Origin of the sequence: Stenotrophobium rhamnosiphilum, from assembly GCF_003052265.1 — a bacterium.
GTDB lineage: Bacteria > Pseudomonadota > Gammaproteobacteria > Nevskiales > Nevskiaceae > Stenotrophobium > Stenotrophobium rhamnosiphilum.
In genome coordinates this window covers 55,918-171,260 of record NZ_QANS01000006.1, presented here as the reverse complement: position 1 = coordinate 171,260, position 115,343 = coordinate 55,918, and the positions used below count along the sequence as shown (strand labels likewise).

Genomic DNA, 115,343 nt, shown 5'->3' with positions numbered 1-115,343 from the left:
CAGTGCCGGCGAATCTGCATTGTGGCAATTCTGTGTAGCAGGCGTAATGATGTTTCGACCTGAGCGCCTTTTTAGGTACAGATAGTTTATTGCGATGGCGCAATTCCATAGCCCGTTTCCTTAAGGCGAATTGATTCAACCCAGCCAGTGGCCTCGGAGTTATTTTTTGGGTTGATAAACATTACTGATGTAAACCCGCCATGTTCTACATAGGCATTCAACGTGTTGCCCGGCACAACAAATATTCCAGCTTCTTTGCATCCTTTGCTTGGTGCGGAATAAAATTGCGCGCGCCCTTTTCCCACAGCAATACGACCAGACTCAGCGCCCAGAATAAGAGTGCCTGATTGCCGGGCTTGTTTATCTAAGGTGCCGCAGTTTGTGTTGCCGTATGCGTATGGCGCTACAGCCAAAAATAAAGCGGCGGCCATACAGGTATTCCGCATAGGAATCCAACGCGATTTAAGCAGCCGGCCAAAGATGCTGCCCATACTTCCAATAGCCACTCACGTTATTGAGCCGCGCATCCACATCAGCCGGCATCGGCAACACTTCACCTTCAAGTAATGGCGCCAAAAGCGGAGCTAGTGCAGCGCCGCCGCCGCCGGTGATCACAATCGCGTCGATATCCCAGTCATCGGCCCAAAGGCGATTTACTTCGGTGGAGATGCGCACTGCGAGCTGTTGGAATGCCTGTTGCACATAGCCGGTGAGGTCGTAGCGCTTGCCTTTGATTTTGATATTGCCGCGAGTCACGGCTTCATACAGGCGATACAACTCAATCGTCACGCCGCTTTTTTCTTGCAGCAGATGGGCAATGGCGGTGTAAGCGGCGGAGATGCCGGAGTCGCTGCTGAGGCTGCCGCGTTCGGAGAATTTGGTTTTTTCGCTGATGGTGTAGTCGGCGGTGCGGAAGCCGATGTCGATGATGCCGATCTTCTCAGTGAGAAAACGCTGGCTCGATGGTTTGCCGAAATCATTGAGCATCAGATTAAACATGCTGCCGAAAGGCTGCGGAATGACGCGCACGCGATCAATCAGCAGGTTTTTATCTTTGCGCTCGCCATTGGGCATGATCAAGGTGATCTGGTGACGGGCTTGCAGCAGCGTCGTCAGACTGTCTTTGTAGCGGCGGAAAAAATTGATTGGCAGCCCGGTGACGAGACGCACTGGGTCGCCGTCATCGGCGTAAGGTGCCAATGCAGTTAGTGCGAGCGTTTTGGCGTACTGAATCAGGAACTGGTTCTGATCGAGCGTGAAACCGCGGCCGCGGCTCTGGGTTTCGGCGAGTTCGCCAACAAAGTAGCCCTGACCGCCGTATTCAATGTGTCGGGGATGTTGCGAGGCGCCGGGCAGCAGTACATCGGTGAACTGCACCTCAGTGGCTTCGCCCACGACAGATTTAAAAACCTGAAACTGGCGACCATCCGTGGCTTTGGTGTAACCAAAACCGATATCTGCACCGAGAACTTTCACAGCCTACCCCCTTCTAATTTTGTCGAGTTTCTAACACGGCTTACGTAGGCGGTCAAAGCGCGCCCTTGTCAGTTTGTTATCAGAACTTTATCGGCGATCAACGCTTACTGACTTAGATGGGCCAGCGTGTGGCCCGCCTGCTCCCAATTCTGCCCGTCGAAATCTTCGTAAGTGACGTGTTCGATAGTGCCCGCATCAATGCAACGCAGGCTGACCGAAAAGCCATCTGGATTCGAGCGTGGCACATAAAACGATTTGATGCCGCAGATTTTGCAGAACAGATGCTTGGCGACGCCGGTGTTGAAGGTGTAAGTGCTGATTTGATTGCGGCCGCTGAGCAACTTGAAATCAGCCGCCGCGACAATCAGATGTTCAAAGCCGGTGCGTGAGCACATCGAGCAGTTGCAGCGCTGCACAGTAACGCGCGCAGGTGCGCGCACTTCAAACTTCACAGCGCCACAATGACAGCCGCCTGAGTGCGTAATCTTTTCCATTGCTCTGCTCTACTCTGCTTTGGACAGGAGTGTGCCCTAGCTTAGCGAAGGAAGCGCCTGACTGTCGCAGTGAGTAACACTAAAGATGCGAGTGTGACGACGATGAAGGGACCTGCCGGGAAATCGAAAGGCACCGACAGCCACAGGCCCAGTGCGTAACCACCCCCACCAACGGCGTAGCCCACGGCCAGACCTTTGCGATTGCTCAGGCCATGCGTGGCAAGTGCAGGCAAGATCAGCGTTGCGAATACCAAATACACGCCGACCAACTGCACTGATGCGGTAACAACAGCTGCAAATAAAAAGTAGAACGCCGCTGGGCGTGATTGTGCCCACAGAAACCAAACGGCCAATACGACGGCGTATAGCAGGGCCACGGGCCACAGCTGCGCCATATTGGTCCAGAGAATTTGTCCGGCGAGCAGCTCCTGCATGTGTTCAGCGCCATGCGGGTTGCCGGTGAGAACCAGAATTGCAACGCAGGCCGACAGCACATACAAGCTGCCGATCAGCGCTTCTTGTAGCTTGCGAAAATGACGCTCGGTCCATGTGAGTAATGCAGCGGCCAACAGCGCCGCAATGCCAGCGGCAACTTGCGAACGCCAGTCGCCGCCTTCGTCAGGTGCGAGGCCCGCGGCACCGGCGATGATCACGCCGAGCGCCGCGACCTGCGCGATAGTGAGGTCAATAAAGATGATGCCTCGCTCAAGAACTTTGCGTCCCAACAGGACGTGCGTCGAGACCACCAGCAAACCAGCTAGCAGCGGTGGGCCGAGTAAGGACCAGTCGAAATGAAAGTCGGCGAGGCTCATGATTATTTCTTTCCTTGAAGTGCAGCGAGTAGGCGATCCAATGTCACGTCAAACAAGCCAAATAAATCATCGGTGCCTGCAACGCCACCAACGCTGAAGGGCAATTCAACCGCTGGAATATTGGCGTGCTCCGAGAGCCAATCTGCCGGGCGTCGATCCTGATACGCCGCAAACACCACCATCTTTGCTGGCTTGGCTTTGAGCGTGGCTAACACGTCTTCAAGATGTGCAGCGCTGGGAGGAATGCCGGGTTTGGGTTCCAGTGTTGCGACTTCCTGCATGCCGAGCCAGCGATACATATACGACCAACCTTTGTGCGAACTGACGACGGCAGTACCGTTCAGCGGCTTGCCCTTGATCGCCCACTTCTGCATCGCTGCAGTCCATTTGGTATTGAACTGCTGATAGCGCGACTTGTAGTCGGCAGCGTGTGCAGCGTCGACTTCGGCAAACTTATCTGCCAAACCTTTTGCGACAGCAGCAATGCTGTCGGGCGCGGTTTGCACATGTGGATTGCCGTAAGCGTGGACATCGCCATCGCTCCGATCCAAGCGGCTTGGAACTTCCATCATGCTGATGAAGCGACTGGCCTCAAAGTAACCCGGTGTGCCCGGATTTACCTTGGGGTTGTTGCCCTTTTCTGCCAACGGCGGCAACCAGCCCACTTCCAACTCTGCACCGGTGCAGACAACGAGATCAGCCTGTCGATACTTGGCAATCAAGCTTGGGCGCGGTTGGATTTTGTGCACGTCTTGCAGCGCAGTAGTCGCTGCATAAACGTCGACATTTGCACCGCCCAGTTCCTTGCTCAGCGCGGCCCACTCAGGCTCGCAGGCAAAAACTTTCAGTGCCGCTTGCGCAGGCAGCGTAAAGCTGGATGCCATCAAGGCAATACTCAATGCGAATATTTTTTTCATGGCCGCTCCTTAAAACTGATGCGCTGGGTGTGAGCCCAGGCTGAAGATGTATTGCAGGAAGACTTGGTTATCCACGTCTTGATTCGGACGCGATTGATCGCGGCTGAACTGCAAGCGGAAACGACTGAACTCGCTGTTGGAGAAATCCACCATCGCGCTATAGCGCTGCGGGTGGCCACTGTTGTCGGCCATAGTTTCGAGTGACGTACCTGCGACAGGATTGTCCAGCGTGTTGTCTGCGCTCAACCAGTCGTAACGCACGCCTGCGCGCCAACGTGGCATGAACTGATAAACACCTTGCACGTAGAAGCCGCGCTGATTGCCGTTGTAGTTGCTGCTGTTAGCGCTGCCATCCGGGTCATAAACCAATGAGCCGTTTTCCTTGCGATAGAAGAACTCTGCTTGCGCAACGAAGTTGGTGACGGATGGATTGCCTTGCGGCGCCCATTTGTAAACCGTATCGAGAATCGTGAGATTGCTGCGGCCGGTGAAGTTGGTGGTGATGTCTGCGCTGTCTGCACGATTTTCAGCATTGCCGCGCAGATGCGACAAACCAACGCGCCATGAACCGCCTTCGCCTGCGTCGCCGCCCAAGTGCGCGAATGCAGTCCACGCTTTGATGTTGCTGCGATTGTCGCCGCCGGAGGGGAAGGCATCTCCGCGTGTCAGCTCAGAGCCGAGTTCAAGCAGCAGATCGGTTGGCGCAATCCAACGCACTTGTACGCCGTCATCGCCGAGTTGATTGCCGAGCATGGTGCGATACACCAACGGTGCATCAACAAAATCCCAGGCGTGGGCGTGTTGATGATTCTGGTAGCCGATGTCGGAGAAGAAGCGGCCCATCTTCACTGCAAAGCCGGCAGGCAATGCCAGCGTGTTGATGTAAGCCTCTTCAACGCCAATGCCGCCTTCCGGAGCAACCGACAACGCGGCCCAACCATGGAATTTGTCATCGACATTGGCTTCAATCGCCAACTCGGTTTCGCCCAGCGACAAACCGGCTTCGGTGAATCCGGTTTCATCGCCCAGCAAATAACCCGGCACCACCGCAGGCGTGTTGTTGCTGAAGTGCGCGTAAGTGCCGTTCATGATCAGGCTGATCTTGGGATTAAACGCGTTGCCGCTTTGCGCGCTGGCTGCAGCTGGCGGCGTTGCATCGGCCACGGGTGCAGGTGGCGGAGCGGCTTCTGCGGCTTGCAGTCGCTGTTCCAGACTTTGCAGGCGTTGCTCGTAGCTCTGTTTGAGCTGCTGCATTTCCTGACGGATTTGTTCTAAATCTTTGCTGCTAGGTGGTGTTGAGTTATCTGCTGCGTAAGCGGGTGCGCTCAGCATGGCGGCCACGCCCAGTGCTACTAAAGTGGGTTTAAACATAAATCCTCGTCAATCAAAAACCATGAAGCAGCCGCGCAAAAGCGGCCGCCAGTCGTGATGTGATTAGCTAAGGATTTGAGGCGGACCGCGGATAGGAGGAGCGGCGGCTGCGACGCGCACAATCGGCGTCGACGGAAGTGCAACGGGTTTTTCGTGCTGTACCGGCAGCACCAGACTCGGCAGCGTCAGCTGTACGGCGCCAGAGTCCAGGCCCTGTGCGTGTAAGCAGATTTGGCAGGCTTGATCCTGCGCCAGCGCTGGATGCTCCAAGGCATGCGCCACGACCAGCCACTGGCCGAGGGCCAGAGCGAGGATCAATAGCGATGTTTTGAGGCTCTTTAAGCGCATTGCGGGCGATTGTACCGGGGTTTGTGAGAGGAGGGCGGTGAAAATCGATGCCTAGGGGGTTCGGGTCTATTAGAATGCGGGAATGAAGCTTTCGTTCACTAAAATGCACGGTGCCGGTAACGATTTTGTCGTGATCGACGCCACCCGCACGCCGTTCCTGCCGACACCGGAGCTGCTCGCGCGACTGACGGATCGCCATTTCGGCGTCGGCTGTGACCAGGTTTTGGTGATTGAGCCGGCGTCCACTCCGGATGTCGACTTCGATTACCGCATCTATAACTCCGACGGTTCCGAGTCTGGCCAGTGCGGCAACGGCTCGCGCTGCTTTGCGCGCTTTGTTCATGACAATGGCCTTAGCGGCAAGGACAGCATCCGCGTTCGCACCATCAGCAGCGTGTTGGAATTGCGCCGCGTTGAAGGCGGACTGGTGCGTGTGAATATGGGCGTGCCGCGTTTGGAGCCGCTTGAAATTCCATTTAACGCGAGTCCGCGCTCGACGCTTTATGAGCTGTGTTTGGATAATGGCACGGAAGTCGAATTTGGCACCGTCAACATGGGCAACCCGCACGCGGTGATTGAAGTTGCCGATGTGGACAGCGCGGCCGTTTCTGAAATTGGGCAAGCGGTTCAGCGCAATCGGGCATTTCCTGAAAGCGTGAACGTCGGTTTCCTACAGATTCACGATGCCGGACAGGTATCGTTGCGTGTATATGAACGCGGTGCTGGCGAAACGCTGGCCTGCGGCAGCGGCGCATGCGCCGCGGTAGTGGCCGGTCGCTTGTGGGGCAAGCTGGCCGAGAGCGTCGACGTGCGAGTGCGCGGCGGAGCGCTGAAGATTGAGTGGCAAGGGGAGGGGCAGCCTGTGTGGATGACCGGGCCAGCCGAAACAGTATTTTCGGGGGAAATTGAGTGGCCGAATTAAAAAATAAGAAGAGCGAGAAAATCGAAGCGCCGCTTTTGGTTGATGGGCAGGTCGTGTCTTTTCTGAAAGCTCACCCAGATTTTCTCTCACGCTTTCCAGACTTGCTGGAAACGATTGAGATCAAGCATTCCAGCGGTTCTGCGGTGTCTTTGATTGAACGTCAGGTTGATATCTTGCGCGCCAAGAATCAGCGCCTTGAAGATCGACTTGAGCGTTTGCTGGATGCAGCGCGTGACAACGAAAAGCGTTCGGACCATGTGCACAAGCTGGCGCGGACTTTGATTCGTGCGCCATCGCTCGCTGCGGTGATCGCTGGCTTGCGCCAGTGCATGCGCGAAGATTTTGGCGTCGACGAAGTGTTCGTTGGTTTGAGCCCAACTGCGTTTAAGCGTCACGACATCGATGGCATTACCGTCATCGAAACCGAAGGCAAAATTGCCAAGGCCTACGAGAATTTTTTCCGCACGCGCCTCACCGAGTGCGGGCCGATCAGCGAAGCGCGCGCCAAGCTGCTATTCGCAAAAGCTGAAAACATGCCGCAGTCGGCAGCGATTGTTCCGCTCGAAAAAGAAAAGAATCTCGGCATGCTGGCCTTGGGCAGCAAAGATCCAGAACGCTTTCAGCCACGACAGGGCAAGTTGTTTCTTGATCTGACCGCCGAGCTGATTTCTGCTGCGGTGCGCGCGCGTATCTAGGCCGACGTGACGAGCGAGCAAGAAAGTTTTCTCGCGCCGCTCATCACTGAGTACTGCGACTATCTAAAGCAGGAAAAGCATTACTCGCCGAACACCATCGAAAGCGCGCAGCGCGATTTGAAGTTATTCCGAGAGTACTGCGCCAAGGCGCGAATCAACGGCTTTAACAACATCGACGCGCACACTGTGCGTGGCTTTATCGCAGCGCTACATCGCGAAGAGCATCAGCCGGTGTCGCTGCATCGCTATCTGTCGATGTTGCGCGGTTTCTTCAAATACCAAATTCGCCGCGAGCGCATGAGCGCTAATCCGGCGGTGGGCGTGCGTGCGCCCAAGTTCCGCCGCAAATTGCCTGGCGTGATTACGGCTGACGAACTCAATGGCGCGTTGAATCAACCTGTGCAGGGCGATGACGATATTCGCGATAGCGCAATCGTCGAACTGTTTTATTCCTGCGGCCTGCGTTTGGCGGAACTGCATGGTCTCAATGCGAGTGCGCTGAGTGCTGGGCAGACCGAGATCACAGTCCTTGGTAAAGGCCAAAAAGAACGCGTGGTGCTGGTTGGAAAGCCTGCACGCAAAGCGATAGACGCTTGGCTGGAATTGCGCGCCAAACGCGCAGCAGTGGGCGAATCAGCACTTTTTGTCGGGAGAAACGGGGCACGTTTTGCGCGGGCCAGCATCGGCGTGGCGCTTAAACGCTGGGCGGCCCGACGCGGTTTGGGGGTGAATTTGCATCCGCACCGTCTGCGCCACTCATTCGCCACGCACTTGCTGGAAAGTAGCGGTGACCTACGCAGCGTGCAGGAATTGCTGGGTCACGCCAACCTCAGCACCACCCAGATTTACACCCATTTGGACTGGAAACACCTCGCCAAGGTTTACGACCAAGCTCACCCAAGGGCAAAGCGCAAAAGTGACTAAACGTATGACAAATTGTCACACCGCTTGTGCAGGGCACAAAAATCAGCATAATGCCCTCGTTTATCGGCTCTTTATTATTATAAATGTGCCGATAAGACAATTTTGGATCCTTTATCCCATGGGAGTTTTGTAATGAATCGTAACCTCGTGATCGCTCTCGGCCTCGCTGCCGCTGTTGCCCTCGCCGCCTGCGGCAAGAAAGAAGAAGCTGCTCCAGCTGCTGAAGCCGCTGCTCCAGTTGCTGAAGCTCCAGCTGCTCAGCCAGCTGCTGACGCTGCTGCTGCTCCAGCTCCAGAAGCTGCTGCTCCAGCTGCTGCTGAAGCTCCAGCTGCTGCGCCAGCTGCTGAACCAGCAAAGTAAGGTTTTTCACACCACCTTCGGGCGGTGTGAAAGATGCGCTGAAGACTTAAGCTCCAGCGCCTTTGTAAAGTTCACAAGAAGGCACGACGAAAGTCGTGCCTTTTTGCTATCTGCGATCTGACTTGAAACCTTAGCCACCATCCCCAAGTTCTCTGCATTCTCCGAACGGATGCAGCAATGAAACAATTCGACGGCACCACCATTCTGTGCGTGCGACGCGGCAATCAGGTTTGTCTTGGCGGCGACGGCCAAGTCTCGATGGGCAACACGCGCGTCAAAGGCAATGCACGCAAAGTGCGCCGCCTCTACAACGGCACGGTCATGGCCGGGTTCGCTGGCGGCACTGCTGACGCGTTCACACTATTCGAACGCTTTGAAGGCAAGCTTGAAAAACACGGCGGCCAACTCACGCGCGCTGCTGTTGAAATGGCTAAGGATTGGCGCAGCGACCGCGCACTGCGTCGTCTCGAAGCGCTCCTTCTCGTTGCAGACAAAGAAGCCACGCTGATGATCTCCGGCAACGGCGATGTCATGGAGCCAGAAGAGCACGGCGTGATCGCAATTGGTTCCGGCGGTTCATTCGCCACCGCCGCCGCACGCGCGCTAGTAGAGAACACCGAAATGTCTGCGAAAGACATCGTCGAAAAATCTCTGCATGTCGCCGCCGATATCTGCATCTACACCAATCACAACCTCACGATCGAAACGATCGGCGCTTGAGAGATCCCATGACCGAACCTGTAGAAACGGCGGCGTCGATGATGACGCCGCGTGAAATTGTTCAAGAGTTAGACAAACACATCGTTGGCCAGCAAGCCGCCAAGCGTGCGGTTGCGATTGCCTTGCGTAATCGCTGGCGCCGCCAGCAGGTGAAGGGCGCGCTGCGTTCTGAAATTCATCCGAAGAATATTTTGATGATCGGGCCGACCGGCGTCGGCAAAACTGAAATCGCACGTCGTTTGGCGAAACTCGCCAACGCCCCATTCGTAAAAGTTGAAGCGACCAAATTCACCGAAGTGGGGTATGTCGGCAAAGATGTCGACAGCATCATTCGTGATCTCGTCGACGCAGCGATCAAGCAAGCGCGTGAGCAAGCCATGCGCCGTCAACGTAGCAAAGCAGAAGTTGCGGCCGAAGATCGCATCCTCGATGTGTTGCTGCCGCCGCCTAAAGATTTTGGTGAAGCTTCAACGCAGCGTGCGACTGAAAACAGCGCCGCGCGCCAAGTGTTTCGTAAGCGTCTGCGCGAAGGTCAGCTCGACGACACCGAAATCGAAATCAAGCTGACTGCCGCTGCGCCTAGCGTTTCGCTGATGGCGCCTCCGGGCATGGAGGAAATGGCCAGTCAGTTGCAGTCCATGTTCAGCAATATGGGCAATGGCCAGACGCGCACCAAGAAAATGAAAGTACGTGATGCGCTGAAGCAGGCGATTGATGAAGAAGCCGCGAAGATGATCGATGAAGAAGCGATCAAGACCGATGCGCTGCATAACGTCGAAGAAAACGGCATTGTCTTCCTCGATGAAATCGACAAGGTCTGCAAGCGTAGCGAATACGTCGGCGCCGATGTTTCACGCGAAGGCGTACAGCGCGATTTGTTGCCCTTGATTGAAGGCTGCACCGTGACCACCAAGCACGGCGCGATCAAGACCGATCACATTCTATTTATCGCCAGCGGCGCATTCCACATGTGCAAGCCTTCTGATCTGATTCCAGAGCTGCAAGGTCGATTGCCAATTCGCGTGGAACTTGAAGCCCTGAAGGCGGAAGACTTTGTGCGCATTCTCAGCGAGCCTGATTTCTCGTTGCAGGAACAGTACAAGGCCTTGATGAATACAGAAGGCGTTACGGTGCACTACACCGACGATGGCCTGCGCCGCGTTGCCGAGATTGCATGGCAGGTGAACGAACAAACCGAAAATATCGGCGCACGTCGTTTGCACACGGTAATGGAGCGTTTGATGGAAGAGATTGCCTACGATGCGCCAGACAAATCGGGCACGACACTCACCATTGATGCGAGCTACGTCAACGGTAAGCTCGAAAAGCTTGCTGCGGATGAAGATCTCAGCCGTTATATTCTATAAATCAAATTTATTATTTAATTGGGGCAGGTCATGGCAGAAGGAACTCACACCGCGGCGATATTCACGCCGGTCAAAGTTGGCGCAATTGAATGCGCCAACCGCGTTTTCATGGCGCCGTTGACGCGCTGCCGTTCGATTCCCGGCACCGACGCGCCACAAGCGCTCAACGCTGAGTACTACGCACAGCGTGCGAGCGCTGGCTTGATCGTCAGCGAAGCCACCCATATTTCTCCGCAAGGAAAAGGCTATATGGGCGCGCCCGGCATCTATAGCAAGGCGCAGGAAGAAGGCTGGAAGCTGGTAACCAATGCCGTGCATGCCGCGGGCGGAAAGATCGTTGCGCAGCTTTGGCACGTGGGCCGTATTTCGCATCCTGATTTACAGATCGACGGCGCGTTGCCTGTTGCACCTTCTGCAATCAATGCTGGCCTCAACGTCACCACGCAAAACGGCAAGCAGGTGCAAGTGACGCCGCGCGCATTGGAGACGAGTGAGATCCCCGGCATCGTCGCTGATTATCGTCATGCTGCGCAGACCGCCAAGAACGCTGGTTTTGATGGCGTGGAAATTCACGGCGCCAACGGATATCTGCTCGAACAGTTCATGCGCGATTCCACCAATCTGCGCACCGATGAATACGGCGGCAGCATCGCCAACCGTATTCGTTTCACGCTGGAAGCCGTTGATGCGGCCATCGAAGTATTCGGCGCTGATCGCGTCGGCATTCGTCTCTCGCCGATCACGCTCTCAAATAATTGCCCACTCGATTCCAACACCGAAGCGGTTTACGGAACGCTCGTTGATGAACTAGCCAAACGCAAAATCGCGTTCATTCATTTTGTTGAAGGCAATACACAGATTGAGCATTCGCTGGTCGGTTTCGACTTTGCTGGCGCACGCAAACGTTTTGGCGGCGCTTACATCGCTAACAACGGCTACACGCGCGAAGATGCGTTGACGAAGATTGAGAGTGGCGACGCAGATGCAGTCGCCTTCGGTCGCGCCTTCCTCGCCAACCCTGACTTGCCAAAGCGCTTTGCGCTCAACGCGCCGTTGAATGCAGTGAACTTCAAGACGATCTACAAGCCAGATGGTGAGGGCTACACCGACTACCCGACACTCGCCAGCGAATGAAATCGCCAGCGCCCAATCTGATCAAGTTGCATCGCAGTAGCCGTGTGCTGGAGATTGGCTACGCTGACGGCCGTCGTTATCAATTGCCTTGCGAATATCTGCGGGTGTTTTCACCTAGCGCGGAGTTGCAGGGTCACGGCTTGATTGAGCCGATGTTGGTTGGTGGCAAGCGCACGGTGAATGTCAGTGCGATTGATCCGGTTGGGCAGTACGCGGTGCGTCTGCGTTTTGACGATGGACACGACACCGGCTTGTACTCCTGGGACGTGTTTGAGCGTCTTGGTGAAGATCAGGAAAAAAACTGGGCGCGTTATTTGGCGCGCCTTGATGAAGTCGGCATGTCGCGCGACCTCAGTATCACCAAGCTGGCTGCACTGCCGAAGAAATACACGCCGCTGCTTAAATAAATGAAACCAAGGCCATGGGCGAAACTATTTTTGTTGAAGTGAAGTTCTGGCTCTTGGTGATTTTTTCACTGCTGGCGCCAATTTTGATTTATGTCGGCTTGTTGAAAAAACGCGCTATCTCGCGTCCCACAGTTTTATTTTTTGGTTTGTTGCTAGTCGCGCTTGCCGGCATCGATGTTTATCTGATGAAGAGTCTGGAAACGCTGGCCAGATTGAGCGCCTCACTCGCTGACGATGCCATCTTCGTTTCAGAAGTGTCGGTTGCGCTTTATGTCTTTCCGATCGTGCTGGGCGGCGTCGGTGTCAATTTGATTTCGCATGTGCTGATCACGCATCTGCTCAGAGCCGAGCGTCAGTTCGACACGGAAAATCCGCGGTCTTAAATTCAGCAGGGCATTACGCCAATGCTGCGCGCTGCGGAACCCGTGCTTCACGAATCGGCAGACACAGCAACGCAGCGACTGCTGCGAGCACGATGTCGGCGTACCACATCCAGTGATAATCGCCGAAGCGTGAAATGGTAATGCCACCCAGCCATGCGCCGAAGAAACCGCCGATCTGATGCGACAGCAGCGTTAAGCCAAACAAGGTGCCGAGGTAGCGCGTGCCGAATAATTTTGCGACCAGACCAGCCGTTGGCGGTACGGTCGCCAGCCAGCTAAATCCCAAACCTGCTGCGAATAGATAGAACGTGAGCGCCGTGCGAGGCGAGATCAAATACAGGCCGATGATGACAACGCGGCTGGCGTACATCGCGCCAAGTACGTATTTCATTCGATAGCGATTGCCGAGCGCGCCCGCGGTCAGGCTGCCTGCGATGTTGAACAGCCCAATCAATGCCAATGATGTTGCTGAAACACTCGCGGGCAAACTACACAGCGCAACTTCGCCGGGCAGGTGCGTCACCAAAAATGCGATGTGAAAACCGCAGGTGAAAAAGCCGAGATGCAAAAGGATGTAGCTGCGATTGCGCATTGCTTCGCGTAATTGTTCGCGCAGTGTTTTTTCGCTATCACTGGTTGGCGTGACAGGACTGGCGACCGCCACAGCCGTCGGAGCGATCGGCTTGCGTCGCAAGCCTGCAATCAAGGGCAAGGTCAGTAGGCTAGATGCCGCCAATGTCAGCATCGCTGCAATCCAGCCAAAGCTGTGGATCAGCGCTTGCGCAAGTGGGGCGAAAACAAACTGTCCTGCGGAGCCGCCTGCATTGATAAAGCCGCTGGCAAAAGAGCGCCGCTCCGGCGGCAGTTGGCTCGCTGTGGCGCCAATCAAAATCGAGAAGCTGCCTGCACCTGCGCCTGCGGCGGAAAGTAGCCCTAACGTTGCGAGCAAAGACCATTGCGAGTCTGCGAATGGCGTTAGCGCCAGGCCCGCGGCCAGCAAGAAGGTGCCGAATACGAGCACAGGACCGGCGCCGTGTTTATCCGCAATTGCACCAAAGATTGGCTGCACCGCGCCCCAAACAAACTGGCCAATCGCCAATGCGAAACTGATGGAGACGATGCCAAGCCCGGTGGCCTCGTTAATCGGCGCGATGAACAGCCCCATCGACTGTCGGGCACCCATCGTGATCATCAAGATGGCGGCTGCAGACAGCATGAGCAGCCAAGCGGCGCGATTCTGCGATGGGTTGTTCATGAAAACTCCCTTGGGGCTGTGGCTATTGTGTCTTGCCACTACCTCGTAAGGCGAGTGTTTTAGCGTCGGCCTCGATGCATGCGTTGCTGCTCGGCGGCGTCTTCTTTTCCAAGGCGGACCCACTGCAAATAGGACTTGAGTTCCGCGTAGTTCACGAAGCCGTTGTGATCGGTATCGATCTCGTCGAAATGCTCGGCGTACTGCGGTAGGCCGGCGCTCATCTCTTCACGGGTAAGTTGCTCGTCTCCATTGCTGTCGGCCTTCTTGAAAACGGCAAGCAGGCTGCCTGCTACCGCCAAAGGGTCGGCATGGTGTGGCGCGCCAGCGCAGGCCGTCATTGCCAGCAGGCCAGCAAAGAGGGAAGCGGTGCCGATGCAGCGCATGGCGGTCATAAGGTCCGGAGGGGATGGCAAGGCGGGCTTGCCTTGAGCCATAGACTACCGCGCCAGCCCATTGGTTCGCACCGGCCGTTTATTGCCCGCAGGCCTTACAATGTGCGGTATCAGCAGGAAGGCTCCCATGTCGCGCGATAACAAATCTGGTTACACCCATTTCGGCTTCGAAGAAGTCCCCGTCAGCGACAAGCAGAAGCGCGTCGCCGGAGTCTTCACCTCGGTCGCCGCCAAATACGATGTGATGAACGACGTCATGTCGATGGGCATTCATCGCATCTGGAAACGCTTTGCGATCGATCTGGCCGCTGTGCGTCCCGGCGAGAAAGTGCTCGACGTTGCGGGCGGCACCGGCGACCTCGCACGCGAGTTCAGCAAAGCCGCAGGCCCGAAAGGCTTGGTGGTGCTGTCCGACATCAACGCCGCCATGCTCGGCGAAGGTCGTTCGCGTTTGGCCGACAAGGGCATCGTCAATGTGCCGGTGACTCAACTCAATGCTGAGAAAGTACCGTTCCCTGATGACACCTTCGATCTCATCACGATTGGTTTTGGTCTGCGTAACGTCACCGACAAAGATGCCGCGCTGCGTTCGATGACGCATTGCCTCAAGCCCGGTGGTCGTTTGCTGGTGCTGGAATTCTCCAAGCCACTCAGCGCGCCGTTGGCAAAACTCTATGATCAATATTCCTTCAAGTTTCTGCCGCTGATGGGCAAGCTTGTCGCTAACGATGCGGACTCGTATCGCTACCTCGCAGAATCCATTCGCATGCACCCTGATCAGCAAACGCTGAAGGGCATGATGGAAGGCGCGGGCTTATCGCGTGTGCAGGTTTATAACCTCACGGGTGGCATCGTCGCTGTGCATCGCGGATTCAAACTGTGAGTGCACCTGCGCTGCTTTGCGCCACGCTTGAAGTGGCGCTGAATCGTTATCTCTCGCTAGAGCCTGAAGTGCTCGCAGAATGCGGCGCTCTCTCTGGTCGCAGTATCGCGTTGCGTGCACTCGGCATGGGTTGGACTTTCCATATCGAATTCCACGGTGGCGGTGTGCGCGTGTTGTCAGATATCGAAACCGAAGCAGACGTCACGGTCAGTGGCCAACCGACAACCTTGCTGCGCCTTGCTTGGAAAACCGCTGGTGGTGCAGGCGGCATTCCTTCGGGCATTGATGTGGATGGCGATGCCGAACTGCTGGTGCGCTTTAACAAGCTGCTCGCAAAAGTAGGTTTTGATCCAGAAGAACTGTTGGCCAAATTCTTTGGTGGCAGCGCAGCACATCGCCTCCATCAAGGCCTGCAAAAATTTATGGGCTGGGGGCGTAACACCGCCAGCACGTTGAGCTTGGACACGGCGGAATATCTGCGCGAAGAAACGCGCGATCTCGCACGCGGGAGCGACGCAGCAGAATGGATGGACAACGTCGATCTTCTGCGTGAACGCGTTGATCGTTTTGAAGCGCGCATCGACAAGTTGGAGCAGGGTTCATGAGCGCAGATTCGAAGCTCTCGATTGGGCGCATGCGCCGCGTCTGGCAAATTCATCGCACCGTTCGCAAATACGGCCTGATGGAATTCTTCGGCCGTGAGCCGGGCAAACATGATCGCCCGCGTGGCGAGCGTTTGCGTTTGGCGCTGACGGAACTTGGCCCGGTATTCGTAAAACTCGGTCAGGCGCTATCAACGCGTCCGGATGTTATTCCTGCCGACATCGCGAACGAGCTGGCCAAGCTGCAAGATCAAGTGCCGCCGTTCCCCGGCGAAGAAGCACGCGTGATCATCGAGCAATCGCTCGGCAAGCCGATCAGCGAAATGTTTGAAGAGTTCGAGACGGTGCCGATGGCGTCGGCCTCTGTTGCTCAAGTTCACGCTGCGCGCCTGAAGCCGCAAGGCCCTAACGATCCGGGCCTCGCAGTTGTCGTCAAAGTTCTGCGCCCCGGCATTGAGCATGTAATCCGCAGCGACATGCAGTTGTTGCACACGCTTGCTGATCTCGCTGAAAAATTCTCGGAAGACGCACGCCGCATTCGCCCGCGTGCGATTGTTGCCGAGTACGAAAAAGTTATTTTCGACGAACTCGATTTGATGCGCGAAGGCGCGAATGCTTCGTTGCTGCGTCGTAACTGGCTCGGTTCTGAGCTGATCTATCACCCGGTTGTGTTGTGGGATTACACGCGCCCCAACGTGATGGTGATGGAGCGTATCTACGGCATTTCTATTCGTGAACTCGATCGCCTGCGCGCGATGGGTGTGGATTTCAAAGTGCTGGCTGAACGCGGCGTTGAAATTTTCTTCAAGCAAACTTTCCGTGATAATTTTTTCCACGCGGATATGCATCCCGGCAACATCTTTGTTGACGCAACCGATGTGAAGAAGCCGAGTTATCTGGCTGTCGACTTCGGCATCGTCGGCATGCTCACGCCGAGCGATCAGCGTTATCTCGCAGAAAACTTCCTCGCCTTCTTCAATCGCGACTATCGCCGCGTTGCAGAGCTGCACGTCGAGAGTGAGTGGTTGCCAGAAGGCACTCGCGTTGAAGAATTCGAAGCAGCGATCCGCACGATTTGCGAGCCGATCTTCCAGCGTCCGCTCAAAGATATTTCTTTTGGCTTCTTCCTGCTGCGCCTGTTCCAGGTCGCGCGCCGCTTCAATTACCAAGTGCAGCCGCAGTTGGTCTTGTTGCAAAAAACGCTACTCAATATTGAAGGCCTTGGCCGTCAGCTTTATGACGAACTTGATCTGTGGAAAACCGCCAAGCCAATCATGGAAGAGTGGATGCGCAATCGTCTTGGACCTGCTGCGATGCTTGAAAAAGCGCGCGCTGGATTCCCTGCACTCGCAGACACATTGCCGCAACTCGCGCATCACGCACTGCGTCAGATTGAGCGTGGCAATGGTTTGGGCGGTGGTAGCAATCGCCGCATGCTGCTCGATCTGCAAGAAGAAGTACGCCGCGCGAATCGACGCAGCATCTACGCCGTCGCCGGTGGTGCCTGTGTGATCAGCGCGACGCTGATGTTTGGGCTCGATGGTTATCGCCCAGTGCTCGCCGCGGGCATTCCGCTGTGGTCTTGGTTCTTCGGTTTAGTGGGCGTGAGTTTTTGGATTAGGGCGTTTCGTAATCGCGACTGATCGCGCACAGGCTCCCTCGTTCAAAGACGCTTATCATCGGTAAGCAGCGATTAGAAACGCATAGACGTTTCACCGCTGCTTGATGTGTCAAACCATAACAAGGGGGAGTCAGCATGCCGTTCACAGGTTTAGAACTGTTTTACATGGCCATTGGCCTGCTCAGCGTCGCACTCATTTACGTCTGCAATGCGCATTTGTATCGCAGCGCCGGAGCTAGTGTTGGCACCAGTGGGCTCGAAGTAATTTATTACGTCATCGCGCTCGCAGCCTTGGTGATTGGCTGGTATTTCAACTTCGCCTATTTCCGTGAGTACGCCGCAGAAATCGGCTGGTGGCATTGGACCAAGCTGCTGTTCGTGAATCCGGCCTCCGCTTCTGGCGGTCAGGACCTGATCATCGCCAATCTGATTCTGTTCCCGATGTGGACGATTATCGAAGGCCGCCGCAGTGGCCTGCGCCACTCATGGATGTATTTCGTGATGAGCCTGTTGACCAGCTATGCCTTTGGCATTGCGCTGTTCTTGGCCATGCATGACCGTCAGCTGCGTTGGAACAAGGCGAATTCGGGTGCAATTTCATAGGGCTATTGCCGGGCTCGTCTGACTGGAGTAAGAGTTACGAGAATGGTTTTGCAAAACTCTAATCAGCAGTCTTTACGATGAGGCCGTCATGAGCGCAGACGCAAATAACGCAGCCGCCGGACCCGCAAAAGCGGGCGCGTCGCGCGTGGGGCGTCCACCGAGTGTGACGGTGCAAGCGATTGTCGCCGCGGCGCTGGAAATCGGCCTCGAAAAAGTCACGCTCAAACAAATTGCGGATCAACTCGGTGTGGCGCAGGCCACGCTTTATCGCCATGTGAATAATCGCGATGAGTTGCTGCGACTCGCGGCTTTTCAACTCACGCTTCAACGGCAACTGCCCACCGCTGCTAACGCGCATTGGTCTGATCTTGCTGTGCGTTATGCCGAGAGTTTGTACGCAGCGTTTGTCTCAGAGCCGCAGCTGATCAATCAACTGCTGAAAGGCGAGCTCGGCCCGCATGCAGAAGTGGATGTGCTGGAGCCATTTCTCAGCGCTATTTGTCAGCATGGATTTAGCGAGCTGGAAGGTGTGCAGCTGTTTCACACCATCGGCATGATCAGCATCGGCGCGGCCGCCGGTGCGATTGGTCTCAAAGCTAGCAAGGCCGCAGGCAAGCCTTGGAGTGAATCTATGCGTCGCACACTCGCAGAGCGTGATGAAGCCGAGCTGACACAAATTCGCCGCGTGCTACCGGCAACGCTCAATATTGATCCGATTCCTTGGTTGCCTTCGCTGTACGCATTGCTCACCGGCATTGCGGCCGCGCGCGGCGAACAACTGCCTGCGCGAACTGCGCACGTAAAGTTATTGAACAACCGCGCTGCTGTTTAAGACGCGATCAAGCGAAGGAGACGCACATGAGCACAGCATCCGCAGTTGCCGGTCGTGTCGAGATCAATGGGCTGGTCTTTAATCCGTATTCAAAAGATTTCATTCGCGATCCTGATCCGGCGTGGCAAACGCTGATGCGCGATTACCCCATCGCTTGGCATAAAGATTTGCAGATGTGGTTGGTCAACACGCACGAGCTTTGCGACAAAGTGCTGAAGGACAATCGCTTCACGCCCAACTTCCGCGCTTGGGAGTTTGCACCGCCGTCGAAGGCAGAGGCGGATAAAAACGACTTTGATCTTTCTTTCGAGAAAGGTTTTTTTGCCGTCACTAACAAAGAGCATTTGCGTCTGCGCAAGCTCACGATGCCTGCATTTGCCAGGCCGGTGATGATGAAGATCGACGCCAAGATTCATGACCTCGTCGAGAATTGCTTTAACGATATTGGCAACGTGCAAGAGTTTGATGTTTACGAAGCGCTCGCCAGCAAAATTCCCGTGCGCTCGATTGCGCGCATGGTTGGAGTGCCGACGGACAAAGAAGACTTCTTTCACGACTTTGCCGTCAACATCATCAAAGCGACGCGTATCAATTTATCGGCCAAAGAGCGTGAAGCCTCCGTGCAAGGAACGCTGCCCGGCTTTGCGTATTTCAAAGACCTGATTCATGAGCGCCGTGCACGCGAGAATCCGGGCGAAGATTTTCTGGGCAGTTTGGTTGGCGCTAACGACAACGGCGAGAAGCTCGACGATCACGAAATTCTTTCAGTGTTGTTTGCACTGATCACCGCAGGCTCAGATACCGCCACCGATCTGCACACCTTCTTGATTCACGGCTTGCTGACCAATCCAGATCAATTTGAATTGCTCAAGCAAAAACCAGAGTTGATGGAAAACGCGCTGATCGAATTGTTGCGCTATGGCTCGTTCGGCAAGATGCCTTTCTTCCGTTTTGCGACGGACGACACCGAGTTCGAAGGTCAATTCATCAAGAAAGGCCAAGCGATCGGCGTCAACATCAGCGCCGCGTGGCATGACCCGGTGAAATGGCCAGAGCCCACCAAGCTCGACATCACGCGCCGCATGGACGGCAACCTCGTGTTTGGCGCGGGCGCGCATTTCTGCATCGGCACGTATCTGGTGCGCGTGCAGGGCATGCTCATGCTCAAAGAATTTATTAAACGATTTCCTAATGCCGAATTGGTTAACGGCACTGGAGATATCGATTACGAATACACCCACCACAACGCGCGGCGCATTAATAAGTTGCGCGTGAAGACGAATGTGAAAGCTGCGCATTAATGTAGGAGCGCCTCTTAGGCGCGATGGAGCTATCGCGCCTAAAAGGCGCTCCTACAAAAGCATAAGCAGCCGTATAGAAGTTTGAAGTGCTGTGTCAAAGGAATGATGCAGCAATAGTTCCGCATCAACACGAGCTTCGGTTCGTGGCGGAGCCAAAGGCCTGCCATGGATGGCGGGCCGGAGGCTTTAAATTACCTAGATAGGGAAAGTAGAACAATGCAAAAGTGGATCTGCGTTATCTGTGGCTACATCTATGACGAAGCTGTTGGCATCCCAGCGGCAGGGATTGCGGCGGGGACTACCTTTGCGGACCTGCCTGAAGAATGGACCTGCCCAGAGTGCGGTTCGCCTAAGGAGTCCTTTGAGGTTTACGCTGAGTAAAGTATTTGGATTAAGCGGTAGCACAGGGAACGACGGCGGCTTTTCTGAGGTCAATGTTTGGGGAAAGAACCCCATTCTTGGTCCGCGGAGGCGCCGTATTTCCTGTACATATAATCGGTTTGGACGAGGCACCGGGCTCCCTCTGCTTTACCATGGAGTGCTGCCGTTTTCGGCCCGGTTTGCTGTGCAACAAATCTGGGCTTCGCTATCGTGCGAAAGCGGTTGGCGGGAAAGCCATGGGAAGACTTACGAGTCTTCCCGAATAAAGGTCCGTTTGAGACCAGAAACAACGAACGTCCGATGTCGTGAGGAGATCGCAATGAAGCTCAAGGTTGTTCTAGCGTCATGTTTATTTGTTGGTGCGCTGCCTTTCTCTGTTCAGGCTAAAGCGCCTGCGGATAAGGTTGCTGAATTAGGCGGCCCCAAGTACACCTGCATTGGCGCAGAAAAAGCAGGCACTGCATCAGGCGTGGCTGAGTACACCGGCAAGTGGCTGGAATCCTGGCCTGGCATGAAGGGCAAGTCTGGCTTCGAGCCCGGCCCTTACGCCGATGAAAAGCCAATTCTTAAAATCACTTCCGCCAATGCTGCGCAGTACGCTGCGAAGCTGACCGATGGCCAGAAGGCCATGCTGAAGAAGTATCCCACCACGTTCTACATGAACGTCTATCCTAGCCGCCGCGATTTCCGCGTGCCGGATTGGGTTTGCGGTGTTGTTAAAAAGAACGGCGCAGAATCCGAAGTTGTACATGACGGACTCGGCGTTACTGGCACCACCGGCGGCATTCCATTCCCATTCCCGACGACCGGTCTGGAAGCGATCTGGAACGCAATTGATCCTTATCGCGCATGGAACGAAAACGGCGTTGTTGATATCGCCGACGTTTACGCCAGCGGCAACATCGCTTGGGGCAAACAGCACTTCATGACGATGGCATTGGCTAACGATCCGAAAAAACGCGGCTCGTATCAGGACAAGATCAACGCTTACTTCTACACCGCCTACTATCTGCCAGAGCGCGATAAGGGCTTCGTAGCTGTTGGTTTCCAGCCTAACGATTTCACCAAAGACTCCACGCAGTCTTGGCAGTATCAGCCGGGCATCCGTCGCGTACGTCAGGCGCCAGAAGTTGGCTTTGACTACCCGGTTCCACCAGCAGGTCTGCGTACGGTGGATGACGACTACGGCTTCAACGGTTCGCCAGAGCGTTACACCTGGAAGCTGGTCGGCAAGAAAGAACTCTATGTTCCGTACAACAACTTCAAGGTCAACGATCCTGCAGTTAAGTACAAAGATCTGATCAAGCCAAACAACGTTAACCCTGACTACCTGCGTTATGAAATGCATCGCGTCTGGGTGTTGGAAGGCACGCTCAAGTCTGGCGTTCGCCACATCTACAAGAAGCGCACGCTGTACATCGACGAAGACACCTGGCTCACGCTGGCTGCTGACAACTACGACGCACGTGGTCAGCTGTGGCGCACGACCACGATCACCTATCACTACTCGCAGCAGTCGCTGTCGTATCACCGCGGCGCGTCGATCTATAACGATCTGACTGCCAACGCATACGAAGCTGGCTACCTGACCAACGAGGCTGGCAACAAGTGGTGGGATCTGAACAGCACGAAAATTACTCCGGCTCTGTTCAGCCCGGATGCAGCGGCACGCGGCGGTCACTAATCCGCGCTGCATTGTTTGAATGATGTCTCCGTGCCCGGCTTATGCCGGGCACGTAGTTTATGAAACCAGAGTCGACACAGACTCAGAAAAATACATGGGGAATTTGCAATGAAAACGGCATTCATCACCGGCGCCAATGTTGGCCAAGCCAACCTGTTGGTTAAGTCGCTGTCATCGCAGGGCTGGCGCGTATTCGCTGGCGTGCTGCCTGGCGCGCCGACTGATCTGAAGACCGGCGGCAACGTTGTGGTCGTTGATCAAGACGTTTCGAACACCGAGTCCGTCAACAAGAGCGCAGAAGTTGTGGCGCAGGCGCTCAACGGTGGCGGCATTGATCTGTTGATGAACGTTGCTGGTGTTGCCAACATTGCTGTCGGCGTTCTTGAAGGCGCCAACCTCGCACAGGCCGAGCGTCTGTTCCAGATCAATCTGTTTGGTCAGTTGCGCGTGATTCAGGCTTTCTTGCCGATGGTTCGCAAAGCAGGCGCAGGCGCACGTATTGCCAACTACAGCTCGGGCGCGATTCTCGCCAACCCAGTCGGCGCTGGCGTCTACAACATGACCAAGCACGCGATTCACGGCATGACGCTGACGCTGCGTCACGAACTGGGTCCTTTGGGCATTCAGGTTACTTCGATCATTCCTGGTGGCGTGCTCACCGCGATGTCGGCTAACGCGCATGAGAACACTAAAAAAACCTGGGGCGAACAGCCTGAGGCGGTACGCAAGATTTATGAGCCGTTCCTTGGCGACGTGATGATGAAAGTGTTGCCCGACATGCTGGAAAAAACTGGCAGCACGCCAGAACAAGCACTCGAAGGCACGCTGGAAATTCTTGCCAAGAAAAAGTGGAAGCCGATGGAATACCTCGGCAAAGACGTGAAGCCCATGGGCCTGATGCGCCGCTTGTTGTCCGACAGCCAGCTGGAAAGCATGATCCGCATGACCTTTAAAATCCCCAAGTACAAAGCCTAAGGATCCATGAACATGAATGCCGTCCTCAAGGAAGCAAATATCTATGGCGAGTTGTTTGATCGCCAGAAAATCAAATCGCATGAACTTGCGCTGACCACTGCCGCGCAGCGCGCCGACAAAATTCGCGCCTTGCTGAAGGCGATTATGGATGCGCGTCCGGCGATTCTCGAAGCCGGTTACAAAGAACTGCGCCTCAACCCGACCGACCTCGACGCACAGCTGTTGATGGTCAAGGGCGAAGCTGAGTTCATCGCACGTCATCTCGAATCATGGATGGCTGATCAGCCGATCCAGGGAACGCTGATGACGCTCGGCAAGAAGAGCTACGTTCGCTACGAACCCAAAGGCATGGTGCTGCACGTTTCAACGTGGAATGCGCCAATTGCTGAAGCCTTCGTGTTGGCCTTCGGCGCCATGGCGGCCGGTTGCACTTTCGTGCTCAAGCCTTCGGAACTCGCGCCGCATTCGGCACAGGTGATTGCCGACATCGTCGAAAAAGTTTTGAAGGATGACGAATTTGTTGTGCTCAACGGCGGCGCCGAAGTTTCGGCCGAACTGCTGAAGCTGCCGTTCAATCACATCTTCTATGTCGGCGGTCATGGTGTTGGCCGCATCATCATGCGCGCTGCTGCGGAACACTTCGCAACGGTAACGCTGGAGATGGGCGGCAAGAATCCAGTCATCGTTGATCAGACTGCGGATATCGCCGAAGCCGGTCGCAAGATCGCTTGGGGCCGTGTCGCCAACGCCGGTCAGGTTTGTCTCGCACCGGATTACGCACTGGTGCACGACAGCGTCGTCAAAGAGTTCATCAGCGAACTCGGCAAGTCGATGACGTCGATGTACAACCCGGACGGCAAGGGCTACAACAAATCGGCCGACGTTCCACGCATCGTCAACATCCGTCACTTCGAGCGCATCAAAGCGCTGTTCGATGACGCAGTCGCCAAGGGCGCCAAGCTTGAGCATGGTGGTGAGTTTGATGCAGCAGATCTGTTCATCTCGCCGACGATTCTCAGCGGCGTGACCGAAGACATGCGTATCATGACCGAGGAAATTTTTGGGCCAATCATTTGCATCGTGCCTTTCAGCCAGCGCGAGCAGGCGATCACCACGATCCGTCGTCGTCCGAAGCCACTGGGCTCGTACATCTTCGCAAAAGATCGCGCAGCGATTGATTTCTTCCTCGCACGCACCACCTCAGGCAGCACGGTTGTGAATCACAACTTGGTTCAGTCGGGCACCAACGCGCACTTCCCGTTTGGCGGCGTTAACGCCAGTGGTATCGGCCGCATCGGTGGTCGTTACACCTTCTTGGAATGTTCGAACACGCGTGGCGTCGTGGAAGATCAGTACCCGGCAGGTGATCCGAACATCATGTTCCCTCCGTACTCAGAGAAGTACAAAGGCATGATTGCGCAGATGTTGGGTAAGGAAATCAAAGTGCCTAATGGCGTGATCAATTTGATCAACGGCATTATTAAGATTACGGCTAAGCTCAAAGGCAAATAGTCGTTCTTTGGTGGAGTAAAAAGGCGCTGCACGTAATGTGCAGCGCCTTTTGTTTTTGTTTGTCATTCCCGCTCTTCTTGTCTTCCCTCTCTCCATGCTTTTTATGGGGAGAGGGATCGAGGGTGAGGGGTAAGCTTTTTACGCGCTTCGCGGGCTACTGCCTGTTCTGATTGAGATGGCGTGTTCCGCACTGTGGTGCGGGTTACTTTCTTTGCTGGTGCAAAGAAAGTAACCAAAGAAAGCACCTCAATCCACTTGTGCTGTGATGACGAATAGGCCTGATACGGCGACTAGCTAATTTTTGCATGAGAGAAAAAGTGTCGACCTCCGCATATGTGCGAATGATTGGTTCTCGGCGGCACATTCGAAAAAGCGATGTATAGGGTGCGCTGTGCGCACGCGGCGTTCGGAATTACGGGCAATAAAAAAGGCGCTGCACATTTCCGTGCAGCGCCTCTTTAAATACTTAAAGCTTAAATACCAGACTGATGCCAGAGCGAGTTCGCGTTGGGATCAATCGAATTCAGCAGGCGATTCAGTAGCGACTTGAGAACGGCAGCTTCGCCGTCACCAAGCTTTGCCAGCAACTGCGATTCAATAGACTTCGCAGCGGTGATGAGGCTCAGCGCACAGGCGCTGCCATCAGCGGTGAGCTGATACGCGGATTTGCCGTTGATGTCGAACACATTGCGAACGAGGCCACGCAAAACCAGTGCTTCGATTGCGGTGCTGCCGTTCTCGTCGATGACGTTGGACATGCCTTCATGCATCTGGTCAGCGGTGACGACTTCTTTCAGCGTCAGTGCCGAGAGAATGTAGAACTCTTCGTCAGTCAGATTTTGCGCTGCGAGCAGCGGGCGGATCTGGCCAAAGAATTGGAAGTGACTGCGGCCGAGTAAATAGCCGAGAAAATCTTCGCTGAAGCCGCCTGCCAAGTACGGGTTACGTGGTTTGGCGCCAGCATCGCGATGTGCAGCGTGTGCATATTTGCCGCCGTGAAACACCAGTGGTGAGCTGTCAGCGCGATCAAACGCAACGACTTCGCCGACGAAGATGATGTGGTCTCCGCCTTCGTACTGGAATGCGGTTTTGCATTGGAAGCGTGCAGTGCAGCCGCGCAGCAATGGAATGCCGCCTGCGCCGGTATCGACATCGATGCCAGCAAATTTGTCTTCGCCGCGACGGGCAAAGCGACCGGAGAGTGCTTCCTGATCTGAAGCTAGAACGTGCACGGCCCAATTCGGTGCCGCTTTAAACGCTTCTAGATTTCCTGAGGTATTCGCCAGACTCCACAGCACGAGCGGTGGATTCAGTGAGACAGAGTTGAAGCTGTTAGCAGTAAGGCCAAGCGGTGTGCCATCAGCCGTGCGGGTGGTGATGATGGTTACGCCGGTGGCGAATGCACCTAGCGCCTTGCGGAACTCAGTGGGATCAAAGGCGGTGGTGGTATCGGTCATTGTTGAGGCGGCATTAAGTTGTTAAGCGAATCCGGAAGAGTCTTTAAATCCTGCGCGAATTTTCAAGGAGTGTCCGGCCGCCTCAACAAAAAAGAACAATGTTTTGTTGTTGATCCGGCACACTCGAATCGCTGCATTACCTTGAGGTTCACGGCTTAGTGTGCCGGATCAACAAGAATCCTGCCGGCGGCGAGCAATGTCGCCGCCGGCGTATTTAGGTCAGAAGCTGTATTTAACGGTGATGCCGAGATTATCGCGATCCTGATAAGGACGATCGGTGAAGTCCGGGCTACCAAGGTAAGCGCTATAGCTGATGCCCAACTGCAGAGCCTGCAAGCGGGTGAAGTTCACGCCAACGCTGGCGCGACGATCGTTCGGACCCATCAATGCGCCCATGCCTGACAGGAACGAACCGTGACCGCGAACGATGCCAGCAAAGGTCATCGGAACCTGCAGATCCCAACCGTCGAACACGTTCTTGCGGTCGATGAACCACAGGAAGCTATAGCCCCAGGTCGAAGAGTCGTACTTCAACTCGGTGCTGGTTGGGTGGTCAGGGTTGGAGACGCTTTGGACGCCGTCAACACTGAATACCTTATTGCCGCCGATATCTGCCACGAGGGTGATTGAGTCGTACCAGTCGGTATTGCCGAAGATGTAGAGCGCGTTGATATCGAACTGGCCGATGCGGCCGCGTGAAGGTGTTGGAATCGGGCCGGTGATGCCGCCGTCAACGTTGACCAGCAAAGGCACGCCATCGCGATAAATCAATTCCGCGCCAATGTTGGCACCGAACATTTCGGTCGAGAGGCTGGTTGCAAGCATCTTGATGCCGTCGAAATATTTGATCTTGTACTTGTACGGCACAATGATGCCGAGGGTATTCGTGGTGATCGGCGCGGCGCCTGGAAGTGCCAACAGCACTGGGCTTTCACCAGGCTTGTCGGTGCTGTAGATCTGCACGGGCGACGGAGTCGTGTCGTGGTAGCGCAGATAGTAGATTCCGCCTGTGGTGCTAGGCGTAAATGCGTACTTCATGCCGACGCTGTATTGACCGTAGCGGCTCGGACGAAGTTCGCCGTCATAATACGGATTGACGTACTTCGGCATCACGCTTGTTGGCAACAGCGCTGACGATATGCCAAGCGGCACGTTGATTGGCGGTAGACCAAGGTTGGTGACCGTCTGCGTGATGGCGTTGACCGCAGTTTCCAATGCTGGTGTTAGCTGATTGTTAGTAGGAAGCGCGCCATTTTGCTTGAGGAAGCCATCAATCAGTTGCACCAACGCGGCCGTATCAGCTTGCCCGTTTGGTTGTGTACTTCCAACTAGATTGACGTTGGAATACGCCGGGAGGTAAAGCGGGTTGTAAATGCCGTAGATGAACTCACGGCCCGGGCCGACGACGTCGGCAACCGAGAAGAATTCACCGACGGGGTTCAATTCGGTCGGCTTGTATTCCAGCTTGTATTGGCCGAGGAAGGTCAGCTTGTTGGTCGCCGAGAGCTGCATCGAGATCTGGTTGACAGGCAACAGGATGCTCTTAACGTCGGCGCCAGGCACGGTGGCTTTGGTTGCGTCGGCAGGCGATTGTGTCAGCGCGATACCGTTAAAGAACAGACTCTCGCCCCAAGCAGCAATGTGGCGGCCAGCGCGAACGTTCAATGCGGACTCATCGCCCAACTGCCAGTTCGCCGAGACGTAGGCGTCGAGCAGGCGACCGCGCATGCCGTCAAATTTACGGGCGTCTTTGGTGAAGTGGTTGTAGTCGGAGTTCGGGCCGCCTTGCTCGCCATTGGGGCCAAACTTGTTGATCGTGTCAGGCGACGTGTTGTCGTTTGCTCGGCGATAAACGTTGTCGTAGAAAGCATCGCCACGTACGACCAAGTCGTATTCGTCCATGGTGAGATGGATTTCACCGAGCGCGCTGACGCGGTTATTCACCGGGGTCCATCGCTTGAAGCTGCGATCGCCGTCGTCGTAGTTATTCGACTCGGGAACCTTCAAGTACGTGGGCAAAGGGATCGATGCGGCTGGAGGCGAATTGATGATGCCGTCGCTGGGGTTCTCGGTACGCACGGCAAGGGCGTAGGCGCCTTGCAGTGACCATGTGCCATCGATGCCCAAGAAATCGAACGAGCCAGCGTTTGCATTGCTGCTCAGTCCTGCAAGGCTTGCAAGAGCCAGTCCTGTTGCGCGCTTGGTCCAGCGGAATTGACGCCCGCTGTTCTCCTGACGTATCGCCATTGATCCATTCTCCCCAGTAATAGTTTTAAATTGCTGCAACCGTACCTTAGAGGTCGGCCCTTGCCCAAGCCTCACCCAAATTGATTAGTGAAGCAAGCGCTAGAGCAAGAGAGGGCAAGAAGGGTGATGATGTGCGACGTAAATGCTTCGTTGCGAGAGCATTTTTTGGCGTGAGATTTTCGAGCCGCGATTTGCATTTAATGGCAAGATAAAATTGTTTTAATTTATTCAACTAATAATTAAATGAAAGTAATATATAAAAATATGTTGCACGCTGTATCGCATGCGAATGAGTAGTTCGATGTGCATGTGATTTGATGCTCCATATGCATCGCCGCTGGCAGTCAATTTAGAATTCAGGCAACGTAGTCACGAGGCCATCGAAGCCCGGCGCGCTAAATGGATGCGCGATTACGATAATCAAAACAAAAATGGATGGAGAGTAATGAACTACCTGAGCCCGTTGGACGCTGCATTTCTGCGCATGGAGTCCAAACGCACGCCGATGCATGTTGGCGCCATGATGACTTTCAAACTGCCGGATGACGCGCCACCAGATTTTGTGCGCAAGCTGATGGAGCAGATGCGCTCCAAACCCTTCATGCCGACACCGTTCAACTGCAGACTCGCGCGCACGCGCTTGTCGCGTTTCGCTCCGGCTTGGGTCGAAACCAAAGTCGACATGGAATATCACATGCGCCATTCGGCGCTGCCATTTCCTGGCGGCGAACGCGAACTCGGCGTGTTGGTTGCACGCATGCACTCGCATCCACTCGATTTGTCGCGCCCGTTGTGGGAATGCCATTTGATCGAAGGCTTGGAGAATCGCCGCTTCGCGCTTTATTTCAAAGCTCACCACTGCGCCATTGATGGCATGGGCGCGATGAAAATGGTGCAGAAATGGCTGTCACGCGATCCCAACGACAAGAGCGGCATTGGTCCGTGGATCATGGCGATGAAGCCAGAGCAATCCGTCGAAGTTAAAAACGAAACATTGCTGCAACGTTTCCAGCGTCCCGCAGCTGTGGCCGCTGAACAAGCACGCGGCGTGCGTGATTTGATTCGCGGCCTCAACAAAATGACGCGCGGAGAAGACAGCGGCACGCGCGCAGCACTCACCACGCCACGCAGCTTGTTCAATGTTGCGGTGTCACAGCAGCGTCGTCTTGGCACGCAGATTCTTGATCTCAACCGCATCAAAGCAGTTGCAAAGGCGAGCAATTCCAGCGCCAACGATGTGCTGCTCGCGATCTGTGGCGGTGCGATTCGTCGCTATCTCGAAGAACAGAATGCGTTGCCAGAAAAATCATTGCTGGCTTCAGTGCCCGTTGCCTTGATGCGCGCACCTGATCAAGGCGGCAATGCCGTCGCCGGATTTGTTGTGCCCGTTGGCACCGAAATGCCTGAGGCAAGCGACCGTGTTGCACGCATTAGTCGCGTCACCACGCGCAGCAAAGATGAGTTGATGGAAATGCCACCGGCTGCGTTGTCGCAACTCGCGCTGCTGGGCCTCGCACCATTCGTGCTCGGACAGATGACCGGCACGCTGCCAAAAATTCCGCCGATGTTTAACTTCGTGATTTCGAACGTTGTGTTGTCGAAGGATTCGCTGTACCTGATGGGCGCAGAGCTGGAAGCCATGTATCCGGTGTCGTTCCTGTTCGACGGCTACGCGCTTAACATCACACTCGTCGGCTATAAAGATCGCGTCGCCGTCGGATTCCTCGGCTGCCGCGAAGCCATTCCAAGTTTGCAGCGTCTTGCAGTTTATACGCAGGAGGCGTTGGTTGAATTGGAGAAGTCGGTCGGCATTGGTGGGCCTGCGCCTGTAGCGCCTAAAGCGAGTGCAGAACCTGCAAAGAAAAAGTCGCGAGCTAAAGCGGGGTAAGCAAAAGTCGCAGAAATAAAAAGCCCGGCAATGCCGGGCTTTTTATTATTGATGTGGGGCTCTATCAAGGCGCTGTATCAGAAGCATCGTCCTTATCAGTCGCCGATTCCGGCGATGTATCTCTGGCATCAATCGTTGCATCTCCTTCCAAGACCGTCTTGCTGCTCCAGCCCTTGAATGTCTTGCGGACTTTTTCTTCGTGATGTTCTGCAGCGTTCTGGCCGGCAGAGTTCTGAGTTGTAGCGCTCTGACGTTTGCCAGCAATGCCACTACTACGTTTGATCTGATCAGAATGGCTTTGTGCTTTCGGAGGCGTAATGCCGCTGTGTGTGTTCTGTGCAAGTGCTTGGCAGGGCGCGCTTGTATTTTCGCCTGATGAAGACGAGGCCCGGTGGATGGAAAATTTATATCCGTCTTTGCTGACCTGCAAATCTTCTGTTCCAATCGAAATCAATTGGTAGCCGCCGGGCAGTGCATCACCTTCTGCGTAGCTTTGTGTGGTGTCTGTGCCCACTTGTAGCAACCAAGCTTTGGATTTGCTGCGCTCTGGCTGCACCACCGTGCCGACTAGGCGTAAACCAGTTGGGTTTAGCATTGCTGCAGCAATACTTGTTTCGTTGCCAACAGTTTGCTTCTGGTCGATGTGATCGACGTTTGCTGCGGAGGATTCTTGCCCTGTTGTTGTCGGGGTGGGTTGAGCATCAGCTCCCCAAAAGTATCCACCCAAGGTGCCGGCAGCCAAGCCCGCGACTAGCCAGAGCAATGCAGTACGAGGTGACTCAAGCATCGGCGTCTCTCTTTAAGTCTGTGATGAATCGTGTTGAGCCAGTATGCCCGGCATCCAGCGCAAAAAGAAAAGCCGGCCTTTCGGCCGGCTTTTTTTATAAATCGACGATTAGTCGCAAAGTAAAACGAGAGAGGTGTTGCTGGTCGTGCCTAACTTTTTGGTTGGTGCCAAGTTGGCCTTGAAGCTGCCGTCAGTGATGACCAAAGGCTCCTCGTCATCCGTTTCCAGATTTCCAACGATGCCAGTCGCATTCAGCGATACAGAAGTGTAGTCCTCGCCATTGTTAGTAATCTTCTCAACGTATTCGCCAAGAGCAAAGCCTTGTCCAGAGATCTTGCTGGTATCAAGCGTGCCGCAGCTATTCGAGCCCGCGCCGATGAACTGAACGTGTAGTGTGAACAGTTCCTTGTAAGTGCCGTTCTTGCCGCTGGCAGGCTCGCTCGCAATAGTATCGCCTTCGCAGTTGGTGACAGAAAGAAGCGCGATCTCTGCTGCGACTGAACCGCCTTCTCTTTTGTCCCAAGCCACAAGTTCAGCACTGCAGTTTCCGCTGTCGACAAGTCCGAGAACATAATTTTTAGCGTCTGCATGTTTTACATCAGGGTCGCGACCCAAGGCGAGGGCGATCAGTGTTTTGGCATCGCCGGTATCTTTAAAGATTTTTGAGCCGCCATTTTGATTCTGCGGGTTTACCAACTCTGAGCCCGCGACTTTGATCGAACCCGTGACCGGAAAGACGGGATATGACGATGAGCCTGCAGTTGCTGTGCTCGCTGCGAATGCGAGCAGCAACGATGTCCCTGCTAATAGTATTTTTTTCAACATGGTATTCCCCCAAGGAATGCGATCACTGGAGGTAGTGACCGCTGATGCCAGTGTAGACCTTTATTTTTATGAGGTACATACGGCGTCGATGTTGGTTCATAAGACCGTGCAATCTACGTAGACGACGGCCTATAGGGGCTGAATGATTGTCTTAAAAATTAATACCTTAGGATTTGTTGTACGCCAAAAAGCCGGTCGATTTATTGCCGGCTATTTGCCGTAAAGGCGAAGCATTTTTTGTTGCTGCACGGCTTAAACCGGGCCGCAGGCGCGCGTGATAGAGCCAACGATTTTGACCACTTGCAACAGCGCAGAAGGTGCCACCGATTTGCCGTTATTCAGAATCGCCACAGAGATATCGCGGCGTGGATCGGCCCAGCACAGCACAGTCATGAAACCGATGTGACCGAAAGCTTCACGACAGTTTGGGCCCCAGAGTCCAACTGGATTTTCGCCGAGCATGAATGCCGGCGAGAAACGAATGGGAATGCCGAGCATGCCGTCGAATTGAATGCGGCCAACAGGCTTAATCGCCTCGGTAACGGTTTCTGGACGCAACACGCGTTGGCCGTCCAACTCACCGCCATTGAGCAGCATCTGGAAGATGCGGCTCGCATCATCCGCTGAGGCATACATATTGCCTGCAGGCACAATCGCAGAGAGAAACGCATCGTCGTTCGATGCAGTCACTGCGCGTTCAAAATCTACGCCCAACACCCGCTCGGAAATGCTGGTGATCGGCCATACGGGTTTGGGGCCAGTGAGATAGTTGAGCGGCGCTTCTGCGCGACGCTCTGGCGGCAGGCCAAAGCTCACTGATTTAAGTTTCAGTGGTTCTGCAATCCACTTCTGCAACGCTTCGGGTAATTCAATCTTGCCGATGCGACGCACGAGTTCACCGACGATGAAACCTCCGGTGAGCGCGTGATAAGCCTGCTTCTCGAAGCGTGGATCAAACGGTGGCGCCATGCTGAGCATCGACACCATCGCATCCCAATGTCGCAGCAAGCTGGGGTCCGCATGCCTCAGTGGCAATTGCGGAATGCCTGCGCGATGCGCGAGCAACTGGCGGATGGTGACGCGATCTTTGCCGTGTGCGGCGAATTCTGGAATGTATTCGCAGACACGATCATCAAGATGCAGTTTGCCTTCTTCGGCCAGCTTATGAATCAGCAGTGCGGTGATGGCTTTGGATGCAGAGAACAAACAGATCGGCGCATCTGGCTCCAGCACTTGGCGATCAACACGTTCGCCAGGGCCGTTGCCGCGCAGGTTGCCAATCGCGCGCTTCATCACGATCTGACCTTTGCGACGAACAACAATCGTGATCGCCGGTTGCAGGCCCGTGCGATAAAGATTTTCGACCGACGTCCAGATGCGATCAATGCCGCCCGCGCGAACGCCAACGCTATCCGGATCTACTTCAGCATCATGATCAATGCGTGTGACTTCGCTGAGGTCCTGCGGCACTACGATTTTGCGATAACCGGGTAAGTACATTTATTTATCCGGCTGGAACGATGTCTTTCATCGGAATGCTTTCGTCAGCGAGTTTCGCTGGATCGATCACTGCGGCCATCGCTACCAGTTTCTTCGCAAACATGAATTCAGGCGCTTTGCTAACCGCATCAGCGGCAATGACTTTGCCGTCTTTGAGATAGAACGCGGCGAAGCTGCGTGCTGTCGTTGGATCGCCACGCAATACGAGTTTGTCGTAGCCAGTGGAGATGCCGACCATCTGCAATTTGCAGTCGTACTGATCGGACCAGAACCAAGGCACCATGTTGTAGGCCTCGTTCTTGCCCATCATGTTGCGTGCAACGTTGCGGCCTTGTTCCATCGCGTTTTGCACGGATTCAAGACGTACGCGACGACCGAGGAATGGACTTGGGTGATTGCTGCAATCACCAGCGGCGTAAATGTTTTCGTCAGACGTACGCGAGAACTCATCGACGACAATGCCGTTGTCGACGGCGAGGCCTGCGGCTTCTGCGAGTTCGGTGTTGGCGATCAGACCAATGCCGGCGATGACGAAGTCCGCATCAATCTTGCTGCCGTCGCCAAGCGTGACGTGAGTGATGGCGCCATCACCATCCAGTGAAACAATCTGCACGCCGGTGCGCATATCAACACCGGCTTCGCGGTGAATGCGTTCGAAGAATGTCGACACTTCTGGCGACGTGACGCGAGCCAGAATTCGTGGCAAGCCTTCAAGCACGGTGACCTTGAGGCCAAGTTTGATCGCAACAGCCGCTGCTTCCAAACCGATGAAGCCGCCGCCGATGATGACGGCGCGTTTGCCCTCAACGCTCAGTGGGCGCATCGCTTCGATGTCGTTGATCGAACGAACCGGAAACACATTGGCCTTGTCGGCATTTGGCATCGACAGCAAACGTGGACGGCCGCCGGTGGTGAGTGCGAGCTTGTCATAAGCTAGCGAGCTGCCATCAGCAAAGTGAATCGTCTTGGCGGCGCGATCAATCTTGTCCACGCGTGTGCCGCTGCGGAATTCGATGTTGTTCTTTTCAAGGCCAGCGAGCGGCATCACATACAGCTGCTCCTGCGTCACGCTGCCAGCAAGGAAGCCCTTGGACAGCGGTGGGCGCTTGTACGGAGGGTGCGTTTCTTCACCCACCAACACGACGCGGCCGGTGTGGCCGAGCTTGCGAAGTTCAATTGCGGTTTCTGCGCCAGCCTGGCCTGCGCCGACGATGACAAAAGTAGATGCTGCTGTGTCGCTCATTGCTGATCCTGAGTAATAGCTAAAGTCCGCGCTCCCTAAGCCATAGGGGCTTCTGCTTACGCAGGTCGGAGAGGGGGTTCCAATAGGGTAAAAATGCCCGAAACCGAACCTTACAACATCGGCCGCATGCAGTAGAGCCTTGTCCCTACGGTCAATGCACGTAGGGGCAAGGCTTTGTGCTCACTGTGCGTAGGGTTTGAGCGGCGGTTCGGCGTTGGTCAGGTGCGGGTTCGGCACGCCTGCGGCGACGTCGCTTTGCAAAATGGCCAGCAGCGCGTTGACGCCAGCACTGGCGATCGCCGGATCGAGAATGATCGGGATGTTGGTGCACATCGCTGCGCCGCCCGCGCGTTGCACGTCTGCGGGGCCAGGATGTGTGATCGCATCGAGTGCCAATTTAAAGGCGACGACATCAGTGGTGCCGATGGTGACGTGGTCGGTGATCTGCAAGGGGCAGAGATCCTGAATCAGCAGATTGGTCACATGCGGATTGTTCTGCCCGAATTCCAACGCAGCCGTGGGCACTGGGATCGCGGGCTGCACCAGTTCGTCGGTGAGCGTGTAGATACTGGTGTAATCGATATCGCCCGGCGTTTCGTCATCGGCATTGATCGCGTTGATGAACAGCGAAGCAGGCGCAAATTGGTAGAAACCTGCAGGTAGAAAACCCACTGGCAATGTCCCGAGGCCCAGATCCTGCGCCAGTGTTGCAGGTGAAGCGAGCACGGTTCCATGGCTTGGGCCAGCTTGCAAAATAAAATCGTCGATAGCATTGCGTGCTGAAGGCCACCACTTGATCGCCCAGCGTGGCATCGAAGCGCCCTGGCTGTGACCAATCATCGCCACCTTGCGATGCGTTCTCGCGTGCATACGGCGCAATGCGTTGACGACGTACTCGGCTGAAATCTGTTGATCACCAAGACCGCGGTCTGGATAAGTCACCGCGCAAACATCAAAGCCACGCGCCGACAGCAATGGCAGATAGTTCCACTCGTACTGTTCTTGCCCAGCCGTGAACGTGCCGTGCACCAGCAACACTGCGGGTTTGTCGGGATTCGTGAAATCTGTGCAATGCAAGGCCGCGTCGAGCACTTCTTGCGATACGCTCAATTCAGGTTCGTTGGGGAATTCGTCTTTTGCACCAGTTCGTGCAGCGCCATCGGGTGACGACGAAGTGCCGCAAGCGGATAACAACAAACTCAAACCACACAGCACAGCTAGATGAATACGCATGGCGATATCCCCCAATATTTGTTGAGCCAGTGTGGGCGCGGTTGCGGCGAGGTGCAATCAGCCGTTTAGATGAGGCCTTGGTTTGTCTAGATATTCATGTCTAATAAGGGAATAGGGACTCTCATCATCGGCCGCCATAAACTACGGTTCTCGCGTAACAAGTTCAGGATTTTTGCATGCGCAATCGGTTTCTTGGAATGAATCGCTCAAAGCTTTGTGCCGTCGTGGTACTGGTGGGAATTCTCAGCGCATGCGCTCAGAGCGGTTCGGTCAAGAAAGAAGATGGCCTGAATGAAAGCGATAAGGAACTGTTTCTGACGCGTACTGCGTTGCGACAACCTTCGCCAGAACTGACGCGTGCTTTAGAACTGGATGTTGCACCGTGGCACAAGAAGGGCGTGACACATGTCGCCGTCAAACTGCCGCAAGAAGCAATAAAGCGACATCAAGAAGCGGCGTTGGCTGCGCTTGAAGCGTTGTCGCCAGAAGTAGCGCAGGACGATTTTGATCGTGCGTGGATTACTTTGGAGAAGGCAAATGTGTTGCGAGATCTTGGACGTAATGCGGAATCTGTTGCAGCGTATGAAAAACTTTTGAATATGGCGCACACGCCAGTACAAGACTGGTATGCCCGCTATGGTTTGTTCTATATGAGCGACAAGAAGAACAAAGAAGTTTGTGACCTTGGCATTATTCAGAGAGAGGCCGGTTCAGAGTCTTTACCTCTCCCGCCTCTTCTCCGGCAGGCCGCTATACGCGGCATTCAGGGCTGGGTTTGGTCGCTCATTGAGGTCGAGCCTGACGGGAAAATCTCAAACGTTATCGTTGAGAGTTCAAGCATGCGTGTATTTGAAAAATATTTGATTGAGACGGCTTATAACGCTCGTTTTACAACAAAGCTCGGAGTGCCTCTTGGACGGAGTTGTTTTCTTCGAAGGAAGGACACATTCAAGATGAATCCGGAGTATCGGACTCAAATTTCTGTGGACGATATCGAGGTGGAGGATAATTTCAGCTACCACTCCATCGGTGCCGCAATACGTGTACGTATAGCAGCGCGTGCAGAGGTATTGGCTAAACAAGCCGCAGAAAAATCTTCGGGCGCTAAGGCTTCTAAATAAGCCGAGCAGTTTGCCCAGCTAGGCGTCAACTCAAAACTTCAGCTTCGCGCCAATCAGGCCAGCGATGGTGACATCACAAGTTTTATCTTTGATGTGGCACAGCGCCAAGATAGGTACGTGCTCTACATCGCCTTCCAGTGTCAGCGTGTCAGACCAGAACCATGACTGTCCGGCGAGTGCCTGACGGCCGTTGACGGAGATGGTCACATCAGTGATTAGAAGCCCGACATTCATCGTTGCGCTAACGGTGTAATCGCCGACGATGCGCGGCGCTTTCCACTCACGGGTCTTGCTGTAAAGCGTTACGCAGGCGCTGAGTGAAAGGGCTAGCGCGATAACCAAAAAGTTCTTAAACATCGTGCTGCCAATTACTCGCCGTAGTACGTGACCCAATTCTTTTCGGTTTCGCGCAGGCGAACTTCGTAAAGCATTTCGTTGAAGTGTTTGTGCAGCACGGTCCAGAACAACACAACAAGATTTTCTGCGGTGGGATTGATGCCACGCGTTAGTGGGGCATCGTGATTGAGGTGGCGATGATCAACGTCGCCAACAATCAACTCATGCACCACATCACGAATTTCTTTGAGGTTGATCAGGATGCCGGTCTTTGGATCAATCGGACCGCGCAGCGTCACCTCCAACACATAGTTGTGGCCGTGACCATGATCGTAGGCGCAGGGACCGAACAGATCGCGGTTCTCTTGCTCACTCAGATCGTCTGCCCAAAGACGATGTGCGGCTGAGAAGGTTTCGCGGCGTGTGAGGTAAACGAGTGGCGCTTTCTTAGTCGTCATTGCAATGTACTTCCATCGTGGTGCCGCTAATTAATTCTGACTGCTGGCGATCAAGCAAGAAGGCAACGGTCGGTGCCAGCTGATCAGGTTGAGTCTTAGGTTCAAGACCGAGTGCTTCGGTCATTGCCGTGTTAATTGTGCCCGGAGCAACTGCATTCACACGAATGCCATGCGTACGGCCATCAATCGACAGCGCTTCGGTGAGCCCGACAATTGCGTGCTTGGATGCCGCGTAAGCCGAAAACCCTGAAAATTTCTGCATGCCGCGAATGCCGCCCAGCGAAGAGATGTTAACGATATCGCCTTTGATGCCGTTCTCTTTCCAAAGTTTCATCGCCGCAGCACAGGTGTTGAACGTGCCGGAAACATTGGTCGCCATCACCTGTGCAAACAAGCCCGGGGTCAGCTCGCCCCAGACATCGCCGCGACCCATGATGGCTGCGCAGCAGACCAATGCATCAGGGCGAAACTCGCGAATCGCCGCTTCGACTGCGCTGGCATTCGCAACATCCAGCGCAAACACCTGTGCGGGTGTGCCCATTTTTTTCAGCTCAGCGGCCGCGCCATCGAGTCGCGTTTGATTGCGTCCAGCGAGTGCAACGCGCCAGCCTAAGCGAGCCAGATGACGGGCAATAGCAGCCCCAAGGCCGGAGCCACCGCCGGTAATAAAGACGGATCGGTTATTCGCTTTCATGTGCGTATTGTCGCACTGATGGTGGTTTTTTCGCTTGTCTCTGCGAGAAGTGTAGGAGCGCCTCTTAGGCGCGATTGGCGCTGGGCCATCGCGCCTAAGAGGCGCTCCTACGAGGTCACTTAGCGTAGCCCAGTGCCTGAAGCGCAGTAGCAATTTCTTCCAAGGACTTCGGATCATCAATCGTCGCCGGAACCGTGTGTGGCTGGCTGTCAGCGATAGAACGCATCGTCGAACGCAGCACCTTGCCGGAGCGTGTCTTCGGCAAACGTGCAATCACCGTCGCTTGTTTAAAGGCTGCAACCGCGCCGATCTGCGCGCGTACGCGCTCGACCAATTCGCGAACAATTTCTTCCGACGATTTCGTTACGCCTGCTTTCAGCACAACGAGGCCGACGGGGAGTTGTCCCTTCAGCGCATCAGCAACGCCAATGACGGCACACTCGGCAACCGCAGGATGCGACGACAACACTTCTTCCATCGCGCCCGTTGAGAGGCGGTGGCCTGCGACGTTAATGATGTCGTCGATGCGCGACATGATCCACAGATAACCGTCGGTGTCGCGATAGCCCGCGTCGCCGGTGAGGTAATAGCCGGGATAGCGGCTTAAATAATTGTCGTGATAACCCTGATCGTTCTGCCACATCGTGCTGAGCGTGCCTGGAGGCAGCGGCAGTTTGATCACAACGTTGCCGATGTCGTCGTCCTTCACCGGCGTGCCAGCGTTATCGAGCACGGCGAATTCAAAGCCAGGCACCGGCACAGCGGCTGAGCCCGGCTTCACCGGCATCAACTCCAAGCCTTGGCAGTTGGCAATTGCGGACCAACCCAATTCGGTCTGCCACCAGTTATCAATTACTGGCACTTTGAGTTTGTCTTGCGCCCACAAAATCGTATCGGGATCGCAGCGTTCGCCAGCGAGATAAAGCGTTTTGAATTTCGACAGATCGTATTGGCCAATCAACTTGCCTTCCGGATCTTCTTTCTTGATTGCGCGGAACGCAGTCGGTGCAGTGAAGAAAGTTTTAACGCCGTGCTGCGAGATCACGCGCCAGAAAGCACCTGCGTCTGGTGTGCCGACAGGTTTACCTTCGTAGAAAATGGTCGTGCAGCCTTGCAGCAACGGGCCATAAACAATGTACGAGTGGCCCACAACCCAGCCTACATCCGACGCCGCCCAGAACACATCACCGGGATTGGTATCGAACACGGTCTTCATCGAATACATCAGCGCAACCGCGTGACCACCGTGATCACGCACAACGCCTTTCGGCTTGCCCGTGGTGCCAGAGGTGTAAAGAACGTAAAGCGGATCAGTGGATGCAACGGGCACGCAGTCAGCAGGCTGTGCCGCTTCAACGGCTTCTTGCCAATCAACATCGCGACCTGCGATCAAAGCGGCTTCGCGTTGTGGACGTTGCAGAATGATCGTGCGAGTGACTTTGTGTTCAGCGAGTTCGATCGCTTGATCGAGTAGAGGTTTATAATCGATCACGCGGCCCGGCTCGATGCCGCAAGTTGCCGATACCAACAACACAGGCTTCGCAGCATCAATGCGCTTGGCGAGTTCAGGCGCAGCAAAGCCACCGAACACCACCGAGTGCACAGCGCCGATACGCGCACAGGCCAGCATCGCAACGGCGGCTTCTGGAACCATCGGCATGTAGATTACGACGAGATCGCCACGCTTCACGCCGTTGGCGCGCAGCGCGCCCGCAAACAGCGCAACTTCATCACGCAATTCGCGGTAGGTGAATTTCTTTAGCGAGTTGGTCAGCGGGCTGTCATAGGTGATCGCGACTTGATCGGCGCGACCTTCTTCAACATGACGATCCAGCGCATTATAGCAGGTGTTGAACTCGGCGCCTGCAAACCAGCGATAGAAAGGTGCTTTGCTGTCATCCAACACTTTGGACCACGGCTTATGCCAACGCAGTTTCGCTGCTTGCTCGGCCCAGAATATTTCTGGCTCAGACAAAGAACGTTGATACTGCTCTGCGTATTTTGATGCGCTCATGTTGATGCTCTTCGATCTGCGGGCAGGCGTTTAAAACTTAAGGAATGTGCTTCTTCATGAACGTCACCATGTCCTTCTGTGATTCGATCACTTCAGGAAACATTTGTGCGAACAGTGGGAAGGCGTGCGGGAATGTCGGCCAGATATCCAGCTTCACGTCTACGCCAGCTTCGTGTGCACGCCCTGCACAAAGCACGCTGTCGTCACGCAGGAGTTCGGCGTCAGACGCGAGGAAATAAAGTGGCGGAAATCCGCGGAAGTCGGCAAACAACGGCGACAGTTCAGGATCGGATGCATCGTGATCACCGCTATAAAACACGTCGACGCGATGTAATGCCTTTGATGGTAGGAGTACATCTCCCTTCGCGCGAGTAATGCGTGAAGGCAGGCCGTGTGAACGGCCGAGATCGGTTGCGGGTGAAATTGGAATCGCGCAAGCAGGCATCGGCCAGCCGCGCTTGCGAATGCGCTGCAATACAGCGAGTGTCAGATTGCCACCAGCGGATTCGCCAACAATCGCAATTCGATTTGCTGCAAAACCCAGATCGAGCAGCGCGCGATAAGCACGTTCGCAATCATCCAGTGCAGCCGGAAACTTGCTGCTCGGTGCGAGACGGTAGTCAACACCAAAACCCACCGCATCCATATCGCGGCATAGTTTGCACATCATGCGCAGTTGCACATCAGGCGACGCAGGAAGAATGAACGCGCCACCGTGAATGTAGAGAATCGCGTTCTTGTACGTGTCAGTCGGCAGGCCAGCAAAGTGACCCGGAATACCGCCATCGGGCGCACCGATCACGCGATACTCCATCGGCAATCCGTAAGTATTGCGGCATTTATTCGAAGCCGTCAGCAACTGAAATCTTGCAATGCGATCACGCGAGCCGCGCACCAGCCATGAGAGCCACGGGCGCAGAAACGTCTTGAGCAATCGCATGATGATGCGGCTGCGCGTGCTGACCGGGACAACTTTCAATTCATAATTCATGACTGGCTCTGTGTGGCGATAAAGACTGGGCCCGCTAGTGCGGGCCCAAGATGCTTACATACGGAAGATACCGTATCGCGGATCGCCAATGGGTGCGCTCAACGAGGCAGATAGTGCAATGCCGAGGGCGTTGCGGGTATCCGCGGGGTCGAGAATGCCGTCGTCCCACATTTCCGACGTGCTCCAGTACGCGCTCTGTTTGCGCTTGAACTCGCCGAGCACCGGATCGCGGATCGCGTCGATGTCTTCTTGCGTCAGCTTCTTGCCTTGCTTGGCGAGCTGACGAACCTTCACGTCAGCCAGCGTGTTCGCGGCTTGTTCTGCGCCCATCACCGAAATTTGTGACTGCGGCCAGGCGAACAAGAAGCGTGAATCAAATGCGCGACCGCTCATGCCGTAGTTACCAGCGCCGAAGGAACCGTTACACATCACGGTGAACTTCGGCACTTCCGAGCAGGACACGGCCATGATCATCTTGGCGCCGTCCTTGGTGATGCCGCGGCGTTCGTATTCGCGGCCAACCATGAAGCCGGTGATGTTCTGCAGGAACAGGATCGGCGTCTTGTTCTGGTTGCACAGTTCGATGAAGTGTGCGCCCTTCAGCGAGCTGTCGTTAAACAGCACGCCGTTGTTGCCGAGAATGCCGATCTTGTAGCCCCACAGATGTGCGTAGCCGCAGATCAGTGTCTTGCCATAGTTCGGCTGGTATTCGTGGAAGCGTGAGCCGTCGACGAGACGTGCAATCACTTCGCGAATATCAAACTGTTGTTTGATGTCTTTCGGAATCACGCCATACAGTTCGGACGGATCGTAGAACGGTGCTTCTGGTTCCTGCCATTCGATGTGCGTTTTCTGTGGACGCTTGAACTGCGCAACGATGTCGCGCGCAATCGCAATCGCTTCTTCTTCGCTCGAAGCGGGATAGTCGGCGGTGCCGGAGACGCTGGTGTGCATGTCGCAACCACCGAGATCTTCCACCGACACGTCTTCACCCGTTGCAGCTTTCACCAACGGAGGGCCAGCAAGGAAGATCGCGCCAGTGCCGCGCACGATGACGTTGTAGTCCGACAGGCCCGGCACGTAAGCGCCGCCTGCGGTGCAGTGACCGAGTACGACAGACACCTGCTGCACGCCCATCTTCGAGAGTTGGCATTGGTTACGGAAGATGCGGCCTGCCATGTATTTGTCGGCAAACAAATCAGCTTGCAACGGCAAGAAGCCACCAGCGGAATCGCAGAGGTGAACGACTGGGAGACGGTTTTCGATAGCGATATCGAGTGCGCGCACCGTCTTCTTCACGGTGAGCGGATACCAAGCGCCGCCCTTCACTGAAGCATCGCCCGCATTGATCACGACTTCACGACCCGAAACGATGCCGATACCCGTGACGCATGCTGCGCCCGGTACGTCGCCATCATAAGCATCGTTGGCAGCCAGCGATGAGAACTCAAGGAAAGGCGTGCCCGGGTCGAGCAACAGCTTCAGGCGTTCGCGCACCAACAGTTTGTTCTGCGAGCGAAGACGATCGATGTCGCGCTGAGGACGGTCATCACGCGCTTTGCGTTGCAGCTCGCGGAAGTCGTCAACCACTTTGCGGTTGTGCGCGGCGTTGGCCTGGAACTCGGCCGAAGAAGTATTAATTTTGGATTCGATGCGTTTCACTTCTTCTTCTCCAGCGCGACGAGGCTGAGCAACAGCGCATCGCGATCAAAGGTCTGGCCCTTGTCGTAAGTCACGGCTTCGATCACGCCATCGCGTGGTGCCGTGATGGTGGTTTCCATTTTCATGCTCTCCATCACCAACAGCACTTGGCCCTTGGTAACGGCGTCGCCAGCTTTGACGGTGACGTTGACGATGCTGCCCGGCATTGGCGCCATCACGCGGTCTTCGGCGGCACCTCCGCCTGCAGCGGCTAGACGCTTGAGCGGATGCTCATAGCGCAGCTGATAAGCCTCGCCATCAAAGTGAATGAAAACGTCATCGCCTTTGGTGGCGATCACGACTTCGTGATGCACGCCATCCAGCGTTAACCATTGGCGGCCATCAGCGCCGGTCTTCAAATCAAAAGGGACGGTTTGATCGTCGATCAGATGCAGACGATAGCCGTCCGCACCGCGCGAGATTTCGAGATTGTGCTCAGCGTCGCCGAGCTTGAATGCGTGATGCATTAATTTCTCCAACCGCCAATGGCGGCATGCATATTGGGTACGGCATCCGCGACGTCGCGCATCGGGCGCGTGCTCAGCGATGCAGCCGAGAGCAACGCATGCAGCGTGGTCTTGGCCATTTCAGGTTCAGCAGCAATCTGCGGATTCGCATCGAGGAAGCCGGTGTGCACATCGCCGGCAACAAACGCTGGGTGCTGAATCAGACGACGCAAGAATGCAGTGTTGGTTTTGCAACCCAGCAATACGGTTTCGCGCAGTGCCTTGTCAGCCTTGGCAATCGCATCATCACGATCTTTGCCGCGGATGATCAGCTTGGCGATCATAGGATCGAAAGCAGCCGTCACTTCGCCGCCTTGAATCACACCGCTATCCCAACGCACGCCTTCGCCTTGTGGCGGTTGCAGCGTCAGCACAGGGCCGGTGGTCGGCGTGTAACCGCGTGCGGCGTCTTCTGCATAGATGCGGAACTCAATCGCATGGCCGGAAGAAGTTACGTCTGACTGCACGTAGCCCAGCTTCTCGCCAGCAGCAACGCGCAGCTGTTCTTGCACGAGGTCGATGCCGGTGATTTCTTCGGTGACCGGATGTTCAACCTGCAAGCGCGTGTTCATTTCGAGGAAGTAGAACTCGCCCTGCTGGCCGAAGATGAACTCCACCGTGCCTGCGTTGCGGTAACCAATCGCGCGGGCAATGCCTGCGGCGGTTTCGCAAATCTTCTCGCGCTGTGCGGCGTCGAGTGCGGGTGATGGGGTTTCTTCAACAATCTTCTGGAAGCGGCGCTGCACTGAGCATTCGCGCTCAAACACGTGCACCACATTGCCTTGTCCGTCGCCCAGTACCTGTACTTCGATGTGGCGTGGGTTTTCGATATAACGCTCGCAATACAAGCGGCCGTCGCCGAAGTAACGCTGACCTTCACTGCGGCCGCGTTCAATTTCTTGTTCGAGCAGAGCGAGGTCACGCACGATGCGCATGCCTTTACCGCCACCGCCTGCGCTAGGCTTGATCAGCAACGGCGCGCCAACTTTGCGTGAGCGCTCAACGAAGGTTGCGGGATCATTGTCTTCAATCGCAGAAGGCGCGACTGGGAAGCCAGCCTTCTCAACATAGTTACGCGCACGAACCTTGTCGCCCATCAGGTCGATCTGTTCTGGCGTAGGGCCGATGAAGCGAATGCCCGCAGCTTCTACCGCTTGGCAGAAACCTTTGTTCTCGGAGAGAAAGCCGTAGCCCGGGTGAATCGCGCCAGCGCCGCTGGCCTTGGCTGCAGCGATGATCTGCGCGCCATCGAGGTAGCTGGCGACAGGCGTTGAGCCAGTGATTTCGATGGCTTGATCCGCCATCTTCACCGCCAACGTGCCGCGATCGGCCGCGTGATAAACCACGATTCCTTTGAGTCCGAGTTTCTGCACAGTGCGCAGCACGCGCACAGCGATCTCGCCGCGGTTGGCGACGAGTACGGAGTTAAAGGGCCAGCTCGATACATCCGGAGCTTTGGTATTTCTGTTGCTCATGATTTCCTTGCCTGCTTGGGAAGGCTGCGTTCGATTCGCGATGCGATCTGCGACAGCCTTTCAGTTTCACGTTTAAGCGTGTCTGCGCCGTTGTGCGCGGCGACGCCGTCACACAACAGTGCAGTGATTTGGTCCGCAGTCGCGTCGATATCCAACTCGCCGCGGCCGCAAATAAAGTTCCAGGTGTAATGCTCGATGCTGCCGTAGACCATGTCGCGCAGCAGATGCAGCGGCACGTCATGACGCAGCTCACCGCTCTTCACGCCGTCTTCCAACACGTCGAGCAGCAAACGCGTGTAGCGCTTGTTGAGTTCATGCAATTCAGAGCCAACGTAGTCGCGCTCCGAGCGCACTTCGCGAAACATCAGGCGACACAACAGTGGGTATTCGCGGATGGAGCGCAGATGACGCCACACCAGCAAGCGCAAACGTGAACGTGCGCCTTGGATGCCTGAGAGATCACGCGCGTAGTCGCCGAACATCTCTTCGTACCAGTGCTCCAAAACCTTCAGCAGCAAGTCACGCTTGCTCTCGAAGTATTTGTAGACAGTGCCTTCAACGACGCCGATGCGTGCCGCGATTTCGGAAACGGCAGTCTGCTCGTAACCTTTCTCGCAGAACACATCACGTGCTGCGACGAGAATGTCGCCCACACGCTGCTCACGCGCTAAGCGCGTTGCTGGGCGGCGGGCAGGCGCGCTGCTCATATGATCGAACCGTAGGGTGCGCTGTGCGCACCTTCTCTTGCCGCTAGGGACGTGCCAAACCGCGTGCGCACAGCGCACCCTACGGTGATGGCGGTTGAGGCGCTGTTCATGCGCTGACCAATCCCTTATCAACCCAAGACTTCGGAACCGAGAGCGGGAAGTCCATCAGGATCTGCGACAGCATCTTGCCCTGCGGGTCATAACGCAGAGATGCCATACCACCGCCACCGAGTGCATCGGCAATCAGGAAGTTGAATGCCATCAGGCCCGGCAATTCAAAACGCTGTGCTTCGCCTTTGAAGAAGTGCGCCATGTACTGCTTCACGGCTTCTGCGGTGAGCTGTTCGCGCAACAGCGGAACAAACTCTGCACGACGTGCAATCACACCGATGTTGGCGCTGTTGCCTTTGTCGCCGCTGCGGCCGTAAGCCAAAGAAACGAGTGGCACTGAAACTGAATCCGCTTCTTTGGCGACAGCCGTGGTGTCGATTGCTACTGCCGGAGCAGCCGTAAGCGTTGCAACGCCCGCTGCAATCGGAGCAGCAGCATTCTTACCGCCTGCATCCACATGCACTGGCAAGTTGCTCTTCGGTACGAGGCAAGAGAACAAACGCACGACTGGCGTGACTGAAGGGCGACCACCCGAGAAGCCGGTGATGCTCTGCGCCATTGCCGTTGCAGCAGGAATGAATTCGCGCGAGAAAATTTCCAGCGCGCCTTTGTCGGCGCTCTGCACGGAAAGCTTCAACACCACTTCGCGCGTATCGCGACGGCGTGCGTTGGCGCCCCAGTTGGATTCACTGCCGAGCACTTCAACATCGGTGCGCGTGTAGTCCGGCAACTTGCGCTGCTCAAACATCGTGCGTGTGCGGCGTAGGATTGCAGCGGCGACGGCTTCAGCTTTGCCGACGGCATTGCGACCACCAATCATCATCGTGCCAGTGGCGCGGAAGCCATCCTGATACGTCGCAGAAACTTTGTACTGATCGCTCGGTGCGCGGCCTTTGGCGCCGATCACTTGCACGCGGTTGTCGCCCAGCTGCTTCAGCGTCACGCCGCGGAAATCGCAGGTCACGTCTGGCAACAAATAACTTGCGGGATCACCAATTTCATAGACCAGCTGTTCGCTCACTGCAGCGATATTGACGTTGCCGCCAGTGTTCGCAGGCTTGGTCACAACAAAGCTGCCATCCGCTTCGCAGATCGCAATCGGGAAGCCCATGCGATCCCAGTCGGCACTGGTGGTTTCCCAGTCGGTGATGATGCCACCGGTCGCTTGCGCGCCGCACTCAACGATGTGGCCAGCGAGGCTGCCCATCGCGAGTTGATCGTAGTCGTCAGTCTTCCAACCGAATTCGTGAATCAATGGACCGAGTGCAACAGCGCTGTCGACGCAGCGGCCAGTGATGACGATGTCAGCGCCTGCATCGAGTGCCTGCGCAACCGGAAACGCACCGAGATAAGCGTTCATGCTCCAGAGCTTTCCGGGAATGCTTTCGCCGGTGAACATTTCTTTTACGTTGGCGAAGTCGCCAGCGCGTGCGAGCAGATCGTCGCCGGTGACAATGCCAATCGACAGCTCAATGCCCGCAGCCTGCAACTTGGCCTGCAATGCATCGCGGCAAGCCTGCGGATTAACGCCGCCTGCATTGGTAACGACGCGAATTTTGTTGGCCTTGATGGTCGGCGCGAGGCGCGCGATCACATCAGGAAAATCTGTTGCGTAACCCGCTGCTGGATCTTTGCCGCGCGCTTTGGCGAGCAGCGACATCGTGATCTCAGCCAGATAATCGAGAACGAGATAATCGATCTCGCCGGATTCAACGAGTTGCTTCGGGCCTTCCGCTGAGTCGCCCCAGAAACCAGCGCCGCAACCAATTCTTACTTGTTTACTCATAAATGTTTCCCCGTAGGAGCGCCTCTTAGGCGCGATTCTTTCTGCGTCAATCGCGCCTAAGAGGCGCTCCTACAAAATGTTCTTAGGTGCCCGTGAAGTTAGGCGCGCGCTTCTCTTGGAACGCACCCATGCCTTCCTTCGCGTCCTGCGTGCTCGACATCACCGGCACCATCGCCTGCGCGTACTCCAGCGCTTCACGCAGACCCATATCGCGCGTCGCGTTGAAAGCCTGTTTGCCCAGGCGAATTGCGGTGGGTGATTTGTCGATGATGCGCGACAGCAGCCAGTCCAGCTTGGTGTCGAGTTCAGCACGCGGCACGAGATAGTTCAGCAGGCCCCACTCGTAGGCTTCCTTCGCCGTGAACTGTTCGCCGGTGATGCACATCTCTTGTAGTTTGCGCGGCGGCAACACGCGCAGCATGTACGGCAGGATCATCATCGGCGTCATGCCGATCTTGCTCTCGGTGGTGCCGATGCGAATGTCATCTGCCGCAATCACCATGTCGCAAGCGCAGAGCAGGCCGAAGCCGCCCGCCATCGCATGGCCATTCACGCGAGCAATCACGGGCAGCGTGCACTCCTGCAAGCGCTTGAACAGATCAACGATGTAATGCTTGGGTCGTGAGAAATCGACAGCAAACGCAAAACCCTTAGCGCCCTTGGCCAGATCCGCGCCAGCGCAAAATGCCTTGTCGCCCGCGCCGGTCAGCACAATCGCCTTCACTTCGCCGCCCGCAACCGCCTCAGCAATGCCGCGGTCGATGGTCTGCACCACTTCCTGATTCAGCGCGTTACGGCGCTCTTCACGGTTAATGATGATCCAGAGGACGTCTCCACGACGTTCGAGCAGGACAGGGTCAGTAGCGGCTTGCGACATGTTGTTCTCCTTATAAGGGGCCGGCGTGAGCCCCGCTCAGTACCGGGTTCAAGACCGATACGCACAGGACGCCGCAGAATGGAAAACAGATTATTGCAGCGTTAATGAGTCAGCCTCACCCATTTATGGGAGGCCGTTCCGCCCGAGCCGCAACCCAGTTGTTCGGCGTAATTAAAGTCGTTTACACGGAATTAAAGTTGTTGACACTCAATTAAAGTCGTTAACAATTTTGGACCGACGCGCGCCAGGGCAGGGCTCCCTGAAAAAATGACTAAACCGACGCGTATAGGATTCTTTTAGGTCAATGCTTAGCCGCTCTGTCGCAGAGGTGGTAACGCATCGGGCTCGGCGCTATGCAGCTTCTTCCTAAGAAGCGCGGTCTTAATCGCTTCTACATCCATTGATTGCCAAACATAAAGAACGCATATCTATTGCGTTCTTTATGTGTGTAACTTACAATTTTATGTAAGTTAAAATGAGTTATATGTGAATAAATTACAAAAAACATTAACTGATATGCAGCTTAGGCTTTCCGTTGTGCACGGACGCCGTCTCACGCACGAAGATTTAGCGCTGCTTGCGCATGCGAGCACGCGCGCAGTAGGCGAGTGGATGCGTGGATCAACCACCCCGGCGGCAATGTCGTCTGTCTTAAACCTAATGGCGTTGTTGCCACCCGAAGACGTCAATGCAGTTTTAAAAGCCTGGCGTGAAACAAAGATGCAAAAAACTAAAGCGCGCGGCGACCTCGCGAACTCGAAATCAATCCAATGAAGTACTCAGCTGAATTACAGGAGACCACCATGAATGAGATCCGTTTCTACCGTGCTAGCGAAAAGCCTTACGGTGCTTTCAGTAATCTCTTCAAGCGAGATGTAACTTTCGAAGACGAAGTTTTTCCAACAACCGAACACGCATATCAAGCCGGCAAAGCCAGAAAACCAGCTGTTCGAAAGTGGCTGATGTCGGCGCCAAGTCCGGCATTACTCGCGATGGCTGCTCATGGACTATACGTTTGGGACGTATCACCAGACTGGTCCAAGATTAAATTTGATCGCATGAAACGCATCTTGCTTGCCAAGTTCACTCAGCACCAAGATCTAAAAGATTTACTTCTCAGCACTGGCAACGCGAGGTTGGTTGAGGCTGCCACCGTTGATAATGCGGTCAACCGGCTCTGGGGCGAAGTAAACGGTAAGGGCCAAAACAAATTAGGCCAGCTACTAATGGAAGTTCGGGACGAAATTGGAAAATCCGAACAACTCAAAGGCCGCAGCAAAAAAAGCGTGGAAAGTACTAAGCGAACAACACGCAAAAAATTAGAGGCAGCAGAGGAAATTGTTAGTGCTTAAATGAGATTTGCGCTGAGCAAAAATTGAATCATCAACGAGACGGACTAAAAAGTCCTCGCTCATAGGACTTGATGGAGCAATTTGGTTTTCAAGCATCGCGCTCAAACGCAGAGAGCTCAGCTCTCGAGCTTGCTCCACAATCTTCTCTGGGCGCCATGCATCTAGAAGCCCGCGCGCGCCCTCCGTCATGCAGTTAAATGCAGACAATGCCTGGCCAAACGCCAACGCGTTCAGAAGTGACTCATGCCCAACATCATCTCTGCTGCTTACGCCGTCATTAAATAACTTATAAATTAGGCCTGCCGTGCACCAGTCGCCAGCGCCCGCGGTATCACGTTTGTGAGTTGGTAGGGCGTAAGCTCCTAGCTCAAACCAATCCAAGTGCAAATTTGCAGTTTTGAAGCGAAGGCCGCGAGGCCCACGGGTTTGAATTTCGACAATCACAGAGCTGGTGTCGAAGTCTTCGAGGCCGTTTATACGATCATCTGCGTATTTTACGATGTGCGAATACTGCAGCGCTTTTCTAAACAAGGCTACATCGCTTCCAATTTCTGAGGGCTCGAATACAACAAGCCCGCCAAGTTCAGCATAGTGCTGAGCCATTGCGATGCCAGATTCTGTCGGGCGATCAAGGAAGAAAACAGAAGCAGATGGTAACTCTGTGTCGTATGTTGCTGGGTGATCGCGAAGATCCCACTGCGGTTTGCGCCGAGTGCCACAGCAGGGGCACGTAAAACTAAATCTGTGCGTATGCGATTCGGGCTGGCTCAACTGATGTTGGTAAACAACAGGAGTACGCCGATCATCTGATCGCCGCATGAACGTTAGGTCAGCGCCTATGGCAGAGAATTCGTCTTGAAGCATGTCGGCGGCTGAGTCGTCGCCTAGCATGCCAATGGGACTCGTGCCCCAGCCAAGCGAGCCGAGAATAGCCAAAACATTCCCTGCCGAACCGCCGAGAGAACATTTCGAAACGTCACCATCGGGGCCGACAAGAACATCAACGGCGAAGAGCCCGGCTCCAGCAATTCTTGGCGCTTGTATCGTCATAGCATTCGTAATAAATCGCCTAGATCGATTCTCTCATTACGGCCGAATCCAAACATGCCAGAGGTGCTCAGGTAGGCCAACGGATAAATCTGGAAGAGAGGATACCTCGGAACTGTATCCGATGCTCTCTTCATACATTATTGGCAGGTCCAGTTTTAATGCGGCCAAGACCATGCCAACGCTACCAATACGGGAGCCGGCTGGCGATAAAATCGTCTCCGTCGGTTGAAACGTAGATCTTTCAAATGCTTGAAGTCGATTCTTATGAATGCGCGCAATAGTGCGGCACACGTCAGTTGGGTCTGTTTCATGCGCATAAATTATATCTAAGAGATTGACGTCCCACTCGCTGGTGATTTGTCTTTCAAATTCGCGCAGAAGGACGTCTCCTCGACGCGGATTTGAGACGGGAAATGGCAATATGGGGCAGGACTCATCTGGTCGAAGTTCGCGGTGAATTCGCTCAAGCGATGCAATGGAACCCTCAGACAACTGCGGAATCCAGAGTTTAATAACGCCATGTAACTCGTCGGTCCCCATCCGCCCATGAAAGCCATGAATGTAATGAGGGGTATCGCTAGACATCGACTTTGCTTTTAGCGGTTCCTTTGCGCGGCCAGCCATAACGACATGTGCATTGATCTTTATATCTGCTTGGGCGTTCTCGTAGGCTTGCTTTACAACTGGAAAGCAAACCCCGCGTGAGGCTGCTGAAGCGTCCACAAATACGTCTGTGTAGCCTTGCTTAATTAAGGGCTCGCAGACTTTAGTTGCGTTGCGACCAGCGACATTCGCCGTATCGTCAGCAACGATTTTAATGCTCTCGAAAGAAATTTTTCTTCCTGCGAGAATTTTTGTTAATTCAACTCTATTTCGTTCAGCCGACTGCTTCAGAATTCCTGCCACATCTGGTCTCTCTTCAATAAGAAAGAGATAGTCAACGTTAAGGTATTGGGCGAGTAAGCGAGGGAACGTTAAACAAAGATCATTAAAGCCCAGAGTCCCGATGAAAAGTATTTTCCGCTCGGGGCGAATGAAAGCCTGAAAGAACGGAGCGCATTCATCGTTTTTATGTGTGATCAAGGGTTTCATTACTGAGAGAACTCCGGAGTAAGAGACTGAAGCCCCGAAAGAGTGTCTTCAATAAATCCTCCCCGACTTAGGCGCAAACCATAAGCCATACTGGGCAGCGCCCCGAGCTCAAGCAGGCACCACACTTTACCTTTGCACTTGTATTGCGGAACAAACACGAGCGCTTTATATGCAAAAGCGAAATGCAATATTCGAGTAAGTCGCTCAGACCGCTCCAGGACGCGATCCATTTCGTCCTGAGGAACGCCAATTGCATTCGCGCCTAACGTTAGCGGCGCATTAGGCCTGAGAGTAATTTCCTGGCAGCGCGTCGCAATGTTGTGAACTAGGATTCGAACAGAGCTGTTATAAGGAAAATCCCACTCATTCATCGTTTGATTCGCTTGATTGATAAGTGCTTTGTGTTGGCTCCTTGGTGTCAAAGTTGGGCTATTTCCACGGATCATCCTAGCGAGCAATTCGTCGACCAATGAACCTGTCAGGCGAATAAATTGTTCGATGTTTACATTGCTTGCAGCAATCAACTTGTCCATCCCGTAGTAATACGGCCGCTCAAATTGACGCATGAGCTGTATTCGTCCGCCGTCGATGAGGGACGTCGCCGCCATTTTTTCATCGGTGACTGGCTCGCCGATCTCGGTGTCATCTCCAAGCAACCCAAGTTGGGGTGTTCTGTTTCGCTCTCGATTAAGTAGTATGCGCAATGCGGCCAACTTTTCGTCTTCGCGTGCACTTGAAGGGATTCGCCCTCCTATCGTATTGACAAGCGTGTCGGAGAATCGAGAGTCACGCGCGAGCTTGGAAATTTCCTCTCTGAGCTGTTTAATTTGCCCGTCTGGAAGTGTCGCTGATCCAACATCAAGGGTGTTCCGGATATCGCGAATTGAACGGCGAGAGAACTCTGGAATTCCGGCGATGTATCGATTGGCGATGTCGGTCGCAATCGGTTTGAACCGTCTGGCGTCACGAGAGCCAAGTTCCATAAGTTTAATAAGATAGTCGCGTCCCTTAGTCGACCCCGGCGCAAGTCCTTCTTCGTACATGTGTTCTCGCGTCATTGCCTCTCGATAATCTTCTGGGGCAACAACATCCGGTCTACACATTAGCCATCGTGATACGCCAATTGTCTTTGTCTTCAACCAGTCGCGTAATTCAAGAAACTGCGCAGGGTGTAGTTCGTGTGCGTCGTCAATAATGATCATCGGCCGCAGATTGACCCAGGCATCCGCTTCTTGTGTTGGCCAATTTCTAATTTTGAAATACTTCAGGGCTTCGAAAACGTCGTAGCTTGTATTCAAAAACTGGGCTGCCATCGCACCTTCAGCGGGAGGAACGAGCGCAGTAACGATCTTGAAAATCGCAAGCTCAATGTCTCTCGCGTATTGCCGAAATTTAGCGGGACTATCAGCCCCAGTAATAACCGCTAATGAATCCGCATTTCCACCCATGACGATTTCAACGTCAGTTAGTGAAACATTCATTCCTTCAAGTTGGCGAAACCAGCCAAGAACAGCTTTTGATTGCACGAATGCCCTGAGCAAAGCAGAGCGTGTCTGATTCGAATACGGCAAGTCCCAAATCCCGCGAAAGTTTGTACTCATCGCGAGTCGATGGCCCATTAGCACGGGGACGCCATTCAAAATAAGGCCGTTGTAAGTAAGCGCATCCATCAGGCTATCGTTCAGCTGATCGCCCTGAGAAATACAAAGCGTACCAAGCGTTTCAAATTCTACGATTTGCGCAATGGTAGTTTTGCCGCAGCCTGGCGTGCCGACGACCATCGTGAGCTTTTCAAGTAACTCAGACTTTTCAGAGCGAAAGAACTCGTTAACCGGCGTAGGGCTAATGAGAGAAAGTAGTGTGCGCTTATCGGCGATCAGTTCCGTTCGGCGTTTCTTAAACGGATTATCCATGGCTTGAGTGGCGCTTCCGCCTCGAAAATAGTGGTTTCATGAAAGGCTTGGCGTCGTCCTTGGAGGAGGATGCCCATAGCAATGCAAGAGAATTATTTGGCGTGTTGTGCTCTAAAATCAAAGGTAGCCCGCATTGTTTGTAGCCGAACCAGATATCGGATTTTGTGTGTTCGTCCTCAATCCCTTTGTCGTACCAGTCTTGTAAAAGCGCAACGAGTTTTTTATCGCTGTCATTTTCGTTAATCACGATATCGTCCGGAAGCACGTATGAGAATGAAGACGTGTATTCGAACTCCGGGTTATCAACTTTAAACTTCTTGAGATCAGCCTCAATCTGCTTACTAGCCTTAGAAGAGGCAAGATGGTGATGAACATGGATGCGACAATTCGCCGAAAGAAATGTATCTTTTCGAAACCTATTCGCTTTGTGAAACTTTGCAACTTTCCCTTTCCACTTAAGCTCTTTATCGTCGTATCTAATCAAAGATGCTCCAGACCCTGAAAAATCATCGATAAGACACACGATCTCAAACGTCGCATCTCTTTTATCCGGCGGCCCAGAGCGACACATGTCTTTTTGTAGTTCGTTCTGGAGGTCCTTCCATTTGTCATCGCCAATCTCACTAAACGCTACGACCTGCTCATTCGATACAGTGCCCTCGTTATAGCGCCGAAAGACATCCATTTTTGCGCCGTCACTTAACCCGACATACAGTGTTCTTCGTTCTAAAGCTTTTAATCGGCCTATCGCTTGTTCATCCGACCAGGTTTCGTAGAAGGGTATGCCTAGTTCATAAGCAACCTTCTTTCTGGCCATACGCTCTGCGATAGGCATAAAAAGACTTACGAGATGATTCATCTCGCGCTGACTAATAAAAATCAAACGATCCTTTACGATCTGATACGCGGTCAATCTTTTTTCAATATCAGGAAACTGACTCAACCAATTCAATAGCGCGACGTGAAAGCGAGTTGCGGGTTCGAACCCTTGGTATTCATCGTATTTATGCGAGATCATCAGCTGTAGTTCGCGAAATTCCTCCGCAAACTTTGCGTCGTCCCACTTAAGCAGTTGCCCAATCAAAGTAAAAGCAAGCTGAGATTTCATGCTGTAGGCACCTGCTCAAAGATTTTTAGAAGTAGTGTTCTCTCGTCAATTTCAAAAAGGTTTTGCTGACTGGTTATTGACTGCAAATACCAAGACGTCACGTCAGCTTGCTTATTCCCTGCCGGCCCAAAATTCCAGCATGCTGCGAGATTTGCGGACACTTTGTCGCAGCTGAGGCTGAGGCCCTGATCAAGCAGTTCGAAATCATTTCCTTCTTCGTGTCCACTATCGCCAAGGCGCAGAATTTGAGTGTCTTCTTGCAGGCCATATTTCCGAGCAATTTCGCTAACAACTTTACGTTTGCTCGTTACGCCGTCTAGAACATCGATTGAATGACCGGAGGAAAATACGCGCCAAGAGGATTTTCTTTTCTCGTATAGCCATGCTCCGATTGCTGAGCGAAGTCGCGCAGACCTCTGGGCGTCTGGGATGCGCAAACTAAATTGCCCTCCGCGAACAAGTGAATCTAGAGGCTTTAATAAGTCAGCATATGGAGAGCAATTTAGCCAATTCCAAAGCTCTTCGAATTCTGGATTTGCAACGGGCTTTTCAAACGGTTGATCAAGCGACCGGATATAGGCCCCGCTGTAGTAACCCACTACGATTGAACTGTGCATTTCGCTCGGGAACGACTGGAGCAGGCTGTCTCTAAGTGAATCTCCACGCCCTGTTGCAATGGCAAATACCAATCCTTGGCTGACTAGTGGGCAAATCAGATCAACGATCGAGGCTGGCATCCCCTCGTATCGATTCTCGGTTCGGCACAGCGTCCCATCGAAATCAAAAACAATCGCTTTAAATTTCGTTCTTGTTATTTTTCCCCAATATCTTTCCGCAGCTTCTTTGACAAGGGGACTTACCAGATTGGATTTTACGCCGCCCATTTTTCTGCGTGCGGCCAGTTCAAGTATGTCCTGCTTGGCTGGTTGGGGAGCAGCCGACACCTTTCGTATGTCGATGGCATGGATGCGGCGCCCAAATTCAGGCACATCGGGCTGACCGGGATCATAGTCGGCGTCTTTAGCGAAGGCCTCAATTAAATACATCGCGTCCACCAAGCCCGCAACGCAAACATCCTGATCTGATATTCCATCAATCTTTATTTCGTGAAAATTTCGATCAGGAAGGTGAGACGTAATCTCACGCGCTAACGCTGAATCTGTTTCCGAGTAAACGCAAATTACGAAAGGGGGCTGCTGACGAACTGCGAGCTGAAGGTGCCTTCCGTGAGCAAACTGACGTAAGTCTGTAATTTGGACAGAGACGAGCCCTGATTCTGCTGCCTTCGATTCAAAATCGACAGCGAATGGTTTTGCTTGTGCGGAGTAGATCAATAATATTCCGCGACGCTTGGCCTCTTCTACACTTGGGAAAATAGCCAATTCGTTACGCCGCTTTGTTAGGCGAGGTTGACTAAATAAGTGTGCAAGAGACTCGCTAAAACGTTTTTCTCCGAAGAACATTCTGTAAATAATCAGAACTGTCCCAATGAGCGAATTCGTGGCCAGGTATCCATCTTTCCCCCAATCCATGGGATACGAGAATGTCCGCAGCGATTTATTACTCACAGCAAAATCGACTAGAGGGTTACTCGCCGTTAGCGTTACCGCGGCGCAACTAATATCTGCTTGAGCGGAGGCCTGCGCTGCAGCAAGAACGTCCTTGTTTTTACCTTCAGCTGATAGCAGAAGGCTATGAGAAGCCAGACGATTTAACGAAGAAACGAACTCGATGGGAGTCAAAGGGGTCGTAGGCGACTGATGTGCTATTTCTCTAAAAAGCGCTGCGGCTACTGCAGCAGAGTACGAGCCTCCAGACCCAACAATTCTGACATGCTCGCCATGCCATCTGGCAAGAAAATGTTTTAGGCGGCCTAGACTCGCAGCGTCCTGCTTATGCGCCCACTCGTAAGTATTCGCAAAGTTGTCGAGTTCTACTGCATACGACTTTCCCAAGGCGTTCTCCCATTGTTTTGGCGCACCAAATTCAGGTTTGCCTTTGTCACTTTTAGAAGCGATCTAATATCGGCGCATCATATAGCTAACAGCACGAGTGCTGTGCTTAAGACGATTGTAGTTTCCGGACTAACTTCAGATTTCCCCGGTCACATTCAGTACTAAGTTGAGCGTTTACTGGCTAAAAGATACGGAGCCAATTGGACTCCCCCATCGCTGGTTCATCGAATTTTAATGGGGCCGAACATTCCAGTATTGATGACCTCGTTCCAGATCTTCTTTATCGTTTGCCCATCCTCCGGCGTCACAAAAAGAGACGATCTGCTTCCGTGGGGTGTGCCTAGAAAGTAGTGGCGCATTGTTTCCCAGGTTTCAGCAACCGCTGACCATTCCCAGCATGGAATCTCCTTTTGCAAAAGCAATGGCATGGCGATAGCTATTGGAATCATCCGGCCTGGCAGAAGTGGCTTATTCCACTTGCACTTGACCAAAATCGGCGTTGCCCCAGGATTGTAGAACTGCACATTTAGTCGCTCTGCAGTGATGTTTGCGGCGCTGTTATAGGGAAGAGCTTCGACGGAATCGATAACATCTTGGCCATCCCCATATGGACACGTAATAAACCCGTTAACGAAGAATCTCGTGTGGTCTAGTCCGTTGTATCCGCATTGTTCGCTAGGTGTCGTGACGGGATTGCGGTCGTCATGGTTGCTAACAAGTGGGTGCCAAGTCGGGTAACTATCCACAGCCGGACCTAGTTCATTGATGATATCTAGCAGAGCATCTTTGCTCTGCGCTCTTGCAGGCTCATCAGTATCTCTGGTTCTTATTAGGAGGTAACGCTCCACCTCTTCGTATCTAACTCGGGCTGCTTCATCCGCTCTAAAAGGCATGTTCCTTTCTCACAATCAATCGGGGTTCCGGCATGATAATCGCTTCTAATGCATAAAACTATAATTTCATGCATAAAGATCGATTGTTATGAGCAACTACATGAATGTTATCTATATTTAGACGGTTAATAATGACGAACATTGGCTGGCAAAGTCACGGCAAGATCAGAATGCATGGCGATCTCCTCAGTATTTGCAGCTAGCCGTTGGCAGCAATCTGAGCGCAGAGCTACTAAACGCCCTTTGGGTTGGGCGCCTAAACATAAAGACATTTTCTGCCAACACAAGTGACAACAATTTCTGAGATTGCCGCTGCCCGGCCGAGTCAGTGTTCTGCGCCCTCAATCCATTCTTGCACGTGCGCTTCGAGAACCTCGAGCGTCACTGCACCTGCAGTCACTAAGCGATCATGAAATTTCTTGAGCGAAAATTTAGAGCCAAGACGTTGTTCAGCGCGACGTCGAAGTTCCAGTATCTTCATTTCACCCGTCTTGTACGACAAGGCTTGCGCAGGTAAGCCAATGTAACGGTTCACTTCCGTCTCAATAGCTGCCGGGCTAGTCGTCAGGTACTTTTGCATATAGGTAATAGCGTCATGACGAGTCCATCCCAACGCATGGATGCCTGTGTCCACTACCAAGCGAACGGCACGATGGATTTCCATCTCTAATCTTCCGTAGCGGAGGTATGGATCGCTGTACAAACCTAGATCCTCGCCCAGGCCTTCGCAATACAGTGCCCAGCCTTCGATGTAAGCAATATATCCAGCCATGCTGTATCGCCGAAATGCGGGCAGATCCTTCATCTCCTGAAGCAGTGCAATATGCATCAGATGACCGGGCCACCCTTCGTGCAGGACTAGTGGAATATGAAGGTAGCTTGGGCAACGCTCAACCAAGCTTGTCACCCAGAACTTACCTGCAGACGTATTGTTAGCGGGGTTGGGGTGCGCAGATGCAATCGGATAATAAGCAGCTAGTGCTTCAGGAACTGATTCAACGCCGTAGGTCATGCGTGGAATCAGTCCAAATAATTCTGGGATGCGTCCATCAATACGCTTGGACAATACCTCTATCCTTTCACGGAGCGCGTTGGCATCAGTCGAGAAGAAACACTTTGCGCTGCGTAAGTAATTTTGAAATGTCTCAACGTCGTTGCCGAATCCCGCTTCATTTGCCGTCTTCAGTATTGCAGTTGATATGCGCTCTACTTCTGCTAGTCCGGTACGATGAATTTCATCTGGATCTGCATCAGCCGTCGTGTAATAAGACACTAGATGTTGGTAGTACTCTCGTCCCATTGGGGCGTCGGCACAACTGACACTGTTGCGGATTGCTGGACGATATATAGCTTCAAGCTCGTCTGCGTAGTGTAAGTAGGCCGGTTTGAGTACGTTTGCAATTAACTGCCAAACTTCCTCTATCAGAGCGGTTGGGACTGTCCCTTTCGGAATGTTTCGTAAAGGTTTGTACCAAGCACAAGCTTCGACATCTTCGAGAACGTAAGCGCGGACAGTGGCCAACACAGGCTCAAGCAAGGCAGCTGGCAATACATAGCCTCTGGATGCCCCCAGTCTGAAACGCTCGAGGTAGTCTTCGAAAACCTGGGGGATTGAAGCTAAGCGTATGACATAGTCTTGCAAGGCTTGCTCATCCGACAGCACAGTCTTACTGATCGCGCTTCCAATTACGGCTTCAGGTCCAAATGGATATATCTGTGGACGTAAGTATTCCTCTAGCCGGAACTGTTCGCAGACCACTGTTAGCTCACGGTGCAACAGATCGTATGTGATGCGATCTTGCGAGGGCAGCTCTTCACGATTGATCGCTTCGAGTTTTAAGATGAATTCCCGATCGACCAGATTCCGGTGGCGATGATCGGCGATGGATTCCTTCAGGAATATATGTCGTGCGCGCGGATCACCGTGTTCAGCCGCAAGAGGCGGGTATTCGCCGATATGGAAATCCCAGCAGGCTGCCGCCAAGGCAGCAAGATTATTCGATTGCATTGATATCAATAGTCTAGTTTGTGGATGCTTACGCGCGCTTCTTACGCGATGGTGTTTTTACCTTTTCAGGTAATAGCGCGCGCTCTATTATTTCTTCCAGGACGCTGAGTGCTGCGGTTGCATCCGCAGTCGGATCGCGCAATGACCAATGTGCAATCGCACTAGCGCCACCGTTGAGGACTAGCGCAATAGCAACATCTCGCTTCGTCGGCTTCCGGTTGTGTGTAGCCGCCAGAAGCTCCGCAAGTTCTTGGATTGCAGACTTCATATATTTTCTTACTTGCTTGCCAAGAACAGCTCCGGGTAAAAGACTTTGCGCCGAGAGCTGCGCGCCAATTCGAAACATATCGGGCTGTTCTTTTATTTCCAGCAACGTCATAGCGCACGCGCCGCGAACGTAATCCTTTGGCAACCATTTGGCTCGAAGTTCGCGCATGCCTTCAAGGCCATAGTTGCCTTGCACGAATGACTCTAAAAGCATTTGCTCTTTACCGCCGAAGTGGTAGTGCACAAGGCCGTGATTGACCCCTGCCTTGCGAGCAATAGCTTTGACCGAGGCTTCTGAAAAGCCATCTTTTGCTATGACTTGGCGTGTTGCTGCCAGCAGTTTTTCACGCGCATCTGGTTGCGAAATAGCTCGTTTCTTGGCTGGTGTAGGAGCGGCCTTGCGCTTATTAGTCGTTTGTATAATTTTCTTAGTCATACGGCTAAATCTACATGCAGTGCTCGCCGTATGAAAATTATCTATAGAAATTAGGTAGTTCCACTGACGGGCTTCACTCGCGGTTACATTTCTAGTGAGTAACTGACATTCGGCGACGGGCGCGCTTTCAGTGTTTTCATGGATATCCAGATGTGCGCTTCATGTCCACACTCGACTTGAGTTTTGTGGTTTCGTGAAAAGGGATATCGATGAAAGCTTTAATCAAAAAGCACTCTTGCGAAGGTCTGTGGTTGGAAGACGTGCCAGAGCCTGTAATGGGCATCAACGATGTACTGATCAAGGTCAAGCGCACAGCCATCTGCGGCACTGACATGCATATCTGGAATTGGGACGCGTGGGCGGAGAAGACAATTCCCTTGCCTATGGTGGTTGGACACGAGTTCGTCGGGGAGATCGTGGAGGTCGGCTCTAACGTCAACGACTTCCATGCTGGACAGATTGTTTCAGGAGAGGGTCATGTGGTTTGCGGCCGCTGCCGGAACTGCATGGCCGGCCGTCGGCATCTGTGCGCATTTACGAGTGGCATCGGTGTAAATCGATCTGGTGCATTCGCCGAATACGTGGCGCTACCGATGTCCAACGTCTGGGTGCACAAGCCTGGCATCGATCTAGACGTTGCCTCTTTATTTGATCCTTTCGGAAACGCCACGCACACAGCGCTCAGCTTTCCACTTCTAGGCGAAGACGTATTGATCGCTGGAGCGGGCCCAATTGGCATCATGGCTGCAGCGGTGTGCCGCCATTCAGGCGCGCGTCATGTCGTCGTTACCGACATCAATCCAGAGCGCCTCAAGCTTGCAGTAAAGATGGGCGCAACATGCGGCGTCGATGTGCGCACAGAAAAGATCGAACAGGTGCAGAAAAAACTCGGCATGAAAGAAGGCTTCGACGTGGGGCTAGAAATGTCTGGGAACCCCGATGCCTTCCGTGGCCTTATAGAGAGCATGGCTCACGGGGGCAAGGTTGCCATGCTTGGAATTCCGCCTAATGACGTGGCCATCAACTGGAATTCCGTGATCTTCAAAATGCTTACGATCAAGGGCGTTTACGGGCGTGAGATGTATGACACCTGGTACAAAATGTCGACCATGATTGAGTCTGGCCTTGACCTCATGCCTATCATCACGCACCGCTTGCATTACACGAATTTCGCCGATGGCTTCCAAGCCATGAAGAGCGGCATAGCAGCGAAGGTTGTACTGGACTGGGACCGCCCATGAACGTCGCGTTCAATAATTATCTGCAACCCGATTCAAGCGCGATCCATGTTGTCGAGTTGTACAAGCGTGAGCATGGAGGACAACAGTTTGAATAACGATTCCAACCTACGTCGCAGCATGCTTTTTGCTTTTTCTATGCCAGCAGTAATGCTGGGATTTATGCATGCGCCTGAAAGTAGCGTGCAGGGCATATATGCAAAATTTGGTGGCTTGTCATTGACAGCAATTGCGGGTGCGATGCTTTTCTCGCGCTTGTTCGATGCAATAACTTATCCACTCATTGGGCATCTTTCTGACGCAACATTCCGAAAGGCAGGTACGCGAAAGGCATGGATTGTGGCTGGGACCATAGTTACGGTTGTTGGCTTATGGTTTCTATATCGCCCACCTCCGAATGTGACGATTACTTATTACACCATTTGGACCATCGTGACGTATGTCGGATGGAAGCTAACTGAAATACCTTATGGCGCTTGGGCCTTGGGCTTATCAAGCGATTACGTACAGCGTGCGCGCGTACAACTTTGGCGCTCAATGGGGATGATGTTTGGAAGTCTAATTTTCTACGTGGTTCCATTTCTGTCAAAAGCGTTCGGCCTTTCTGAAACGACTGAGATGACCATGCAGACGCTCGGCTTTACTGCAGTGCTGATCGCAGTCTGTGTGCCGCTGCTGAATCTTTATGCTTTGGCGACAGTTCCCGAAGGCGGTAGTCCGTCAACCAAAACAGAATCAAGTGCGGTGGGTGATTGGCGAGGCACCTTGCATGCGGTTACCAATAATCGTCCGTTGCTACATCTACTAATCGCTTTTGTTCCCGTCACATTTCTGAACGGAATGTCTGCTGGCGTTACGTATCTTTATGCCGATTCCTACTTGGGACTCGCGGAGCAGTTGCCAATAATTCTATTGCTAGGCGTGCCTTTCACACTGTTGGGATTGCCGTTCTGGGGATGGGTTTGTCTGAAATATGAACGGCACCATGTTTGGGCTGTTTCACTAATACTCGCATCCATCGCGTACGCAGGAATGGGCTTTGCACCTGTTGGAAGTGCAGGTTTTCCCTTCATGGTTACGCTGTATCCCATAACGTGTTTTTGCCAAATTGCGGTGGGAGTTACTGTCCCGGCAATGATGGGCGACATCATGGACCACGAGCGTCTTTGCACGGGAGAGGATCGCTCCGGAATTTACTCGGCAATTCTGGCATTTGTAGCAAAATCCATGACAGGCATCTCAGCTGCGATTGGGTTGGCTGTACTTGGTTGGCTCGATTTTAATGCAGCGGCGCATTCTCAGACTGCAACAGGCGCATTCGCAATTCGGCTTGTGGCTGTATGGCTTCCGGCGCTAGGCATGGCTTGCGGAGCGCCACTTATTTGGCGATTTCCGATCAACCGTGCGCGCCAGGCAGAGATACACGAGGCGATCAAAGTACGTGAAGCCGCTGCCCTCAAATAATCCAACGTACGCAACATCGCTCTGCTGTGAATGCGAAGTTAATTCCATCCTGATCTAGATAAATATTCAGATATGAACATTGTGATAATTGGCGCAGGCGTTGCGGGTGCGAGTGCCGCATTGGCGCTAGTCAAGCAAGGCCATCAAATACAGATATACGAACGTCGTCCGCTTGCGGCCACGATGGGTGCAGGCTTGGTGATATGGCCGAATGCCAGCTTTATTCTTTCGTCATTTGGCGTGTTGCCGTATATCGCCGCGGTTAGTGGCCGGCCCAAAAAGATGCGGCGAATAGACCAAGAAGATAATCCGCTAGGACATATCGATATCCCGCACCTGGAAAAGTTGATGGGATCTCCAGCGTATTCAATCTTGCGTTGCGATCTGCAATCTATCCTTTTGAAGCGGCTTGCTTCACTCGGGATAGAGGTCGCCTATGGTTACAACGCACACACCATTCAGCTTGGTGCCGATGGCAGGTGCACGGTGCGTTTCGATAACGGGCACACCGTCTCGCCGGATTTAATCATCGGGGCAGACGGCCGCAAAGATTCGGTAGCACGGCAATATGTGGCAGGCGACAACTCACCGGTTTATCAGGGTTTTGTGAATTGGCTCGGCGTAGCTGAGTTCTCTTCCCCAGTAATCGATGAGGTTGCCATTTCAGACTATTGGGGATGCGGTGAACGATTCGGACTTGTCGGCATAAATCCACGCAAAGTCTATTGGGCCGCAGCGCAGGCTGATGCCACTGAGCATGATGCGATTGAAGCCGACCACAAAGAGGTTGTCGCAGAATTATTCGACTCGTGGCCAGCGCCAATCAGCAAAGTAATTCGCGCTACTGAAGCTCACGCCATTCGAAAAATTCGGGTGTACGACTTGGATCCCTTGGCTGTCTGGCACAGGGATAACGTTCTATTGGTTGGTGACGCCGCTCACGCGCCACTTCCAACCTCCGGGCAAGGAGCGTGTCAGGCGATAGAAGATGCATGGCATTTAGCCGCGTGCTTGGAAAAGGCCAGTGCCGATTTGCCAAGTGCCTTAGAGGCATTCACGCAATTACGCAAAGAGAAGACCTCTGCGATTACTGTGCAGGCCCGCGAGTTTGCGAGCGCTTTATTTTCCACTGACCCGGAAGTCTGTCGTATCCGCGACCAACGCGCGAAAGCAGCTGATCCGATATTGAATGTCAGTGCACTTGCCGCGGGTTGGGGTGCCGGGTTACCGATGCCCATCCAAATTAATTAGCTGTACTGCAATTGGTCTAGTCAATTCACTTGTGAAAATTGCTGGGGCGAAGGCAAAACTAAAGGATTTAAATTTAAAAGCAGTATTGCTATCAAAAAGTTATTCGTGATTTGAAGCGAGGCTAAGCCGCGATAAGCGTAGCTGAAGCGCGAGCAAGTAGATTCAATTTCGTAGAGATGTTTTACAGCAAAGTGGGTGTGACGAGCTCCACTATTTCACCGATATCGTAAGAGCTAAAAAAGTGGCAAATCAGAAGGCATTCTGATTCGTTATTTCTGGTGTTTCTATGTATGGCGGGCCGAATAGTGGAGGAATAAGTTAGAAGTTATCTATTACAAGCGGCATTCCGGTTCATGGCTGATCCCGGATAGTCAAAGCTGCAGGAGAATGTACGCGTGCCAAGGAAAATTATATTTACGGCTGCTGTTGCCTGTACCTTCATCGCGGCCCAATCCGCCGCGCAGCAGTCTCCGCCGGCCAATGAGGCTGCGCACACCTCTGTGTCACAAGCGGACACTTCCGCCGCCACCACGGAAGCATCGCCACCAAGTAATACCTTGGCCGATGCGGATTTCGAATCATTGCTGGGATCATCAACAGATGCAGCAGGCGCTTCGACGGAACCGTCCCCGGGAACGGCGGCTGTCGATTTGCCACAAGCTAGTGAGACTGCTGCCGATCAGACAGCATTCAATCCCGAAATGGAGTCGGGGCTCACTCCGTCTGCGGATAAGGGAACGGACGCGAACGCTACGTATTCACCCGATCCAGTCGCGGTAGAGAAAGTTGAATCTAATATTGCGCTTCCTGATGCCAAGCGATCAGCGCAACTTGAAGAAATTGTAGTTACAGCTACAAAGCGTGAGCAGTCCGTGCGAGCGATCCCTGTGAGTATTTCTGCTCTAGACGGCAAAGCACTCGAGACTCTCAACGCACGTCAGCTCGACGACATCATCACAATGGTGCCTGGCGTTAATCTTCAAAGTACTGTTGCAGATAAAGCGCAGCAAATATCCATTCGTGGTGTAGGTCCGAGCGATGGCGCGAATCAAACTACAGGCGTGCTGCTGGACGATGTGCCACTGACTGATCCATACGGCACTTTTGCAGTGGCCGATCCCGATCCGTACGACATGAAGAACGTATCGGTTTTGAAAGGACCGCAGGGCACTTTATTTGGCGCATCAGCGCTCAATGGTGCAATTCGATATGAGCAAAATAAGCCTGAGCTGGAGACATGGACTGGCCGCACTTTCGCAAATTGGCAGTCACTGAAGGATGGCTCTTCCAGTCCGACTTTTGGATTGGTTCTGAATGCACCGATTGGTGACTCTGCGGCATTTAGAGTTAGCGGTGTCTATCAGAAGGTTCCAGGCTTCATCGACTTTGACACGCCTGGTAGACCATATGTCAAAGATGGCGATGCCGCGAAAAAATGGACTGGTCGTGCGCTCGCGCTATGGCAGCCAACAGAAGAGTTGAGCGTGAACTTGTCGTATATGCAGCAAAAGCGCACTACGCAAGAACTCTCTTTCATTACTAATCAGAATGCCGAATTCGTTCGAAAGGACGCGCCAACGGCGAGCCCCAAGGCCGTCGAATTTAAAGTCGCTACTTTAGATGTCCGTTATGCATTTGATTGGGCCACGTTGGTTTCCCAGACTTCGCGTCAAGGAAAAACTTCGGTCCAGGATATCAACGCGAGTTATACGTTGTCTGAGCCTCTCGCCGCGCAGGGCGTCGATCTCGATCATGCATATCAAAATGTTAATGCTGTCGGCTATATGCAGGAATTGCGCCTAGTTTCCAATGACAGTGAGCCATGGGCTTGGCTCGGCGGCGTTTTCTACAACAAATATCGTGCGTCTATCGACTCGGATATTTATTTTGCGAATACGAATGTTCCGGCATTAATTCCTGGACTTAGTGGGCTATTGGGAAATGTGACGCAAGCTGCTTTCTCTGCACGCGGGCTGTCATTGGCTGAGCAGAAGTTTGATCCACTGATCGCAACCGAGCGTGCTTTATTCGGTGAGGTTACGCGGACATTATTCGATGATTGGGCTCTTACCTTTGGTGGTCGTCTATATCAATCTCAAGTCAACGGAACTGGCACAACCACGGGTTTGCTGACGACCGCATTTAACCAGTCGGTAAGCGTAAATAAAAATCTTGAAGTGAAAGGTCACGGATTTAGCCCGAAGTTTTCGCTTTCATGGCAAGCCAGTGACGATCTGTATTTCTATACAACTGCATCTCGCGGATTCCAATTCGGCGGCGTGAACTTACAGCCCGTAAGCATCCCTGGCATCGATGGAGAGCCGCATCCGATATTCAAGTCTAGTACGCTGTGGAACTATGAAATTGGTACGCGCACGGACTGGCTTGATAGGACGCTTCGTTTCGACATCACGGCTTTCCACGTAGATTGGGCAGATGCACAAACTTTTGAATTAACTAAGAGCGGATTAGGTGGCTACGTCGACAATGTTGGCTCTGTAAGCAGCAACGGCGTTGAGGCTACTTTCAACTATCTGACGCCGGTCGAGGGATTGTCCTTTTCAACGTCAGCGTCATACATCATTGCGAAGACGAACTCGACGTTCAACGATGCCGGAGGAAATAGCATTGCCCCTGGCACTGACATGCCCAACTCGCCGCGCGTTCAAACATCAAGCGTGCTGTCTTACAAGCTTCCATCTGATCTTTGGAAGGCCAGTGCATCGGTGATGCACTCCTATCAAGGTAAGGCCTACAATGACCTTGGACATAACCACGTCATTGGCAATTACCATTTGCTCAATTTCAATTTGAACGTGGGTCGTTCGGATTTGCCGCTTGCCCCATCACTGAGTTTCGGTGTGACCAATCTGACCAATGAAAAAGCGATTGTGGGCATCTCTGCAGGACCGAATGCGGAAGGGACTATATTCCCTACATCCTACTCCCGACCTCGCATGATGAGTCTACGTTTGGACTTGGCATTCTGAAGAATACGGGGCCAGAAAATTTATTGATCTTTCAATAAGAAACGCAATCAGCCGCTTATTCGTGCAATTGTTTTTATGGGGTCGTTCATTGCGCGTCAGAGAGCGGTCTTTGGCTTAACTGACGTCTGCAATTTGCAAATATTTATTTGGGGCTGTAAAACTCTGGCTCAGGGAAGCTAAAAAAATAAAATAAGAGAACGACTATTTAGTCATACCGTCTTTTCGGTATCAGTAGCGGCACTCTCAAACGACATTCGCTTGCACAAGCACTAACTCGAAAGTAAATGCAGCTGCTGAGTGGGGAACTAACATGCGATTAAAACGCAATCTGTTTCTTGGGGTCATCGCATTATATTTTTTGACTGCACACGCTCAGGAAACTGGAGGCATGGGCCAAGGCGCAGCTTTTAAGCTGCCTTCGAAGCAGCTAGGCGACCCGCGGTTCACAACCTACGGCTATGGCGACATCGACTCACTTCTTCATGAATACAAATTGGTGCTCAAAGACCAGGACACGCATAGTCACAAAGTTCCCGGCGTTAAAGTGGGCGGTACCTTCGTTCCAAGCAACGAATATGGGAAGCCGTTCAAGCTCGAGCTATATTCCCCGTCGCTATACGATCAGCTGGCGAAGCAAGCTCTCGATGATGCCGTGCAATCGTGTGTCGATTCGATGGACGAGATTCCGTATTCATTAGCAGACAGTCCCGGACCTCCCGATCCAACAACTCGAGATGACGTGACCAAGTTTGTAAATGCATGCATGAGCAAAGATGAGCAATATCCAAAAGTCGATCATGTCGTTGCAGAGCAAGCCACGGTTGCATTGGTCTATCAAGGCAGTGTTCTTTGCATGGGATTGCTTATTAATGACAAGAGGCTTGTCACGAGTCGTCATTGTTTTGTTAGCCGTGACGAAGGAAAACTTACTGCGTTAGCGACGAAGCCCAAAGATTGGCGCGGTTATACCCTCGACGGACATAGACAAATCACGTTTGAAGGCTTTGAGAAGCTCGAAACGAAATCTGAATTCGACATCTCTCAAGACGCGATAACGGTGCCAGTTGTGGTCACCACCGTCGGTAGTTCAGTTTCCCCGCTGCCCAGGGTCACTCATCAAGAGCCCAAAGCAAAAATGTCATTTTGGTTGGCTGGGCCAATTCCGTATTTGGCAAAGATTGCTAGCCAACCAACCGCAACTACGAAGTACGACTCTAGCCAAATTCACTGGAGAGACGGTATTCGATATCAAAAATGGCTGGGCGGAAGTTGCAGCATTTCGGAAATCCAGAAGGACTGCGTCTTTCACCAATGCCAATCCTTTTTTGGATTCAGTGGAAGCCCCATGATCGTCTCGGCTCGAACGCAGGGTGATCAGTCAGAGATAGTTTGGGTCGGTGTTCATTCCGGAGCCCCGGGAACCGGAGCCGAAGGTTGGAGCAGTTGTTCATATGTCCATGCGTCGAGTGACAGCTTAGACGGAAATGTAGCGAGCTTATGGAGAGCACAATGAAAAATTATTTATTAATAACTGCGTCAGCCTTTTCCGTAATGGGCTGCTCACTATTTCAAACCAATGCGCGGCCAAACGACGATTTACGAGGAGCTGGAGCTCCCGTCACGCGCGCCTACTTTTTTAAAGAATGCCCTCCAGGTGCAGAAGAAAGTGCAGCTCCAGTTATCAAGGGTTTTGACACCGCTTCACTGATTGTAAGTGCGATTGGATTCGTAGTGGACAAGACAGCTGATGCAGTAGTGGCTGCAGCTAAGGACGATAAGGAAGCATTAACATTTACGGGGTCAGCTCCTGAAATGATGTATGCGGACGCTAAGTTGCGGGGTTGTCTCGCAATTGTCATCGCTCCCAGAGCTCAGGATGGCGAATGGTGCAAGACCGACGCTAATAAGCAATATGCTCATGGTTGGAACAAAGACTTATGCACGAACACTCCAGATAAGTTCACTAAGGATTTGTGGCAGCGCCAAAGCCTCGGGGCTCCCGCGCTATTCGCCAAGATTCAATTCGGAGGAGCTTCATTTGGTTCCACGCCAGCAGGTTATGCGATACCGCAATTGGTCGCGTTGTATTACCCCAAACCACTTGCGAACCGTGACGCTTCAAAAATTGAAAGCTTAACGCTTACGGTAAAAGCATTAGCTCCTCTTAAGAAAAACTCTGCTACTGGAGATAGCGTCTTCGAAGTTGTCATTGCAGGTGAGGGGTTGAGTCCCAAGCCCGGCTTTAGAAATACTTCCGACGGATTGGGTGATCAAGGGCTCTGGATTGTCGTTCCAAAGGTTGAATCAAAAACGCCTGTGCCTAAATTTGATGGCCCGGTCAACCTGACGGTAACGGTAACCGAAACGCCACATGCATCGGAGTGGCTCCAAAAAGTAGCCGCCTACGCTGATAAACATCGTGACGACGCTAAAACAGCGTTAGATAAGCAATTTAATCCCGCAACCATCGCCGTCGCTCAGAGTTCTGATGAAGACAAAAAAGCTGCAGCGGACATAGCGCTTGCAAAAGGATGCGGTGAATTAATTACGCTTCTAGGAAAATCGATAACGGATAAAGGAATATACGATGCGGCTAACGCACAGGCTTCCAAGGATCCTCTAGACCTGGCGAGCAAGAAAAATGCTGCCAACCTCTCGATGGCGAGCTGCTCGGCAAAGTATCTAGAGATCACACGTCAAACAAAGGATCGGCCTGTCTGTTCCATTCCTGATGATCTAGAAGCAAAACGTAAAGGTGTTTGCCCTTAATGCTTCTCTGCAACTGATGATATTGAAGTTTGGCTTTGTCATAAATTGCTATCAAAATGCAGGAATAAATAAGCCTCCGAAAGGGGGCTTATTTCATCTGGCAGATCGACGGGAACGGAAAGCCGCAGTTGGCGACCTAATGCCGACTAATGAGCCAATTGAGCATGACAATTCGAGCGATGTGACGGATGTTGCGGCTGCTAGTTTGATGCCGCATCTGTAGCCCGGAGAGTCCACCGCGACCACCGCTTACATCGTCGTAAAGTAATTTGCCCCCATGGGCTACAGCAGATCGCAATCCATATAGGCCTTTCTTATCCTGTACAGATACGTTGGGAGACGGAGCATACTTTTCGATAAGCTCAACGAATTTATCTGAAATTGAAGGGCCTAGGCGCTTTCTACAAGTTGAACATTCGGCGTGTGCGCTCGCTTGAGGCAAAAGTGCTTCAAGCCCATTGATCAAGGCCAAGAACTCGGCCGATTGAGACGTTTCTTGTGCTCGCCGTGCGTGGTTAAACCAGTAAGCAGCGCATTGGAAGGTGTCTCGGTCTTCTTCTGTCAAAGAAAAGTACGCGTCCAATCGGTTTTCAAACTGTTCCGGCAGATCGAGCACTTCGTTGCCTGCAATTCCCCTGAACCCGTAATAATCATTGTCTGGGTGTCGATTCAAGGCTGGGAGATTTGATACGTCGCTGAAGGCGTTTGTCGGGCCCGGAAGAGTGATCCAGTATCCTTCTTGCGTGTAGATATTCTTCGAAGATCTTGTGGGCTCATCGTGGAGTACTACCCATCGCTTGATTACGCGATTTGAGATTCCGGAACTGATCCAAGGGAGAAGAATTACGCACAGAAGTTCTAGGTTACGTGCTGCACGACCGTAACGCAGGCTGTTGATTGAAGCGCTACTGCTTTTAGAGAAAGCAATTTCTAAGACAAAGGGATGATCTCCTGTCGGATGCCCAGGCATTGGGGCGTCCGGTGGACACGGTAGTATCTGAAACACGTCCTTATACCGAAAGGTTCCAATTACAGGAACTGCACAGAAGAGGATCTTTCTATTGACTCCCTGTCCATGGTCCCGGCGCAGTTCTTCGGCGATGCGCAGGTGCAAGACTTCAAGATCGGACTCTTGCCAGTTGGGGCCAGGGCTAATCGCCTGCAGCTTTCCTCTCTTGCTGTAACTAATACGCACGGCGTCTTCGCCTTGCGTTCGACCGTAACTAACTAGATCGGGCCCCTGAGCAGAGCCGTGGGAATAGTAGTTGAATATAAGTTGCTCGAGTTCGAGCTGATCGAGTCCTTGCCCGCCGATTTCGTTGAGGATGTTTCTTTCTGTCATTGTTGCTCGCTCCGATTTGGCCGAACTCAGTCATTTGACTCAAAGGGTCCAAGCGACAAACGGAGCCTGACTCGGATTTCTCGAGAAAGTATCCGATCGAAATTGGACTAAAGCGAGTCTGACGCCCGCCTGTGTAAATACACATTTAGATAATCGCTTCTGCACGATCACATAGCGGTTTGCCGACTAGGTTGAAAGGACTTGCGTTAACAGATACTGCGTCCAACACTGAATCTACTCGTCAAAAAATGATGATGGTTTGATGCAATGATTTTCTTGTTTTTTGAATAGGCCCGAGCAACCGGTAGGTTGTCTCGGGCCTTTCCATTTATTTCGACTTGCGTTTGGTTTTTTGCTTGGGATTTTTAGGCGCAACGTAATTGGGTCCATGCATGGGATATTGAACGCCCAACTCGGGTACTTCTGGGTAGCCTGGATTCTCTTTGCGAATTCGCCTCCATCCCCAGTTATCAATAACAGTATCGCCATCACAGTCCGCATACGGGCATAACTGCCAACTAAGCTTTTGGCGATAAGCTCCTTCTGGATACGCCCGCTCACAATGGATGCAGTACGAGTATGAATCTGCCACGTTTCCATTTACGCCGGTACCCTTGGAGGCGCTTACCTGCGGTGAAATTAGCTTCTCGCCGCGAGCCGGCGCTCCAAACGCAGACATCAAATGCTCCGGAATGGGTTGCTGCGGTAGCACCGGGTGAGCGCCAAGTCCTTCGTAGAGCGTGCCTTTCCACCAAAATACCTCCGGAGGAAAGAAGCTGCTGGATTGCACAAGCTCTACAGCATCTTCAAGCTTTTCCGGCGCAGTTCCTCCGGTCCTGACGAAAAGTCGATATTCGTCGGCCATGCGCTCGTATTCAGTTTCGGATTCTGGTTCCCATTTGTCTTCATCACCATCGCGAAAGCGCGCAATGAGTGGCTTTCTACAGAGGCCAAACAAATAGAGGTTCTCGGTGAAGAGGGCGGTATCGACGTTCTCAGCTTCCTTGAGGTCGTACGCGACGATTAGGTCGTTGGCAAATGCCAATTCACAGTGACGACTCGCATCTGCATGCAAAGTAAGGTGGTGCCAATTCGGCAGGCCAAATCCTCGTGCGATCTCTTCAAGCGCTTCGTTGTGGGTTTTTCCGGTTTCGCGATGAATTAGCTTCGCCCGCTTCTTAAAGCGAGATATGGCTTTGCTGGGGAAAAAATAAGTATCAGGCATGACGATCTCCAAAAATGGTCGTTATGCGAGGTGTCCACTGCCGCGCGCGACCAGTTGGATAGTCAATGCGAAGGCACATCAAAAAGATCGTCCCATTCGGGTATGCCAAGGTGGACAGCCAGCGTCGATCCCGCTGTGCTGAGATCGTACTGCTAGTGTGTTGGCCAGCGCAAGCTGCACCGTCGTTGGCCGAATTGTGTCGGGCGCGGGCAAGATGAGTGACCGCTTTCTGATGGGATTACTGGCTGGAAATATTATTTGGCATTGATACTTGGGTTTGTACTTTGAATCTGCTTAGCCCGGTAGTAAGCACCGCGGCGGCCAGTGGCTTCACGATATTCAAGATCGAAAAGGCGAGATTCGTGAACGACCTGGCGCCAGCTGCTGCATTTGTATTTGGAGGGAAGTTGATCGGGATATCTTTCGGCAATCCATAAGCCAGCCGACGCGACGGGAGTCCATCCGTCGATAGCCAACTCGGCGGCTGCCTCAAGGAATCCACGAACGATTCCAGATGTGGGCCAATTCACTGAGCCATCAGGCGCTATGCCATTGATCACCAAATCGCGAAAGGCATCAGATTGAACGAAGTCTGCCGCCAATCGACGGGCTTGGTCCATGTGTTCGGCCCAGCCCCGCAATTGCTCATAATGCTCATCAATTCGACTGTAGGCTGTTGTTAAGGCTTCCTGTGCCTCTCGGCATCCGTCTAAGCTCCAGAGATCGTATTGGTCAATGAAGTGGTGTACCAGATTGTTTCGTAGCAGCACTAGCTCCTTCAGGTCTTTCTCTGTCCTGTCGTAATCATCAACGGACATGCGCAAATTCATTTTCATCCTGAACGAGAAGATGTTGTCTGGTCCATCTGATTCAGAAACGTCTTTTGTCTCATCGGTTGTGACATATGTCCCGAAGAGCTTGCCAACTAGGGTGCCCAGCGTATTGCCGGCGGTATCCGCAATTCGCTCTGTCTGATTTGATACTAGGGGCAGCCCAGACGCTGAGATTTCGTGGAAGGCTACGATGGCCTTCATTAATTTTTCGTACTGCTGCAATCGCAAAAGACAGCGTCCGAGCATTCGCTGAACATTCCGTTGCTGCGCTTGCAGTTCTTCGCCCATCGGTTGCACGCCAAAATTTGTCATATTGCGCTGATGAATTATTTCGAAAAGTAGAGACGACTACAACACTTGCTGACAGCGGCGGAGCCTAACAATTGCTTTTGATGATCCATAGAATTCCATAAGAATTATTGCGGCGTCATTTTCAGAAATTATTCTGAAGTTAAATACTTCTGGATTTTTTCCATGCCGCTCAAAATCTCCTAGTTTTTCATCGGCGAATTGCAAGCCAGTGAAGGCGCGATCATTTATGTCTTGATTATCTTTGATGATTGAAAAGCCGGTCACTACCTGTGCTTCACCGAAGCATTTATTGCCAGTTTTAACGAATTAAAGTGCTCTTGCGCACTGAGCTAGTACTTTATCAATGCGAGCGCCGTTTACTGTAATTGCATGTGCTTCTGCGATCTCCTTTGTTTGAGTGTTTTGTAAGGAGACTGGTACGGAAGTACTGAACAGCTCAATTGCTAAGGCAGGCTTCCTTTGTGCGGCTCTCTGTACTTTAGTTAGAAACAGATTAAGGCCTGTATTGTTCGATGTGATTGATAGAGAAAGTGAGTAGAGCAGATACTCGTCATCTTTAGATTTCGCTGAATTATGCTCATCACAAGAGGGAACTGTGATTAGGTTCTTCCGCAAATTGATACCATTCTCTGTGTCTCGGGCGGTCGGGAATAGACATTTTGGCGGTGCATGCTCCAATGACGTAGCCGGGAGCGAACACATGTAACAGGTCTTCTTAATGTTCATTTTTTACTACTAACGTTTAAAATAAGCGGAGGCTGACCAGCAGAGAAGTGTGCTGGGGCCGCCTTCTCGATGCAGAGATTAAATATTAAACCCGATAGCCAACTTTCCGATGCTCAAATTGAGGCGCGCCGAGAAGCATTACGTGCCGCCGAACGCTCCGGCATGATGGAAGGCCTGCCGCCTGCGAGTGACTTCGCGCGCGAGCAGGGTGAGCTATATGCTCTAGGAAAAATCACTATCGACGAAGTTATTGCGGCTCTGACTCGCCACTATTCGACGCACTCAGATCGTCCAATAGACTCCAAATAATTTTTCCACTAGACGCTTCTCCATCAGCCAACTGTGTCTGCGCAGCTATTGCTTGGCAACGAGATTCAAACGTTGCGATGGTTCGCAAATATGGCCCGAGAAGCGCTTTGGCGCATTTCTCGCAAAGGTCACATTCCATAAGGTCACCATCTCGGAAAGCCTTTGCGCCATAACCGACGTTGATCCGGATGCGAACGAACTCGTGGAATTCGCCGAAGTCGCTGTCGTTGTAAGCGCGCCTGTTGCATCGATCGCAAATTTTGCCGACGACCGAAAATTCTTGAGTGCCGTTAAGGCGAACAATATCCATGCTGCATCTCCAATGTGTCGGGCACGGCCAGGGAGGCCGTGAAGCTGAGAAATAGAGAAGAGCCGAAGGCTAGCGTGCTTGGATGAGCGCGGGATGAATTATATTAAAAAACTTGTTATTGCGCTTTATATTTCAGTTAAAAAGACTTTAAAGAAGAATAAATGCCATGTAAGTATGGGAAAAATTTATGTTTATCGTTAGGCGATAAACAACAATATTAAAAATTTTTAGAATATTTTATTGGTCATTACTTTGGCGTCTATTTATTTAAGAAATTTATCCTAAATAAGTTGATTTTATGACTTGATAACTGGCAGGATTACATCACTTCAACTCACTCTTGCTGTCGCCAATTGAGTCTGCACGAGGCCAAGTATGTCGAGTCAACCTTTAGAAGCGACGTTGCTTGGGAAGTACGGTGCCCTGATGGACGTCGGCGACTTGGCCGAATTATTGGGAAGTACCCCAACCCGAGTTACGAACGGCTTTGCGATCGATCTACCTTGGTGCCGGCCACTCCGTCGTGCACGAATCAAGCTCGGACGTCAGGTTCGTTTCAACACGCATACGGTTGCGGAAGTTCTTATCGAAATGCAGCAGACAGAAACTGCAGCTGAACTCACGTCTATTAGGAGATAGCTATGTCGAAATCATTTGAAGTCAACATTGAGGCGCGCATCATGAAGCAACAAGGAAGCAAAAATAGCGAGGGATAAAAACGAAAAACCCAAGCTGGCGAGCCTGGGTCTTTTGTGAGGATGAATTCTCGGGGTCGGTTTCGAATCGCGACACCCGCAGTTTCCTCCTCTCCCTTTCCAACGTCAAGTAGCGGCTATGCGCTGAGGCTAGCGCTTGCCCGGAACCAACCTGGGAGGATTTGTAATGGGTAGAGGAAAACGATTCACGCCGCAGTTGTTCAGAAAGTGGAAAGAAGATGGAAGGGGGACTGGTACGGGAACCGACTATCGTCCCTTTCATCAAGTAAGAAGATCAGATCCAGCGAGTCGTGGGCGCTCGCATTTGATGGGCAACACTTGGAGCGACCGCAAGTCTCACTTGCTCAGCGACGGTGAAAAGCTGGGATTGATTTTCATCCAGCAAATGCCGGACCTGGAAGATTGCTTGGAGCAATTTCCGTTATCAGTGGAATCGCACCGACCTTTCTTGAGTCAATTCGATATCGGCGTTCCATATGGTTTCTTTCAGGGAACGCAGGCCATATCTGAGTCGTTAAACATTCGCCATCCGAAAGTATATGGAGGTGGGGAATCCAGTTATTGGCAGATGACAACTGATTTTGCTGTTGTGTTTAGGGACGGGAGTGGAAAGCGAAATGTACTGGCCGTTTCCGTCAAAGAGTCGCTTCCAAAATCAAAGCGAGACGGAGAGAAATTTAAAATAGAACGCGAGTACTGGAAGCAGGAGGAGCATCGATGGATTTTGTTTGTGAAGTCAGATGTTCCACTCGCCGTCCGACTAAATGTAACTGCTATATCAACTTGGACTTCGGGCAGGCCGTGGTTGCCGCGGGAGGCTTTAGATAGAACCCAAGCACTACTGAGTAATGAATCGGAACTGTTGATTGCGCCCTGCTTGGAGCTAATCCAGAAAGAATTCAAGGTTGCTCTCGGCACGGCCCAAGAATGTTTCTGGCAAAGCATATGGAGCGGTCGAATACCTGTCGACTTATCCAGAGATTTATTCAGAGGTGCGCCACTAATTCGAATTGAATTCTCACAGTTCAAAGCGTTCAATCCGATCTGGTCAGGGGTGTCGGCATGGCCAGCCTAATCTTCAATCAGCTCTACCGAATTAAGACAGATGAATCGTCAGAAGTTTGGCGCGCCGTATGTTCTATGACAGAGAGAGAAGAATCGATCCTCGTTCGTCTTCCGATTGAAATCGGCCACGTGGAAGTGCAGTCAAAGGAAATAAATCTCAGGAAAGTGCGCCTGGTGACAAGGCGAATCACTTTTAAGGAGACGACGGACCTAATACAGAACGGAGAGATGGAGGCGATCACCATTCATTTCGATCGCAATATTGGTGTCGAAGATGACGACCTCTCGGTGGCGGAGCGCAAGGTCTATGAATTGCGTCGGTCCGTAATGAGCGATTTTTGTAATCCCGCCAAGCTCCAACCTAATTTTGAGACTGGCGATACGTTTGGAAAACTAGTTTCAAAAGCTTTGGCTCGATCCACTGTATCGAAGCAAGCGGTTTATTACTGGCTAAAGCTTCTATGCTTTTATGGATTTAATGTTTCGTCGTTGCGAAGCCAATTTCGAGACTGCGGGGCACCCGGCATCCCGCGTGAATACATGAGCCCAGAGTCGAAGCCGGGCATTAAAACTCTTCGAGAAATGTTGGGTATCGAAACGACGCCGCAGCGCGCCATAAAAATAGTTGAGCGCGAGATCATCATCTCAAAATTACGCGCATTACTAGATCAAACCACTAAGTTTGGCGACGCCTATAGCAAGCTCGTGGCAGAGCTATGGATTTCCGAATGGACATTCATTGAAGGAAAAATAGAACCGGTGATGCCCAAGGTAGGCACGTTCCCCTCGTTGGATCAGGTGCGAACTCTTTACGATGCACACATAAACAAGATAGAGCGCCTCCAAAAACGTGTATCTCCGCTCGCGTATGCAAGATCTCATCGAGGCCTGATCGGCTATGCGCGCGACGGTGTTGCAGGTCCGGGGCATCTCTTTGCGATGGACAGTACGCGGGCGGACACAGATCTACGCAGCTCGATTAATAGGCATTGGCTCGTTGGCCGTCCTTTTATCTATTGGATCATTGACGTTTGGTCAACGGCGATCGTCGGATTTTACGTGTGCTTGGCTCATCCTTCTTGGCAAAACGCCCGGATAGCGTTGTTCTGCAGCGTATACGGTGCCAATGAGTTGACGGATATATGGGGAATGCCTATGGATCTTGGGCTCGACCCTTATCCAACTCTGCCGAAGGCACTTTTGACTGATCGCGGCGAATATCTGAGTGAAGGCGCATTGCTTACTGCGACAGATATGTCGTTCGATCTCGCGATTAATTCTCCATATAGGGCCGATCTCAAGGGAATCGTAGAGGTATTCAATCGAATACAGAAAGACGACGCCTATGGATTAATTCCAGGCGCGATGGATGCGCGGAAGCAAGCCTACGAAAATCGCAGCAACAAAAAAATGAGTGCGATGACGTTATGGGAATTCGTGAAATACATTCGGCTATTTGCGCACTACAAAAATTCGCATGCTGACAGAAGCCATTTGTGTACAGATGAAATGAGGGCCCAGGGGGTGCCCCCAACGCCAGCTGGAATCTGGAAATTCGGCCATGCGATTGGGATCGGGTTTAAGTCGCCTTATGACCCAGAAATATTAGTAAGAAAATTGCTGAGTCCATTGGACATGACAGTGAACCGATCAGGACTGGAGTATGGAGGTTTGCGATTTTTAAATAGCGAGATTGATATGCGCGGGCAGTCGGCCCAAGCGAGAAACTTCGGTGCCTTCGAAATTAATGCTTTTCATATCCCGAGTGCCCCGCAGCAAATATGGGCCACACTTCCCAATGACAAACTTCGGAACTTCACACTGGCGCCGAACTCGGCGATGCCGGCTAAATCATCGTTCCTAGAACATTATGACGCCCTGGCCTTTACATCCATAAGTAAACCGTCGAGAGCTGCTGAGGCGTTAAAGGCAAAAATCTCCTATGCATTTCAAGTCATGCAAATGTCCGACGCCGCTCGGCTGGCAGTGAAGAACGAAGTGCTGCCCCCATTCGCATTAAATGTTCATGAGGCACGTGCGTTTGAGGAGAGTGCGCCTGTATTAGCCCGTCACGATATGGCTCGCATTGCCAGCAGCACTAAAATTGATGACAGAGATTCATCAAGAGAAATCGTTATGCCCGTGATACGTTCGGCCACGGACGATTTGATTCATCAAATCATGTTCGATCAAGGCCGGCCATGAAAGGTCAATCGAATGGAGCGGGCTGTAGCGTCGACGGCACCAATATTCTTCATTTGGCGTTGGGATGTATTCCAGATGACGCAGAAATACTGAGGAAACTGAAGCGCCTTCCTCCTAAGCCGAGTGCAGATATAAATCAGACTCTTATTGGGCGAAATTATGAGCTTGGACGCATTAGGAGTATTCGCGCTCCGTCGGCCGATATGCTGACTGTCGCGAGAACCATTGATCTTATGCTGCACGAAGGATACATGGAGAGAAATCCCTTTAATCCTACAGTTTGGCGCAGTTTTTTCTCGGAGATATCTAGCCCGCTGGCTGCTGAGCCGGGTCCGGCGGCATTCGTGATCGGGGCCTCTGGCCTAGGCAAAACCAAATGTATTCAGAGAGTGCTAGAGGGGTATACGCAGGTTTACGTACATCCGGAGTTTCCAAACTGTACTGGAGGACTAACGCAGTTGTGCTGGCTATATATTCAAATGCCGCCCTCCGGAAACCTCAAGAGTCTCCTTGCGGCATTGATTGACGCTACGGCGTTTGCCTTTAAAGACCCGGAAGTACTTCAGCTTCTGACCATAAGCAATAGGGACCTGCATGGGTCACTCCAAAACTGGGTGAGATTTGTTCAGACTCACTTTCTTGGACTTCTCGTCATTGATGAAGTGCAAAATCTATTCAAGCTTCCGTCCATTGAGCAGAGGCGTTCTAAGCGTGGTCGTAAAGAGCTTGATTTGCGTCTCTCAGATGACGTGACCCTAAAGACGTTAATGGAAATAATCGAGGAGAGCGGGGTGCCGTTGATGCTAGTGGGAACGCCTGACGCGAGTGCAATATTGCAAAAGAGATTTGCCGTTTCGCAGCGATTGACGACGGGAGGACAAATAGAATTTAGGCATGCGGAGAATTTCGAAAGCCCGGACTTTAATATGTTGCTAAAGACGTTGGAGATGTATCAATGGAGCGATGTTCGTCTAGCTATCGATGATGAGTTAAAAAAGTTTATTCATTCCGTGACTGCCGGCATTCGTCGTTTGGTAATTTCGCTTTGGATTGCGGCGCATAGGGTGGCAATAGCGAGCGGTTCTCGCAATTTGACCATGAAGCATTTTGAGATGGCAGCAGCTGGGTCTCTTGCTCCGACGCGACCTGCCGTTGATGCACTTCTGAGCGGACATCCGGACGCTGTGCGCCGATTTGAAGACCTATTTTATGATTCAGACTGGAGGCCTGAGTAAATGATGTGGCTTTGCATGGTGCGCGCTCTCCTTGCCACGGTCGCCAAATAGCTGACGCTCGCTTCACGGTATTGACCTAGCACTATGTGCCAATTGCAGACAGTCGATGGGCTCGGTTAACGAGCAATAGCAATCGCTGAAAGATCGGCTGTCGGATCGATGATTGCGCCACTTTCTTTGCGCTCGGAATAGCGGCTGACGAGTTGTTCTGTATGGGGGCGCATCAGTATCGTGAAGCGAACCAGCTCCTCCATCACGTCAACAATACGATCATAATAAGCGGACGGCTTCATGCGTCCCGCCGCATCGAATTCCTCAAATGCCTTTGCGACACTCGATTGATTGGGGATCGTGAACATCCGCATCCAACGTCCCAGTAATCGCAGCGTGTTCACCGCATTGAATGATTGTGAACCGCCAGACACCTGCATAACCGCGAGCGTTCGTCCCTGCGTGGGTCGCATTCCACCCATGTTGAGCGGCAGATGATCGATCTGCGCTTTCATCACGCCAGTGATCTGGCCATGTCGTTCTGGGCTGCACCACACGTGTCCTTCTGACCACATCGATAGCTCACGCAGTTCTTGCACCGCAGGATGTTTATCGCCAGAAACCTGATCTGGCAACGGAAGATCAGAAGGATCAAAAATCCGCGTTTCAGCACCAAAATAATTGAGCAGACGCGCTGCCTCTTCAGTAGCGTGTCGTGAGAACGAACGAGCTCTCAACGATCCATAGAGCAGTAGGATGCGAGGCTTCGGTTCATTCGGGCCCAAGCCAATCCCAGGGCGGCGAAATGCGTACTGTGGATCGAGTGCCGGTAAGTGATCCGGATCAGACAGTAGAAGAATGCGGCTCACGCGCTGTGTCCTTTCGGTGCAACACGGCGACCTTGAGCATCCAACACCTGTTCGCCATCTTCTTTAGTAAAAGCGCTTTGCTGTGATTCTGGCAGCAGGTCTAATACCACCTCTGAAGGGCGACACAGGCGAACGCCAAGTGGCGACACCACAATGGCGCGGTTAATCAAAATGGGGTGAGCCATCATCGCGTCGAGCAACTGCTCATCGTTCAATGCCGGATCGGAGAGCCCGAGGTCCACATACGGCGTGCCCTTCTCGCGCAGCAGATCTCGCGTGCTGATGTCCATGCGAGCGATCAGCGAGATCAACATTATTCGTGACGGCGGCGTTTTCAGATACTCAATGACGTGCGGTTCGATACCTGCATTCCGAATCATCGCCAATGTGTTGCGCGAGGTCCCGCAGTCCGGGTTGTGATAGATGACGATGTCGGTATTCATATCAAACTCAGATTGCCCAGCCTTCCGCTTGAAGCAATGCAACGATGCGATTGCGAATATCGTCTCTGATCTCACGTACGCGGTTGCCGGACTGTCCCTTTGGGTCTTGCAGTGGCCAATCATCGCGCCGGAGTCCCGGCACATATGGGCATTCGTCACCGCAGCCCATGGTCACGAGTAGTGTTGCGCCTTCGGCAAGCTCTACCGTTAGTTTTTGCGGAATGGCATTACCGAGATCGATGCCAACTTCCTTCATGGCTTCTAAAACTTCTGGATGCACTCGGGCAGCTGGCTGAGTCCCGGCGGAGATGGCTCGTGCTTTCTTGGGATCAGCAAGATGATTAAAGAACGCCGCAGACATCTGCGAGCGGCCTGCGTTGTGCACGCAGGCAAAGATCACCGTTTTCATTTTTGTTCTCCTTCGATGCCGTCATGTGGAACAACGACGCTCGAAGCGGTAGTAGGTAAAGAGGGAATCAACCAGCGGAAGATCACGGTGGCTGCAAAGGCTCCAGCAAGCTGCGCGAGGATAAACAACGGCGCATCAGCAGGCCGTATGCCCGCGAAGGTATTTGTGGCGGCTCGGGCAAGCGTCACAGCAGGGTTGGCGAATGAAGTCGAGGCCGTAAACCAATAGGCGCCGACGATGTAGCCCGAGACTGCAAAGGGCACGGCAGACGAACGCAATCTTGCACAACCCCAGATCACCGCAAGCAATCCAAAGGTCGCAACGAATTCACTGAAGGCTTGAGCAGAGCCAGCGCGTTCATGCAGCGACGCGCTGTACACCGGCTCACCGAACATCAAGTGCGCCGCAGCGACGCCAGCAAAAGCGCCAACCACTTGCGCGGATACATACGCTGGGACTTCATTCCAAGGGACTCCACCTTGTGAGGCATCAGCTAACGTCACGGCTGGATTGAAGTGAGCGCCAGAGATCGGCCCAAAGGTCAGAATCAGCGCCATCAAGACACCACCTGTGGCGATAGAATTGGCGAGCAACGCAATAGCAACGTTTCCACCCGCCAAACGCTCGCCCATGATTCCTGAGCCCACTACAGCTGCGAGCAATAGTGCGGTGCCGAGTCCTTCAGCAACAACACGTCGAGCGAATGTCATTGGGTGCCGATGTCCGTTATGCGCTCTTGAAGCGCCATGCGATTCAGCTTGTCGAACGGAAGGCTGGCAAACAGCTCAATACGACGGCGCAGTGTCATGAACGTTTCGCCAAAGGCTTTACGCTTCTGTTCGTCCGTACCTTCAACTGCGGCAGGGTCAGGAATACCCCAGTGTGCCGTCATGGGTTGCCCCGGCCAGTAAGGACATTTCTCGCCCGCAGCGTTATCGCAAACGGTAAACACGAAATCGAGCAAAGGTGAATCAGGTTGCGCGAACTCATCCCAACTCTTGCTGCGTAATCCTTCAGTCGCGATATGACCACGCTCCAGAAATTCCAGAGCAATCGGATGGACCGTGCCGGTGGGATGGCTGCCTGCGCTGTAGGCTTTGAACTTGCTCATGCTGATAGCGAGGTTGTTCATCGCCGCCTCGGCAATGATCGACCGTGCTGAATTACCCGTGCAGAGGAACAGCACGTTGTAAGGTTTTTGACTCATGGTTACTTCTCCAAGCGAGCAGTTTTAGGGGCGCACTCAACATCGCAGGGTTCGCCCGCGCAGCAGTTCTCAGTGAGATAGCCGAGCAAGTCGTTCATCGCCTTGAAGTCAGGCGCGTAGTAAATAAATCGGCCTTCCTGCCGAGACTTGAGTAGTCCCGCGTTCACCAGTTCTTTCAGGTGAAACGAAAGCGTTGCCGAAGGAACCTTCAAGGCACTCTGAATATCGCTAACGCACAGACCCTCTGGCCCTTTCTGAACCAGCAACCTGAAGACGGCGAGGCGACTTTCCTGCGCCAGAGCAGCGAGACGATTTACGGCAGTTATTGATTTCATATTTCCAAATTAATGGAAATATATGACAGCGTCAAGACACCCTTAATCGATGCTGAATGCTTAGCTCACTCGTGAAGGCTTTGGCCGGGTTCGTGCTGCGGTCATTGAATCAACGCGACGCGCTCGCCAAAAGTCAGTGGCCTTATTAAAGATTCTTCATCCCTTGCCGTATACGGTAGGGGGGTATAGTATTTGTGCATGAGCCATTCCAATGCACACGCCGCTAACCCCGAGATCATCAAACGCCTTCGAAGGGCAATCGGGCAACTGAATACCATCGTGGGCATGATCGAGGAAGACCGATCATGCACGGACGTGGCCATGCAGCTTCAGGCTGCTGAAAAAGCGATTACACAGGCCAAAAAAACTTTCATTCATCAGCACATCGATAACTGTCTTGAGCCCGGCGAGACTGTTTCCAAACAGTCCATGCAGGACTTGCGCGATATCTCGAAATACCTTTAGGGCTTCCAATGACTTCATTCTCAGAGTTGCTCCAGCAGGGAGCGGGCAACGCTTGGCTGTTCATTCCCAGTGCAATCCTGTTGGGCGCATTGCATGGGCTGGAACCAGGCCATTCCAAAACCATGATGGCGGCGTTTATCGTCGCTGTTCGTGGCACCGTCGCTCAGGCTGTATTGCTCGGGCTTGCCGCTACGGTGTCCCATACCGCGGTGGTCTGGGCGGTGGCGCTTTTGGGCATGCATCTGGGTGGCCAGTTCAATGCCGAGAGCACCGAGCCGTATTTTCAGTTGGGCTCTGCGGTCCTTATTGTGGGCATCGCTTTATGGATGCTTCGTCGTACGTATCGAGATCAGCAGCTTGAGAAAGCGTCAGCTGGCCATGATCATCACCATGACGAAACCAAGATCATTGATACCGGTCACGGCGTTGCTACCTTAGAAGTTTTTGAAAAAGACGTGCCGCCATGCTTCCGAATACGCTTCAAGCAACACGGGAAGGCAATCCATTCTGCCGAACCTGATTCCATCACCTTAGTAACAACGCGACAGGATGGAACAGCGCAAACGTTCCAGTTTGTGCAGCGAGACGGTTTCTTAGAATCTGCCGATGAGATTCCTGAACCACATGAGTTCACGGCTCGGCTGACGCTCAAACATGGAACCCATGCGCACGATTTTGATGTGCTGTTCGAAGAGCATGCTCACGAGCATGATCATGGTGGATTGGATCTGTCGACCCCGGGATACCAAGACGCACACGAATTGGCCCACGCGAATGACATCAAGCGCCGCTTCGCCAATAAGAACATCACAACGGGTCAGATCGTGATGTTTGGACTAACGGGAGGATTGATCCCTTGCCCTGCCTCCATCACCATTCTCTTGTTGTGCCTCCAATTGAAGCAATACAGCTTGGGCATTGTGTTGGTCCTTTGCTTCAGCATCGGTCTTGCCATGACGATGGTCGCATCCGGCACGATAGCTGCACTCAGTGTGCGACACGCTTCACGTCGTTGGAGTGGATTTGGGACCTTCGCTAGACGTGCCCCCTATTTCTCTAGCTTCGTCATTATCTGCGTTGGTTTGTATACGGGGTATTTGGGCTGGTCGGGATTGGCTCACTAAACAGCCCGTCGTAACTGACAGGATTTTCTCGGTGACCGCTTTGGGCTGATTGTTGCCTGTCGAGATACGCCACTAAATGGCCGCTTTCTGCAGAATCATATAGCGATTTTTCGTGGCAATACGTCAACACATCAACTGTGCCAATCATTGTTCGACGCGTTGGCGAATCCGCGAGAGGGCGTTATCACTATTGCTTGATAGGGATTCACAAGAATTAATGAGGGTAGTCTCCGGGCTTGGGGCGCGAAAAAGCTTCGCCGCTTCATCGCCGTTCTCTGACAAGGCTAGCGCCAATAGACAGGTGGCGACTATTCCGTAATGAGTTCCAAGGAGTGCATTCAACATGCTTTTTGAGAGATTCTCTGGACGCCAAAAATATCGGCAATAAACCCCTGGATACATGATTGATTTTCGGCGAGGACTGTAGAGTCGATCTCGCGCAAATTGATCGAAATGGCGATTGATCTCCAAATGTTTGAAGCCACGAGTGCTGTTTAGAGTAAACCCAAAATTCTTTGCGCGAGACTGCAGTCTTGAAATAAGAACAGAGTGAAGTATTGGCCGTTTTAGGTCGAGAAGATCTACAGCAAGCTCTACATATTCTGTTTCTCGCGAATATCCTGCTTCTGCGGCCAAGTCGATCGATTGATATTTGATACGCGAGAGCCGAATTTCTTCGGGTAGAACCAGCATTGGATCGACGTCAGCGGCAGTCAGCGGAAATTCATGTTTCTGACATCGAGTGACGCCAGGTATCTGATGGGTCGTTCTCCAAAAGGAGAAGCCGTGCCATTCAAGATCCTCTTGCCTGCATCGCGAACAATAAAATGGCGGACGCGGCCTAATGGAAAATAGATTTGATAGATCATCAGAAAATTCTCTGTGCGCCGCTGATGAGGGTTGTTGCTCTCTAGGCAAATGCACAGCGCAGCGAAACGGGATAATGGTGTGTTGCCTGACGAAGTCTTGAGGGGACAGCCCCAGCAGTCGAGCCAGAGCCACCCCGCGAGTTGATTTCATTTCGAAATCAAAATCGGGTAGGTGCCTTAGATCCTTTAGCCCATTCAAGCGAAGTAGTCGGGCCAGGATACTCGTCGCGTGCTCAGTGGGTTGTGGCTTAGGAATCGTAAGAATCATGCTTTATGTGGTTGCTCTGAGTGGCTAGAAATGTTGCGTTGTACGTGAGATCAGTCGTTCTCTGAAAGTTGAGAAATCTCCGAAGAGCCAGAGCGAAATAAAAATGTATCGTAATGGATGAGTTCTTCTGGGCGAACCCCTTAGAAGGCGCGCCAGTTCTGACACAGTGACGTCGCCATGCCCTAGAAACTCCGAGAACTCGGTTAACCCTGCGATTGGAGATATGAAGTCTAAGTACGACTCGCCCATTCTTTTGATATGCAATCGGCCGTTGGAATTTGTTAAGCCTTTTTCCTGTGCGCCGATTGCGAAGAGCGCTACGACAGATGATGAGGAGACTTGGAGCGACGAATAGTCGTCTGTTGCCTGGTGGATGCTGTCGCGCAGGATACGGAGGAACGTCCGCCTACCATCCGCCATGCTTATTGAATCTGTCTCAAAACTCGAACCCTGAAGGTCAGCCATCTTGGGCAGCCTGAGTTTGTACTTCGCAGATTGGGAGTCTGAGGCGAGGACCGTCATAAGGAGTGAGTCATGCACAGCACACAACCACACTCCTGGAAATTGATGGCTCCGATGCCAATATGCGACACCGTAAGTTTCTTGATCGTGCTTAATACAGGCTGGGCATGCTTTTAAGGGATTGCAGCCGCGTGTACTTCCGGTGATGAAAGGTCTTCCAAGTGTGGAAGAGTCCCAATATCCGTCAGCTAAGGATCTGATGAAATCGCTTGAGAACTCGCGATCGCTGAAGCAAAGAAAAAACGGCAGTATGGTGTGGCTTAGAAGAATTTGTTCTGCAGACCCTAGCGAACCATCCGTTCGGCGTTCAAATTCAGAAACACTGTGCTGAAAATCGTGTCTTAGGCCTGCGCGTGGATGGCCGAATAGGACATTGCTTGTAGTCGATTCTCTGCGAAACCCTGATAAGTAATGAAGTCGGGCTACCAGGCTATAAAGCGTCTCGTCGGGCAGCCACTCAAGAATCGTGAGGGGGCGGAACAGAGCGAGCTGCTTTCCTGCATCTCGTGGGGCGGTGATTGAGGTCGCAGCTGTTTTCTGGGTCACGGATGGTCGCGTTAGTGAAGATCACTCAGGCGGCCTAAACAGTGACAAATCTATATGCCGAAAACTAGGCAATAACATTAATCCAGTAGATCGTTTCGACCGGTGGCGATTCGGCTCATCGGTAAACAACTTTAGGCATTCTTGAGCCCCACGCCCCATCTGGTAATGCCATGAATTGTGAAGAGAAAATCTAGCGCCCAGTTAACGACATTAATTCACGCGAATACCAGTGCTTTGCAGGGTAAGCTTTGGCCAAATTCAGGGGCCAAAACGGGCATGAACATTAAGTATGTAGCGATCGCCGTCCTCGCCTGCGGGGCGATGGTGTCGGGGTGTAGCCAATCGAGTCCTACAGGCGCATCTGCAAAAGGCGTAACGCCGACGCAGCCCCAGAACCTTGATCGAACTTGCGACAACGCAGCGTTCCCGTCTGTGGAATGGACCACCTGCGAGGCCAGCAACTACGCCAAAACACTGGAAGGCCCAGCAGAAGAATTGGCGCCTGGGTTTTTACAGCGCCTCACCGAGCAGTCATTAGCCAACACGCAAGAATGGACGGCGCGTGCTCTGGCCGACCCCAGTTGGTTGCTCTTTCCTTCGGGCAACACGCCATTGCTGCCGCTATGTGCAACATGGGGCGCGCAATGTGCAGGCGATCCGTTTCGCTATGCGGATTTCGATGGCCCAGACGGCAAATCGTTTTATCAGAACGAAGCAGAAGTCACGCCCGTCGTTTTCTATGACCGCGACTGCGCACGTCTCTCGGGTCGAGTCTGGCTCCCTAAAAACAGCAGCGGCAAATTGCCCAACATCGTCATCACCAACGGCTCGGTGCAAGCGCCGGAGACGGTGTACTGGTGGTTGGCGCAAGCACTCGTGCGTTCCGGTTACGCCGTGCTCACGTATGACCCGCGCGGCCAAGGTCGTTCAGATCAGCAAACGCCGACGTTGCAACAAGGCAGCAACCTTGGCCCCAAAGTATTTTGGGAAGGGCAAGTCGATGCCATCGACTTCTTCCGCTCCACGCCATCGCGTCCATATCCGCACAACGTCACCTGCGCGGGCACTTATCTCACCGTCACCACGCCGAACAATCCGATCTGGCAGCGACTTGATCTAAATCGTCTCGGCATCGCAGGCCACTCACTCGGCGCGATTGGTGTTTCTGTTGTGCAAGGTTACGGCGCACCCGGCGCTGATCCGTGGCCGGGCAAAATGGATAAAAGCAATCCGGTGAAAGTCGCCATCGCACTCGATAGCCTGATGACCCCAGACGGCGGAAGCCTCGCACCTGCAACCAACTATCCATTGCCAGTAGAAGTCACCACCACATTGACGCAACTGATTGCGATGGGCGGCCTGCCAAAATTCGCACCACGCGTTCCGTCGATGAGTTTCAACTCTGACTACGGTTTTGCACCAACACCAAATCTTGTGCAGCCGAATGTAGAAAATCACAAAGTCGCATTTGCTGAATGGCAATCCGCAGGCGTGCCGACATACGTCATCGGCATACAAGGCACCACGCATTTTGATTTCTCACTCATCCCCACATTCCCCGCCTCATCGTGGTGCCCAGATACATCAAGCAATGCCTGCGTCGGTGGATGGGGACGTCCATCCGTCACCTACTACTCACTCGCATGGTTTGATCGTTGGCTCAAGAAAAGCGGCGAGCCTGGATATGCAGATGCCGATCAACGACTCGTTGATGATGCGAATGCAGAGGGCGCAGTAAAACTCAGCTTCCGCTATCACTCAGCGCGTGACTATCCGGATCGTTCTGGGAAGCGGCAGCGTTGTGAGGATATTCGGGCGGGGTGTTAGTAGCGGTTGTGGGTTCTTATATATAAAGTGATTAAAGCGGATGAGTCTTTTTAATTCGGGCAGAATTGGTCGATGTGAATGTCAGATAACTTAAAATTGGGTGTCATATGAAGCAACTGGTTGAAGAAATATTTGTCACTGAAGGACTTCCTCAGTTTACTTTTGTAAAGCCGCCCAACTTCAATGAAATACTTCTTGATATCCGGCATCCCGGCAAGCCTGTTGTTGTAGAGGGGCAGTCCGGAACTGGAAAAACAAGCTGCGTCAGGAAAATTCTAGAGCAGCTTGGCGGAGCGGGAGCGGAATATCTCACTGCTCGTTCTCCGACAGATGTTCACAAGATAGAGGCAGTTGCGGCAAATAAATTACAAGGTCGTTTTGTTGTTGATGACTTCCATCGTCTAGCTAGCGAAACTCAAGAAGCGCTTGCCAATATAGCTAAGTTTTCAGCTGAAGCCGGAGCAGACGCTAAGACTAAGTTAATTCTGATAGGAATTAATCAAGTCGGAGCTGCGTTGATTCAATTGGTTCCAGATGTAGCCAAGCGAACGGGAGTGCATAGAATTCAGGCTGGATCGCGAGCTGACATAGAGCGTTTAATTCGAGAGGGTTGTCAGAAGCTCAACGTGCAGATAGAGAATTGGGAGCCTATTTTTGATGAATCAAAAGGCGACTATTGGCTAACTCAGCAACTATGCCAAACGATTTGTATGTTGAATGATGTTTTGGAAACTCAGGACGCGCCTAAGAATTTGGAATATGACCTCGTAACTCTGCGAGGTAGGGTTGTAGAGAAACTGACATCTGCTTTTTATCCGGCAGTAAAGGAATTCTGTCGAGGCGTGAGGTTCCGCCCAAACAACGACCCTTACTTTAAACTTCTGCAAAAAATCGGTGGACAAGAAAGTTCGATTGTTGATCTGAATGAGCTTGCAAATGCTAACGAAGATGTTCGCGGAAGCATTAACAACATTAAAGAAAGTCGCTTGCCAATTCTTTTGCGGGATAAGCCAACTTGTGGGCGGCATTTCTATTACAACTCGGAGACCAAGAATTTTGCGGTTGAAGATCCTGCGCTTTTCTACTTCTTAAAGCATCTACATTGGGGAAAGTTGCGACAGGATTGTGGATTTAAAAACGTAAGTCGTGATGTCGAATATGACTTTGCTATTTCGTTTGCAGGCGAGAACCGAGATTTAGCTAGAGAGATAGCGGAGCAGCTTAAAAGTCTCGACACTCATGTTTTCTTCGATGAACATTTCGAAGTAAATTTTTTAGGGGGCGCTTGGTCAGCTCAGTTTGAAAAAATATTTGGTCGTGACTCCCGCTTAGTTATTTGCCTCTTAGATAAACATTACCGCGAAAAAATTTGGCCAACATTCGAGCGAGAGTGTTTTGCGCCTCGTGTTGTCGACCGTGAAGTCATTCCTATTTTTCTTGACGATACGGCCTTTGTAGGAATATCGAGAGACACTATTGGGATCCCATACGCCCAAGGGGCAGGTGCCCAGGCTGAAAAGAACCGCATTACCGATGAGATTGTATTCAAGCTGTGGGAGCGTCTTGGCTGAATGCCTCTAAGTGCATTTTTAAAAGAAGCTGGTTCCGTTAAATTTAAAACGACCTCTCCCACCTCATCCCAATAAAGTCCGGCCCAATCGCTGGCGCAACGTAAGTAGCGCCCTGCGGTGTAACAAACAGTTTGGCGATGCCAAAAGATAAAACGCCAGAGGCAATCACATCGCGCCAGTGGTGGTGATCATCTCTGACGCGTTGGGCGGCGACATAGGCTGAGAGCATGTATGCGGGCACGCCGAGTTTCCAGCCGTATCGTTCTTGTAAAAACGAAGCACCGGATGTGACGAAGCCAACGTGGCCGGATGGGAAGCCATATTTGCCGCCATTGGGCCGCTTTCCGAGACTTGGATTAAACGCGACTCTGGCGCTGGTGATGATCAATTGGTTTGCGAGCGTGTTGCGTAGCCATTGTTTCTGGCCTTCTTCATCGTCGGTGAAATAGGCGTATGCAAACGCGCCGATAGGAACGACGCCGGTGATGACGTCACTTGATAATTCTGAGCCGCTGTTGGCGCTGGCGTTGTTAGAGAACAGGCCGCATGCCAAAAGTAATGGGGCTAAAAATTTAGTTTTACGCATGTGAAGACCTGTTGTCGTTGAAAGTGAATGACGCATATCAATGGTTAATTTCTAAAGACTATTGCGGGCCGCCAGCACTTGGCGGGCGCCAGTCGACAGCGCCGAAGCGCGTTTGACCGAGATAGCTGTAAGCGATGCTGAAGGCGCCTACGCGTTGATGCGTGTCGGGCGCGAGTTCGGAAAATTTCGCGTCACGCTGTGTCCACGCATATTTGAAGGTGATGCCGTGCAGGTTGTAGACGCGCACGGTGAGTGCAACGTCGCCACGCTTGATGTTTTCTGAACCCCCAGTGCTGCCAGCGGCGAGCTTGCTGACGTAGTAGTCGCGAAATTCGAGGTCGAGTGATGCGCGGTCGCTGAAGATGAAACGTGACGCGACCAAACCTTGCGGCGTGATGCCGTTGTGATAATCGCGATCGCCTGTGCCACGAATGACGCCTGACGAGCCGTAACCGACGCTCGCTAAAGCGGTGCCCTGAACAGCGACCACTTTTGAAATCCACCACTGCCCGGTGGTGCCTACGCCTGCGCCGGTTGTGGAGACGCGAAAGAGTTGTGGCGAGATGTAATCGTAAGTGCCATACAAACCCCAGACGCCGCGATAGTTATCGCCGACTGAATAAGGCGCGCCGTAAAGCAGACCGCGGCTGATGATGTTTTCAAAAGCGTTGTTGTTGGACGCAGTGAACTGAAAGTGAAAATAATCGAACGGCCGGTTGTAGGTATAGCCCGGTTTGCCGGGCAAACCGTAGGCCATCGTGAAGTCGGCGGAGGCTTCGTTCTTGTCGTAGGTTTGCGCAATCGCGTCGCCACCGGGAATGGTGTTGAGATTTACATTGGAGTGCACGTTCTGATTCAGCGTTGCACCAAGTTGTATGCGCGTATAAACCGCTGGATTGTTGCTGCGAAACACGCCGTCGAAACGATCGCCGTAGGCATAGCGGGTGAATCCGTTGCCAGGAGAAATAAACGCCGCGCCTACCTCACGCCAAAAGCCCGGCTCTTTGCCAGCCTCTAACAACAAGCTCGACATGCGGAACAAAGGCTCGCCTAAAAATGCGCCCCCGATGCCGGTGGTGAACTGATCGTTAATTGATGCGGGATCGGTTTCGCCAGCGATCTCCCACAGCGCGCTACCAAGAAACGAGTAGCCCATCGATGGCCAGAAATCGAGTCCCGCAGAGCGCGCCAGGTTTTGATAGATGGCGCCTTGATAGGGGTGAAGGAACTGGTTGATCTTGAACTTATCGGAGTCCACCACCCACTGATGCGTGAGGTTGTGTTTGGCAGTAGAAAAGTTGCTGCCGTAAACCTCGCTATCAAGAAAGTGTCGGTCGTATTGATTCAGCAAAAATTCTTCGACGACGATATTCAGTGCAGGCACGAGATAACTTTTGCCCTCGCCTGTGCCCCATCCAAAAACAGGTTTCGGCTTATCAGCCGCAAACGCGGTCGGCGCTTTTTGTTGGGCGGGGCTGTCGAGCTTAGGATCTTCTTCCGCAAAGCTTGCAGTGGATGCCAGAACTGCCAGCGTAAAGAAGATGCCGCAGACCGTCCGTTGGTTTGCGTGGATGTTTCGCATCGTTTGTTCTCAAAATTTTCGACGGGACACGGGTCGGGAAACTATGCACGTCGACGTCTGCGCGACTCTGTGCGTTGTCGCACTTAAGGTTGAGTGAGAGAAATTCTGGCGTCGTGATGAAAGCGCGAAAGTGCTGTAGCGAACAGACCGGAAGATCGGCCTTGGGCAGGATTCGTTTGTGCAAACCTGCATGACGAACGCTTCTGAGGACTGTTTATGAACCTAAAAACAATTTCCATCGCGGTAATGCTTGCAAGTAGCGCCTTCTTTGTTGGTGGCTGCGCTAGCAACGGCCATCCACACACCGCTGGTGAAGTGGTTGACGATGCAGCGATCACGACCAAAGTGAAAGCGGCCTTGCTTGCTGAAAAGGACGTCAACTCAATGGCGATTGAAGTAAAGACTTTTAATGGCACCGTGCAACTTTCTGGCTTTGTCGATTCGCAATGGCAAATCGCAAAGGCAGGCCAAGTAACGGCGGCTATTGGAGGCGTGCAGAACGTTAGGAATGACTTGATCCACAAACCTAAGTAGTTCTGTAGCTGCTTGAGTGGGCCCAAAAGGCCCACTCTGTTTTTGTTAGGCATCAGCCCTGCAGGTTTGGCGATGCTTTGTGTATCCTCTCAGCAATGCCATAAGCATCAGCCCGATGTCATGGGTGATCAGACTGATATGACCGATACCACAACCAACTTTGAGATTTTGACTTTGTCCGATGCGCTGGGACGCGCAGCTGCGGGAGATGCCGCCCAGAGTTCACCGTTCTCGACACAGCCTTTCATTTTGTTGGATACGAGTGGATCAATTGATGAGATGCAGTCGCTGCAATTGATTGCATGGATAGAAGAACGCGCTTGCCCGGTGATTGGCATTGCGGCTGATGGCGATGAATGGGCCGTGATCCGCGCTTGCGATGCGCGCGTTGCCAATGTGGCTGAGGCCGCACCTTTAATTACGAATATTCGACAGAGCCCGATTGCGGCGACGGTGTTGGTGCAACTGCTGCGCCTCAATGCGCGCTTGCCGCTGACGGATGCTTTGGTTGCCGAGTCCTTGGCGTATTCAACGCTACAGGCTGGGCCAGAATTTAAAAAATGGTTGGACGCGAATCGCGCTGCCGCGCCTGCGGTGCATAGCGATAGTGGTGATCCTGTGATCGTGTCGCGCGAGGGTGATGCGCTGATGCTGGAACTCAATCGCGCTTCCAATCGAAATGGCATGACGGTTGAGATGCGTGATGCATTGATTGAATCGCTGCAATTGGTGCTGGCGGATGACAGCATTGAGAGCGTACAGATCAGCGGTCGTGGCAAATGTTTTTCGACCGGCGGCGATCTCACGGAATTTGGCAGCGCGCCAGATCCGGCGTCGGCGCATGTCGTACGTAGCCTCGCATTACCGGGGCGCTTGCTCTCGCAATGTGCTGCACGCGTGACGGTCAATGTGCATGGCGCGTGCATCGGCTCTGGCATTGAGTTCCCTGCATTTGCGAGCCGCATGGTTGCTAGTGAAGATGCTTATTTTCAGTTGCCAGAATTGAAGTTTGGCTTGATCCCTGGCGCGGGTGGCACGGTGAGCATTGCGCGACGCATTGGTCGACAACGTGCAGGCTGGTTGATGCTCTCGGGAAAGCGCATCGACGCGCAAAAAGCGCTGGCCTGGAATTTGGTGGACGAAGTCACCGCGTGAATTTTCTCGCGCATCTGTGGCTGGCAGAACAAACGAAGACTTCATTCGCCGGCGCAATCCTTGGCGATATCGCGCGTGGCGCAGATTTGTCGGCGTATCCCGATGACATCGCGCATGGCATTCGACTGCACCGCATGGTCGATGCGACAACTGATCGTCATCCACTCAGCGTTGCGGCGCGCGTGCGCTTCGGACAGGGGCGACGGCGCTATGCAGGTATCGTGATGGATTTAGTTTGCGATCACATTCTGGCGAATGATTGGAAAAAATTTAGCGATGAAGCGCTGCCAGATTTCTGTCTGCGAGCATCAATCGATATCGAACAAGCCGCGCCGTGGTTCCTCCACGCCGGTGGCCGCGCGATTGAAGCGCAGGGGTTTTCGAAGTTGCTGATCTCTTACGCCGGGCCTGCGGGCATTGAGTATGCGATTAGTCGCACCGCGAATCGCATGCGTGATCCCTTGCCCTTGATTGATGCGGCGAAAGGGTGGGAAGCGGTGGCTGAAGAATTTCGAGCGGATTTGCCGGTGTTGTTGGCGGACTTGAAGCGGGTTGAATTGCCGTAAGGCGCGCGCGTGCCCCGACTCACTCTTTTGTAGGGTGGGTAGAGCGCAGCGAAACCCACCATCTCTTTAACGTGAGCCAGCGGTGGGTTTCGCTGCGCTCGGCAATTGCTCCTGCATTGCTCTACCGAGGGCATCCGTGCCCTCGTTTACCCACCCTACGAGATACAGCAGATTTACGGATTAGATATTGTCTTCCTGCACCACGCGCCGCGCGGCGACAAAGTGATGATCCCAAGTCTTGTTGAGTTCAGTCATCACAACACTGCGCTTGTCGGGAGAGGCATGAATCGCAAAACCATCTCCCGCGTAAACCGCCACATGCAGGCGGTTTTTCTTCCAGCTATAAAACAGTAGATCGCCGGGTTGCAGCGACTGGCTGTTAACGGGTTCGCCAATGCTGGCCAGATCTTGGGTGGTGCGGGGCAGTTCTATGCCGGCGCTTTCGAATAGCTGCTGAATCAGGCTTGAGCAATCCACGGCGTCGGCTTCGTTTGCGCCAAAGACATAACGCGTGCCGAGCATGGCGTGGCCTTTGAGTAGGACCAGTTCGCGGATGATGCTTTCGCCAATGTTGGTCGAGGCCACCAGTTCAAGTGGCGCTTCGGCGCTGGAAGCGGCCGGTGTGACGGGTGAGCTTGCTGCCTGATGCCAGTCGGCTAGCTGCTCGCTGAATTGTGTGGGTGCCGCGATGGTCGCGCTGGAAGCCAGCAGCATTGGGGCGCAGAAGATTCGGACGAGGGCGGCGGCGTAAGTCATCGGATTGCTGCGTCGGCTGTACTGAGGGCGAATGCATGCTCTCGCGACAAGTACGGCATGAGCGGCCCGACGCGACGGCCGTCCGTTTCTCGCCGACGAGTCAAAACGAACGACCTCTTAGCGGTCGATAGCTGCCGCTAACCCGGTGACCACTAGAGAAGGATTAATGTTTTGCGCAATTCGGCCGATAGGGATGGCCGGGTTTGAGGGACTTTATCGGGGGTGCTTGTTTGTTGGTCCGGTCAGCCGTCCATGGCGCAACTGGGCTCATATCTAGTACCCACGGCCCGGCCATCCTTGGCCGGTCGTTCGGCACCGCGGCGAGCAGTGCTCGCCAAGCGCGGCGCCTCACCTCCTCACATCGGACGAAGCGTTCCGCCCCCTCTGGCTTAAAATGCGTGAGTCAGGCTCACCAAGTGTGGGCCGTCGCCATTCCATATCTATTTCAATCGTTATCGCTCGGGATATCACCATGTCGAATCACAACGCCGACCGTACAAGCGTCGCGCAGATTTTTTCTGGCCTCACTAATGATGAGCAAGAGGTTCTGGATAACGCGGACCGTTTTGCCCAAGCCGAGATGTATCCCTTGGCGCAGAAGATGGACGATGAAGAATGGTGGCCGAAAGATATCTTCCCGAAGATCGGTGAAACCGGTTACTTCGGCATCACCGCGCCAGAACAATACGGCGGTGCGGGCATGGACGTATTCACCAGCGGTTTGATCCTTCAGGCCTTCGGCCGTTGGAACCACGCGCTGGCACTGTCGTGGGTTGCGCATGAGAACCTCTGCCTCCACAACATTCTGCGTAACGCCAACGAAGACCAGAAGAAAAAATATCTGCCTGGTCTGTGCAAAGGCACGCTCGTCGGCGCGCTTGGTCTGACCGAGCCGGGTGCGGGTTCTGATGCGCTGGGTTCGATGCGCACCACGGCACGTCTTGAAGGCGGTCATTACATTCTGAATGGCACCAAAATTTTCATCACTAACGGCCCCGTCGCTGACGTGCTGCTGGTTTACGCGAAGACCGATAAAGAGAAAGGCGCTCAGGGCATCTCGGCATTCATCGTCGAAAAAGATTTCCCTGGCTTCAAGGTTGCGCAGAAGCTCATCAAGATGGGCTTCCGTGGTTCGCAGACTGCAGAACTCGTGTTTGAAGACTGCAAGGTTCCAGTTGAGAACTTGGTTGGCGAAGTGGATCGCGGTGTGAAGGTGGTGATGAGCGGCCTCGATCTCGAGCGCTCGATGATCTCTCCAATCTGCCTCGGCATCGCCGAGCGCGCATTGCAGCTCGCGATTGATTACGCCAAGCAGCGCAAGCAGTTTAATCGCCCGATCGCCGACTTCCAGATGGTGCAGTCGATGATCGCTGAGATGTATGTGTGGGTTGAAGCGATGCGCCTCTACACCTATCAGACGCTGCGCGCAGCGAACTCGATCAGCGAAGACGAAGGCGGTCGCGGTGACATCCACAAGATCACCGCAGCAGGCGTGATGTTTGTTGCTGAAACGATGAACAAAGTGCTCAACCACGCTGTGCAGGTGCACGGTGGTTATGGCTACATCTGGGAATCGGAAATCAATCGTCTGTATCGCTCGATCAAGCTGCTTGAGATCGGCGCGGGCACGACGGAAGTTCGCAAGATGATTATTGCGGGCGAACTGCTGCGTAAGTAAGCGGAATTAAATTGTAGGGTGGGTAGAGCGTAGCGAAACCCACCGCTGCACATTCAGATCAATGGTGGGTTTCGCTGCGCTCTACCCACCCTACATTTAGAGTTGAGAGTTTTATTTAATGACCACCGACACCGTACAACTCAACAATCCCGAATTCCTCTGGAACACAGAAACGGTTTACCGCTCTGATTTGTTCAAGGGCAAGGTCGCGTTGGTGTCGGGCGGTGGCAGCGGTATTGGACGTGCATCGGCGCTGTTGTTCGCGCGCTTGGGTGCGACGGTTGTGATCTGCGGCCGTACGCTGGAAAAGCTGGAAAAGGTTGTCGCGTTTGCGCAAAGCAAAGGCGCTGACATGACGGCGATGACTGTAAACGTGCGCGAGCCCGAAGCTGTTGATGCGCTCTACAAGCAGATCCACGAAAAGTTTGGTCGTCTGGATTACGTCGTCAACAACGCAGGCGGTCAGTTTCCGCAGAACGCGATTGATTACGCGCCTAAGGGTTGGATGGCGGTCATCAACAACAACCTCAACGGCACCTGGTTCATGATGCAGCGCGCTGCGCAGTATTGGCGCGATCAGAAAATGCCGGGCTCCATCGTCAACATCGTCGTCGTAATCGAACGCGGCATGCCGGGTGTTGCACACACCGTGGCAGCACGTGCAGGCATCATCGGTGCATCACGCACGGTCGCTGTTGAGTGGGCCCCATTAGGTGTGCGCGTCAACTGCGTTGCTCCTGGCCTCACCGCAACGGAAGGTCTGGATGTGTATCCGCCAGAAGCGGTCAAAGAATTCCCACTCGCCAATCCGCTCAAGCGTCCCGGCACGCCGATGGAAATCGCGGAGTCAGTGATTTATCTCAGTGCATCTTCCGGCAGCTTCATCACCGGCGAAGTGCTCACCGTAGATGGTGGTGGCAAGCTCTGGGGCGAGCTGTGGACGGCAGGCCGTCCTGATTACTACGCACTGCCGACAAAGTAGCGATCAAGCTGCGGGCTAGGCATCAAAACTAGTCCATAAATCGTATTGCTGATTACTCAGCACTGACATACGCTGAATCCATACTGCTACGGTCAGGCCGGGCTGGTGCAGGCGTTGCAGCAATCTATACGGTCATGTGCAGGGAGTAGATCGTCGTGAAAATAATCGCAACGTTGTTATTGTTCGCGCTCGCTGTACCGGCGTATGCCGCCGATGCCGAGTTCCAAAAAGTTTATGGCTGTATGCGCGCCAATGTGCCGGACACCATCCGCGCACAAGAAATTGAATTCAACTCGACCGACCGCACCGGGGGCTCCCGCGTCATCCGCGGCAAGCTCACCGCCAAGCGTGACAACGGCTTGGCTCGCATCTCAATTCGTATCACGGCACCGGCCAATGTTTCTGGCGCGGCGTATCTCGTGCGCGAACGTGTGGGCAGTCCAGAAGACGATATGTTCGTATTTCTGCCGGGCGTCGGCCGCGTGCGCCACATCACCGGCGCATTCGCCAATGGCTCGCTACTCGGTACGGACTTTAGCTACGCCGATGCCAAGCTGATTCAAAATACGTTCACCGGTTCCGACGGCAAGCTGGAAGCCGCAAGTGAAATTGATCAGCGCCCAACGCATGTGTTGACGCTCACGCCAACTAAGAAAATGAAGAACCCAAGCTACACGCTGGTTCGCATGTGGCTGGATCAGAAAACCTGTGTGCCGCTGAAAGCAGATTTCTATCAAGGCACCACGCTTCGTAAACAGCTCAGTGCTTCGGCCAATGCGCTGACGCAGTCAGGCAAGTTCTGGTATCTGTCACAGCTTGAGATGAGTGATCTTAAGGAAGGCACCAAGACGCAGATCAAGTTCGGCAATGTCGAAGGCGATGTAAAAGCCACGAAGGAAATGTTTGATCCGAACGGGTTTTACAAAGGCAATTAAGGCTTAAAGAAAAGCGCTGCATCGTAGGGTGGGTAGAGCGTAGCGAAACCCACCATTTCTTTGGCGCGTGCAAGCGGTGGGTTTCGCTGCGTTCTACCCACCCTACAAAAAATTACAGAAGCTTGTACTGACTCGTCGGCGCAACGTCGATCTTGCTCATATCGATGAAGCGAAACACGCTATCCATCATCGCTTTGAGGTTGGCCTGAAACTTAGCCTCATCGCCCACCGCATCAAAGAACGTATACGGATCGTTCAAGGCGGCAATCGGGAAACCTTCTTCCACCACCGCATCCAATGGCGGCGCATTCGGCGTTAACGGGCGAATCACAGCATTTTGGATGTATTCAAAATTGGACTGCGTTTCCACCGCAACCTTCGTGTGCGAGTTGTGCCACACGTCTAGCCACTCGGCATAGGGCTGCGCCTGAGGTTTGCGGATCAAAGCAATCTGCGCAAAGCCTTCGGTGCGTTCGCCAAGCTTGGCGGGATGTTTGTGATTGCGCAGTGGCTGCGACTCGGTCACCAGATACGCCGCAAAGCGCGCCGTGTTGGCGGCGATTGCTGCGTCGATAGGTGCACGCAAATGCGCAACCGCACTGTCCATCCAAACCTGCACGATGGCTTCCAGTGGTGGATTGCTATTCGTTTGCTTCAGGCCTTCGCCTGCTGCAACCGCAGAATCCGCCACATTCACTTGCAAGCTACGCACCGATGGAATGCTGCGTAGTTGCGAAGTGAGATACACGCGCAGATTTTTTCCAAAGGCGTCGATATCGACTTTGGGATCGCGTTCAACCAGATAAATGACTTTTTCCATGATGTGCTCTTTAAGTTTTCCCTCTCCCCGCGTGCGGGGAGAGGGCAGGGTGAGGGGCTCTTGCAGAGATTGTCTGGCCCCTCACCCCGACCCTCTCCCCATAAAAAGCATGGGGAGAGGGAGTGTGAAGACGCGACACGCCTTACGGCATGTACGAACCACCATTCGCATCCAACGCAGCACCCGTCACCGCACTGGCGTAATCCGAAACCAAGAACAACGCAGCGCGTGCGCATTCGTCGTCGGTTGGGATGCGGCCCAATGGGATCGTGGAAGAAATCTTGGCTTTGAGTGTTTCCAAAGGCACGCCCGTTTCCTGCGCCTGCCATACAAAATAGCCTTCAACCGGCGCGCCCCACATCCAGCCCATGTGAATGCTGTTCACGCGAATGTTGTCTTTGCCGACTTCTTTGGCGAGGTACTTGGCAGAGTTAGCGAGTGCAGACTTCGACGCGGCATAACCGGCTTCGCCTAGCGGAGGAGGAGTACGCGCGGCCATGGTGTTGATCATGACGATGGCGCCGCCGCCTTGTAATTTCATCTGTGGCAACACTGACTGCGTCAGCTTGAGCGTGCCGATCAGGTTGGTGTTCATGACAGCAGCCCAAGCATCGAGGTTGGCGCTGGAGACGTAATCCATATCGCCGTGAACGAAGGCGCTGTTAACAAGCGCATCAATACGGCCGAACTGTTTGATCGTTGCGGCAACGAGTGCTTCGCACTGTGCGCGGTCGGTGATGTCGGTGACGATCTTGAGAACTTTGCAGTTCGGGTTGATCGCTTTGACGCGTGCTTCTGCGTCATCCAGCTTTTCCTGGCTACGTGCGGCAGCAACAACGCCAGCAGCGCCTTCGCGTGCGGCTTCAATGGCGAGCTTTACGCCGAGGCCAGGGCCGATACCGGACACGATTACGATTTTATCTTTGAGTAACACTGTGTTCTCTCCTTGTGATTAATGTTTTGTTTTTTGTAGGGTGCGCTGTGCGCACGCGTTGGTGGCCATGTGCCAGATCCGCGTGCGCACAGCGCACCCTACGTATTTATGCTTCGATGTACTTTTTGCGGTAATCCGCGAAATCACGCTTGAGCTGTTCGTCGCTCAGACCAAAATCGCCGGGGTGGTATTCATGTGCTTCGCGTTTGTCGCGGCGATTTTTTTCCATCCACACTTCCATCGCTTGCTTGCCCTCAGCTGAGAGCGTCATGCCGGTGTGGGCGTAAATTGCGTCGACCACTTCGAAAGGTTTCTTCACGGTGTCGATGAAACGCACATCGAGGAATGGCGTGTTGTTGGTCGCACGGACATCCATCGTGTGATGGAAAGCGCGAGCCATCAGATCATTCCATTCGTGGCCAGCGGCTGATGCATCTGGGCCGCTGCCGTAAATGCCCCACAGCGTGTGAATCATGCTGGCGATAGAAGGAATGGTGTCGACGGGATCGCGATGCGTCTGGATAACTTGTGCGCCCGGGAATTCCTTGAGCAGCAGTTTCATGCGCAGCAAGTGATGCGGCGCTTTCAGCACCCAACGCGTTGCAGTGATGCCGCGCTGACGCTGCTGCCACTGCAAGAACTTGAGAATGCGCTTGAGGTAATCGTAGGCCGGCGTCTCGTCGCTCTCGTGCAGCCACTTCATATAGCTCGGCACATTCGCGTAAGCGTTGAAGGACGACATGAAGGAATGTTCCATCAACATCACTTCTTCATCCGCCTGATCGGCGTCCATCGGATGAATCGCCATCAGCTTAGGCATGGCGTCCACCATCACCTTCACTTCACCGCGTGCACGCTCCATGCGCTCAATCGGATTCTTGATGTCTTCACCGGGAAATGGAACCGGATAGCGCGACTCCCACCAGTGCATCGAGTACAGGTTGGGATCGCAAGACAGCACGCGCTGCAACAGCGTGGTGCCAGTGCGTGGCAAGCCAACGATAACGACTGGCGCGCCAATCTTTTCGTTTTCAATTTCTGGATGCTGACGGAAGAACTCTTCGATACGCAGGCGATTGACCAACATCTCGACGATCTTGTGCTCCAACAGGCCGCGACCAAAATCTGAGAGATTGGCTTCGGTGTTCAGCGAATCGCAAAGCACTTCAAGACCCTTGCGATATGTTGGATCGCCGAAGTTCTTCAGGCCTGCGGCTTGTTCAAGCGCGGCGCGCTCGAGTGCATCGGGGTTCAGTGTCGCGGCGCTCATGCGCGCTTCTCCTCAATTAACGAATTCAATTTCACAACGCGCGTCTGCGGGTGAACGTGTTCTTTGGCGCCGACCCAACGGAAGCACAATGTGCCGCGATCGTGGCCTGCAGTTTCCAGCCAGTTGGCAACGCCGGGATTCTTGTGCGACAGCACCAACGTCACGCCGCCATCAGCATCAAGCTGTGTGGAGTTCTGGTTGTGGCAGATGCGGTGATAGCGGTAGTCGAGCGACTCCATCCACCAGTTGTTGATCTGCAGGTTCCAGTAACGGCATTCCGGAATGCGTGGAATGTGCACCACCATCGCTTCGTCTTCGGCGAGCTGCCAGTACGAGTGGTAGTAGAAAATATTCGGATCACCACCAGCGGCCTGACACACAGCTTGGTTCGCAGGCGGAATTTCATTCGGGTGCGGCAGATAGCTCTGCGCCCAGTTGGCAAACACGGTTGCGGTGCCTTCAACAAACTTGGCGACATTGCCGAGGCTGGCCTGCAAGCGTTCAGCGGTGAGGGGCTTCGGTGCTGCATCGCTGCCAACGCGTTCGATCTTCAACTGCGAAGGACGCTCAGTTTTGCGATCAAGGAAAGTCTGGCGAACGATGACGGCATTGCTGCCCGGTTCGAGGCGCACCCAATTGCCGGGCTGTTCTTTCTGACTGAGGATCAACTCGAAGCGGCCTTCAGCGTCCATCTTGATGTTCGCTGCATCAATGAAGCCGGTCTGCTCCATCTTACCGTTGGTTTCGTAGCCACCTTTCTGCGTGCCAATCGACAAATAAAACACCGTGCCGCGTGTTCCGCGAATCACATAGTCGTTCGCGCCGTTAATTTTGGCGAAGTAGTAAAGATTGTCTGGATTGTCCGCGCCGATCTTGCCGGTCTCATGCGAGGGCAGGAAGAAGCCGGGGAAATCCGGATCTGAAAATTCCAGATGCATTTCCAAACCAATGCGCAGCAAACGCGTGAGGTAGCGGTAACCTTCAGCGCGGCTCAGTTCATCGCTTGGTGCTTCCGGGCGCAGAATTTGATTGCCTGCGTGCTTCAGCGCATCGCAAAAGTCGTCCCACGCTTTGCCGGAAATTACGTCGTCTTTGGCCGCCATCACCAACCTCTCCATACTGTCGTTTTCTATCTACTGACAGTAGGTCTCGCAGGCTGGGCTTACTTCCCCTGTTTGTAGTAGCGAAAAGCCCTTTAGCGGCCATATCTTGGGACAATAAAAAACAGGCCCGCAAATGCGGGCCTGTTCGCTTGCTACAGCCATCAAATTTGAAGCTAATTTAGCGCCAATTAGACCCCGATCACGCCGCCATCATTCTTGGTGATGATGATGGTGGCTGAACGTGGGCGGGCGCCTGCAGTGCCCGCCTGTGTTGCATCGCCGCTGACGTTGGGCCAGTTGCTGCCCGGTGCTGCGATGTTGCCGTTTTCGCCCGGATGCTGAATCTGCACAAACAGCGCTTTGCTATCTGGCGTCATCGTGATGCCCGTGAGTTCGCACTGCTTAGGGCCAACGAGGAAGCGACGCAGATCGGTGCCGAGGCTCTTACCTTTGAACGTCGACTGACCGTTCAGCGTTGCTGCGCCGCCATCACCGACTTTGCCTGGTGCTGCGACGAGCATCATGCAGTTGGTGGTGTCGGTGTAAGCGCCGTCATCGGTTTGAATCCAAAGCTGGCCGTTCGGCGCAAACCACAAACCGTCTGGGCTCGACAGATCGTTGTCTGCGGTGAGCTCGGAAGCGTTGACGGCTGGGTTCGTGTAACCGGCACGTGAACCGAACAAGAAGATGTCCCACGTGAACGACGTTGCTGCCGGGTTATCACCCGTTTCGCGCCAACGAATGATGTGGCCGTTGATGTTGCCGCCGGTGCCCGGAACGCCGCCTGCAGCGGTGCCGGTGTAGCGACGTGGATTCGCTGCATCCAGCGGCATGCTGGCGTTGCCGCGTGAGCTGTTGTTGGTGAGCGTGAAATAAACTTCGCCGTTGAGCGGATTGACTGCAGCCCACTCAGGACGATCCATCTTGGTCGCGCCAACGCTGTCAGCAGCCAGACGCGTGTTAACGCAAACCGCAGCCTGCGAGGTGAAAGGGAACAACGCGTTGTCGGCGTTGAGTCCGTTCTTGCCCTGCGTCAGTTCGAGCCACTGGCCCGTGCCGTCTGCGTCGTAACGCGCAACGTAGAGCGTGCCGCTGTCCATGTACTTGTCGCCAGCGGTCATGCCTTTGTTGGCATCTGCTGGATCCCAGTTTGCGGTCGAAACAAACTTGTAGATGTATTCGCCGGCAACGTCGTCGCCCATGTAGAAGGTCAGCGGTTTGCCAGCGACAATTTTTCCAGGCCAGCAACCTTCGTGACCGAAGCGACCGAGCGCGGTGCGCTTGCGTGGCGTTGAGGTTGGATTGAATGGATCAATCTCAACCACGTAGCCGTAGGTTTGCGGCAAGTTGCGGAAATCGTCTGCGCCATTGGCGGAGCTGCCGGTGACAGAGCAGTTCCAACGCTGGTATTGATCACCGGCCATGCTGGCCCAATTAAAGTTATCAACCTGACCTGGGTTGATGGTGTAACGCGCGAACGCTGCGTTGTCTGAGGCGCTACGCAGTGGGTTGGTGTTGTCACCGGCGACACGCGTGAAATAGAACTTCCAGTTTTCTTCGCAAGTCAGATACGTGCCCCAAGGCGTGTAGCCGTTGGCGCAGTTGTTGATTGTGCCGCGAGTTTTCGTGGCAGCAGGCGAGAGTTTCGAGACAGCGAATTTGCTGCCGCGCACTGGACCGTTCAAGTCCATGTCGGTGAATGGCGTGATGCGGCGATTGAAAGTTGAGTCGCTCACGACCGCGAATTTACCTGCGGGATTTTTTCTGACTTCTACTACGCTAACGCCGTGGCAGTTCATCTCTTTGATGATTTCATCTTCTACCGTACGCACGCCGCCAACCGAGGTTGGACCTGCTGCGTGCAGATAGCTCTGCGTGATGTTCTCGTGGTTCATCACCAACAAGCCGCGGCCAGATTCCGTCAGGCTGTATTTGCCATCGTTACCGAGGCCGAAGTAATGCATGCCATCGTGATGATCGCCTGCGCGCTGTGCGTAAGACGCACCGGTTTCGCTGCCGTTGCCAAGGTAAACTGCTACGCCTGCTGCAATCGGATCACCCAATGCATAGAGCACATTGGCGCTATAACCCGGGGGCACGGTGACGACGTCAGCCAAGCTTTTTGCAGTGGCATTAAAGCCCAGCTTAGGCGCGTTGGTGGGAGTATCGGTGTCGACGCCATTGTCGTCGATTGAGCAAGCGGTAAGGCCAAGGCCGCCCAAGGTGAACGTGGCCAATGCGCTGGCGCTGCCGAGCAAAGCTTGGCGACGCGTCAGGTTAGCTTTGAGAATGTTGCCAAAGTATTTGGGATCCGCGGGATCAATCGCGCGCGGGATTTCTGTGAATTCGTCGTTCTTATGCACTGTAAGTACCTACTAAAAATTGGGTACTGCGAAATCTAGTGAGCACGAATGACGAAGCGGCGGCGGTTCCATTGCAGATTCATGATGCTTTGGTGACAGCACCGTGGCGCACAAACAAAAACGCCGACGATCTCTCGTCGGCGTTGATTTTAAAAACGAAAAATTTAAGCGCGCTTAACCCATGAGCGCAGTGAACGAATGCGATCCAGGAATTTGCCAGTGCCGGTGGTGGCTGTCGGCGGTGGCGTGGTCGTCGCTTCGACTTCGTAGCGCTTGTGCAGCTCAGGATTCTGCGACAGACGTTCGTGCTGCTTGAGCGCGGAGTTCACCGTGATCTTGCACTGGTTGTCGTGAATAGGTTTGGTGATAAAGCGATAGATCTGGCCTTGGTTGATCAGTTCAATCGCCTGACCTGCGTCCGCGCGATCGGTGAGGATCACGGACACCAATTCTGGGTGATGTTGTTTGAGCGTGCCGATCAGGCTGATCACAGGATGGTCCTGCACACGCGTGTCAGACAGCACCACGCCAATGCGCTCGCGTTCCATCAGGTTCACGGCTTCTTCCATCGTCGTGGCGCCGAATACGCGGTAATCGCTGCCGAGGATGCTCTGCACTTTGGTTGGCACAGAAGGATCGTCGTCCAGTACCAACACGCCAGGTTGCGGACCAGCAGGCGCACCAATGTTGTCGGCGGTTGCGGCGCTGAGTGCGGCGCTGGTGCGTGCAGCAGCAACGGCGCGTGCGACGGTGACAGACAAATCTTCGTTGGACCAAGGCTTATTCACGAAGCGGAAAATTTCGCCTTCGTTGATCGAGCCAATAATCGCGTTGAGGTCGGAGTAGCCGGTGAGCAGGATGCGCATTGCATTCGGATTGAGATCGCGCGCGGTGCGCAGCAGCTCAATACCGGTCATGCCGGGCATGCGTTGATCGCTGACGATGACGTCTACAGCCTGAACTTTCAGCAGGTCGAGCGCTTTTTGGCCGCTCTCAGCAAAAAATACTTCGTACTGACTGCGAAACAGCATACGCATGGTCGTCAGAATGCGCGGCTCGTCATCGACGAAGAGGATGCGCGCTTTGGCGGTGGTGCTAGCGGTCATGAGTGAAGTCCTGCGTTCAAGCGGCTGCGAGTGACGGGGCTGTTTCGTTATCAGCCGGACGTTGTTGTTTCAGTGGCAGGCGAATGGTGAATTCGCTGCCCTTGCCGACCACGGAATGTACGTCGATTGTACCGCCGTGCTCTTCAATAATGCGGAATACGATGGACAGGCCCAAGCCCGTGCCTTTGCCGACCGGTTTGGTGGTGTAGAACGGTTCGAAGATGCGCTGGCGAACTTCGTCGGTCATGCCACAACCGTTGTCGATGATGCGAATGCTGACACCGTTTTGCTCCGCCGACGTGTGCACAAAGATCTTGCCGGTGTCGCTGATCGCCTGAGCGGCGTTGGTGAACAGGTTGAGGAACACCTGATTGAGCTTGGATGGCGAGCATTCAATCTCTGGCAGATCGCCGAACTGACGAATGACTTCAACGCGATTCTTGAGTTGGTTCTGGCAGATCTTGAGTGCGGTATCGATGCCGTCGTTGACTCTGAACTGATCATTGCGTGAACGGTCGACGCGCGAGAAGTCTTTAAGGCTGGAGACCAGATCTGCGATCTGCACCAGACCGTGGTCAGTGTCTTCGAGCAGATTGTCGAGATCGCCCATCACTTCAGTTGGGTTGACGAGCTGACGGCGTTCGTCTGCATCGCTCAATGCGTTAGCGACTTCTTCGTCCGACGCATCAGCCGAGGTCATCAGCGTGAGTGCGCGATCTTGTGCAGAGCAAAGATCGCGAATGTCTGCGAGCGTGGTGCGCACGATGGACGCGTTGCTGCGTGCGTAACCCAGCGGCGTGTTGATCTCATGTGCAACGCCGGCAACCATCTGACCGAGCGAAGCCATTTTTTCAGATTGAATCAGCTGAGCCTGCGAGTTACGCAGATCGCTCAAAGCGCTGGAGAGATCCTTGGTACGTGCTTCAACCTGATCTTCCAAGTGTTCGTTGGCGTCCACCAGCTTGCCGTTGGCCTTGTCGAGTTCGCCGTAGCTGCGACGCAGACGAATACCCAACCAAGCCAGAATCAAAAGCAGCAACGCGGCGTAGCCGACGAGGATGACGCGATACTGGTTGGCGTTGGCTACTTCGCCTTGATACCAAGCGGTGTAAGCCTGTTCTACAGCCTGCAATTGTGCGCCGGTTGGGCGACCCAAGAATGAGCTCAGCTTGTCGAGCATTTCAGTCTTGTCTTGAATAATTTCTTCGCAGTTGCCGTTGAGGCTTTCCATCGCTGCGGTGAAGGCTTCTGACGGCGCTTCGGTTCCGGCTTTCATCTGCGAAATCAAATCGCGAATGGTTCCGGCGTTGTTTGGTGCGGGCGTAACGCTGAGCGTCAGCAACTCGGTTTTGAGCTGCATGATGAGTGGCTTCAGCATTTCCTGCTTTGCGGCTGGCGCAGCAGCGAGTACGGCATCGCTATTGAATGGCACGGCGTCCATGTTGTTGACCAAGCCCTGGTTCAACAGCGTGTTGCGTGCTTCAAAGTCGAAGCCCAATTCGAATTTGGCTTCGATGGTGTCGAGGAACTGGTCGAGTTTCTTGTCCAGATCTTTGTTCAGACCGCGCAGGGCCGTTGGGCCTTTGTCGAGTGCGTCGAGATCTTTGCCCAGACGTTGCGTGATTTTGGTGCGGTCCGCAGCGGAGCCGGCAAGCGAGCTAGCGCGGGTCTGCGTGAACATGCGGTTCAATTCGATGTCGAGGTTGTCGACTGCGCGGATGTTTTCAAGACGAGCGCGATGCAGGTTGCTATCGACGCTCTGCGTCATCTTCAGCAAGAAACCTAAAATACCAATCGCAATAACAGCAGCAATTGCTGGCAACAGCAGCTTAAATTTCATCGTTTACCCCCATGTACTTCGCGAACGCTTTTTATAGATGAACAGGTCTGATTGCCTGCTTTAGACGTCAATAGGCGATTGTCGCCTAAAAACACCCCTTACGGTCAATGATTTACATGGGCATTACATCGTCTGACTGCATTAGAAAAACGGCGTAAATATGCCTCTCTCAGCCAAACGGAGGATTCGGTCCGCCTGCCACTACGGTGAACTGCGGCATCGCAATAAATCTAATTAGGAGAAGAGAATGGACAACGCAAGTCTGGAACAGCGAATTGCCGCTTTGGAAAGTCTGGAGGCGATCCGCAGTCTCAAGGCCCGTTACCTCTTCGCCTGTGACCGTAAAGACCCGGCCACGATGCGCGCCTGTTTTGCAGACGGCAAGGTTCATATCGACTACGGCATCGTCGGCACGTTTGATAACGCCGACACGCTGGTTGCGCTCTACACCGAAGTCGCCTGCCATCCGAATATGGTGGAGATGCACCACAGCGCAGATCCGCAGATTGAACTGATCAGCGCCGATCACGCGCGCGCTACTTGCAGCCTGCATTACTGCTTGCTCGAAACAAAATCCAAAGGCTTTACCCAGCTCGGCGGTTATTACGAAGACGAGTACCGCAAGTTCGGCAAAGATTGGAAGATCACCAGCACGCGCTTCATCGTGACTTCGACGCTGTCGATGGATATGAGCGAGGGCATCGCGAAGGTGCTGTTCGCGGGCAATCCACAACTCGCAGCCTGAGGAAGCTACCATGCTGACTCTGCAAGAAATCTCCGATCGTATGGAGCTGGAACGCCTGACGGTGGACTACGCCTACGCGATTGATGAGCGCGCTCTCGATAATCTTGATGCTGTGTTTACGCCGGACGCATACATCGACTATCGCGCCATGGGTGGCATTGATGGCTCATATCCGAAAGTGAAGGAATGGCTGGGGCAGGCTTTGGCTGCGTTCCCAGACTTTATGCACCTCAACGGCAATTTTTCCTGCGACATCACGGGCGACACGGCCACGGGAAAGATGGCTTGCTTCAATCCGATGGTGGTGCCGAATCCTGAAGGCGGCAAAGACACGATGTTTCTCGGTCTTTGGTACATCGACAAATATGTGCGCACGCCGAAGGGCTGGCGCATCAGCGAACGCGTTGAGAAAAAGAGTTACGACTTCAACATGCCAGAGTGGATGAAAGTCGCGCTCAAGATGAAATAAGTCATCTCATCTTTATCTGTTTTGTAGGAGCGCCTCTTAGGCGCGATGGGCGATTGAACTATCGCGCCTAAGAGGCGCTCCTACAGGCTAATGCTGCCAACTAATGTAGTGAGAATCATGCGGTTTAAAATAAAATTCAGTGCAGTGCTGGCGCTAGTTTTTTGCAGCGGTGTTGTAAACGCAAAAGCAACGCCCGATCAAATTGCTCAACTCAACAGCGACAAACTCAATTGCATCGGCGCTGAACGTGCAGGCACTGCGAGCGGTGTCGCGGCGTACACCGGAAAGTGGTTAGACACATGGCCGGGCTTGGGTGATCCCAAGGTTTACACGCCGGGCCCATACGCAGCAGAAAAGCCGCTCTACACCGTCACCGTCGACAATATGACGCAGTACGCCAGCAAGCTCACCGAAGGGCAGAAGGCGATGCTGAAAAAATATCCCAAGACTTTCCGCATCCCTGTTTATCCGAGTCATCGCGATTTCGGCATGCCCGTTTGGGCCTGCGATGTCGTCAAGAAAAATGCAGAGAGCGCACAGTTGGTGCACGACGGTTTGGGTACGCAGGCAACCACCGGTGCGATTGCATTTCCGTTTCCTACGACTGGCCTCGAAGCCATCTGGAATGTGATTCTTAGCAGCGGCCCGTGGAACGAAACTGCGGTGGTGGATATCGCTGACGTATTTCCGAGTGGCCGCATCGCTTGGGGCAAACAACGTTATATGACGCTGAGTCCATATGCGGACCCTAAAAAGCGTATGTCGACGCAAGACACGGTTGCCGCATATTTCTATGGCGAAGTGTTATTGCCAGAGCGCGACAAAGGCAGCATTGGCGTGGGCTTTCAGCCGACCGATTTCAAAGACGGCAGCACGCATGTGTGGGCCTACAATCCGGGCACGCGCCGTGTGCGCCAAGCGCCGGATATCAACTTTGATTACCTGACGCCGCCTTCTAGCTTGCGAACGGTTGATGACGACGCATTGTTTAACGGCTCGCCGGAGCGTTACAACTGGAAGCTCGTTGGCAAAAAAGAAATGCTGGTGCCTTACCACGCGTTTCGCGTGAATGATCCAGCGGTCAAGTACAAAACACTGCTGACACCCGATACTTTCAATCCCGATTTCATGCGCTATGAATTGCATCGCGTATGGGTAATTGAGGCCACACTGAAAACCGGTTTGCGCCACATCTATGGACGCCGGGTGCTCTACGTTGATGAAGATACCTGGCATGCACTGTGGGCAGATAACTACGACGTGCGCGGACAACTCTGGCGCGCGTCCTACGTTAATTTCCGCTACGCACCAGATGCACAAGCATGGCAACGCGGCGTATCGGTGTATCACGATCTGATGTCAGGTGCGTATGAGGCCGGCTACTTGGTTAACGAAGCGGGCAAAGACTGGTGGCGATTGAATCGCACCGACATGCATCAAATGATGTTCAGCCCAGAAGCCGCAACACGTAAAGGGCATTAAGATTGATTTGATCAAGTTAAATGGAGAGCGCTATGAATAGTTTGCAGAGCAATCCGGCATTCATCGCCTATGCCATCGCTTGTTTAATACTCAGCACGAATCTGATTTTTCTGTGGGCGTTCAGCGGCGCAACACGTGGCAAAACTAAGACAGCAATCAATCCAGAAGATGCCGCCAAGTTTGGTGGCACGTTAGTCGAGTCTGATCCGCCTGAAGTGGCTCGCGTTTTGCGCGCACATACCAATGCACAAGCCAACATCTATCCGTTCCTGTTTCTTGGATTGGTATTTGTGTTGGCTGGGGGCTCCGCGTGTGTAGCCCAAATCATTTTCAGCATCTTCGTTGCCGCACGCCTCGCGCATACGTTTGTTTATCTAAAGGGTAAGCAACCTTGGCGTTCGATCTTCTTCATCATCGGTGGGCTCGCAACGATTGGGCTGATGCTGGACATCATCTGGCTGCTCATTCGAGGCTAGGCGAGCTAAAAATTAAAGTCACCATACGCCCGTATGGTGACAGCCTAAAAATGCGTTCCCTATAGTCCGCGGCATCATCTTTTCATTCCGGAGTTTTGCCATGGACACATTGGTTGCGTATGAATTCAAGGACGGCGTTGCCACCATCACGATGGATGATGGCAAGGCCAATGCACTTTCACCTGCGATGCAGTTGGAATTGAATTCGGCCTTGGATCAGGCGCGTGCAGATAAAGCGGTGGTTGTGCTGACGGGCAGAAAAGGAACCTTCTGCGCAGGCTTTGATCTGCAAACTCTGATGGCAGGCGGGCTTACCGCAGTGAAAATGCTCACAGGCGGTTTTGAAATTGCCGAGCGCTTGTTGTCGTTTCCAAAGCCCGTCGTCATCGTGAGCAACGGTCACGCATTAGCCATGGGCGTTTTTCTTCTCGCCTGCGGCGACTACGTGATCGGCGCTGATGGTGCTTACAAAATCGGCGCCAACGAAGTCGCCATTGGTTTGGTCATGCCCCGCGCTGCCGTCGAAATTTGCCGCGCACGCTTGGCGCCAGCCCATTTCAACCGCGCGATGATGACTTCAGAAATTTATCGTCCTGCGGATGCTGTCGCTGCAGGATTCATCGACCGCGTAGTGCCAGAAGCGGATGTTCTTGCAGAAGCTCATGCCTACGCCGCACGCTTGGCCAAGCTTAATATGAATGCTTATCTCGGCACCAAGACATTGGTGCGTGAGCCTTTGCATAAAGCACTGCGCGCTGCGATTGAGCAGGATCACACCTTGTTCCGTGCGATGTGCAAAGTGCCTGACTAGCTAGCGATACTTTACTATCGAGAATAAAAAGCCGGCGATTAAGCCGGCTTTTTTGTGCGCTGTTATTGCGGCAGCACTGGACGATAATCGGCTCCTACACCGTGATTGCGGATCACCTCTTTATAAGCAGGCACTGCCGCTGTCGGGATGCGCTTCAAGTCGGGATCTTTGAGTGCGTTCACTGTGTAGAGCCCGAAGCGTGGCGTATAGCTGCCCCACTCGAAATTGTCCGTCAATGACCAGACCATGTAACCGATGACGTTGACGCCGTCTGCCTTTGCGCGCTGGGTCCAGTACACCGTATCGCGGATCATGTCTTCACGCTTTGTTCCATCGGTACGTGGCGCGCCGTCTTGCGTGGACATGCCAATCTCGGCAATCAGCAGTGGTTTGTTCGGATAGCGCGTTTGCAGGATCTTGAGTGCGCGATAAAGGCCGGCAGGATCTACAGGCCAGTTCCAATGCGTTTCCACTCCGGCGCGCATGACCTTCGGGATGTCCGCTGCGTAGTAGTCGACGGCAATGACGTCACACTTGTCCGCGACCGAATCAAAGAATGTCCAGTCGAGCAGACCGTTGATTGCGCCACTGCCAAAGCGATCACCCATCCAGTAAATGTTGGAGGTAACTGTCGCGTGATTGTCGAGACGATGGATCAGATCGTAAGCTTGCCGGTGAGCGGCTGCGATGTTGTCGCGCACGTGTCCGGTATCGGTCCAATTGAGCTGACGAATATTTTTCTCGCCACCGACGCCGAACGCTGCTTCGTTAAACGTGATCCATAAGTCCACATCAGCTTGATAACGGCCAACAATTAAGTTGGTGTAGTTCAGGAAATCATTGACGGTTTGCGGATTCACCCAGCCGCCTTGATCAGCAATCCAGCCTGGGTAAACGAAATGATCGAGTGTGACTAAGGGCTTCATCCCAGCTTGCTTGATCGCAAGAATCAGATCGTCGTAATACGCCAACTCGGCTTGATCAATCTGGCCCTTGTTGGGCTCGATACGCGCCCAATTTATTCCGAGACGGAAAGTGTTGACGCCCAAGTCGCGTGCGAGAGCGACGTCTTCTCGATAGCGATGACGAAAGTCGATCGCCTTGCCGTAACGATCCTGCGTCGGCTGAGACGCGTTCCAGCGACTCCAGTTGCTGTCGACTTCTCCGCCTTCGCTTTGATACGCAGAAGACGACACGCCCCAAATAAAGTCCGCAGGCAAAGCTTCCGCTGCAACGACAGGAATCTTTGCCGGCTGCTTGAAAGACCAAGCAAGCCATGCGAACAGGCACAGAATCAGTACGACAAATACTTTAAAGAAGGTTCGCATTTATGCCTCTTATCAAAAGCCTTACATCAAGCAGGATCGAGGGTGCGTACATGTCCCTGAGCGTGGAATCCAACTAAAAAATTCCAATAAAATGATAATACACTAAGTATTATTTGGTATGAGTGAATCGAACAGGGGCCGAGATCGCACGTTCGTAAGTGCTAGGTCTGGCGCTGCCCACAAAAAAGCCGGCTTGCGGCCGGCTTTTTTGTGGATGTCGTTATTAGCGTCGATACGCCAACGCGCCAGTGAATCTGCTGCGGCGACTTAACTTGCTTGACTGGCGGCCTCCACGATTAGTGCAGTCACCTCGTCGGACTTCGAAGCCAGCGACGCGTGGCCTGTGGTCAGCGTAATAACCTTACGAGGGTTCATTCTGGCCGACATCATTTTCTGATTTTCAGGATTGATCATTCGATCCTCGCTGGAAATCTGATACCAACAAGGCTTCTTCTTCCAGGCAGGCGCTGAGACGTTGTTGCCAAATGTCGTCGCCAATGGCGCTTTCTGCGTTATCGCCATCACTAGCGCCTCGTCTGGCTCCAGATCTTGGCAGAAGCTTTCTCGATATTTATCGTTCTTGATCCAGAGATAGCCGTCGCTGTCGGGGATAACATTGGCGATTGCGGCCGGTGGATTGCCTTGGGTAATACCGCCGGGGCTCTCGCCGGCGTCTGGAGCGAAGGCCGCGATGTAGACGAGACCAATCACGTTGGGCATATCGCCTACTTCACTGATCACGGCGCCGCCGTAGGAATGTCCGACTAACAGCACTGGCCCGGATTGCTGTGCCACCATCTTGCGCGTTCTCTCGGCATCGTCAGCCAGTGAGCTCAGTGGCAACTCAACAGCGCGTAGCTTGGTGTATCCCCTGTGTGATAGCGCGATGATCACCTTGCTCCAGTGTGCAGCACCACCCCAGAAGCCGTGTACGAGGACGATTGTAGGTTTCTCACTCATGAGTCAACTCTCCTGTTCAAGAAA

General features: G+C 53.3%; 109 protein-coding genes (1 of these 109 running past the window's edge). 49 read left to right on the top strand and 60 right to left on the bottom strand.

Annotated elements, in window-relative coordinates; genetic code table 11:
* On the top strand, window positions 1-38 hold the end of the coding sequence (locus CJD38_RS15670; RefSeq protein ID WP_107941317.1) for an MBL fold metallo-hydrolase. The gene continues 649 nt to the left of window position 1, outside the view; the window shows 38 of its 687 coding nt (coding positions 650-687); the start codon falls outside the window, past its left edge; its stop codon occupies window positions 36-38.
* A 48-nt stretch (window positions 39-86) separates the two neighbouring features.
* On the opposite strand, the gene CJD38_RS15665 is transcribed toward CJD38_RS15670, so the two are convergent.
* From CJD38_RS15665 to CJD38_RS15635, 7 genes are all read right to left on the bottom strand, one after another.
* Complete coding sequence (locus tag CJD38_RS15665; protein ID WP_107941316.1) at window positions 87-431, bottom strand: hypothetical protein; 345 nt, start codon at window positions 429-431, stop codon at window positions 87-89.
* Between the two features lie 31 nt (window positions 432-462).
* The gene (locus CJD38_RS15660; protein ID WP_107941315.1) at window positions 463-1,476 is read right to left on the bottom strand and encodes a ParM/StbA family protein; all 1,014 of its coding nucleotides are present in this window, start codon (window positions 1,474-1,476) and stop codon (window positions 463-465) included.
* A gap of 104 nt (window positions 1,477-1,580) precedes the next feature.
* Window positions 1,581-1,970 (bottom strand): GFA family protein, encoded by a 390-nt coding sequence (locus tag CJD38_RS15655; protein ID WP_107941314.1) that lies wholly within the window; start codon window positions 1,968-1,970, stop codon window positions 1,581-1,583.
* 41 nt (window positions 1,971-2,011) lie between these two features.
* Window positions 2,012-2,782 carry a metal ABC transporter permease gene (locus tag CJD38_RS15650; RefSeq protein WP_107941313.1) on the bottom strand — a complete coding sequence of 257 codons (771 nt, stop codon included), beginning with the start codon at window positions 2,780-2,782 and terminating at the stop codon, window positions 2,012-2,014.
* A 2-nt stretch (window positions 2,783-2,784) separates the two neighbouring features.
* Window positions 2,785-3,699, bottom strand: a complete 915-nt coding sequence (locus tag CJD38_RS15645; protein WP_107941312.1) for a metal ABC transporter substrate-binding protein — start codon at window positions 3,697-3,699, stop codon at window positions 2,785-2,787.
* Window positions 3,700-3,708: 9 nt separating this feature from the next.
* Window positions 3,709-5,070, bottom strand: a complete 1,362-nt coding sequence (locus CJD38_RS15640; RefSeq protein WP_107941311.1) for a hypothetical protein — start codon at window positions 5,068-5,070, stop codon at window positions 3,709-3,711.
* A 63-nt stretch (window positions 5,071-5,133) separates the two neighbouring features.
* Window positions 5,134-5,418 carry a hypothetical protein gene (locus CJD38_RS15635; RefSeq protein WP_107941310.1) on the bottom strand — a complete coding sequence of 95 codons (285 nt, stop codon included), beginning with the start codon at window positions 5,416-5,418 and terminating at the stop codon, window positions 5,134-5,136.
* Window positions 5,419-5,500: 82 nt separating this feature from the next.
* Between CJD38_RS15635 and dapF the strand changes: the two genes are divergently transcribed.
* The 9 genes from dapF to CJD38_RS15590 all read left to right on the top strand — a co-directional run bounded on the left by dapF (window position 5,501) and on the right by CJD38_RS15590 (window position 12,330).
* Window positions 5,501-6,340: a diaminopimelate epimerase gene (gene dapF / locus CJD38_RS15630; RefSeq protein WP_107941309.1), complete on the top strand. Its 840-nt coding sequence runs from the start codon at window positions 5,501-5,503 to the stop codon at window positions 6,338-6,340.
* Complete coding sequence (locus CJD38_RS15625) at window positions 6,328-7,035, top strand: DUF484 family protein (RefSeq protein WP_107941308.1); 708 nt, start codon at window positions 6,328-6,330, stop codon at window positions 7,033-7,035. The genes dapF and CJD38_RS15625 overlap by 13 nt, the downstream gene beginning before the upstream one ends.
* 6 nt (window positions 7,036-7,041) lie before the next feature.
* Window positions 7,042-7,959: a tyrosine recombinase XerC gene (locus CJD38_RS15620; protein WP_107941307.1), complete on the top strand. Its 918-nt coding sequence runs from the start codon at window positions 7,042-7,044 to the stop codon at window positions 7,957-7,959.
* Window positions 7,960-8,091: 132 nt separating this feature from the next.
* Entirely contained in the window at window positions 8,092-8,319 is a 228-nt protein-coding gene (locus tag CJD38_RS18520) for a hypothetical protein (RefSeq protein WP_170107378.1), read from the top strand.
* Between the two features lie 177 nt (window positions 8,320-8,496).
* Window positions 8,497-9,039 (top strand): ATP-dependent protease subunit HslV, encoded by a 543-nt coding sequence (gene hslV / locus CJD38_RS15610; RefSeq protein WP_107941306.1) that lies wholly within the window; start codon window positions 8,497-8,499, stop codon window positions 9,037-9,039.
* An 8-nt stretch (window positions 9,040-9,047) separates the two neighbouring features.
* On the top strand, window positions 9,048-10,406 hold the full coding sequence (gene hslU, locus CJD38_RS15605; RefSeq protein ID WP_240783665.1) for an ATP-dependent protease ATPase subunit HslU: 1,359 nt from the start codon (window positions 9,048-9,050) through the stop codon (window positions 10,404-10,406).
* A gap of 30 nt (window positions 10,407-10,436) precedes the next feature.
* Entirely contained in the window at window positions 10,437-11,540 is a 1,104-nt protein-coding gene (locus CJD38_RS15600; protein WP_107941305.1) for an alkene reductase, read from the top strand.
* Window positions 11,537-11,947 (top strand): gamma-butyrobetaine hydroxylase family protein, encoded by a 411-nt coding sequence (locus tag CJD38_RS15595; protein WP_107941304.1) that lies wholly within the window; start codon window positions 11,537-11,539, stop codon window positions 11,945-11,947. The genes CJD38_RS15600 and CJD38_RS15595 overlap by 4 nt, the downstream gene beginning before the upstream one ends.
* Before the next feature lie 14 nt (window positions 11,948-11,961).
* Window positions 11,962-12,330 (top strand): hypothetical protein, encoded by a 369-nt coding sequence (locus CJD38_RS15590; RefSeq protein WP_107941303.1) that lies wholly within the window; start codon window positions 11,962-11,964, stop codon window positions 12,328-12,330.
* Between the two features lie 13 nt (window positions 12,331-12,343).
* On the opposite strand, the gene CJD38_RS15585 is transcribed toward CJD38_RS15590, so the two are convergent.
* Together CJD38_RS15585 and CJD38_RS15580 are read right to left on the bottom strand one after the other, a co-directional pair.
* The gene (locus CJD38_RS15585) at window positions 12,344-13,585 is read right to left on the bottom strand and encodes an MFS transporter (protein WP_206363031.1); all 1,242 of its coding nucleotides are present in this window, start codon (window positions 13,583-13,585) and stop codon (window positions 12,344-12,346) included.
* A gap of 59 nt (window positions 13,586-13,644) precedes the next feature.
* Entirely contained in the window at window positions 13,645-14,019 is a 375-nt protein-coding gene (locus CJD38_RS15580) for an EF-hand domain-containing protein (protein ID WP_107941302.1), read from the bottom strand.
* 85 nt (window positions 14,020-14,104) lie between these two features.
* On the opposite strand from CJD38_RS15580, the gene ubiE reads away from it, so the two are divergent.
* The 10 genes from ubiE to CJD38_RS15530 all read left to right on the top strand — a co-directional run bounded on the left by ubiE (window position 14,105) and on the right by CJD38_RS15530 (window position 24,371).
* A complete protein-coding gene (ubiE, locus tag CJD38_RS15575; protein ID WP_107941301.1) occupies window positions 14,105-14,860 on the top strand; it encodes a bifunctional demethylmenaquinone methyltransferase/2-methoxy-6-polyprenyl-1,4-benzoquinol methylase UbiE in 756 nt (251 codons plus the stop codon).
* Window positions 14,857-15,465, top strand: a complete 609-nt coding sequence (locus tag CJD38_RS15570; RefSeq protein ID WP_161554265.1) for a ubiquinone biosynthesis accessory factor UbiJ — start codon at window positions 14,857-14,859, stop codon at window positions 15,463-15,465. Before ubiE ends, CJD38_RS15570 begins: the two co-directional genes overlap by 4 nt.
* Complete coding sequence (gene ubiB, locus CJD38_RS15565; protein ID WP_107941299.1) at window positions 15,462-17,105, top strand: ubiquinone biosynthesis regulatory protein kinase UbiB; 1,644 nt, start codon at window positions 15,462-15,464, stop codon at window positions 17,103-17,105. Before CJD38_RS15570 ends, ubiB begins: the two co-directional genes overlap by 4 nt.
* 113 nt (window positions 17,106-17,218) lie before the next feature.
* Window positions 17,219-17,686, top strand: a complete 468-nt coding sequence (locus CJD38_RS15560; protein WP_107941298.1) for a DUF2834 domain-containing protein — start codon at window positions 17,219-17,221, stop codon at window positions 17,684-17,686.
* Window positions 17,687-17,774: 88 nt separating this feature from the next.
* On the top strand, window positions 17,775-18,518 hold the full coding sequence (locus CJD38_RS15555) for a TetR family transcriptional regulator (RefSeq protein ID WP_107941297.1): 744 nt from the start codon (window positions 17,775-17,777) through the stop codon (window positions 18,516-18,518).
* Between the two features lie 26 nt (window positions 18,519-18,544).
* Window positions 18,545-19,819, top strand: coding sequence for a cytochrome P450 (locus tag CJD38_RS15550; protein ID WP_107941296.1), 1,275 nt, complete (start codon window positions 18,545-18,547; stop codon window positions 19,817-19,819).
* A gap of 216 nt (window positions 19,820-20,035) precedes the next feature.
* A complete protein-coding gene (locus CJD38_RS15545) occupies window positions 20,036-20,200 on the top strand; it encodes a rubredoxin (RefSeq protein WP_107941349.1) in 165 nt (54 codons plus the stop codon).
* A 319-nt stretch (window positions 20,201-20,519) separates the two neighbouring features.
* Complete coding sequence (locus tag CJD38_RS15540; RefSeq protein WP_107941295.1) at window positions 20,520-21,884, top strand: DUF1329 domain-containing protein; 1,365 nt, start codon at window positions 20,520-20,522, stop codon at window positions 21,882-21,884.
* Between the two features lie 108 nt (window positions 21,885-21,992).
* A complete protein-coding gene (locus CJD38_RS15535) occupies window positions 21,993-22,859 on the top strand; it encodes an SDR family NAD(P)-dependent oxidoreductase (protein ID WP_107941294.1) in 867 nt (288 codons plus the stop codon).
* Between the two features lie 12 nt (window positions 22,860-22,871).
* A complete protein-coding gene (locus tag CJD38_RS15530) occupies window positions 22,872-24,371 on the top strand; it encodes an aldehyde dehydrogenase family protein (RefSeq protein ID WP_240783663.1) in 1,500 nt (499 codons plus the stop codon).
* 473 nt (window positions 24,372-24,844) lie between these two features.
* Here CJD38_RS15530 and CJD38_RS15525 read toward each other — a convergent pair whose 3' ends face one another.
* Window positions 24,845-25,828: a flavin reductase family protein gene (locus CJD38_RS15525; protein WP_107941292.1), complete on the bottom strand. Its 984-nt coding sequence runs from the start codon at window positions 25,826-25,828 to the stop codon at window positions 24,845-24,847.
* 219 nt (window positions 25,829-26,047) lie between these two features.
* A complete protein-coding gene (locus CJD38_RS15520) occupies window positions 26,048-28,075 on the bottom strand; it encodes a DUF1302 domain-containing protein (RefSeq protein ID WP_107941291.1) in 2,028 nt (675 codons plus the stop codon).
* Window positions 28,076-28,520: 445 nt separating this feature from the next.
* Between CJD38_RS15520 and CJD38_RS15515 the strand changes: the two genes are divergently transcribed.
* Entirely contained in the window at window positions 28,521-29,963 is a 1,443-nt protein-coding gene (locus tag CJD38_RS15515) for a WS/DGAT/MGAT family O-acyltransferase (RefSeq protein WP_107941290.1), read from the top strand.
* Between the two features lie 64 nt (window positions 29,964-30,027).
* On the opposite strand, the gene CJD38_RS15510 is transcribed toward CJD38_RS15515, so the two are convergent.
* From CJD38_RS15510 to CJD38_RS15490, 5 genes are all read right to left on the bottom strand, one after another.
* A complete protein-coding gene (locus CJD38_RS15510; protein WP_107941289.1) occupies window positions 30,028-30,750 on the bottom strand; it encodes a hypothetical protein in 723 nt (240 codons plus the stop codon).
* Window positions 30,751-30,858: 108 nt separating this feature from the next.
* The gene (locus tag CJD38_RS15505) at window positions 30,859-31,575 is read right to left on the bottom strand and encodes a hypothetical protein (protein WP_146166004.1); all 717 of its coding nucleotides are present in this window, start codon (window positions 31,573-31,575) and stop codon (window positions 30,859-30,861) included.
* Between the two features lie 252 nt (window positions 31,576-31,827).
* Complete coding sequence (locus tag CJD38_RS15500) at window positions 31,828-33,075, bottom strand: serine hydrolase domain-containing protein (RefSeq protein WP_107941287.1); 1,248 nt, start codon at window positions 33,073-33,075, stop codon at window positions 31,828-31,830.
* A gap of 4 nt (window positions 33,076-33,079) precedes the next feature.
* On the bottom strand, window positions 33,080-34,318 hold the full coding sequence (locus tag CJD38_RS15495) for an NAD(P)/FAD-dependent oxidoreductase (RefSeq protein ID WP_107941286.1): 1,239 nt from the start codon (window positions 34,316-34,318) through the stop codon (window positions 33,080-33,082).
* Window positions 34,319-34,498: 180 nt separating this feature from the next.
* A complete protein-coding gene (locus CJD38_RS15490) occupies window positions 34,499-35,551 on the bottom strand; it encodes an esterase/lipase family protein (RefSeq protein ID WP_107941285.1) in 1,053 nt (350 codons plus the stop codon).
* Window positions 35,552-35,727: 176 nt separating this feature from the next.
* Between CJD38_RS15490 and CJD38_RS15485 the strand changes: the two genes are divergently transcribed.
* Window positions 35,728-36,672: an energy transducer TonB gene (locus CJD38_RS15485; protein WP_146166003.1), complete on the top strand. Its 945-nt coding sequence runs from the start codon at window positions 35,728-35,730 to the stop codon at window positions 36,670-36,672.
* Between the two features lie 30 nt (window positions 36,673-36,702).
* Here the strand turns inward: CJD38_RS15485 and CJD38_RS15480 are convergent, their stop codons facing one another.
* The 11 genes from CJD38_RS15480 to CJD38_RS15430 form a co-directional block, all read right to left on the bottom strand.
* Complete coding sequence (locus CJD38_RS15480) at window positions 36,703-37,029, bottom strand: hypothetical protein (RefSeq protein WP_107941283.1); 327 nt, start codon at window positions 37,027-37,029, stop codon at window positions 36,703-36,705.
* A gap of 11 nt (window positions 37,030-37,040) precedes the next feature.
* Entirely contained in the window at window positions 37,041-37,466 is a 426-nt protein-coding gene (locus CJD38_RS15475; RefSeq protein WP_107941282.1) for a 6-carboxytetrahydropterin synthase, read from the bottom strand.
* The gene (locus tag CJD38_RS15470; protein ID WP_161554264.1) at window positions 37,456-38,160 is read right to left on the bottom strand and encodes an SDR family NAD(P)-dependent oxidoreductase; all 705 of its coding nucleotides are present in this window, start codon (window positions 38,158-38,160) and stop codon (window positions 37,456-37,458) included. The genes CJD38_RS15475 and CJD38_RS15470 overlap by 11 nt, the downstream gene beginning before the upstream one ends.
* 115 nt (window positions 38,161-38,275) lie before the next feature.
* Window positions 38,276-40,180, bottom strand: coding sequence for a propionyl-CoA synthetase (locus CJD38_RS15465; protein WP_276307806.1), 1,905 nt, complete (start codon window positions 40,178-40,180; stop codon window positions 38,276-38,278).
* Between the two features lie 31 nt (window positions 40,181-40,211).
* Window positions 40,212-41,165 (bottom strand): alpha/beta hydrolase, encoded by a 954-nt coding sequence (locus tag CJD38_RS15460; protein WP_107941279.1) that lies wholly within the window; start codon window positions 41,163-41,165, stop codon window positions 40,212-40,214.
* A gap of 54 nt (window positions 41,166-41,219) precedes the next feature.
* Window positions 41,220-42,827, bottom strand: a complete 1,608-nt coding sequence (locus CJD38_RS15455; protein ID WP_107941278.1) for an acyl-CoA carboxylase subunit beta — start codon at window positions 42,825-42,827, stop codon at window positions 41,220-41,222.
* Complete coding sequence (locus CJD38_RS15450) at window positions 42,824-43,333, bottom strand: acyl-CoA carboxylase biotin carboxyl carrier protein subunit (RefSeq protein WP_107941277.1); 510 nt, start codon at window positions 43,331-43,333, stop codon at window positions 42,824-42,826. The genes CJD38_RS15455 and CJD38_RS15450 overlap by 4 nt, the downstream gene beginning before the upstream one ends.
* Entirely contained in the window at window positions 43,333-44,847 is a 1,515-nt protein-coding gene (locus CJD38_RS15445) for an acetyl-CoA carboxylase biotin carboxylase subunit (RefSeq protein WP_107941276.1), read from the bottom strand. The genes CJD38_RS15450 and CJD38_RS15445 overlap by 1 nt, the downstream gene beginning before the upstream one ends.
* Window positions 44,844-45,554 (bottom strand): TetR/AcrR family transcriptional regulator, encoded by a 711-nt coding sequence (locus tag CJD38_RS15440; protein ID WP_107941275.1) that lies wholly within the window; start codon window positions 45,552-45,554, stop codon window positions 44,844-44,846. The genes CJD38_RS15445 and CJD38_RS15440 overlap by 4 nt, the downstream gene beginning before the upstream one ends.
* Before the next feature lie 106 nt (window positions 45,555-45,660).
* Window positions 45,661-47,451: an acyclic terpene utilization AtuA family protein gene (locus CJD38_RS15435; protein WP_107941274.1), complete on the bottom strand. Its 1,791-nt coding sequence runs from the start codon at window positions 47,449-47,451 to the stop codon at window positions 45,661-45,663.
* A gap of 82 nt (window positions 47,452-47,533) precedes the next feature.
* A complete protein-coding gene (locus CJD38_RS15430; protein WP_107941273.1) occupies window positions 47,534-48,328 on the bottom strand; it encodes an enoyl-CoA hydratase-related protein in 795 nt (264 codons plus the stop codon).
* A gap of 486 nt (window positions 48,329-48,814) precedes the next feature.
* Between CJD38_RS15430 and CJD38_RS15425 the strand changes: the two genes are divergently transcribed.
* Window positions 48,815-49,102 carry a hypothetical protein gene (locus CJD38_RS15425; RefSeq protein ID WP_146166002.1) on the top strand — a complete coding sequence of 96 codons (288 nt, stop codon included), beginning with the start codon at window positions 48,815-48,817 and terminating at the stop codon, window positions 49,100-49,102.
* 29 nt (window positions 49,103-49,131) lie between these two features.
* Complete coding sequence (gene ybiA / locus CJD38_RS15420) at window positions 49,132-49,680, top strand: riboflavin biosynthesis intermediates N-glycosidase (RefSeq protein ID WP_107941348.1); 549 nt, start codon at window positions 49,132-49,134, stop codon at window positions 49,678-49,680.
* Here the strand turns inward: ybiA and CJD38_RS15415 are convergent.
* From CJD38_RS15415 to CJD38_RS15380, 8 genes are all read right to left on the bottom strand, one after another.
* A complete protein-coding gene (locus tag CJD38_RS15415) occupies window positions 49,648-50,730 on the bottom strand; it encodes a PfkB family carbohydrate kinase (RefSeq protein WP_107941271.1) in 1,083 nt (360 codons plus the stop codon). The genes ybiA and CJD38_RS15415 overlap by 33 nt on opposite strands.
* 36 nt (window positions 50,731-50,766) lie before the next feature.
* Entirely contained in the window at window positions 50,767-51,822 is a 1,056-nt protein-coding gene (locus tag CJD38_RS15410; protein WP_107941270.1) for a hypothetical protein, read from the bottom strand.
* On the bottom strand, window positions 51,822-53,735 hold the full coding sequence (locus CJD38_RS15405; RefSeq protein ID WP_107941269.1) for a P-loop NTPase family protein: 1,914 nt from the start codon (window positions 53,733-53,735) through the stop codon (window positions 51,822-51,824). The genes CJD38_RS15410 and CJD38_RS15405 overlap by 1 nt, the downstream gene beginning before the upstream one ends.
* A complete protein-coding gene (locus CJD38_RS15400; protein ID WP_107941268.1) occupies window positions 53,728-54,843 on the bottom strand; it encodes a phosphoribosyltransferase-like protein in 1,116 nt (371 codons plus the stop codon). The genes CJD38_RS15405 and CJD38_RS15400 overlap by 8 nt, the downstream gene beginning before the upstream one ends.
* Entirely contained in the window at window positions 54,840-56,798 is a 1,959-nt protein-coding gene (locus tag CJD38_RS15395) for an HAD hydrolase family protein (protein WP_107941267.1), read from the bottom strand. Before CJD38_RS15395 ends, CJD38_RS15400 begins: the two co-directional genes overlap by 4 nt.
* 221 nt (window positions 56,799-57,019) lie before the next feature.
* Window positions 57,020-57,691 carry a hypothetical protein gene (locus tag CJD38_RS15390; protein WP_107941266.1) on the bottom strand — a complete coding sequence of 224 codons (672 nt, stop codon included), beginning with the start codon at window positions 57,689-57,691 and terminating at the stop codon, window positions 57,020-57,022.
* Between the two features lie 325 nt (window positions 57,692-58,016).
* Window positions 58,017-59,699, bottom strand: coding sequence for a DUF885 domain-containing protein (locus tag CJD38_RS15385; protein WP_107941265.1), 1,683 nt, complete (start codon window positions 59,697-59,699; stop codon window positions 58,017-58,019).
* Between the two features lie 28 nt (window positions 59,700-59,727).
* On the bottom strand, window positions 59,728-60,402 hold the full coding sequence (locus CJD38_RS15380) for a TetR/AcrR family transcriptional regulator (RefSeq protein WP_107941264.1): 675 nt from the start codon (window positions 60,400-60,402) through the stop codon (window positions 59,728-59,730).
* A 209-nt stretch (window positions 60,403-60,611) separates the two neighbouring features.
* Between CJD38_RS15380 and tdh the strand changes: the two genes are divergently transcribed.
* The 6 genes from tdh (at window position 60,612) to CJD38_RS15350 (ending at window position 70,114) form a co-directional block, all read left to right on the top strand.
* Window positions 60,612-61,643 carry an L-threonine 3-dehydrogenase gene (gene tdh, locus CJD38_RS15375; protein WP_107941263.1) on the top strand — a complete coding sequence of 344 codons (1,032 nt, stop codon included), beginning with the start codon at window positions 60,612-60,614 and terminating at the stop codon, window positions 61,641-61,643.
* A gap of 87 nt (window positions 61,644-61,730) precedes the next feature.
* Window positions 61,731-63,104, top strand: a complete 1,374-nt coding sequence (locus CJD38_RS15370) for an MFS transporter (protein WP_161554263.1) — start codon at window positions 61,731-61,733, stop codon at window positions 63,102-63,104.
* A 72-nt stretch (window positions 63,105-63,176) separates the two neighbouring features.
* Window positions 63,177-64,355, top strand: coding sequence for an FAD-dependent oxidoreductase (locus tag CJD38_RS15365; protein ID WP_107941261.1), 1,179 nt, complete (start codon window positions 63,177-63,179; stop codon window positions 64,353-64,355).
* Between the two features lie 395 nt (window positions 64,356-64,750).
* On the top strand, window positions 64,751-67,345 hold the full coding sequence (locus CJD38_RS15360; protein ID WP_146166001.1) for a TonB-dependent receptor: 2,595 nt from the start codon (window positions 64,751-64,753) through the stop codon (window positions 67,343-67,345).
* Window positions 67,346-67,655: 310 nt separating this feature from the next.
* Window positions 67,656-68,858, top strand: a complete 1,203-nt coding sequence (locus CJD38_RS15355; protein ID WP_107941259.1) for a trypsin-like serine protease — start codon at window positions 67,656-67,658, stop codon at window positions 68,856-68,858.
* A complete protein-coding gene (locus CJD38_RS15350) occupies window positions 68,855-70,114 on the top strand; it encodes a hypothetical protein (RefSeq protein ID WP_107941258.1) in 1,260 nt (419 codons plus the stop codon). The genes CJD38_RS15355 and CJD38_RS15350 overlap by 4 nt, the downstream gene beginning before the upstream one ends.
* A 136-nt stretch (window positions 70,115-70,250) precedes the next feature.
* Here CJD38_RS15350 and CJD38_RS15345 read toward each other — a convergent pair whose 3' ends face one another.
* From CJD38_RS15345 to CJD38_RS15330, 4 genes are all read right to left on the bottom strand, one after another.
* Complete coding sequence (locus CJD38_RS15345) at window positions 70,251-71,456, bottom strand: HEPN domain-containing protein (protein WP_107941257.1); 1,206 nt, start codon at window positions 71,454-71,456, stop codon at window positions 70,251-70,253.
* 328 nt (window positions 71,457-71,784) lie between these two features.
* Window positions 71,785-72,681 carry a hypothetical protein gene (locus CJD38_RS15340; RefSeq protein ID WP_107941256.1) on the bottom strand — a complete coding sequence of 299 codons (897 nt, stop codon included), beginning with the start codon at window positions 72,679-72,681 and terminating at the stop codon, window positions 71,785-71,787.
* A 254-nt stretch (window positions 72,682-72,935) separates the two neighbouring features.
* Window positions 72,936-73,715 carry an OST-HTH/LOTUS domain-containing protein gene (locus tag CJD38_RS15335; protein WP_170107379.1) on the bottom strand — a complete coding sequence of 260 codons (780 nt, stop codon included), beginning with the start codon at window positions 73,713-73,715 and terminating at the stop codon, window positions 72,936-72,938.
* Window positions 73,716-73,862: 147 nt separating this feature from the next.
* Window positions 73,863-74,090, bottom strand: coding sequence for a hypothetical protein (locus tag CJD38_RS15330; protein WP_107941254.1), 228 nt, complete (start codon window positions 74,088-74,090; stop codon window positions 73,863-73,865).
* A 531-nt stretch (window positions 74,091-74,621) separates the two neighbouring features.
* Here CJD38_RS15330 and CJD38_RS18950 point away from each other — a divergent pair.
* Window positions 74,622-74,861 (top strand): antitoxin VbhA family protein, encoded by a 240-nt coding sequence (locus CJD38_RS18950; RefSeq protein WP_161554262.1) that lies wholly within the window; start codon window positions 74,622-74,624, stop codon window positions 74,859-74,861.
* Here CJD38_RS18950 and CJD38_RS18515 read toward each other — a convergent pair.
* The gene (locus tag CJD38_RS18515; RefSeq protein ID WP_107941253.1) at window positions 74,800-75,171 is read right to left on the bottom strand and encodes a hypothetical protein; all 372 of its coding nucleotides are present in this window, start codon (window positions 75,169-75,171) and stop codon (window positions 74,800-74,802) included. The two genes, CJD38_RS18950 and CJD38_RS18515, sit on opposite strands and share 62 nt — an antisense overlap.
* A gap of 882 nt (window positions 75,172-76,053) precedes the next feature.
* Here CJD38_RS18515 and CJD38_RS15315 point away from each other — a divergent pair.
* The 3 genes from CJD38_RS15315 to CJD38_RS15305 are packed head-to-tail and all read left to right on the top strand — an operon-like array spanning window position 76,054 to window position 80,392.
* Complete coding sequence (locus CJD38_RS15315; RefSeq protein WP_107941251.1) at window positions 76,054-76,962, top strand: TnsA endonuclease N-terminal domain-containing protein; 909 nt, start codon at window positions 76,054-76,056, stop codon at window positions 76,960-76,962.
* A complete protein-coding gene (locus CJD38_RS15310) occupies window positions 76,950-79,157 on the top strand; it encodes a TnsB C-terminal domain-containing protein (RefSeq protein WP_107941250.1) in 2,208 nt (735 codons plus the stop codon). The genes CJD38_RS15315 and CJD38_RS15310 overlap by 13 nt, the downstream gene beginning before the upstream one ends.
* On the top strand, window positions 79,154-80,392 hold the full coding sequence (locus CJD38_RS15305) for an AAA family ATPase (protein ID WP_107941249.1): 1,239 nt from the start codon (window positions 79,154-79,156) through the stop codon (window positions 80,390-80,392). The genes CJD38_RS15310 and CJD38_RS15305 overlap by 4 nt, the downstream gene beginning before the upstream one ends.
* A 116-nt stretch (window positions 80,393-80,508) precedes the next feature.
* On the opposite strand, the gene arsH is transcribed toward CJD38_RS15305, so the two are convergent.
* Genes arsH through CJD38_RS15275 form a run of 6 tightly spaced genes read right to left on the bottom strand, consistent with a single transcriptional unit; the run spans window position 80,509 to window position 83,646 of the window.
* Window positions 80,509-81,252: an arsenical resistance protein ArsH gene (gene arsH, locus CJD38_RS15300; protein WP_107941248.1), complete on the bottom strand. Its 744-nt coding sequence runs from the start codon at window positions 81,250-81,252 to the stop codon at window positions 80,509-80,511.
* A complete protein-coding gene (gene arsC, locus CJD38_RS15295; protein ID WP_107941247.1) occupies window positions 81,249-81,695 on the bottom strand; it encodes an arsenate reductase (glutaredoxin) in 447 nt (148 codons plus the stop codon). Before arsC ends, arsH begins: the two co-directional genes overlap by 4 nt.
* 7 nt (window positions 81,696-81,702) lie before the next feature.
* A complete protein-coding gene (locus CJD38_RS15290) occupies window positions 81,703-82,104 on the bottom strand; it encodes an arsenate reductase ArsC (RefSeq protein ID WP_107941246.1) in 402 nt (133 codons plus the stop codon).
* Window positions 82,101-82,814: an MIP/aquaporin family protein gene (locus tag CJD38_RS15285; protein ID WP_107941245.1), complete on the bottom strand. Its 714-nt coding sequence runs from the start codon at window positions 82,812-82,814 to the stop codon at window positions 82,101-82,103. The genes CJD38_RS15290 and CJD38_RS15285 overlap by 4 nt, the downstream gene beginning before the upstream one ends.
* Window positions 82,811-83,311 carry an arsenate reductase ArsC gene (locus tag CJD38_RS15280; protein ID WP_107941244.1) on the bottom strand — a complete coding sequence of 167 codons (501 nt, stop codon included), beginning with the start codon at window positions 83,309-83,311 and terminating at the stop codon, window positions 82,811-82,813. The genes CJD38_RS15285 and CJD38_RS15280 overlap by 4 nt, the downstream gene beginning before the upstream one ends.
* A 2-nt stretch (window positions 83,312-83,313) precedes the next feature.
* On the bottom strand, window positions 83,314-83,646 hold the full coding sequence (locus tag CJD38_RS15275; RefSeq protein ID WP_107941243.1) for an ArsR/SmtB family transcription factor: 333 nt from the start codon (window positions 83,644-83,646) through the stop codon (window positions 83,314-83,316).
* 198 nt (window positions 83,647-83,844) lie between these two features.
* Between CJD38_RS15275 and CJD38_RS15270 the strand changes: the two genes are divergently transcribed.
* Window positions 83,845-84,111 (top strand): metal-sensing transcriptional repressor, encoded by a 267-nt coding sequence (locus CJD38_RS15270; RefSeq protein WP_107941242.1) that lies wholly within the window; start codon window positions 83,845-83,847, stop codon window positions 84,109-84,111.
* A gap of 8 nt (window positions 84,112-84,119) precedes the next feature.
* Window positions 84,120-85,235, top strand: coding sequence for a nickel/cobalt efflux protein RcnA (locus tag CJD38_RS15265; protein ID WP_107941241.1), 1,116 nt, complete (start codon window positions 84,120-84,122; stop codon window positions 85,233-85,235).
* Between the two features lie 144 nt (window positions 85,236-85,379).
* On the opposite strand, the gene CJD38_RS15260 is transcribed toward CJD38_RS15265, so the two are convergent.
* A complete protein-coding gene (locus tag CJD38_RS15260) occupies window positions 85,380-86,372 on the bottom strand; it encodes a TniQ family protein (protein WP_107941240.1) in 993 nt (330 codons plus the stop codon).
* 24 nt (window positions 86,373-86,396) lie between these two features.
* Window positions 86,397-87,440: a TniQ family protein gene (locus tag CJD38_RS18945; protein ID WP_107941239.1), complete on the bottom strand. Its 1,044-nt coding sequence runs from the start codon at window positions 87,438-87,440 to the stop codon at window positions 86,397-86,399.
* A 276-nt stretch (window positions 87,441-87,716) separates the two neighbouring features.
* Between CJD38_RS18945 and CJD38_RS15250 the strand changes: the two genes are divergently transcribed.
* Window positions 87,717-89,267, top strand: a complete 1,551-nt coding sequence (locus CJD38_RS15250; protein ID WP_146166000.1) for an alpha/beta hydrolase — start codon at window positions 87,717-87,719, stop codon at window positions 89,265-89,267.
* Window positions 89,268-89,374: 107 nt separating this feature from the next.
* A complete protein-coding gene (locus tag CJD38_RS15245) occupies window positions 89,375-90,838 on the top strand; it encodes a TIR domain-containing protein (RefSeq protein ID WP_107941237.1) in 1,464 nt (487 codons plus the stop codon).
* A 43-nt stretch (window positions 90,839-90,881) separates the two neighbouring features.
* Here CJD38_RS15245 and CJD38_RS15240 read toward each other — a convergent pair whose 3' ends face one another.
* Both CJD38_RS15240 and CJD38_RS15235 read right to left on the bottom strand, forming a co-directional pair.
* Complete coding sequence (locus CJD38_RS15240; RefSeq protein WP_107941236.1) at window positions 90,882-91,424, bottom strand: phosphatase PAP2 family protein; 543 nt, start codon at window positions 91,422-91,424, stop codon at window positions 90,882-90,884.
* Window positions 91,425-91,482: 58 nt separating this feature from the next.
* Window positions 91,483-93,006, bottom strand: a complete 1,524-nt coding sequence (locus CJD38_RS15235; protein WP_107941235.1) for a DUF3943 domain-containing protein — start codon at window positions 93,004-93,006, stop codon at window positions 91,483-91,485.
* Between the two features lie 216 nt (window positions 93,007-93,222).
* On the opposite strand from CJD38_RS15235, the gene CJD38_RS15230 reads away from it, so the two are divergent.
* From CJD38_RS15230 to CJD38_RS15220, 3 genes are all read left to right on the top strand, one after another.
* Entirely contained in the window at window positions 93,223-93,540 is a 318-nt protein-coding gene (locus tag CJD38_RS15230; protein ID WP_107941234.1) for a BON domain-containing protein, read from the top strand.
* Between the two features lie 138 nt (window positions 93,541-93,678).
* Complete coding sequence (locus CJD38_RS15225) at window positions 93,679-94,695, top strand: enoyl-CoA hydratase/isomerase family protein (RefSeq protein WP_107941347.1); 1,017 nt, start codon at window positions 93,679-93,681, stop codon at window positions 94,693-94,695.
* Window positions 94,692-95,261 (top strand): acyl carrier protein phosphodiesterase, encoded by a 570-nt coding sequence (locus CJD38_RS15220; RefSeq protein ID WP_107941233.1) that lies wholly within the window; start codon window positions 94,692-94,694, stop codon window positions 95,259-95,261. Before CJD38_RS15225 ends, CJD38_RS15220 begins: the two co-directional genes overlap by 4 nt.
* A 180-nt stretch (window positions 95,262-95,441) precedes the next feature.
* Here the strand turns inward: CJD38_RS15220 and CJD38_RS15215 are convergent, their stop codons facing one another.
* Window positions 95,442-96,017 (bottom strand): C40 family peptidase, encoded by a 576-nt coding sequence (locus CJD38_RS15215; RefSeq protein ID WP_107941232.1) that lies wholly within the window; start codon window positions 96,015-96,017, stop codon window positions 95,442-95,444.
* A 472-nt stretch (window positions 96,018-96,489) separates the two neighbouring features.
* Here CJD38_RS15215 and CJD38_RS15210 point away from each other — a divergent pair, with 472 nt between their 5' ends.
* The 3 genes from CJD38_RS15210 to CJD38_RS15200 all read left to right on the top strand — a co-directional run bounded on the left by CJD38_RS15210 (window position 96,490) and on the right by CJD38_RS15200 (window position 99,612).
* Window positions 96,490-97,695 (top strand): acyl-CoA dehydrogenase family protein, encoded by a 1,206-nt coding sequence (locus tag CJD38_RS15210; RefSeq protein ID WP_107941231.1) that lies wholly within the window; start codon window positions 96,490-96,492, stop codon window positions 97,693-97,695.
* Window positions 97,696-97,813: 118 nt separating this feature from the next.
* Complete coding sequence (locus CJD38_RS15205) at window positions 97,814-98,677, top strand: SDR family oxidoreductase (protein WP_107941230.1); 864 nt, start codon at window positions 97,814-97,816, stop codon at window positions 98,675-98,677.
* Between the two features lie 155 nt (window positions 98,678-98,832).
* Window positions 98,833-99,612 (top strand): outer membrane lipoprotein-sorting protein, encoded by a 780-nt coding sequence (locus tag CJD38_RS15200; protein WP_107941229.1) that lies wholly within the window; start codon window positions 98,833-98,835, stop codon window positions 99,610-99,612.
* A gap of 112 nt (window positions 99,613-99,724) precedes the next feature.
* On the opposite strand, the gene CJD38_RS15195 is transcribed toward CJD38_RS15200, so the two are convergent.
* The 7 genes from CJD38_RS15195 to CJD38_RS15165 all read right to left on the bottom strand — a co-directional run bounded on the left by CJD38_RS15195 (window position 99,725) and on the right by CJD38_RS15165 (window position 109,048).
* Window positions 99,725-100,432, bottom strand: coding sequence for an EthD domain-containing protein (locus tag CJD38_RS15195; protein ID WP_107941228.1), 708 nt, complete (start codon window positions 100,430-100,432; stop codon window positions 99,725-99,727).
* Window positions 100,433-100,574: 142 nt separating this feature from the next.
* Window positions 100,575-101,366, bottom strand: a complete 792-nt coding sequence (locus CJD38_RS15190; RefSeq protein WP_107941227.1) for an SDR family oxidoreductase — start codon at window positions 101,364-101,366, stop codon at window positions 100,575-100,577.
* Between the two features lie 106 nt (window positions 101,367-101,472).
* Window positions 101,473-102,636: a sulfotransferase family protein gene (locus CJD38_RS15185; protein WP_107941226.1), complete on the bottom strand. Its 1,164-nt coding sequence runs from the start codon at window positions 102,634-102,636 to the stop codon at window positions 101,473-101,475.
* Window positions 102,633-103,739 (bottom strand): DUF1214 domain-containing protein, encoded by a 1,107-nt coding sequence (locus CJD38_RS15180; RefSeq protein ID WP_206363030.1) that lies wholly within the window; start codon window positions 103,737-103,739, stop codon window positions 102,633-102,635. Before CJD38_RS15180 ends, CJD38_RS15185 begins: the two co-directional genes overlap by 4 nt.
* Before the next feature lie 188 nt (window positions 103,740-103,927).
* Window positions 103,928-106,102, bottom strand: coding sequence for a PhoX family protein (locus tag CJD38_RS15175; RefSeq protein ID WP_206363029.1), 2,175 nt, complete (start codon window positions 106,100-106,102; stop codon window positions 103,928-103,930).
* Between the two features lie 164 nt (window positions 106,103-106,266).
* The gene (locus CJD38_RS15170; RefSeq protein WP_107941224.1) at window positions 106,267-107,208 is read right to left on the bottom strand and encodes a response regulator; all 942 of its coding nucleotides are present in this window, start codon (window positions 107,206-107,208) and stop codon (window positions 106,267-106,269) included.
* A 16-nt stretch (window positions 107,209-107,224) separates the two neighbouring features.
* On the bottom strand, window positions 107,225-109,048 hold the full coding sequence (locus tag CJD38_RS15165) for a DAHL domain-containing sensor histidine kinase (protein ID WP_107941223.1): 1,824 nt from the start codon (window positions 109,046-109,048) through the stop codon (window positions 107,225-107,227).
* A gap of 247 nt (window positions 109,049-109,295) precedes the next feature.
* Between CJD38_RS15165 and CJD38_RS15160 the strand changes: the two genes are divergently transcribed.
* From CJD38_RS15160 to CJD38_RS15140, 5 genes are all read left to right on the top strand, one after another.
* Entirely contained in the window at window positions 109,296-109,793 is a 498-nt protein-coding gene (locus tag CJD38_RS15160) for a nuclear transport factor 2 family protein (RefSeq protein WP_107941222.1), read from the top strand.
* 10 nt (window positions 109,794-109,803) lie between these two features.
* Window positions 109,804-110,262, top strand: a complete 459-nt coding sequence (locus CJD38_RS15155) for a nuclear transport factor 2 family protein (protein WP_107941221.1) — start codon at window positions 109,804-109,806, stop codon at window positions 110,260-110,262.
* Window positions 110,263-110,379: 117 nt separating this feature from the next.
* Window positions 110,380-111,744, top strand: a complete 1,365-nt coding sequence (locus CJD38_RS15150) for a DUF1329 domain-containing protein (RefSeq protein WP_107941220.1) — start codon at window positions 110,380-110,382, stop codon at window positions 111,742-111,744.
* A gap of 32 nt (window positions 111,745-111,776) precedes the next feature.
* The gene (locus tag CJD38_RS15145; RefSeq protein ID WP_161554261.1) at window positions 111,777-112,220 is read left to right on the top strand and encodes an MAPEG family protein; all 444 of its coding nucleotides are present in this window, start codon (window positions 111,777-111,779) and stop codon (window positions 112,218-112,220) included.
* A gap of 100 nt (window positions 112,221-112,320) precedes the next feature.
* A complete protein-coding gene (locus CJD38_RS15140) occupies window positions 112,321-113,031 on the top strand; it encodes a crotonase/enoyl-CoA hydratase family protein (RefSeq protein WP_107941218.1) in 711 nt (236 codons plus the stop codon).
* Window positions 113,032-113,093: 62 nt separating this feature from the next.
* Here the strand turns inward: CJD38_RS15140 and CJD38_RS15135 are convergent, their stop codons facing one another.
* Both CJD38_RS15135 and CJD38_RS15130 read right to left on the bottom strand, forming a co-directional pair.
* Entirely contained in the window at window positions 113,094-114,359 is a 1,266-nt protein-coding gene (locus CJD38_RS15135; RefSeq protein WP_107941217.1) for a glycoside hydrolase family 1 protein, read from the bottom strand.
* A gap of 267 nt (window positions 114,360-114,626) precedes the next feature.
* Window positions 114,627-115,319 (bottom strand): alpha/beta hydrolase, encoded by a 693-nt coding sequence (locus CJD38_RS15130; RefSeq protein WP_107941216.1) that lies wholly within the window; start codon window positions 115,317-115,319, stop codon window positions 114,627-114,629.
* Window positions 115,320-115,343: the final 24 nt, after the last annotated feature.

What these genes read in the sequence shown, in the direction of transcription:
- CJD38_RS15435 (WP_107941274.1), bottom strand. Translation starts at nt 47,451, where the DNA reads ATGAGTAAACAAGTAAGAATTGGTTGCGGCGCTGGTTTCTGGGGCGAC.
- ybiA (WP_107941348.1), top strand. Translation starts at nt 49,132, where the DNA reads ATGAATGAGATCCGTTTCTACCGTGCTAGCGAAAAGCCTTACGGTGCT.
- CJD38_RS15315 (WP_107941251.1), top strand. Translation starts at nt 76,054, where the DNA reads ATGGGTAGAGGAAAACGATTCACGCCGCAGTTGTTCAGAAAGTGGAAA.
- CJD38_RS15430 (WP_107941273.1), bottom strand. Translation starts at nt 48,328, where the DNA reads ATGTCGCAAGCCGCTACTGACCCTGTCCTGCTCGAACGTCGTGGAGAC.
- CJD38_RS15415 (WP_107941271.1), bottom strand. Translation starts at nt 50,730, where the DNA reads ATGACGATACAAGCGCCAAGAATTGCTGGAGCCGGGCTCTTCGCCGTT.
- arsC (WP_107941247.1), bottom strand. Translation starts at nt 81,695, where the DNA reads ATGAATACCGACATCGTCATCTATCACAACCCGGACTGCGGGACCTCG.
- CJD38_RS15340 (WP_107941256.1), bottom strand. Translation starts at nt 72,681, where the DNA reads ATGCCTGATACTTATTTTTTCCCCAGCAAAGCCATATCTCGCTTTAAG.
- ubiE (WP_107941301.1), top strand. Translation starts at nt 14,105, where the DNA reads ATGTCGCGCGATAACAAATCTGGTTACACCCATTTCGGCTTCGAAGAA.
- CJD38_RS15135 (WP_107941217.1), bottom strand. Translation starts at nt 114,359, where the DNA reads ATGCGAACCTTCTTTAAAGTATTTGTCGTACTGATTCTGTGCCTGTTC.
- CJD38_RS15280 (WP_107941244.1), bottom strand. Translation starts at nt 83,311, where the DNA reads ATGAGTCAAAAACCTTACAACGTGCTGTTCCTCTGCACGGGTAATTCA.
- CJD38_RS15485 (WP_146166003.1), top strand. Translation starts at nt 35,728, where the DNA reads ATGCGCAATCGGTTTCTTGGAATGAATCGCTCAAAGCTTTGTGCCGTC.
- CJD38_RS15445 (WP_107941276.1), bottom strand. Translation starts at nt 44,847, where the DNA reads ATGAGCAACAGAAATACCAAAGCTCCGGATGTATCGAGCTGGCCCTTT.
- tdh (WP_107941263.1), top strand. Translation starts at nt 60,612, where the DNA reads ATGAAAGCTTTAATCAAAAAGCACTCTTGCGAAGGTCTGTGGTTGGAA.
- CJD38_RS15215 (WP_107941232.1), bottom strand. Translation starts at nt 96,017, where the DNA reads ATGACTTACGCCGCCGCCCTCGTCCGAATCTTCTGCGCCCCAATGCTG.
- CJD38_RS15145 (WP_161554261.1), top strand. Translation starts at nt 111,777, where the DNA reads ATGAATAGTTTGCAGAGCAATCCGGCATTCATCGCCTATGCCATCGCT.
- CJD38_RS15650 (WP_107941313.1), bottom strand. Translation starts at nt 2,782, where the DNA reads ATGAGCCTCGCCGACTTTCATTTCGACTGGTCCTTACTCGGCCCACCG.
- CJD38_RS15245 (WP_107941237.1), top strand. Translation starts at nt 89,375, where the DNA reads ATGAAGCAACTGGTTGAAGAAATATTTGTCACTGAAGGACTTCCTCAG.
- CJD38_RS15480 (WP_107941283.1), bottom strand. Translation starts at nt 37,029, where the DNA reads ATGTTTAAGAACTTTTTGGTTATCGCGCTAGCCCTTTCACTCAGCGCC.
- CJD38_RS15440 (WP_107941275.1), bottom strand. Translation starts at nt 45,554, where the DNA reads ATGAGCAGCGCGCCTGCCCGCCGCCCAGCAACGCGCTTAGCGCGTGAG.
- CJD38_RS15550 (WP_107941296.1), top strand. Translation starts at nt 18,545, where the DNA reads ATGAGCACAGCATCCGCAGTTGCCGGTCGTGTCGAGATCAATGGGCTG.
- CJD38_RS15555 (WP_107941297.1), top strand. Translation starts at nt 17,775, where the DNA reads ATGAGCGCAGACGCAAATAACGCAGCCGCCGGACCCGCAAAAGCGGGC.
- CJD38_RS15635 (WP_107941310.1), bottom strand. Translation starts at nt 5,418, where the DNA reads ATGCGCTTAAAGAGCCTCAAAACATCGCTATTGATCCTCGCTCTGGCC.
- CJD38_RS15205 (WP_107941230.1), top strand. Translation starts at nt 97,814, where the DNA reads ATGACCACCGACACCGTACAACTCAACAATCCCGAATTCCTCTGGAAC.
- CJD38_RS15540 (WP_107941295.1), top strand. Translation starts at nt 20,520, where the DNA reads ATGAAGCTCAAGGTTGTTCTAGCGTCATGTTTATTTGTTGGTGCGCTG.
- CJD38_RS15585 (WP_206363031.1), bottom strand. Translation starts at nt 13,585, where the DNA reads ATGAACAACCCATCGCAGAATCGCGCCGCTTGGCTGCTCATGCTGTCT.
- CJD38_RS18515 (WP_107941253.1), bottom strand. Translation starts at nt 75,171, where the DNA reads ATGGATATTGTTCGCCTTAACGGCACTCAAGAATTTTCGGTCGTCGGC.
- CJD38_RS15195 (WP_107941228.1), bottom strand. Translation starts at nt 100,432, where the DNA reads ATGGAAAAAGTCATTTATCTGGTTGAACGCGATCCCAAAGTCGATATC.
- CJD38_RS15515 (WP_107941290.1), top strand. Translation starts at nt 28,521, where the DNA reads ATGAACTACCTGAGCCCGTTGGACGCTGCATTTCTGCGCATGGAGTCC.
- CJD38_RS15385 (WP_107941265.1), bottom strand. Translation starts at nt 59,699, where the DNA reads ATGCAATCGAATAATCTTGCTGCCTTGGCGGCAGCCTGCTGGGATTTC.
- CJD38_RS15490 (WP_107941285.1), bottom strand. Translation starts at nt 35,551, where the DNA reads ATGCGTATTCATCTAGCTGTGCTGTGTGGTTTGAGTTTGTTGTTATCC.
- CJD38_RS15600 (WP_107941305.1), top strand. Translation starts at nt 10,437, where the DNA reads ATGGCAGAAGGAACTCACACCGCGGCGATATTCACGCCGGTCAAAGTT.
- CJD38_RS15305 (WP_107941249.1), top strand. Translation starts at nt 79,154, where the DNA reads ATGAAAGGTCAATCGAATGGAGCGGGCTGTAGCGTCGACGGCACCAAT.
- CJD38_RS15265 (WP_107941241.1), top strand. Translation starts at nt 84,120, where the DNA reads ATGACTTCATTCTCAGAGTTGCTCCAGCAGGGAGCGGGCAACGCTTGG.
- CJD38_RS15380 (WP_107941264.1), bottom strand. Translation starts at nt 60,402, where the DNA reads ATGACTAAGAAAATTATACAAACGACTAATAAGCGCAAGGCCGCTCCT.
- CJD38_RS15495 (WP_107941286.1), bottom strand. Translation starts at nt 34,318, where the DNA reads ATGAGCGACACAGCAGCATCTACTTTTGTCATCGTCGGCGCAGGCCAG.
- CJD38_RS15365 (WP_107941261.1), top strand. Translation starts at nt 63,177, where the DNA reads ATGAACATTGTGATAATTGGCGCAGGCGTTGCGGGTGCGAGTGCCGCA.
- CJD38_RS15310 (WP_107941250.1), top strand. Translation starts at nt 76,950, where the DNA reads ATGGCCAGCCTAATCTTCAATCAGCTCTACCGAATTAAGACAGATGAA.
- CJD38_RS15130 (WP_107941216.1), bottom strand. Translation starts at nt 115,319, where the DNA reads ATGAGTGAGAAACCTACAATCGTCCTCGTACACGGCTTCTGGGGTGGT.
- CJD38_RS15260 (WP_107941240.1), bottom strand. Translation starts at nt 86,372, where the DNA reads ATGATTCTTACGATTCCTAAGCCACAACCCACTGAGCACGCGACGAGT.
- CJD38_RS15545 (WP_107941349.1), top strand. Translation starts at nt 20,036, where the DNA reads ATGCAAAAGTGGATCTGCGTTATCTGTGGCTACATCTATGACGAAGCT.
- CJD38_RS15645 (WP_107941312.1), bottom strand. Translation starts at nt 3,699, where the DNA reads ATGAAAAAAATATTCGCATTGAGTATTGCCTTGATGGCATCCAGCTTT.
- CJD38_RS15165 (WP_107941223.1), bottom strand. Translation starts at nt 109,048, where the DNA reads ATGAAATTTAAGCTGCTGTTGCCAGCAATTGCTGCTGTTATTGCGATT.
- CJD38_RS15210 (WP_107941231.1), top strand. Translation starts at nt 96,490, where the DNA reads ATGTCGAATCACAACGCCGACCGTACAAGCGTCGCGCAGATTTTTTCT.
- CJD38_RS15355 (WP_107941259.1), top strand. Translation starts at nt 67,656, where the DNA reads ATGCGATTAAAACGCAATCTGTTTCTTGGGGTCATCGCATTATATTTT.
- CJD38_RS15560 (WP_107941298.1), top strand. Translation starts at nt 17,219, where the DNA reads ATGCCGTTCACAGGTTTAGAACTGTTTTACATGGCCATTGGCCTGCTC.
- CJD38_RS15170 (WP_107941224.1), bottom strand. Translation starts at nt 107,208, where the DNA reads ATGACCGCTAGCACCACCGCCAAAGCGCGCATCCTCTTCGTCGATGAC.
- CJD38_RS15350 (WP_107941258.1), top strand. Translation starts at nt 68,855, where the DNA reads ATGAAAAATTATTTATTAATAACTGCGTCAGCCTTTTCCGTAATGGGC.
- CJD38_RS15240 (WP_107941236.1), bottom strand. Translation starts at nt 91,424, where the DNA reads ATGCGTAAAACTAAATTTTTAGCCCCATTACTTTTGGCATGCGGCCTG.
- CJD38_RS18950 (WP_161554262.1), top strand. Translation starts at nt 74,622, where the DNA reads ATGCAGAGATTAAATATTAAACCCGATAGCCAACTTTCCGATGCTCAA.
- CJD38_RS15475 (WP_107941282.1), bottom strand. Translation starts at nt 37,466, where the DNA reads ATGACGACTAAGAAAGCGCCACTCGTTTACCTCACACGCCGCGAAACC.
- CJD38_RS15595 (WP_107941304.1), top strand. Translation starts at nt 11,537, where the DNA reads ATGAAATCGCCAGCGCCCAATCTGATCAAGTTGCATCGCAGTAGCCGT.
- CJD38_RS15140 (WP_107941218.1), top strand. Translation starts at nt 112,321, where the DNA reads ATGGACACATTGGTTGCGTATGAATTCAAGGACGGCGTTGCCACCATC.
- dapF (WP_107941309.1), top strand. Translation starts at nt 5,501, where the DNA reads ATGAAGCTTTCGTTCACTAAAATGCACGGTGCCGGTAACGATTTTGTC.
- CJD38_RS15410 (WP_107941270.1), bottom strand. Translation starts at nt 51,822, where the DNA reads ATGAAACCCTTGATCACACATAAAAACGATGAATGCGCTCCGTTCTTT.
- CJD38_RS15285 (WP_107941245.1), bottom strand. Translation starts at nt 82,814, where the DNA reads ATGACATTCGCTCGACGTGTTGTTGCTGAAGGACTCGGCACCGCACTA.
- CJD38_RS15450 (WP_107941277.1), bottom strand. Translation starts at nt 43,333, where the DNA reads ATGCATCACGCATTCAAGCTCGGCGACGCTGAGCACAATCTCGAAATC.
- CJD38_RS15345 (WP_107941257.1), bottom strand. Translation starts at nt 71,456, where the DNA reads ATGACAGAAAGAAACATCCTCAACGAAATCGGCGGGCAAGGACTCGAT.
- CJD38_RS15290 (WP_107941246.1), bottom strand. Translation starts at nt 82,104, where the DNA reads ATGAAAACGGTGATCTTTGCCTGCGTGCACAACGCAGGCCGCTCGCAG.
- CJD38_RS15665 (WP_107941316.1), bottom strand. Translation starts at nt 431, where the DNA reads ATGGCCGCCGCTTTATTTTTGGCTGTAGCGCCATACGCATACGGCAAC.
- CJD38_RS15335 (WP_170107379.1), bottom strand. Translation starts at nt 73,715, where the DNA reads ATGAAGGCCATCGTAGCCTTCCACGAAATCTCAGCGTCTGGGCTGCCC.
- CJD38_RS15400 (WP_107941268.1), bottom strand. Translation starts at nt 54,843, where the DNA reads ATGAAATCTCAGCTTGCTTTTACTTTGATTGGGCAACTGCTTAAGTGG.
- CJD38_RS15235 (WP_107941235.1), bottom strand. Translation starts at nt 93,006, where the DNA reads ATGCGAAACATCCACGCAAACCAACGGACGGTCTGCGGCATCTTCTTT.
- CJD38_RS15275 (WP_107941243.1), bottom strand. Translation starts at nt 83,646, where the DNA reads ATGAAATCAATAACTGCCGTAAATCGTCTCGCTGCTCTGGCGCAGGAA.
- CJD38_RS15150 (WP_107941220.1), top strand. Translation starts at nt 110,380, where the DNA reads ATGCGGTTTAAAATAAAATTCAGTGCAGTGCTGGCGCTAGTTTTTTGC.
- CJD38_RS15535 (WP_107941294.1), top strand. Translation starts at nt 21,993, where the DNA reads ATGAAAACGGCATTCATCACCGGCGCCAATGTTGGCCAAGCCAACCTG.
- CJD38_RS15470 (WP_161554264.1), bottom strand. Translation starts at nt 38,160, where the DNA reads ATGAAAGCGAATAACCGATCCGTCTTTATTACCGGCGGTGGCTCCGGC.
- CJD38_RS15250 (WP_146166000.1), top strand. Translation starts at nt 87,717, where the DNA reads ATGAACATTAAGTATGTAGCGATCGCCGTCCTCGCCTGCGGGGCGATG.
- CJD38_RS15390 (WP_107941266.1), bottom strand. Translation starts at nt 57,691, where the DNA reads ATGCCTTTTAGAGCGGATGAAGCAGCCCGAGTTAGATACGAAGAGGTG.
- CJD38_RS15225 (WP_107941347.1), top strand. Translation starts at nt 93,679, where the DNA reads ATGACCGATACCACAACCAACTTTGAGATTTTGACTTTGTCCGATGCG.
- hslV (WP_107941306.1), top strand. Translation starts at nt 8,497, where the DNA reads ATGAAACAATTCGACGGCACCACCATTCTGTGCGTGCGACGCGGCAAT.
- CJD38_RS15525 (WP_107941292.1), bottom strand. Translation starts at nt 25,828, where the DNA reads ATGACCGATACCACCACCGCCTTTGATCCCACTGAGTTCCGCAAGGCG.
- CJD38_RS15520 (WP_107941291.1), bottom strand. Translation starts at nt 28,075, where the DNA reads ATGGCGATACGTCAGGAGAACAGCGGGCGTCAATTCCGCTGGACCAAG.
- CJD38_RS15270 (WP_107941242.1), top strand. Translation starts at nt 83,845, where the DNA reads ATGAGCCATTCCAATGCACACGCCGCTAACCCCGAGATCATCAAACGC.
- ubiB (WP_107941299.1), top strand. Translation starts at nt 15,462, where the DNA reads ATGAGCGCAGATTCGAAGCTCTCGATTGGGCGCATGCGCCGCGTCTGG.
- CJD38_RS15180 (WP_206363030.1), bottom strand. Translation starts at nt 103,739, where the DNA reads ATGGCGGCCAAAGACGACGTAATTTCCGGCAAAGCGTGGGACGACTTT.
- CJD38_RS15460 (WP_107941279.1), bottom strand. Translation starts at nt 41,165, where the DNA reads ATGAATTATGAATTGAAAGTTGTCCCGGTCAGCACGCGCAGCCGCATC.
- CJD38_RS15530 (WP_240783663.1), top strand. Translation starts at nt 22,872, where the DNA reads ATGAATGCCGTCCTCAAGGAAGCAAATATCTATGGCGAGTTGTTTGAT.
- CJD38_RS15590 (WP_107941303.1), top strand. Translation starts at nt 11,962, where the DNA reads ATGGGCGAAACTATTTTTGTTGAAGTGAAGTTCTGGCTCTTGGTGATT.
- CJD38_RS15580 (WP_107941302.1), bottom strand. Translation starts at nt 14,019, where the DNA reads ATGGCTCAAGGCAAGCCCGCCTTGCCATCCCCTCCGGACCTTATGACC.
- CJD38_RS15405 (WP_107941269.1), bottom strand. Translation starts at nt 53,735, where the DNA reads ATGGATAATCCGTTTAAGAAACGCCGAACGGAACTGATCGCCGATAAG.
- CJD38_RS15640 (WP_107941311.1), bottom strand. Translation starts at nt 5,070, where the DNA reads ATGTTTAAACCCACTTTAGTAGCACTGGGCGTGGCCGCCATGCTGAGC.
- hslU (WP_240783665.1), top strand. Translation starts at nt 9,048, where the DNA reads ATGACCGAACCTGTAGAAACGGCGGCGTCGATGATGACGCCGCGTGAA.
- CJD38_RS15500 (WP_107941287.1), bottom strand. Translation starts at nt 33,075, where the DNA reads ATGTACTTACCCGGTTATCGCAAAATCGTAGTGCCGCAGGACCTCAGC.
- CJD38_RS15185 (WP_107941226.1), bottom strand. Translation starts at nt 102,636, where the DNA reads ATGAGCGCCGCGACACTGAACCCCGATGCACTCGAGCGCGCCGCGCTT.
- CJD38_RS15160 (WP_107941222.1), top strand. Translation starts at nt 109,296, where the DNA reads ATGGACAACGCAAGTCTGGAACAGCGAATTGCCGCTTTGGAAAGTCTG.
- CJD38_RS15510 (WP_107941289.1), bottom strand. Translation starts at nt 30,750, where the DNA reads ATGCTTGAGTCACCTCGTACTGCATTGCTCTGGCTAGTCGCGGGCTTG.
- CJD38_RS15655 (WP_107941314.1), bottom strand. Translation starts at nt 1,970, where the DNA reads ATGGAAAAGATTACGCACTCAGGCGGCTGTCATTGTGGCGCTGTGAAG.
- CJD38_RS15155 (WP_107941221.1), top strand. Translation starts at nt 109,804, where the DNA reads ATGCTGACTCTGCAAGAAATCTCCGATCGTATGGAGCTGGAACGCCTG.
- CJD38_RS15230 (WP_107941234.1), top strand. Translation starts at nt 93,223, where the DNA reads ATGAACCTAAAAACAATTTCCATCGCGGTAATGCTTGCAAGTAGCGCC.
- CJD38_RS18520 (WP_170107378.1), top strand. Translation starts at nt 8,092, where the DNA reads ATGAATCGTAACCTCGTGATCGCTCTCGGCCTCGCTGCCGCTGTTGCC.
- CJD38_RS15505 (WP_146166004.1), bottom strand. Translation starts at nt 31,575, where the DNA reads ATGTTGAAAAAAATACTATTAGCAGGGACATCGTTGCTGCTCGCATTC.